70 protein-coding genes, 1 tRNA gene and 1 pseudogene are annotated in these 85,702 nt (G+C 73.0%); 45 read left to right on the top strand and 27 right to left on the bottom strand.

Going from position 1 to position 85,702, the window contains the following annotated elements; genetic code table 11:
* Window positions 1-84: 84 nt before the first annotated feature.
* From AR3_RS08185 to AR3_RS08150, 8 genes are all read right to left on the bottom strand, one after another.
* Window positions 85-645 (bottom strand): copper chaperone PCu(A)C, encoded by a 561-nt coding sequence (locus AR3_RS08185; RefSeq protein ID WP_227023004.1) that lies wholly within the window; start codon window positions 643-645, stop codon window positions 85-87.
* A gap of 177 nt (window positions 646-822) precedes the next feature.
* A complete protein-coding gene (locus AR3_RS08180; protein WP_067910907.1) occupies window positions 823-1,392 on the bottom strand; it encodes a hypothetical protein in 570 nt (189 codons plus the stop codon).
* A gap of 124 nt (window positions 1,393-1,516) precedes the next feature.
* The gene (locus AR3_RS08175; RefSeq protein ID WP_067910904.1) at window positions 1,517-2,686 is read right to left on the bottom strand and encodes an acyl-CoA dehydrogenase family protein; all 1,170 of its coding nucleotides are present in this window, start codon (window positions 2,684-2,686) and stop codon (window positions 1,517-1,519) included.
* 46 nt (window positions 2,687-2,732) lie between these two features.
* Window positions 2,733-3,065 carry a hypothetical protein gene (locus tag AR3_RS08170; RefSeq protein WP_067910902.1) on the bottom strand — a complete coding sequence of 111 codons (333 nt, stop codon included), beginning with the start codon at window positions 3,063-3,065 and terminating at the stop codon, window positions 2,733-2,735.
* 117 nt (window positions 3,066-3,182) lie between these two features.
* Window positions 3,183-3,653, bottom strand: a complete 471-nt coding sequence (locus tag AR3_RS08165; protein ID WP_067910899.1) for a hypothetical protein — start codon at window positions 3,651-3,653, stop codon at window positions 3,183-3,185.
* A gap of 99 nt (window positions 3,654-3,752) precedes the next feature.
* Window positions 3,753-4,817: a hypothetical protein gene (locus AR3_RS08160; RefSeq protein WP_227023003.1), complete on the bottom strand. Its 1,065-nt coding sequence runs from the start codon at window positions 4,815-4,817 to the stop codon at window positions 3,753-3,755.
* A gap of 276 nt (window positions 4,818-5,093) precedes the next feature.
* Complete coding sequence (locus AR3_RS08155; protein WP_067910897.1) at window positions 5,094-6,902, bottom strand: ABC transporter ATP-binding protein; 1,809 nt, start codon at window positions 6,900-6,902, stop codon at window positions 5,094-5,096.
* A complete protein-coding gene (locus AR3_RS08150; protein WP_067910944.1) occupies window positions 6,899-8,758 on the bottom strand; it encodes an ABC transporter ATP-binding protein in 1,860 nt (619 codons plus the stop codon). The genes AR3_RS08155 and AR3_RS08150 overlap by 4 nt, the downstream gene beginning before the upstream one ends.
* A gap of 174 nt (window positions 8,759-8,932) precedes the next feature.
* Between AR3_RS08150 and AR3_RS30360 the strand changes: the two genes are divergently transcribed.
* The 21 genes from AR3_RS30360 to AR3_RS08045 all read left to right on the top strand — a co-directional run bounded on the left by AR3_RS30360 (window position 8,933) and on the right by AR3_RS08045 (window position 31,459).
* Window positions 8,933-9,292 (top strand): hypothetical protein, encoded by a 360-nt coding sequence (locus AR3_RS30360; RefSeq protein WP_146150192.1) that lies wholly within the window; start codon window positions 8,933-8,935, stop codon window positions 9,290-9,292.
* A 244-nt stretch (window positions 9,293-9,536) separates the two neighbouring features.
* On the top strand, window positions 9,537-9,746 hold the full coding sequence (locus tag AR3_RS08145; RefSeq protein WP_067910892.1) for a cold-shock protein: 210 nt from the start codon (window positions 9,537-9,539) through the stop codon (window positions 9,744-9,746).
* Between the two features lie 187 nt (window positions 9,747-9,933).
* Window positions 9,934-10,317, top strand: a complete 384-nt coding sequence (gene hisI / locus AR3_RS08140) for a phosphoribosyl-AMP cyclohydrolase (protein WP_067910941.1) — start codon at window positions 9,934-9,936, stop codon at window positions 10,315-10,317.
* Complete coding sequence (locus tag AR3_RS08135) at window positions 10,314-10,997, top strand: Trp biosynthesis-associated membrane protein (protein WP_083951086.1); 684 nt, start codon at window positions 10,314-10,316, stop codon at window positions 10,995-10,997. The genes hisI and AR3_RS08135 overlap by 4 nt, the downstream gene beginning before the upstream one ends.
* Window positions 10,994-11,668: a response regulator transcription factor gene (locus AR3_RS08130; protein ID WP_067910889.1), complete on the top strand. Its 675-nt coding sequence runs from the start codon at window positions 10,994-10,996 to the stop codon at window positions 11,666-11,668. The genes AR3_RS08135 and AR3_RS08130 overlap by 4 nt, the downstream gene beginning before the upstream one ends.
* 20 nt (window positions 11,669-11,688) lie before the next feature.
* A complete protein-coding gene (locus AR3_RS08125) occupies window positions 11,689-12,162 on the top strand; it encodes a DUF2752 domain-containing protein (protein WP_083951084.1) in 474 nt (157 codons plus the stop codon).
* 262 nt (window positions 12,163-12,424) lie between these two features.
* Complete coding sequence (gene trpC, locus AR3_RS08120) at window positions 12,425-13,231, top strand: indole-3-glycerol phosphate synthase TrpC (RefSeq protein WP_067910886.1); 807 nt, start codon at window positions 12,425-12,427, stop codon at window positions 13,229-13,231.
* Window positions 13,232-13,383: 152 nt separating this feature from the next.
* On the top strand, window positions 13,384-14,619 hold the full coding sequence (gene trpB / locus AR3_RS08115) for a tryptophan synthase subunit beta (RefSeq protein ID WP_067910882.1): 1,236 nt from the start codon (window positions 13,384-13,386) through the stop codon (window positions 14,617-14,619).
* On the top strand, window positions 14,616-15,428 hold the full coding sequence (gene trpA / locus AR3_RS08110; protein ID WP_067910879.1) for a tryptophan synthase subunit alpha: 813 nt from the start codon (window positions 14,616-14,618) through the stop codon (window positions 15,426-15,428). Before trpB ends, trpA begins: the two co-directional genes overlap by 4 nt.
* 162 nt (window positions 15,429-15,590) lie before the next feature.
* The gene (locus AR3_RS08105) at window positions 15,591-16,082 is read left to right on the top strand and encodes a vitamin K epoxide reductase family protein (RefSeq protein ID WP_067910873.1); all 492 of its coding nucleotides are present in this window, start codon (window positions 15,591-15,593) and stop codon (window positions 16,080-16,082) included.
* 60 nt (window positions 16,083-16,142) lie between these two features.
* Window positions 16,143-16,919: a DsbA family protein gene (locus AR3_RS08100; RefSeq protein ID WP_067910871.1), complete on the top strand. Its 777-nt coding sequence runs from the start codon at window positions 16,143-16,145 to the stop codon at window positions 16,917-16,919.
* Window positions 16,920-17,082: 163 nt separating this feature from the next.
* Window positions 17,083-17,817, top strand: a complete 735-nt coding sequence (locus AR3_RS08095) for a DsbA family protein (protein ID WP_067910868.1) — start codon at window positions 17,083-17,085, stop codon at window positions 17,815-17,817.
* A gap of 113 nt (window positions 17,818-17,930) precedes the next feature.
* On the top strand, window positions 17,931-19,502 hold the full coding sequence (lgt, locus tag AR3_RS29395) for a prolipoprotein diacylglyceryl transferase (RefSeq protein ID WP_083951082.1): 1,572 nt from the start codon (window positions 17,931-17,933) through the stop codon (window positions 19,500-19,502).
* A 31-nt stretch (window positions 19,503-19,533) separates the two neighbouring features.
* Window positions 19,534-20,238: a VIT1/CCC1 transporter family protein gene (locus AR3_RS08085; RefSeq protein WP_067910865.1), complete on the top strand. Its 705-nt coding sequence runs from the start codon at window positions 19,534-19,536 to the stop codon at window positions 20,236-20,238.
* Between the two features lie 76 nt (window positions 20,239-20,314).
* The gene (locus AR3_RS08080; protein ID WP_067910862.1) at window positions 20,315-21,139 is read left to right on the top strand and encodes a hypothetical protein; all 825 of its coding nucleotides are present in this window, start codon (window positions 20,315-20,317) and stop codon (window positions 21,137-21,139) included.
* Between the two features lie 70 nt (window positions 21,140-21,209).
* A complete protein-coding gene (locus tag AR3_RS08070; protein ID WP_146150191.1) occupies window positions 21,210-23,159 on the top strand; it encodes a hypothetical protein in 1,950 nt (649 codons plus the stop codon).
* Between the two features lie 468 nt (window positions 23,160-23,627).
* Entirely contained in the window at window positions 23,628-28,178 is a 4,551-nt protein-coding gene (gene gltB, locus AR3_RS08065; RefSeq protein WP_067910852.1) for a glutamate synthase large subunit, read from the top strand.
* 19 nt (window positions 28,179-28,197) lie between these two features.
* Window positions 28,198-29,661: a glutamate synthase subunit beta gene (locus AR3_RS08060; protein ID WP_067910848.1), complete on the top strand. Its 1,464-nt coding sequence runs from the start codon at window positions 28,198-28,200 to the stop codon at window positions 29,659-29,661.
* An 89-nt stretch (window positions 29,662-29,750) separates the two neighbouring features.
* Window positions 29,751-30,320 carry a GNAT family N-acetyltransferase gene (locus AR3_RS08055; RefSeq protein WP_067910844.1) on the top strand — a complete coding sequence of 190 codons (570 nt, stop codon included), beginning with the start codon at window positions 29,751-29,753 and terminating at the stop codon, window positions 30,318-30,320.
* A 169-nt stretch (window positions 30,321-30,489) separates the two neighbouring features.
* Window positions 30,490-30,786, top strand: a complete 297-nt coding sequence (locus AR3_RS08050; protein ID WP_067910841.1) for a GYD domain-containing protein — start codon at window positions 30,490-30,492, stop codon at window positions 30,784-30,786.
* 433 nt (window positions 30,787-31,219) lie between these two features.
* A complete protein-coding gene (locus AR3_RS08045; RefSeq protein WP_067910838.1) occupies window positions 31,220-31,459 on the top strand; it encodes a hypothetical protein in 240 nt (79 codons plus the stop codon).
* Window positions 31,460-31,863: 404 nt separating this feature from the next.
* On the opposite strand, the gene AR3_RS08040 is transcribed toward AR3_RS08045, so the two are convergent.
* Window positions 31,864-32,307, bottom strand: coding sequence for a protein-tyrosine phosphatase family protein (locus tag AR3_RS08040; protein ID WP_067910935.1), 444 nt, complete (start codon window positions 32,305-32,307; stop codon window positions 31,864-31,866).
* 412 nt (window positions 32,308-32,719) lie between these two features.
* On the opposite strand from AR3_RS08040, the gene AR3_RS08035 reads away from it, so the two are divergent.
* The 3 genes from AR3_RS08035 to AR3_RS08025 all read left to right on the top strand — a co-directional run bounded on the left by AR3_RS08035 (window position 32,720) and on the right by AR3_RS08025 (window position 35,711).
* Window positions 32,720-34,630: a PhoX family protein gene (locus AR3_RS08035; protein ID WP_067910835.1), complete on the top strand. Its 1,911-nt coding sequence runs from the start codon at window positions 32,720-32,722 to the stop codon at window positions 34,628-34,630.
* Between the two features lie 44 nt (window positions 34,631-34,674).
* Window positions 34,675-35,139 carry a helix-turn-helix transcriptional regulator gene (locus AR3_RS08030; protein ID WP_067910832.1) on the top strand — a complete coding sequence of 155 codons (465 nt, stop codon included), beginning with the start codon at window positions 34,675-34,677 and terminating at the stop codon, window positions 35,137-35,139.
* A gap of 107 nt (window positions 35,140-35,246) precedes the next feature.
* Window positions 35,247-35,711, top strand: coding sequence for a VOC family protein (locus AR3_RS08025; RefSeq protein ID WP_067910828.1), 465 nt, complete (start codon window positions 35,247-35,249; stop codon window positions 35,709-35,711).
* 299 nt (window positions 35,712-36,010) lie between these two features.
* Here the strand turns inward: AR3_RS08025 and AR3_RS08020 are convergent, their stop codons facing one another.
* Window positions 36,011-37,453 carry a pyridoxal phosphate-dependent decarboxylase family protein gene (locus AR3_RS08020; RefSeq protein ID WP_067910826.1) on the bottom strand — a complete coding sequence of 481 codons (1,443 nt, stop codon included), beginning with the start codon at window positions 37,451-37,453 and terminating at the stop codon, window positions 36,011-36,013.
* Window positions 37,454-37,522: 69 nt separating this feature from the next.
* On the bottom strand, window positions 37,523-38,236 hold the full coding sequence (locus tag AR3_RS08015; protein ID WP_067910823.1) for a helix-turn-helix domain-containing protein: 714 nt from the start codon (window positions 38,234-38,236) through the stop codon (window positions 37,523-37,525).
* A 76-nt stretch (window positions 38,237-38,312) separates the two neighbouring features.
* Here AR3_RS08015 and AR3_RS08010 point away from each other — a divergent pair, with 76 nt between their 5' ends.
* The 3 genes from AR3_RS08010 to AR3_RS08000 all read left to right on the top strand — a co-directional run bounded on the left by AR3_RS08010 (window position 38,313) and on the right by AR3_RS08000 (window position 42,051).
* Window positions 38,313-38,867 carry a type 1 glutamine amidotransferase domain-containing protein gene (locus AR3_RS08010; RefSeq protein WP_067910820.1) on the top strand — a complete coding sequence of 185 codons (555 nt, stop codon included), beginning with the start codon at window positions 38,313-38,315 and terminating at the stop codon, window positions 38,865-38,867.
* A gap of 202 nt (window positions 38,868-39,069) precedes the next feature.
* Window positions 39,070-40,506 carry a pyruvate kinase gene (gene pyk, locus AR3_RS08005; RefSeq protein ID WP_067910933.1) on the top strand — a complete coding sequence of 479 codons (1,437 nt, stop codon included), beginning with the start codon at window positions 39,070-39,072 and terminating at the stop codon, window positions 40,504-40,506.
* A 153-nt stretch (window positions 40,507-40,659) separates the two neighbouring features.
* Window positions 40,660-42,051: an alanine/glycine:cation symporter family protein gene (locus tag AR3_RS08000; RefSeq protein WP_067910817.1), complete on the top strand. Its 1,392-nt coding sequence runs from the start codon at window positions 40,660-40,662 to the stop codon at window positions 42,049-42,051.
* A 22-nt stretch (window positions 42,052-42,073) separates the two neighbouring features.
* On the opposite strand, the gene AR3_RS07995 is transcribed toward AR3_RS08000, so the two are convergent.
* Window positions 42,074-42,313 (bottom strand): hypothetical protein, encoded by a 240-nt coding sequence (locus AR3_RS07995; protein WP_067910813.1) that lies wholly within the window; start codon window positions 42,311-42,313, stop codon window positions 42,074-42,076.
* A gap of 464 nt (window positions 42,314-42,777) precedes the next feature.
* Window positions 42,778-42,851 (bottom strand) — tRNA-Leu (locus AR3_RS07990).
* Window positions 42,852-42,973: 122 nt separating this feature from the next.
* Between AR3_RS07990 and AR3_RS07985 the strand changes: the two are divergent.
* From AR3_RS07985 to AR3_RS07960, 6 genes and pseudogenes are all read left to right on the top strand, one after another.
* A pseudogene (locus AR3_RS07985) lies at window positions 42,974-43,528 on the top strand (ANTAR domain-containing response regulator); the annotation flags it as partial.
* Window positions 43,529-43,975: 447 nt separating this feature from the next.
* The gene (locus AR3_RS07980) at window positions 43,976-45,157 is read left to right on the top strand and encodes a branched-chain amino acid ABC transporter substrate-binding protein (protein WP_245637865.1); all 1,182 of its coding nucleotides are present in this window, start codon (window positions 43,976-43,978) and stop codon (window positions 45,155-45,157) included.
* A gap of 117 nt (window positions 45,158-45,274) precedes the next feature.
* On the top strand, window positions 45,275-46,240 hold the full coding sequence (locus AR3_RS07975; RefSeq protein ID WP_067910810.1) for a branched-chain amino acid ABC transporter permease: 966 nt from the start codon (window positions 45,275-45,277) through the stop codon (window positions 46,238-46,240).
* Window positions 46,237-47,409 carry an ABC transporter permease subunit gene (locus AR3_RS07970; RefSeq protein ID WP_067910807.1) on the top strand — a complete coding sequence of 391 codons (1,173 nt, stop codon included), beginning with the start codon at window positions 46,237-46,239 and terminating at the stop codon, window positions 47,407-47,409. The genes AR3_RS07975 and AR3_RS07970 overlap by 4 nt, the downstream gene beginning before the upstream one ends.
* Window positions 47,410-47,474: 65 nt before the next feature.
* Window positions 47,475-48,215, top strand: a complete 741-nt coding sequence (locus tag AR3_RS07965; protein ID WP_067910927.1) for an ABC transporter ATP-binding protein — start codon at window positions 47,475-47,477, stop codon at window positions 48,213-48,215.
* Window positions 48,205-48,993 (top strand): ABC transporter ATP-binding protein, encoded by a 789-nt coding sequence (locus tag AR3_RS07960; RefSeq protein WP_083951080.1) that lies wholly within the window; start codon window positions 48,205-48,207, stop codon window positions 48,991-48,993. Before AR3_RS07965 ends, AR3_RS07960 begins: the two co-directional genes overlap by 11 nt.
* A gap of 446 nt (window positions 48,994-49,439) precedes the next feature.
* On the opposite strand, the gene AR3_RS07955 is transcribed toward AR3_RS07960, so the two are convergent.
* Complete coding sequence (locus AR3_RS07955) at window positions 49,440-49,997, bottom strand: DUF4352 domain-containing protein (RefSeq protein ID WP_067910804.1); 558 nt, start codon at window positions 49,995-49,997, stop codon at window positions 49,440-49,442.
* A gap of 267 nt (window positions 49,998-50,264) precedes the next feature.
* Window positions 50,265-50,723: a PaaI family thioesterase gene (locus AR3_RS07950; RefSeq protein WP_067910801.1), complete on the bottom strand. Its 459-nt coding sequence runs from the start codon at window positions 50,721-50,723 to the stop codon at window positions 50,265-50,267.
* A gap of 44 nt (window positions 50,724-50,767) precedes the next feature.
* Here AR3_RS07950 and polA point away from each other — a divergent pair, with 44 nt between their 5' ends.
* The 6 genes from polA to coaE all read left to right on the top strand — a co-directional run bounded on the left by polA (window position 50,768) and on the right by coaE (window position 61,757).
* Window positions 50,768-53,467: a DNA polymerase I gene (polA, locus tag AR3_RS07945; protein WP_067910798.1), complete on the top strand. Its 2,700-nt coding sequence runs from the start codon at window positions 50,768-50,770 to the stop codon at window positions 53,465-53,467.
* A gap of 1,040 nt (window positions 53,468-54,507) precedes the next feature.
* Window positions 54,508-55,626 (top strand): polysaccharide deacetylase family protein, encoded by a 1,119-nt coding sequence (locus AR3_RS07940; RefSeq protein WP_067910795.1) that lies wholly within the window; start codon window positions 54,508-54,510, stop codon window positions 55,624-55,626.
* A 245-nt stretch (window positions 55,627-55,871) separates the two neighbouring features.
* Entirely contained in the window at window positions 55,872-57,338 is a 1,467-nt protein-coding gene (gene rpsA, locus AR3_RS07935) for a 30S ribosomal protein S1 (protein ID WP_067910792.1), read from the top strand.
* A gap of 1,274 nt (window positions 57,339-58,612) precedes the next feature.
* Entirely contained in the window at window positions 58,613-60,568 is a 1,956-nt protein-coding gene (locus AR3_RS07930) for an endonuclease/exonuclease/phosphatase family protein (RefSeq protein WP_067910788.1), read from the top strand.
* A gap of 37 nt (window positions 60,569-60,605) precedes the next feature.
* Window positions 60,606-61,100 carry a GNAT family N-acetyltransferase gene (locus AR3_RS07925; RefSeq protein WP_067910785.1) on the top strand — a complete coding sequence of 165 codons (495 nt, stop codon included), beginning with the start codon at window positions 60,606-60,608 and terminating at the stop codon, window positions 61,098-61,100.
* A gap of 45 nt (window positions 61,101-61,145) precedes the next feature.
* Window positions 61,146-61,757, top strand: coding sequence for a dephospho-CoA kinase (coaE, locus tag AR3_RS07920; RefSeq protein WP_067910924.1), 612 nt, complete (start codon window positions 61,146-61,148; stop codon window positions 61,755-61,757).
* Between the two features lie 64 nt (window positions 61,758-61,821).
* On the opposite strand, the gene AR3_RS07915 is transcribed toward coaE, so the two are convergent.
* On the bottom strand, window positions 61,822-67,647 hold the full coding sequence (locus tag AR3_RS07915; protein WP_067910782.1) for a WD40 domain-containing protein: 5,826 nt from the start codon (window positions 67,645-67,647) through the stop codon (window positions 61,822-61,824).
* A 131-nt stretch (window positions 67,648-67,778) separates the two neighbouring features.
* On the opposite strand from AR3_RS07915, the gene AR3_RS07910 reads away from it, so the two are divergent.
* The gene (locus AR3_RS07910; RefSeq protein ID WP_227023002.1) at window positions 67,779-69,002 is read left to right on the top strand and encodes an ArsB/NhaD family transporter; all 1,224 of its coding nucleotides are present in this window, start codon (window positions 67,779-67,781) and stop codon (window positions 69,000-69,002) included.
* A gap of 26 nt (window positions 69,003-69,028) precedes the next feature.
* On the opposite strand, the gene AR3_RS07905 is transcribed toward AR3_RS07910, so the two are convergent.
* From AR3_RS07905 to AR3_RS07895, 3 genes are read right to left on the bottom strand one after another with little or no spacing between them, the layout of a single operon-like run.
* Entirely contained in the window at window positions 69,029-69,898 is an 870-nt protein-coding gene (locus AR3_RS07905; protein ID WP_067910775.1) for an inositol monophosphatase family protein, read from the bottom strand.
* Window positions 69,899-69,929: 31 nt separating this feature from the next.
* Window positions 69,930-70,757: a hypothetical protein gene (locus tag AR3_RS07900; RefSeq protein WP_174545432.1), complete on the bottom strand. Its 828-nt coding sequence runs from the start codon at window positions 70,755-70,757 to the stop codon at window positions 69,930-69,932.
* 6 nt (window positions 70,758-70,763) lie between these two features.
* Window positions 70,764-71,771 (bottom strand): hypothetical protein, encoded by a 1,008-nt coding sequence (locus tag AR3_RS07895; RefSeq protein WP_067910771.1) that lies wholly within the window; start codon window positions 71,769-71,771, stop codon window positions 70,764-70,766.
* 269 nt (window positions 71,772-72,040) lie between these two features.
* Between AR3_RS07895 and AR3_RS07890 the strand changes: the two genes are divergently transcribed.
* Together AR3_RS07890 and uvrB are read left to right on the top strand one after the other, a co-directional pair.
* A complete protein-coding gene (locus tag AR3_RS07890; protein ID WP_083951076.1) occupies window positions 72,041-73,240 on the top strand; it encodes a sensor histidine kinase in 1,200 nt (399 codons plus the stop codon).
* Window positions 73,241-73,342: 102 nt separating this feature from the next.
* Entirely contained in the window at window positions 73,343-75,460 is a 2,118-nt protein-coding gene (gene uvrB, locus AR3_RS07885; RefSeq protein ID WP_067910768.1) for an excinuclease ABC subunit UvrB, read from the top strand.
* 572 nt (window positions 75,461-76,032) lie between these two features.
* Here uvrB and AR3_RS07880 read toward each other — a convergent pair.
* Complete coding sequence (locus AR3_RS07880) at window positions 76,033-76,800, bottom strand: MBL fold metallo-hydrolase (protein WP_227023001.1); 768 nt, start codon at window positions 76,798-76,800, stop codon at window positions 76,033-76,035.
* Window positions 76,801-76,871: 71 nt separating this feature from the next.
* On the opposite strand from AR3_RS07880, the gene AR3_RS07875 reads away from it, so the two are divergent.
* The 3 genes from AR3_RS07875 (at window position 76,872) to AR3_RS07865 (ending at window position 79,575) form a co-directional block, all read left to right on the top strand.
* A complete protein-coding gene (locus tag AR3_RS07875; RefSeq protein ID WP_067910763.1) occupies window positions 76,872-77,834 on the top strand; it encodes a GlxA family transcriptional regulator in 963 nt (320 codons plus the stop codon).
* A 150-nt stretch (window positions 77,835-77,984) separates the two neighbouring features.
* The gene (locus tag AR3_RS07870) at window positions 77,985-78,488 is read left to right on the top strand and encodes a GNAT family N-acetyltransferase (RefSeq protein ID WP_067910919.1); all 504 of its coding nucleotides are present in this window, start codon (window positions 77,985-77,987) and stop codon (window positions 78,486-78,488) included.
* Window positions 78,489-78,516: 28 nt separating this feature from the next.
* A complete protein-coding gene (locus AR3_RS07865) occupies window positions 78,517-79,575 on the top strand; it encodes an SGNH/GDSL hydrolase family protein (protein ID WP_067910760.1) in 1,059 nt (352 codons plus the stop codon).
* A gap of 17 nt (window positions 79,576-79,592) precedes the next feature.
* On the opposite strand, the gene AR3_RS07860 is transcribed toward AR3_RS07865, so the two are convergent.
* The 7 genes from AR3_RS07860 to ehuB form a co-directional block, all read right to left on the bottom strand.
* Window positions 79,593-80,726 carry an NAD(P)H-dependent flavin oxidoreductase gene (locus tag AR3_RS07860; protein WP_067910758.1) on the bottom strand — a complete coding sequence of 378 codons (1,134 nt, stop codon included), beginning with the start codon at window positions 80,724-80,726 and terminating at the stop codon, window positions 79,593-79,595.
* Between the two features lie 58 nt (window positions 80,727-80,784).
* The gene (locus AR3_RS07855) at window positions 80,785-81,183 is read right to left on the bottom strand and encodes a Zn-ribbon domain-containing OB-fold protein (RefSeq protein WP_067910755.1); all 399 of its coding nucleotides are present in this window, start codon (window positions 81,181-81,183) and stop codon (window positions 80,785-80,787) included.
* 2 nt (window positions 81,184-81,185) lie between these two features.
* Window positions 81,186-82,361, bottom strand: coding sequence for a thiolase family protein (locus AR3_RS07850; protein ID WP_227023000.1), 1,176 nt, complete (start codon window positions 82,359-82,361; stop codon window positions 81,186-81,188).
* An 81-nt stretch (window positions 82,362-82,442) separates the two neighbouring features.
* Window positions 82,443-83,315: an ectoine/hydroxyectoine ABC transporter ATP-binding protein EhuA gene (gene ehuA / locus AR3_RS07845; protein WP_083951074.1), complete on the bottom strand. Its 873-nt coding sequence runs from the start codon at window positions 83,313-83,315 to the stop codon at window positions 82,443-82,445.
* Complete coding sequence (gene ehuD, locus AR3_RS07840; protein WP_067910753.1) at window positions 83,302-83,955, bottom strand: ectoine/hydroxyectoine ABC transporter permease subunit EhuD; 654 nt, start codon at window positions 83,953-83,955, stop codon at window positions 83,302-83,304. Before ehuD ends, ehuA begins: the two co-directional genes overlap by 14 nt.
* Entirely contained in the window at window positions 83,955-84,671 is a 717-nt protein-coding gene (gene ehuC / locus AR3_RS07835) for an ectoine/hydroxyectoine ABC transporter permease subunit EhuC (RefSeq protein WP_067910750.1), read from the bottom strand. Before ehuC ends, ehuD begins: the two co-directional genes overlap by 1 nt.
* 6 nt (window positions 84,672-84,677) lie before the next feature.
* On the bottom strand, window positions 84,678-85,574 hold the full coding sequence (gene ehuB / locus AR3_RS07830) for an ectoine/hydroxyectoine ABC transporter substrate-binding protein EhuB (RefSeq protein ID WP_067910747.1): 897 nt from the start codon (window positions 85,572-85,574) through the stop codon (window positions 84,678-84,680).
* Window positions 85,575-85,702: the final 128 nt, after the last annotated feature.

Below are 85,702 nucleotides of genomic sequence, written 5' to 3'. Positions count from 1 at the left end.
GGTCGGCGCGGCAGGCCGCGGCGGCGGCCACCGCGGCCGCCGCCCCGCCGACGAACAGGGCCCGCCGGGTGGGGTTGCGGTCCATCAGCGGCCCGCCCCCGGCTCGTAGTTCTCGTTGGCGCCCTGGAAGGACTTGCCCAGGGCGGTGAACTCGACCGTGCCGCCGCCCGCGAGGCGGAGGGTGAAGGCGACCTGATCGCCGGGCCTGATCGGCTCGGCGAGGTCCATGAGCATGATGTGGAACCCGCCGGGCCTGAGCTCCAGCCGTCCCTTGGCGGGGACGGTGAAGCCGCCCTCGACCGGCCGCATCGTCATCTCGCCGCCGGACCCGGCGACCTCGTGCAGTTCCACCTTCGGCGAGGCGGGGGTGGAGGCCGAGGTGATCGTGACGGCGGCGCCGGTGTGGTTGACCAGGGTGCCGAACGCGGCGGTCATGCCCTCGTCGGCGGCCTTCACCCAGGCGTCGTGGACCGTCAGGGCGGCGGCCGGGGCGGACGACGCGGCGGCGCCGGACGACGCGGCGGGACTGGTCGGCGCGTCAGGCGCGGACTCGGCGCCGCCGCAGCCGGTGAGCGCGAGGCAGGCCGCGGTCAGGGACGCGACCGTGCTCGGAAGACGGAAGTCGTGCATGCGAAAGCCGTGCATGAAGGGGTCCTTCTGGTTCTGGACGCGCGCCGGCGTCGCCGGTCCCGCGCCCGGGCGCGCCCCGGGACGCGGCCGGTCCGGGGCCGGTCGCGATGGTCAGGGAGAGGGCGTCCCGCCGATGCGGTCGGCGGGACGGCTCGGACGCCCCGCGGCGCGGGGCGCGGCGTGGGGGGCGGCTCAGCGCCCCGGGACGGGCGCGGGCGGCCCTCGCAGAACCAGAACGTGACGGAGCGGCGCGATGCGCGGCGGGGCCGAGGACTGGGTGCGCGGCACGGCGGCGCGGGGCGCCTGCGGCGCGGGCGCGCTGAACGTCAGCCACAGCGGCCTCAGCAGGACGGACGCCGCCAGCCGGGCCAACCGCCAGGCGGCGCGCTCGCCCCGTCGCAGCCACCAGGCCGACGCGCCCGCGGCGAGCAGGTGCGCGACCGTCATCGCGGTGCCGCCGTGGCCGGCGGCGGACACCGGGTGAGCGGAGCAGTGGTGATGGTGGTAGTGAAGCTCCCCGGTGCTGAACAACGCGTGCAGGACGAACTGCCCGCCGAGCAGTCCGCCGAGGATCGTCGGCAGGGATCGCTCGTGCCCGGCCAGCGGCAGCGCCACGGCCCACACGCCGAAGAACCCCCACAGCAGCGCGTCCGGGGACATCGGCTCGCCGGAGGCGGTCCGGTGCCCCAGCGCGGTGAGGCACACGCAGACGACCGCGAAGATCGCGGATCGCGCGGTGCGGGAGGGGGGCGAGGCGATCATGGCGGTTCTATCGTGCCAAGGCGCCTGCGCGGGGGCGGTCCGGGGGGTATGCGTCGCCGGGCGCGGCCCGGCGGGTCCGCCGCGCCCCCGGCGTCGAAGGCGCGGCGGGGCGGGACGGCCCGCGTCAGGTCGCGTCCTGCAGGGCCGCCGTCCGGGCCAGGTGGCGGCCGATCACCATGCGCTGGATCTGGTTGGTGCCCTCGAAGATCTGCATGACCTTCGCCTCGCGCATGTACCGCTCGACCGGGAAGTCGCGGGTGTAGCCGTAGCCGCCGAGCACCTGCACCGCGTCGGTGGTCACCCGCATCGCCGTGTCCGTCGCCACCAGCTTGGCGATCGACGCCTGGCGGGAGAACGGCAGGCCGCGGTCGCGGCGGCGGGCGGCCTCCAGGTACGTGGCCCGGGCCGACTCCACCGCGGCCGCCATGTCGGCCAGCATGAACGCCAGGCCCTGGTTGGCGATGATGGGGCGGCCGAACTGCTCGCGCCGGGCCGCGTACGAGACCGCGTGGTCGAGGGCGCCCTGGGCCAGGCCGACCGCGCAGGCGGCGATGCCGAGGCGGCCGGAGTCCAGCGCCGACAGCGCGATCGGGAAGCCCTGGCCCTCCTCGCCGATCCGCCACTGGGCCGCCACCCGCGCGTCGTCGAAGTGCAGCTGCGCGGTGGTGGAGCCGGTCAGGCCCATCTTGCGTTCGGGCGGCCCGAACGTCAGCCCCGGCATCCGGCCCTCCACCAGGAAGCAGCTGATGCCGCGGGTGCCCTCGTCGGAGGTGCGGGCGAACAGCGTGTAGAAGTCGGCCTCGCCGCCGTGGGTGATCCAGGTCTTGGTGCCGGTGACGCGGTAGGCCGTGCCGTCCTCCTCGAGCACGGCCCGGGTGCTCAGCGCCCCCGCGTCCGAGCCGGCGTGCGCCTCCGACAGCGCGTACCCTCCCAGCAGCTCGCCGCCGAGCAGCTCCGGCAGCCGCTTGCGCTGCTCGTCGGTGCCGTACACGGCCAGCGGGTAGCACGCCAGCGTGTGCACGCTGACGCCCACCGCCACCGACGCCCACACCGCGGCGATCTCCTCCAGCACCTGGAGGTAGACCTCGTAAGGCTGTCCTCCGCCGCCGTGCTCCTCGGGGTAGGGCAGGCCCAGCAGGCCGGACCTGCCGAGCAGGCGGAAGATCTCTCGGGGGAACTCCCCGGCCTCCTCGGCCGGGGCGGCGCGCGGGGCGAGCTCCTTTTGGGCGATCTCGCGGGTCAGCGCGAAAAGGTCGTCCGCCTCCGGGGTGGGAGGCATGCGTTCTGCGGGCATGCCCCCATCTTGGCGGATGCGCGGAGCGGGTCGCGCTCCAGGGGCGTCACCCGTTGTTGCTGATCTTGACGACCACGGTGTCCTTGGTGATCGACTGGACGGAGACGTCGAACCCTTCGGCCTGCTCGGCCTCGCCCCTGGGCACGGTGATCTGCTGACCGGCCACCTTGAGCGTGACGGTGTCGTCCTGCACGCTCACCAGTTCGGCCTTGACGCCCAGGATCGACGCGCTCGCGTCGACGCCGCGGTTGAAGGTGATGGTGCAGGAGTTCACGGTGCACTCGGTCGTGGCGCCCTCGCTGCTGCACGCAGTGACGCCGGCGACGGGCAGCAGCGCGAACGGCAGTACGGTCAGTGCTCGCCGAACAGAGGGGAACATGTGCGTGAGTCTAGATGGCGGACCCCCGCCCTCCCCTCCTTCCGCGGAGTGAACCAGCGGCGGCCGAAAGTAGTACGGGGCGGCGATGTCCTCCGTCGTCCCGCCGCCCCGGGCGCATCAGCCGCCCTGGTGGTTCGTCCCGCCGCCCTGGTGGCCGCCGCCTCCGCCCCCGCCGTGGTGGGCGCCGTACTCGATCTGCCCGCCGAGCTCCTCCTGGAGCGACTTCAGCGTCTGCTCGGTGCTGACGATGACCCACCGCGGCCCCACCAGGTAGGTGCCGCCCCAAGGCTTGGCCTCCTCCAACCACGCATGCTGCCCCTGGTCGGTGGTGAAGCTCACCACCGTGAAGCGGCCCTTGTCCGTCTGGCAGGAGCCCTGCGACAGGTCCGCGACCTTGCGGAGGCTGCTCAGCTTGCAGCCGGTCTGCTGGGCGAGCTGCTCGGCGGTGGCGGGCTGGGCCTGCTTGCCGCCGCTCCCTCCCGCCTCGGCCGAGCCTCCCGAGCAGCCGGCCGCCAGCGGCAGCAGGGCCGCGGCGGCACCGCACAGCAGGGCGGCCTTCAAGGGCGAACGGTGGTCATCGGAGCGCATGGCTCGTCCTCCCCGGGAAGAGTTGAGCGATTCGCCCACACATACGGGCGGACACTTCCGCGGGGTTCATCCGCGGAGGGGGAGGGAGCGGGAAGCAGGTCAGGCCATGAGACGCCCTGCGGCGGCGGCGCGCACGGCGGGCTCCTCGGCGGCGTCGTGGTGAAGGCGTTGCAGGCGTATGCGGGTCTCGCGGGTGAGGGGGACGGTCTCGGCGGCGATCTGGCGCACGCCCTCCTCGCAGTCCCACAGGCCCTCGACGGTGTAGGACTCGGCGGTGTGCGGCGCGGTGCGGGTCAAGGCGGTCAGAATGCGGGGACGTAGGAACGCATAAGTCGATTCGGTCCAAGCGGTCTTCAACAGCGGCACGGCCTCGCCTGCGCGCAGCCTGCCCAAGCCTTCGATGGGGCCGGCCGCGTCGCCCCAGTCGCACCGTTCCACGGCGTCCTGAAGCTCGTTCATCAGCAACGGGATGTCCTGGCGGGTGCCGTGGCGGGCCAGGATGGCGAGGGCCAAGTCCTGGCAACCGCCGCGTGACGCGGCCCACGCCCTCGCCCGCGGCACCGCCTCGGGGCCGTACTCGCGCAGCGCCCGGCACACCGCTCCGCCCCATCGGCTCGGCCGCTGCGGCAGCAGCTCTTCGGCGAGGTCGAGCAGCGCCGGGGCCCGCCTGCGGCCGAGCTCGAAGATGGCCGCCACGGCTCCGTCGTCGCGCCGCCGAGCGGCCTCGAGGAGCTCGGCCTCGGTCCGTTCGGCCCGGGCGGCGCCGAGCCCGGAGCGGCGCGCCCGGCCGGTCTCGCGGCGCCGGGCCAGGGCGTCGGCGATCCGCGGCTGCCGCGCCGCCCAGCTCTCGATCACGGGATTGTGCGGGCCCGCGACCAGGGCGTCCAACGCGGACTCGTTGCACCGCGCCGCCACCAGCTCGTCCAGACCGTGCGTCAGGGTCGGATCGGCCAAGCCCACGAGCGTGTCGACGGCGTCGAACCAATGGGTGCCCTCTTCGGCGTACCGGTACAGCGCCGACGCGGCCTCCCTGCGGCTCAGCCGCACCAGGTCCGCGAGCACCTCGAGGGCGAGCTGCACCCGCCGTCCGTCGCCGTCGGACTGGTCGGACGAGTCGAAAAGGTGTTCGGCCACCGGCCCGACAGGCAGCTCCAAGTCGACCATCAGGCGCGCGTAATAAAGGCCGCGTGTCTCGGCGCGGGGATCCCAGCGTGGGTCGCGGCGTATGCAGTCATAAACGAACTCGCTCGCACCAGGTTTATCGGCCGCGCGACGCGCGGCCCGTCCCAGGCCACGCTGCAGCTGTCCGTGCAGCGTGCCCGCCGATTCCAACACGACCTCGTTGCTCACCCCAGCAGAATGCGCACCCGACCACAAAACCGGCAAGTGCTTTACCCGGTGATCCGCAGGCCGCCGCGAGGCCGGGCGGCGGCCCGGCGGCTAGATGCGGCGCTGGGCGATCCAGGACGCGTACAGGTCGGCGTAGACGCCCGGGACCGCGACCAGCTCGGCGTGCGGGCCGCGCTGGACGATGCGCCCCTTGTCGAACACCAGCACCTCGTCCGCGGCCTCCGCCGTGGACAGCCGGTGCGCGATGGAGACGGCCGTGCGGCCCCGCGTCACCCCGTCGAGCGCGCGCTGGATGCGCACCTCGGTGGCCGGGTCGACCGCGGACGTGGCCTCGTCCAGCACCAGCAGGTCGGGGTCGGCGATGTAGGCGCGGGCCAGGGCCACCAGCTGCCGTTCGCCCGCCGACAGGGACTCGCCGCGCTGCCCCACGGGCGTGTCCAGGCCGCGCGGCAGGCCCTCCACCCAGTCGGCCAGGCCCAGTTCCGTCAGCGCCAGGAGCACCTCCTCGTCGGTGGCGTCCGGCCGCCCGTAGCGGATGTTGTCGCCGAGCGTGGCGTCGAACAGGAACCCGTCCTGCGGCACCATGACGATGCGCTCGCGCAGCGAGGAGAAGCGCACCTGCTGCAAGGGCACGCCGTCCACCAGCACACGTCCGGAGGTCGGATCCATCAGCCGGGTCAGCAGCTTGGCGAACGTGGTCTTGCCCGAGCCCGTCTCGCCGACCACCGCGACCCGGCTTCGGGGGGCGATCTCCACGTTGACGTCGCGCAGGACGAGCGGACCCGTCGCGCCCGACCCGTCCGAGCCGTCGACGGGGTAGGCGAACGCGACGTTCTCGAACCGCACCTCGATGGGCCCGCGGGGTAGGGTCCGCCCCTTCTCGCCGGGGTCGGCCACGTCCGGCGCGGTGTCCAGGACGCCCAGCACCCGCCGCCATCCGGCGATCGCGTTCTGCGCCTCGTTGAGCACCTCGGTGGCGGTCTGCATGGGGCTGACGAACAGCGTCACCAGGAACAGGAACGCCACCAGCTCGCCGGCGGTCAGGTCGCCGGCCACGCCCAGCAGCGTCCCCGCCACGACGACCCCGGCGGTCGCCACCGCCGCCACCAGCTCGCTGGACGGGAACGTCAGCGCCACCAGGCCCTGCGCCCGCGTCTGGGCCCGCCGGTGCTCCTCGACGGCCGCGTCCACCCGGCGGGCGGTGCGCTCCTCGGCCGCGTAGGCGCGGATCACCGACGCGCCCACCACCGACTCGCTCACCGCGGCCAGCAGGTCGCCCATGCGCTCGCGGACGCGCGTGTAGGCGGCCGACAGCAGCCGCTGGAAGCGGCGCAGCGCGAACGCCAGCGGCAGGAAGGTCGCCCACACCAGCAGCGCCAGCGGCCAGGAGTAGACCGCCATCAGGACGCTGGCCACCAGCAGCTGCCCGGTCGACATGATGATCAGCAGTCCGCCCCACTGCATGAACTGGCTGATCTGGTCCACGTCGCCGGTCACCCGCGACACCAGGGCGCCGCGCCGCTCGGAGCTCTGCGTGAGCACCGACAGGTCGTGCACGTGCCGGAACGCCTTGGTCCGCAGCGTGGCCAGGCCGGACTCGGTGGTCTTGTAGAGCCGCACGTTCACCGCGTACGCGCTCAGCGCCGTCACCGCCACCGCCGCCGCGCACGCCAGCACGGCCGTGCGGATGAACCCGATGTCGGGGCCGCCGGGCCCGCCCAGCCCCTTGTCGATCGTCTGCTGCACCGCGATCGGCACGACCACCCGGCCGGCCGTGGCCACCAGCGCCAGCAGCAGCGTCCCGGCCAGTCCGGCGCGGAACTCGGGGCTGAGCCGCAGGCCGCGGCGCAGCGTGGTCAGCGCGCTCTCGGCGGAGGCGGCCTCGTTCAACGTGGTCACGCCACCGCCTCCTCGCTGTCGGCCTCCGCGGTCCCGGTCCGGTCGTCGTCCGCCCGCCCGCTCATCAGCCGCTGCTCGGCCTCGGCGCGCTCGTAGGCGGTGACGAGGTTGCGGTAGCCCTCACAGCGCTCCAGCAGCTCGGCGTGGGCGCCGCGGTCGGCCACGCGGCCGTGCTCGATGTAGACGACCTCGTCGGCCAGCGCGATCGTGGCCTTGCGGTAGGCGACCACCACCACGGTCACGCCGCCCCCGCCGGCCGACTGCGCGTCCCGCAGCGCGCTCAGGATCCGGGCCTCCACCTGGGGGTCGACGCTGGACGTCGCGTCGTCCAGCACCAGCAGCCGGGGGCGGCGCACCACCGCGCGCGCCAGCGCCAGCCGTTGCCGCTGGCCGCCCGACAGGGTCGCCCCGCGCTCCCCGATGCGGGTGTCGAGACCGTCCGGGAGCGCCGCCACGAAGCCGTCGGCCTGGGCGAGGCGCAGGGCCTCCCACACCCGCTCGTCCGGGATGTCCAGCCCCAGGGTGATGTTGCCGCGCACGGTGTCGTCGAACAGGAACGTCTGCTGCGGCACGAGGGCCGCGGTCTCGGCCACGCCGCCGCGTCTCAGGTCGCGCGCGTCCACCCCGTCCAGCAGCACCGACCCGTCGGCCGGGTCGACCAGCCGCACGAGCAGGGACGTCAGGGTCGACTTGCCCGAACCGGTGGGGCCGACCACGGCGATCGTGCGGCCGGGGGCGACGGAGAACGACACGTCGCGCAGTACGTCCGCCGACGCCTCCCCCTCGGCGGTCTCGTAGGCGAAGCGGACGTCGCGCACCTCCAGCGCCGCCGCCTTGCCCTCGTCCAGGGAACGGTCGCCGTAGGGGAGGGAGCCGGTGGCGTCCAGAACCCCGCGGACCCGTTTCCAGCCGACGACGCTGCGCGGCACCTCCGCCAGCACCCAGCCCAGGGCGCGGATCGGCCAGGCCAGGAGCGTGAACAGATACGCCACGTGCACCAGGTCGCCCTCGGTCATGGCCCCGGCTTCCAGGCGGATGGAGCCCACCAGCAGCACCGCCAGCACGCCCAGATTGGGCAGCGCCTCCAGCACGGGGTCGAACAGGCCCCGGATGCGGCCGACCGCCACGTTGGCGTCGCGCAGCGCCCGCGCGCGCTCGGCGAACCGCTCGGTCTCGTCCTGCTCGCGCCCCAGCGTCTTGACGACCAGGCCGCCCTCGAAGCTCTCGTGCGCCACCTCGCTGACCTCGGCGCGCAGCTGCTGGGCCCGGGTGGCGACGGGGGACAGCCGCCTCTGGTAGAGGACGTTCAGCAGCGCCACGGCCGGAAAGACCAGGAAGCCCACGATCGCCACGACCACGTCGGTGATCAGGATCGACCCCGCGGCGATCACCAGCATGAGCACCACGCCGACCGCCATCGGCAGCGGCGCGATCGGCGCCCACACCGCCTCCACGTCCGCGTTGGCGTTCGACAGCAGCTGCCCCGTGGGGTGGCGGTGGTGCCAGGCCAGGGGCAGCCGCAGGTACTGCCGGGTGACCGCCCGCCGGTACCGGGCCTGCATGCGGTACTGCATGAGCCCGGCGTAGAACCGGCGCCCGGCCACGCCGAGCGCCTTGAGCAGCGCGACGGCGAGGATCGCCGTCGCCGCCCCGGCCAGCGCGCCCGCCGTGGTGTCGCCGGAGCGGAACGCCGGGAGCACGACGTCCTCGGTCGCCCAGCCGAGCACCTGCGCGGTGCCGACGGTCATCGCCGCGTACAGCCCGCTGGCCAGCACGGCGACGGTGAACACCCGCGGTTCGGCCTTGACCGCGACCCACAGCACCCCGATCCCCTCGCGCAGGACGCCGGGGTCGATGCGGGGGGTCGGGGGACGCTCCCCGTCCCGGCGGCGGCTGGTCCGGGGGTGCCGGGACCGTCCCCCATGACGGTGCCCGGCGGGTGTCGACCCTGATGGCACGGCAACTCCTCACAGACGGCGGGGCCCGCACGCCCCGTGTGGGAGGATCACCGGGACTCGCGGGCTCGCACAATGCCTACCATCCGGACTGAGCGCTTATTCCCGGCTTACCCGGACGTCCCGTCGGCGCCCGGCGACCGCACCCGCTCCGGCGGGCCGCTCCGCCGCGGCGCCCGCGTCGCGCCGTCGCCGTCGGCGCGGTCCTGGTTTTCCCCTCATGCGCGCCGATCGTCGACGAAGCCGATCGTCGTCGACGAAATCGTCAACGCGAAGATGTTCTTTGTTCAAAATCACGTGATTCGTCCGCGTGAAATCACCGCGCGGCACCGCCTGACCTGGCCGGTCCGCGACGCGCGCGGCGGTTCGCCCCGCGCGGCGACGGCGCCCGACGAGGGCGGCGGAGGCGCAGCATGCGGCGTGTCGGGCCTATAACGCGCCGCTTTCGGCCACGGAAGAAACCGGAGGGACAAGCTCCTGGGGTTTACGCGGATCGGATGATACGGTGGACCCGTCGGTTGCAGTCGAAGTTCACGATCGTTTGTAAGAACGCCCGCGGACTGATGGCAGCGGGCGTTTTGGCTTTTCCGGGACAGTGCCGGGGAGGCGAAGGCGTCCCGCAGCGACCGGCGCGGGGCCCGCGAGGTGTGGGCCCGAGTTTTGCCGCAAGGAGAAAGACATGCCCCAGCAGGGCACCGTGAAGTGGTTCAACGCCGAGAAGGGCTACGGCTTCATCGCCGTGGACGGCGGCGGCGCCGACGTGTTCGTGCACTACACGGCCATCCAGGCGTCCGGCTACCGCAGCCTCGACGAGAACCAGCGCGTCGAGTTCGAGGTGACGCAGGGCCAGCGCGGCCCGCAGGCCGACAACGTCGTCCCCCTCTCGTGATCCCGTAGTCGTACGCATCCCTAGTCGTAATCCCTAGTCGTAATCCCTAGTCGTACCGCCGGGCCCGTGCCCCCACCAGGGGGCGCGGGCCTCGTGGTGTCCGGGGGCCGCCTCGGCGGCGGCCCTCTTGGGAGGCCGCGGCGGTGCCGGTGCCGAGCGCGCGGCGCCACCCGGCAGAATGGAGCACATGTCCGCTCGCCCGTCCAATCTGGACCCCAAGATCGCCGAACGTCTCAAGCGCACGCCCGACGGCCTCGTGCCCGCCATCGCCCAGCAGTACGACACCGGCGAGGTGCTCATGCTCGCCTGGATGGACGACGAGGCGCTGCACCGGACCCTCACCACCGGCCGCGCCACGTACTGGTCGCGCAGCCGCCAGGAGTACTGGGTGAAGGGCGAGAGCTCGGGCCACCAGCAGTGGGTCAAGTCGGTCGCCCTGGACTGCGACGGGGACGCGATCCTGGTGAAGGTCGACCAGGTCGGCGCCGCGTGCCACACCGGGGACCGCACCTGCTGGGACGCCGACGTGCTCGACGCCGTCGTCGGGGAACGGCCGGCCGCGGACTCGTGACCCCCGCCCGAGAACGCGCCCTGGCCGCGCTGCTGTGCGCGGCCGGCGCCGGGCTGACCCTGCTGGCCGCCGGACGCGCCTGGGCGCATGTACGGGCCGCCGGCGCCATCACCCCCTTCACTTTGGAGCTCACCGGGCGCGACCTGGGCGGCGCGGCGGGCGCATTGGGATGGGCCGGGCTGGCGGGCCTGGCGGCCCTGTTCGCCACCCGCGGCAAGGTGCGGACCGGGGTCGGCGTATTGCTGGCCGCGTTCGGCGCCGCGATCGGCTACGCGTCCGTGGCGTCCGTGCGCACCGCGCACGTGCTGGACGCCGCGGCCGACAAGAGCGCCCTGCTGCGGCTCGCCGCGAACCCCTCCGCCGACGTCACCCTCTGGTGGGCCGTGTCCCTGGCCGGCGGCGCGCTGCTGCTGGCCGCGGGGTCGGCGACGATCCTGCGCGGCGCGCGCTGGCCGGGCATGTCGATGCGGTACGAGCGTCCCGCCGCGGCAGCGACCCGCACGCCGCCCGAAACCGACGACCCCTCCAGCCTGTGGAAGTCCCTCGACCGGGGAGAAGACCCCACGGAGCCCGCGCCGGGCGACGTCCCGTCCTCCCGGCAGACCTCCCAGGAGGATTCCCAGGCGGATTCCCAGGAGGATTCCCAGGAGGCCCGGCGCGGCCGTTCGGAGCGGTCGTGAACCGCGGGACGGCCGAGGGCGGCGGGCTCATCCTGGTCGCCGAACACGAGCCCGCCGTGGCGGAACTGGAGCGGCGCTACCTGGCCCGGGAGGGGTACGCCGTCGAGATCGAACCGGACCCGTCGCGCGCCGCCGCCGTCGCGGCGCGCGTCCGCCCGGACGCGGTGGTGCTCGACGTGTCGGACACGCCGCTCCCCGTGGAGCTGTACCGGCGCGTCGCGGAGGCGGCCCGGCCCGCGCCCGTCGTGGCGGTCGCCGGGCAGGTCGACGCGCTCACGCGCGGCGCGCTCGGCGAACACCAGGTGACGCGGCCGTTCGGACCCCGCGTGCTGGTGGGCGCGGTGGCCGAGGCGCTGCGCCACAGCGCCGGCGACCACGCCCAGGGGCCGTTGCGCGCCGGCCAGGTGAGCCTGGACCCGCAGGGCCGCGCCGTGAGCGTGGGGGACCGCCCCGTGGCGCTCACCGTCACCGAGTTCGACCTGCTGGAGTTCCTGATGAGCAACCCCGGCAGGGTCTTCACCCGCGAACAGCTGCTCGACGCCGCCTGGGGGCCGAACGCGGGCGCGGGAAGCCGCACGGTGGACGTGCACATCGCCCAGTTGCGCAGCAAGCTGGGCAAGGACAGCCCGATCCGCACCGTCCGCGGCGTCGGCTACGTCCTGGACCCCTGACCGGCGGAGAGGAGCCCACGGTGGACGACGCGACCGGCGCACCCGCCCACGCCGCGCGGCCCTCTCCGCGCGCGCCCTCCCCGGCGGCGCCCCGCCGCCGCAAGCGCGCGTTGGTCGGCCCCGGCATCGTCCTGGCCGCGGCGGCCGCGGGCACTGTGCTGGTCAGCACGGTCGACCCGAACGAACCCGGCCACTACCCGACCTGCCCGTTCCTGTGGGCGACCGGCCTGTACTGCCCCGGCTGCGGCGGCCTTCGCATGGTGCACTCGCTGACGCACGGCCGCGTGGCGGAGGCGTTCGGGCTCAACCCCATGCTGTTCCTGCTGCTGCCCGTCTTCGGATACCTGTGGGCGCGCTGGGCGGCGTGCGCGGCCACGGGCGTCCCGTTCGCCTCCCGCCTGACACGGCCGCGCGTGATCCACGCCTTCCTCGCGCTGGTCGTCGTGTACTGGATCGTGCGGAACACGGCGTTCGGCGCTGCTTTGGCTCCATAACGCCGGTTTCGGGCGCCCTGAGCCCGGCCCGGGTTCAAGGGCCGCCCACCGCTGAGGCTACGATCGGTGCACGGATCGACCGCAACATAGGGGGCCTTCCCGTGAGCGAGCCCGAGCGCGTCGGCGTGCCGTTCGACGCGCCGTCCGAAGCGGCAGCGCCGCGCCGGCACGGCCGTGCCGGCTGCGCGCGCGCCGTCCCGGGGCCTGCGACCAGGGAAGGCGGCGCCGCGCAGGCGCCGCGGAGGCGAGCGGGGAGCAGGGCGTGAGCGTGCTCGACGAAATTCTCGACGGCGTCCGGGCCGATCTGGCCGAACGGCAGCGCACGGTGTCGCTCGACGACCTGAAGGCCAAGGCCGAGCGGGCCGACCCGCCGCGCGACGCGCTGGCGGCGCTGCGCGCCCCGGGCGTGTCCGTCATCGCCGAGGTCAAGCGCTCCAGCCCGTCCAAGGGCGCGCTGGCGGCGATCGCCGACCCGGCGGCGCTGGCCCGCGACTACGAGGCCGGCGGCGCCAAGGTGATCAGCGTGCTCACCGAGCGGCGCCGCTTCGGCGGCAGCCTGGACGACCTGGCCGCCGTCCGCGCCGACGTCGACGTGGCGGTGCTCCGCAAGGACTTCATCGTCACCTCCTACCAGCTGTGGGAGGCCCGCGCCTACGGCGCCGACCTTGCCCTGCTGATCGTGGCGGCGCTCGAGCAGGACGCCCTGGTGTCGCTGGTCGAGCGGGCCGAGTCGATCGGCCTGACCCCGCTGGTCGAGGTGCACACCGAGGAGGAGCTGGCCCGCGCGCTGGACGCGGGCGCCAAGGTCATCGGGGTCAACGCGCGCGACCTGAAGACCCTCAAAGTGGACCGCAGCGTGTTCGCCCGGCTGGCGCCGCTGATCCCCAAGGACGTCGTCAAGGTCGCCGAGTCGGGGGTGCGCGGCCCGCACGACCTGCTGGCCTACGCCTCGGCGGGCGCCGACGCCGTGCTGGTGGGGGAGAGCCTGGTGATGCGCCGCGACCCGCGCGGCGCCGTCGCCGACCTGGTCGCCGCCGGGGCGCACCCGGCCCTGCGGCAGAGCGGCTGACCCCGTTCGCGATAGGCTGGCGTCCATGCGGAGAGCGCCGTCCCCGGGCCGGGGCCCGATCGCAGGCCCCGTCGCGACCTTGCGCGAACGATGGCGTGCTCGTCCGACGACCCGGCAGCCAGGATGAGCCCTTCTCCCACGACAGGATTCCCATGACCACCGACACCGGTTCCCGCGGTGCCGTCGTGCCCGACGCCACCGGCCACTTCGGCGTGTTCGGGGGGCGCTTCGCCCCCGAGGCCCTCATGGCCGCCCTCGACGAGCTGACCCGCGAATTCGAGGCCGCCAAGAACGACCCCGAGTTCACCGGCGAGCTCGACCGGCTCCTGGCCGAATACGCCGGACGGCCGAGCCTGCTGACCGAGGCGCGCCGGTTCGCCGAGCACGCCGGCGGCGCCCGCGTCCTGCTCAAGCGCGAGGACCTCAACCACACGGGGTCCCACAAGATCAACAACGTGCTGGGGCAGGCGCTGCTGACCCGCCGCATGGGCAAGCGCCGCGTCATCGCCGAGACCGGCGCCGGGCAGCACGGCGTGGCCACCGCCACCGCCGCCGCCCTGCTCGGCCTCGAGTGCACCGTCTACATGGGCGAGGTCGACACCGAGCGGCAGGCCCTCAACGTCGCGCGGATGCGGATGCTGGGCGCCGAGGTGATCCCCGTCCGCACCGGCAGCCGCACCCTCAAGGACGCCTGCAACGAGGCGTTCCGCGACTGGGTCGCCTCCGTCGACCACACCCACTACTGCATCGGCTCGGTCATGGGCCCGCACCCGTTCCCGATGATGGTGCGCGACTTCCAGCGCGTCATCGGCGTCGAGGCGCGCGCGCAGTGCCTGGAGACGACCGGGCGGCTGCCGGACGCCGTCGTGGCCTGCGTCGGCGGCGGCTCCAACGCCATCGGCGCCTTCCACGCCTTCATCCCCGACGCGTCGGTGCGGCTGTACGGGTTCGAGGCGGGCGGCGAGGGCGTGGCCACCGGCCGGCACGCCGCCACCCTGGTCGGCGGGTCGCTCGGCGTCATCCACGGCATGCGGACCTACCTGCTGCAGGACGACGAGGGCCAGACCCTGGAGACCCACTCGATCTCCGCCGGGCTCGACTACCCCGGCGTCGGCCCCGAGCACGCCTGGCTGCGCGACACCGGACGCGCCGAGTACCGGGCGATCAGCGACGCCGAGGCCATGGAGGCCTTCGCGCTGCTGTGCCGCACCGAGGGGATCATCCCCGCCATCGAGTCCGCGCACGCCCTGGCCGGGGCCCTGCAGGTCGGCAGGGAGCTCGGCCCGGACGCCACGATCGTCGTCTGCCTGTCCGGCCGCGGCGACAAGGACATGCACACCGCCGCCCAGTTCTTCGGGCTGATGCCGGGGGAGGAGAAGCGCCGGTGACCGTGCAGACCGCCTTCGACAAGGCCAGGGCCGAGGGCCGCGCCGCGCTCGTCGGCTACCTGCCCGCAGGGTTCCCCAGCGTCGACGGCGCCGTCGCCGCCGCCACCGCGATGGTCGAGGCGGGCTGCGACGTCATCGAGGTGGGCCTGCCCTACACCGACCCCTTGATGGACGGTCCCACCATCCAGGACGCCGTGCACCGGGCGCTGGTCGGCGGCGCCCGCGTCGCCGACGTGTTCCGCACCGTGGAGGCCGTCGCCGCCACCGGCGCCGCCACCCTGGTGATGACGTACTGGAACCCGGTCGACCGCTACGGGCCCGACGCCTTCGCCCGCGACCTGAAGTCCGCGGGCGGCACCGGCCTGATCACCCCCGACCTCACCCCCGAGGAGGCCGGCCCGTGGCTGGAGGCGTCCGACGCCCACGGCCTGGACCGGGTCTTCCTCGTCGCGCTCAGCTCCACCGACGAGCGCCTCGACAAGATCACCCGGGTGTGCCGGGGCTTCGTGTACGCCGCGTCGCTCATGGGCGTCACCGGCGCCCGCGCCGCCGTGGACACCGGCGCCCCGCGCCTGGTGGAGCGCACCCGCGCCGTCCTCGACCGGCAGGGCTCGACGCTGCCGGTCGGGCTCGGCCTGGGGGTGAGCAACGGCGCCCAGGCCGCCGAGGTCGCCGGGTTCGCCGACGGCGTCATCGTGGGCTCGGCGTTCATCCGCCGCCTGCTGGACGCCCCGGACGAACGCGCGGGCGTCGAGGCCGTCCGCGCCCTGGCCGCCGAACTCGCCGAAGGCGTCCGCGGCGGGCGCTGACCCGCGCAGCCGGCCGTGAAAGCGCCGTCGCGGGCGGCCGTTGCGGCGCCGAACGCGCGCGGCGTCCTCTAAGGTGAAGTCGGCTCGCGTCCGGGCGGACACGGAGCCGTCCGCCCGCGGCCCGGCCCGTGGACGACGTCCGGTGGCGGAAGGATCACGATCGTGCAGCAATCCGTCGAGTCGCGGTCCGACGAGACGGCGCCCGTCGCGCCGTGGCGCCCGCCGTGGTTCACGGCCGCCGCGTGGCTGCTCACGCTGGTCGGCCTGGCCATCTCGGCCTATCTGCTGTACTCGCACTACAACGACGACGCGCTGCTGTGCACCACCAGCGGCAAGCTGGACTGCCACGCGGTGACCACCAGCGAGTACTCCGCGCTGCTGGGCGTTCCGCTGCCCTGGCTGGGGCTGGCGTTCTTCGTCGGCTTCGCGGCGCTGATCAGCCCGCCCGCGCTGCGGTCGCCGTGGCCGCCGCTGCGCTGGGGGCGGCTGGCGTCGGTGTGCGTGGGCGTGCTGTTCGTCGTCTACCTGGTGACCGTCGAGCTGGCGATCCTCGGGAAGATCTGCCAGTGGTGCACCGGTGTGCACATCGTCACTATCCTGCTGTTCGCACTTGTCCTGTTCGATGAATTCCGGCGGGCCGGTCATGTCGACTAGGCCCGTCCGCCCGCGCGGCGCCACCGCGCGCCCGCGGTGTCCCCGCCGAGGAGAGAACCGATGAGCAAGGCCGCACGGGAGCGGTCCGCGCGCGAGCGCCTGGCCGAGCAGCGCAAGCGCGAGCAGGCGCGGCAGCGCCAGCGGCGCCTGCTGGCCATCGTGCTGGGCGCGGTGGTCGCGGTGGCGGCGGTCGTGGCGGTGACCGTGGTCGTCCTCGACCAGCGCGGAAAGCGCGACCAGAAGGCCGTCGCCTACACCGGCCCCCAGGCCCCGCTGACCCGCGAGGCCGACGGCTCGATCGTCATGGCCAAGCCGGGCGTGACCAAGCCGGTGCTGGAGATCTTCGAGGACTTCCAGTGCCCGGCCTGCAAGCACTTCGAGGAGACCACCGGCAAGACCGTCAAGCAGCTGGCCGCCGAGGGCAAGGTCAAGGTCGTCTACCGGCCGTTCCACCTGTTCGGCCAGCAGCCCGACCCGATCAAGTCGAACTCGCTGCGGTCGGCCGCGGCGGCGCTGTGCGTCCCGCCCGACAAGTGGCTCTCCTACCACGACGCGCTGTTCAAGTTCCAGCCGGTGGAGGGCAAGAAGGGCTTCGCGCCCGACGACCTGGTCGCCTGGGGCAAGGACGTCGGCGTGACCGACCCGAACTTCGACAAGTGCGTCACCGAGCAGCAGAAGAAGTCGCAGGTCGAGTCGATGACCAAGTACGCGCTGGACGACCGCAAGGTCACCGGCACGCCGACCGTCTTCCTCGACGGCCGCAAGCTGGAGAACGAGATCGCCAGCGGGGACGCCCTCCGGCAGGCGATCGAGGCCGCCGGCGGCTCCGGCCGCTGATCCCGCTCGAGCGTCGCGGCCGAGCGACGCGGTTCGAGTGTCGTAGCCGGCACCGTGGGCCCCTGGACGGGGCTCACGGTGCCGTTCTTTTACCTGTCCTGGAACGTTCTCCCGGTAGCGTCTCTACCGGCGGCACGGGGCGCCGGCATCGATCGGGGGAGCGATGGACAGGGCTGGCCGGGCGGTCGAGGGCCTGCGGCTGCTGCTGGCGGTCGTCGGGGCGGTCGCGGTGATCGCGGCGGCCCTCGCGATCGTCGTGGCGCTGCGCGCCCGCGAACGCGACGGCGGGCCGTCGTCCGGCCCCGGCACCTACCGCGGGCCGCTCGCGCCCGCGTCCCGCGCGCCGGACGGGGCCGTGGTCATGACGCAGCCCGGGGTGCGCCGGCCCGTGCTGGAGATCTTCGAGGACTTCCAGTGCCCGCTGTGCCGGGCGATGGAGCACGCCGTCGGGCCGACGATCAAGATGCTGGCCGCCGAGCGCAAGGTGAAGGTCGTCTACTGGCCGTTCCAGCGGTACCGCGGCGCCGAGGGCGAGCCGATGGCGTCCAACAGCCGCCGCGCCGCCAACGCCGCGCTGTGCGCCCCCGCCGACCGCTGGGCGGCCTACCGCGACCTGCTGTTCGCCCACCAGCCGGAGGAGGGCGTCCCCGGCTTCGCACCCGCCGACCTCGTCGGCTGGGGCCGCGAGGCCGGCATCCGCGGGGCCCGTTTCGCCTCCTGCGTCGAGGACATGCGCGAGGCCGCCCGGCTCGACGCGCTGACCCGGTACGCCGCGCGGACCCGCGGGGTGACCGACGCCCCCGCGGTCTTCCTGGACGGACGCTCCCTGGACGCGCCGGGCCAGCTGCTCGACGCCGGGGCGCTGGAGCGGGCCGTCCTCGCCGCGGGCCGCCGCTGACCGGCCGCGGGCGGGCCGGGGGCGCCGCCCCCGCCGCGGCGAAGGCGCGGCATATCGGGTTACCGACGCTTCATGGGCACCCCGGGACGCCGGAGGCGGTAACGTCAACGGACATGCAGCCGGTGGCCTTCATCCCGAGTCCTTCCCAGGGCGTCTGGCACCTCGGGCCGATCCCGATCCGCGCCTACGCCCTGATGATCATTGCTGGCATCGTCGTCGCGGTCTGGATCGGCGAGCGGCGCTGGAAAGAGCGCCACGGCACGCCCGGCGTCGTGATGGACATCGCCATCTGGGCGGTTCCGTTCGGCCTGGCGGGCGGGCGGCTCTACCACGTGATCACCGATTACCAGCGCTACTTCGGTGCCGGCCGCAACCCGGTGGACGCGCTGAAGATCTGGGAGGGCGGCCTGGGCATCTGGGGCGCCATCGCGCTCGGCGCGGTGGGCGCGGTCATCGGCTGCCGCCGCCGCGGGATCTCGGTGTCGGCGATGGCCGACACGGTCGCGCCCGGCGTCGCGCTCGCCCAGGCGATCGGCCGCTGGGGCAACTACTGGAACCAGGAGCTGTACGGGCGGCCGCTGGACGCGTTCTGGGCCCTGAAGATCGACCAGGGGCACCGTCCGCGCCTGGAGGACGGCAGCCTGGACCCCACGTACGCCGACGTCGCCACCTACCACCCCACCTTCCTGTACGAGTCGCTGTGGTGCGTCGGGGTGGCGGTCTTCGTCGTGTGGGCGCAGAAGCGCTTCAAGCTGAAGTGCGGACGCGTGTTCGCGCTCTACGTCGCCGCCTACACCGTCGGGCGGTTCTGGATCGAGGCGCTGCGCATCGACGACGCCCACCACATCCTCGGCATGCGCCTCAACGACTGGACGGCGCTGCTCGTCTTCCTGGGCGCCGTCGCGTACCTCTACCTGACCCGCAACGCGTCCTGGACCGAGACCGTCACCGTGGGCCTGCCCGACGCCTCCGACCGGGCTCCGGCCGCCGTCGCGGCCGCCCGGTCCGCCGAAACCCCCGCGGGCGCCGCCGCGGCCGAGCCCGCCCCGTCCGCCCCGTCGGGCGCGTCCGCGAGCACGGAGACCGCGGCGCCTCGGAAGGCCGCCGACGGCGTCCAGAACGACGAGACCGCCGAGTCCGCGCCGTCCGAGTCCGCGGCGTCCGAGTCCGGGCCGTCCGAGCCCGCGGCGTCCGGCACGGACGCGGACGGCACGTCGGAGGGGGCGGCGGAGACCGGCGACTCCGAGTCGGACGAGTCCGGTGAGCCGGAGGACTCCGCGACGAGCGCCGCGTCCGCCGACGCCGCCGAGGAACCGGCGCCCGAGCCCGCCGAGACTGGGCCTGCCGAGACTGGGCCTGCCGAAACGGAGCCCGCGGACGCGCGGCCTGCGTCCGAGCAGGACGAGCCGGACGGGCAGGAGCCGGAAGACCAGGAGCCGGAGAAGGGGCAGGCCGAGAAGAGCGAGGCGTCCGACCCCGCTCCCGAGCCCGGCGACGGCGACCCTGCCCATGGCGCCGATGAGACCTCCGAGGAGAATGATTCCGCGGCCGACGCCGCCCCCTCCGCCGACGCCGCCCCCTCCGACACGGACGGGACGGACGAGCCCGACCGGGCGGACGAGGCCGAGAAGGGCGACGACGCGGAGGAGCGGAGCACGGCCGAGGCCGTCAAAGACGCGCAGTAGAGACGCGCAGTAGAACCGGTGAGGAGACCAGGTGCCCGCCGAGATCCACCATCAGCACCGCGACGTCACCGGCGGCTGGCTGCGGCCCGCGGTGTTCGGCGCCATGGACGGCCTGGTCTCCAACTTCGCACTGATCGCCGGAGTGGCGGGCGGCCAGGCCGCGCAGCGGGTCGTGCTGCTGGCAGGCCTGGCCGGCCTGGCCGCGGGCGCGTTCTCCATGGCCGCGGGGGAGTACATCTCGGTGGCCTCGCAGTCGGAGCTGGCCGAGGCGGAGATCGAGGTGGAGCGCCTCGAACTGGAGCGCCACCCGCATGCGGAGCAGGCGGAGCTGGCGGCCCGCTACGTCGAGCGCGGCCTCGACCCCGAGCTGGCCGCGGAGGTCGCGCGCCAGCTGTCGCGCGACCCCGACCGGGCGCTGGAGGTGCACGCCCGCGCCGAGCTCGGGGTGACGCCGGAGGACCTGCCGTCCCCGCTGCTCGCGGCGCTGTCGTCGTTCCTGGCGTTCGCGGCGGGCGCCGTGCTGCCGGTGCTGCCGTACGCGTTCGGCGCGACGAGCCTGTGGCCGGCCGCCGTCGTCGCGGGCGTCGGGCTGTTCGGCGCGGGCGCGCTGGTGACGCGGGTGACGAAGCGCAGCTGGTGGTTCGGCGGGCTGCGCCAGCTCGGGTTCGGCGCGGGCGCGGCGGCGGTCACCTACGGCGTGGGCGCCCTGATCGGAGCGGGCGGCGTCGCACCATGACCGCTCGGTCGACGAACCGGGAGGAACCGCTCGTTTGCCCCCGCGAGGGGCGGTGTTCTCGATAGGCTCGCGAGCTGTGATCGAGGCTCGTGACACAGGTGCGCCGGAGACCGGTCGTCCGGCCGGTGGGCGGGACTTTCGGCCGGAGAACGACGGCAGGACCGGCGGCAGGAGGAAGAAGCGCAGTTCCAAGCTGCTGTTCGGCGGCATCGCCGCGGCGGTGGCCGCCGTCGCGGCGGCGGCCGTGGGCGTGGTGGTGCTGACCGGGGGCGGCGACGAGGACAAGGCCTCCGCCGGCCTGACCAACGGGCCGGGCGTGCTGCCGACCGCCTACACCCCGCAGATGGCCGACCGGCAGATGGCCCGCATCGCGCAGCGCTCGGCCGACCAGCGGCCGATGACGCAGGGCGAGGTGTTCCCGAACGACGCCAAGACGGTCACCTACCAGAACTACTCGTTCACCCTGGTCGGGGCCCAGCTGTCGAACGACTGCAAGTCGGTCACCTGGGGCCGGCGGCTGCACGAGGACCTGACCAAGGCGGGCTGCTCGCAGATCGCCCGCGGCTCCTACGTCAGCCAGGACCGCAAGTACGTCGGCCAGTTCGCCGCCATCAACCTGGCCGACCAGGAGGGCGCCGACCAGATCGTGCGGGTGATGGACCCGGCCACCAACGCCGGGTTCGTGCTGCCGCTCATGGCGCCGGGCGCGCCGAAGTTCGGCGGCGGCTTCAGCGCCGCCTACGCCCAGGCGTACGGGCACTACACGATCGTCACCTGGGTGCAGCGGGCGGGCGGCGCCCGGCCCGCCTCGCTCAACGAGATGATCGACATCAGCCTGGCCATCGAGAAGCCCGCCGACTTCGTGTGGGGCCGCCTGCCCGACGAGGGGAACGGGCGTTGACGCGGCGCGGGACGGCGGTTCGGCGCGGAACGGTCCCGCGACCGGCGCGCGAACGTTAGTCTGCGCCCTCGTGGACCGCCAAGAACCCGGCCGCGTCCCGGGGCCCCGACGGCCCGGCGCGGCTCCCCGCTCAGGTTCCCGCCCGCTGCGTTCCGGCGAGGGGCGCCCCGGCCCGCGCGACCGCCGGCCCGCTCCGGGGCAGCGGGCGCCGCGCGACGACCGGCAGGCGCCGCGCGCCGAGCGCCCGGGCCGCCCGGACGACCGCCAGCCCGGGTGGGGCGAGCACCGTCCCCGCGGACCCCGGCAGCCGCAGCCCCCGGCCCGTGAGGCGCCGCCGCGCCGCCCGGCGACCGGAGGCGACCGGCGCCCCCGGCGGCAGGTCCCGGCCGAGCCGCCGCCTGAGCAGACCCCGCGGACGCCGTTCGGGTTCGGGCGGCGTCCCCGCGGCCAGAAGCCCGCGCCGGGGGACCGCCCCGGACTCGGCCGCAAGCCCGCGGCCGACGGCCGCGACCGCCGTCCCGCCGACGGCTCCCGTCAGCCCGCTCCGGGCAAACGGCCGCCCAGGCCCGCCCCCCGGCCGCGCGACGTCGCGGCGGGCCGGCGCGACGCCCGCCCGCTGCCGGGCCGCGATCAGCGCCCGCACGTCGGCACGGGTCGGCCGTCCGCTCCGGGCCGAGGTGTGCGGCCGGGACGCCCGCACGACGGACGGGACGTCCAGGAGACCGGGCCCGGCGGCCCGCCGCCCCAGAACCGCGAGCGCCGCCGCTGGGGCAGGAAGCGCCGGACGCCCGACCCGCAGAGCGCCGCGCGGCCGCCCTACGACGAGCCGTACGGCGAGCCTTCCGCCGAATGGCAGCACCACGCAGGCGGCCGGCCGGACACCGGCGCCTACGCGGAGCACGCCGCGTGGGGAGGCTCTCCGTGGGACGCGCAGGACGTCCCGGACGCGGGCGAATGGCAGGGCCACGGCGCGGAAGTCCCAGGGCATCCCGCCGAGTGGCACGCCCCGGGCGAGGACTGGCATGGCGACGACCTGCGGATCGCCGAGGGAGACGCCGGTCCGTCCCAGGAGTGGCAGGAAGGGGCCGACGGCGAGGAACGGCAGAGCCCCGAACCCGGCGGATCCGGTCGCAAACGGCCGTGGGGGAAGAAGCGGAAGCGCGCCGGGCGCGAAGAGTCGCCGGCGGACCGGCCGGGCGGCGGACGCCCGCCGCAGCGTCCCGCCGGGAAGGGCCGCGGACCGTCCAAGAAGCCGGCGCAGCAGCGCGGCGGGGGGCTGGGGGCGCTGCCGCCGCGGGTGTTCTACGCGACCGCGGGCGCCTTGGCCGTGGTCTTCCTGGTGGGGGCGCTGGCGGTGCTGGCCCTCGGCGGCGGTGACGACGGCGCGGCCGGACGGCGGTCCCCGCAGAGCATGGGGCGCAGCCCGGCCGCCAGCGGCCCGGCGCCGGCCTCGTACTCCAGCTCGCCGTCGAGCGCGGTGTACCAGGGGATCGCGCAGCGGTCCGCCGACCGGGCCCCGCTGACCGAGGCGGAGGCGTTCCCCGCGTCGGCGAACACGATCACCGTCGAGGACGCGGGACTGCGGCTGAAGCTGAAGGCCAAGAGCCTGGACGCCGACTGCGTGGCCGCCGTGTGGGGCACGGGGATGGGCGAGCAGCTGCGCGAGCACGGCTGCACCCAGACCGCCCGCACGCTGTACGCCGACGGCGACGGCCGGTACGCGCTGTCGGTCACGGTGTTCAACCTCGCCTCGGCGTCGGACGCCGACCGGTTCGTCGACGAGATCGGCCGCGCCCGCGGCGGCGGGTTCGTGCTCCCGCTGCCCGCCGAGGCGCCGCTCGACCGGTTCGGCCAGGGCTTCGGCATGGCGCGGGGACTCGCGATGGGGCACTACGCGGTCGTGGCGTGGGCCCAGCGCCTGGACGGCAAGGGCGACGGGACGGACGAGACGCTGCTGTCCCTCCTGATCGAGGGCGGCAAGGCCCCGGGCCCGCTCGGCCGCGCGGCCCGCGCCTCCTGACCCGGTCCGGGCCCCGCGGCCCCGCATTCCCGCACGGATCGCCCGGCGTCAGAACCTCGACCGGCCCGCCGCGCCCCCGCCCGGACCGCGATCTGACCGCCGTCGGCCTGTCCGCCGTCTCCGTCTCGCACAGGCGGCGAAGTGACGGCCGACACACCGGCTGCGCCCATGGTTCGACGCCGCACCGGCGGGGAATGCTGCGGATTGCCGTGGTGTTGCGGAATTGACCACCCGATCACCCGGACGCGGTGACGTCCGCCACCGCATTGCCGGTGATTTACGGTGGCGGCACGCCGCTATCCTTGGTGAACCGCTCGGCGCCCGCATGCGAACACAGCGAAGTTTCGCGATCAGGGCGTGTCGGGGATGATCCCGACAGTGATGTAATGTCATCTCACCGCAGCAGGGCCAACGTCGTCCCGAGCCTGCACTGACCCCAGCAGTGACACGACGACGACGGGAGGGTAGATGGCCGCTGCGCTCACACCGCGTGCACCTCGGAACCAGGGGCTGTACGACCGGGCCTACGAGCACGACGCCTGCGGCGTCGGCATGGTGGCCGACCTGCACGGTCGCAAGAGCCATGACATCATCCGCAAGGCCCTGACCGTCCTGAAGAACCTGGACCACCGCGGAGCCGTGGGCGCTGAACCCGACGACGGCGACGGCGTCGGCATCCTCACCCAGATCCCGGACGCGTTCTTCCGCGAGGTCTGCGACTTCGCGCTGCCCGAGCCCGGCGCGTACGCGGCGGGCATCGCGTTCCTGCCCACCGACGCCGAGGAGCGGGCCGCGGCCGTCGCGCACATCGAGACGCTGTGCGCGGAGGAGGGGCTGGCCGTCCTCGGCTGGCGCGAGCTGCCGCACGACCCCGAGTTCGCCGGACCCGCGGCGCGCCGCGCCATGCCGCACTTCTCCCAGCTCTTCGTGGCCGCCGCCGAGGACGGCGAGCACGCCGGCAAGACCGGAATCGAGCTGGACCGCGTGGTGTTCTGCATGCGCGAACGGGCCGAGCAGGACGTCCGGGTGTACTTCCCGAGCCTGTCGGCGCGGACGATCGTCTACAAGGGGATGCTCACCACCCCGCAGCTGGAGCCGTTCTTCCCCGACCTGTCCGACCGCCGCTTCGCTACCGCCATCGCGCTGGTGCACTCGCGGTTCTCCACCAACACCTTCCCGGCCTGGGAGCTGGCCCACCCGTACCGGTTCATCGCGCACAACGGCGAGATCAACACCGTCAAGGGCAACCGGAACTGGATGCGGGCCCGCGAGGCGCTGCTGAAGTCCGACCTGATCCCCGGGGACCTGTCCCGCGTCCACCCGGTGATCGACATCGAGGCCAGCGACACCGCCTCGTTCGACGAGTGCCTGGAGCTGCTGCACCTGGGCGGCCGGTCGCTGCCGCACGCGGTGCTGATGATGATCCCGGAGGCGTGGGAGAACCACACCGGGATGGACCCCGACCGCCGCGCGTTCTACGAGTTCCACTCCACGCTGATGGAGGCGTGGGACGGCCCGGCCAGCGTGTCGTTCACCGACGGCACGATCGCCGGCGCGGTGCTGGACCGCAACGGCCTGCGCCCCGGCCGCTACTGGGTCACCGACGACGGCCTGGTGGTGCTGGCCAGCGAGGCGGGCGTGCTGGACATCCCGCCGGAGAAGGTCGTCCGCAAGGGACGCCTGCAGCCCGGCCGGATCTTCCTCATCGACACCGAGGCCGGGCGGATCATCGAGGACGACGAGGTCAAGGCCGAGCTCGCCGCCCAGCACCCCTACGCGCAGTGGCTGCGCGAGGGCCTGGTGCGGTTCGAGGAGCTGCCCGAGCGCGAGCGGGACGTCCCCGTCCACGAGCCGCTGATCAAGCGGCAGCAGACGTTCGGCTACACCCTCGAAGAGCAGCGGGTGATCCTCGCCCCGATGGCGCGCACCGGCGCCGAGCCGGTCGGCTCCATGGGCACCGACACGCCGCTGGCGGTGCTCTCGCGGCGGCCGCGCCTGCTGTTCGACTACTTCAAGCAGCTGTTCGCGCAGGTCACCAACCCTCCGCTGGACGCGATCCGCGAGGAGCTGGTGACGTCCCTGCAGTCCACGCTCGGCCCCGAGGGCAACCTGCTGGAGCCCGGCCCGGACTCGTGCCGCCGGCTCGTGCTGCCCACCCCCATCCTGGACAACGGCGAGCTCGCCAAGATCATCCACATCAACGACGAGGGCGAGCTGCCGCACCTGCAGGCCCGCGTCGTGCACGGCCTGTACGACGTCGCCGGCGGCGGCGAGGCCCTGCAGGACCGCCTGGAGGAGATCTGCGCCGAGGTGTCGCGCGCGATCGCCGACGGCGCCCGCATCATCGTGCTGTCGGACCGCGGCGCCGACCGGACCCGCGCGCCGATCCCGTCGCTGCTGCTCACCGGCGCCGTGCACCACCACCTGATCCGGGAGAAGTCCCGCACCCGCGTCGGCCTGGTGGTGGAGACCGCCGAGGCCCGCGAATGCCACCACATGGCGCTGCTCATCGGGTACGGCGCGTCCGCGGTCAACCCCTACCTGGCCATCGAGACCGTCGAGGAGCTGGTCCGCGCCGGCGACATCGCGCTGGACCGGGACACCGCCGTGCGCAACCTGATCAAGGCGTACGGCAAGGGCATCTTGAAGATCATGTCGAAGATGGGCGTGTCCACGGTCGCGTCCTACACCGGCGCGCAGATCTTCGAGGCGATCGGCCTGGGCGCCGAGGTGATCGACAAGTGCTTCACCGGCACCACCTCCCGCCTCGGCGGCGTCGGCTTCGACGTGCTGGCCCGCGAGGTCGCCGAGCGGCACCGCCGCGCCTACCCGCCGCGCGGCGTCGAGCCCCCGCACCGCACCCTGGAGGTCGGCGGCGAGTACCAGTGGCGCCGCGAGGGCGAGGAGCACCTGTTCGACCCCGAGACGGTGTTCAAGCTCCAGCACGCCACCCGCACCCGCCGCTACGAGATCTTCAAGGAGTACACCTCCAAGGTCGACGCCCAGGCCGAGCGGCTGATGACGCTGCGCGGGCTGTTCCGGCTGCGCGAGGGCGTCCGGCCGCCGGTGCCGATCGAGGAGGTCGAGCCGGTCAGCGAGATCGTCAAGCGGTTCTCCACCGGCGCGATGTCCTACGGGTCCATCTCCGCCGAGGCGCACGAGACCCTGGCCATCGCCATGAACCGGCTGGGCGGCAAGTCCAACACCGGCGAGGGCGGCGAGGACCCCGAGCGCTACGTCCCCGACCCCAACGGCGACCTGCGGCGCAGCGCCATCAAGCAGGTGGCGTCCGGCCGGTTCGGCGTGACGTCGGAGTACCTCGTCAACGCCGACGACCTGCAGATCAAGATGGCGCAGGGCGCCAAGCCCGGCGAGGGCGGCCAGCTGCCCGGCCACAAGGTCTACCCGTGGATCGCCAAGACCCGGCACTCCACCCCGGGCGTGGGGCTGATCTCGCCGCCGCCGCACCACGACATCTACTCGATCGAGGACCTGGCGCAGCTCATCCACGACCTGAAGAACGCCAACCCGGCCGCCCGCGTGCACGTCAAGCTGGTCGCCGAGGTCGGCGTCGGCACGGTCGCGGCCGGGGTGTCCAAGGCGCACGCCGACGTGGTGCTCATCTCCGGGCACGACGGCGGCACCGGCGCGTCCCCGCTGACCTCCATCAAGCACGCGGGCGCGCCGTGGGAGCTCGGCCTGGCCGAGACGCAGCAGACGCTGCTGCTCAACGGGCTGCGCGACCGCATCGTCGTGCAGACCGACGGGCAGATGAAGACCGGCCGCGACGTGATCATCGCGGCGCTGCTGGGCGCCGAGGAGTACGGCTTCGCCACCGCGCCGCTGGTGGTGTCCGGCTGCGTGATGATGCGCGTGTGCCACCTGGACACCTGCCCGGTCGGCGTGGCCACCCAGAACCCCGAGCTGCGCAAGCGGTTCACCGGCAGGCCGGAGTTCGTGGTCAACTTCTTCGAGTTCATCGCCGAGGAGGTCCGCGAGTACCTCGCCCGCCTGGGCTTCCGCTCCCTGGACGAGGCGATCGGGCACGTCGAGCTGCTCGACACCACCCGCGCCGTCGACCACTGGAAGGCGTCGGGCCTGGACCTGTCGCCGATCCTGCACAAGCCGGACCTGCCCGAGGGCACCGCGCTGCGGCAGGTCGCCAAGCAGGACCACGGCCTGGAGAAGGCCCTCGACAACACGCTGATCCAGCTCGCCGAGGGCGCCGTCAAGCACGGCCGCCCGGTGCGCCTGGAGATGCCGATCCGCAATGTCAACCGCACCGTCGGCACCATGCTCGGTCACGAGGTGACACGGGCGCGCGGTGGCGACGGCCTGCCCGATGACACCATCGACATCACCTTCACCGGTTCCGCCGGGCAGTCGTTCGGCGCCTTCATCCCCCGCGGCATCACGCTGCGACTGATCGGCGACGCCAACGACTACGTCGGCAAGGGCCTGTCGGGCGGACGCATCACCCTGCGGCCGCACCCGGACGCGCCGTTCGCCGCCGAAGAGCAGATCATCGCGGGCAACGTCCTGCTGTACGGCGCGACGTCCGGCGAGCTGTTCGCCCGCGGCGTCGTCGGCGAGCGGTTCTGCGTCCGCAACTCCGGCGCCACCGCCGTGGTGGAGGGCGTCGGCGACCACGCCCTGGAGTACATGACCGGCGGCCGCGCCGTCATCCTCGGCCGCACCGGGCGCAACCTGGCGGCCGGCATGTCCGGCGGCATCGGCTACGTCCTGGACCTCGACCCGAGCCTGGTCAACCTCGAGATGGTGGACCTGGAACCGCTCACCGGCGAGGACGCCGAGTTCGTCCGCTCGCTGGTGGAGCGGCATCTGGCCGAGACCGGTTCCACGGTGGCCGAGAAGCTGCTGGCCGACTGGGAGGGCTCCGCCGCCCGGTTCACCAAGATCATGCCGCGGGACTACCGGCGCGTCCTGGAGGCCATGGCCAGGGCCCGCGCCGAGGGACGCGACGTCGACGAGGCCGTCATGGCCGCCGCCCGGAGCTGAGGAAGGGGGTTCCACTCACATGGCAGACCCGAAGGGTTTCCTGACCGTCCAGCGGGAGCTCCCGAAGCGCCGCCCGGTCGACGTCCGCATCAAGAGCTGGCGCGAGGTCTACGAGGACTTCGGCCGCGACCGCCTGGAGAAGCAGGCCAGCCGCTGCATGGACTGCGGCATCCCGTTCTGCCACCAGGGCTGCCCGCTCGGCAACCTCATCCCCGAGTGGAACGACCTGGTGTACCGCAAGGACTGGCGGGACGCCGTCGAGCGGCTGCACGCCACGAACAACTTCCCCGAGTTCACCGGACGGCTGTGCCCGGCGCCCTGCGAGAGCGCCTGCGTGCTGGGCATCTCCCAGGAACCGGTCACCATCAAGCGCGTCGAGGTCGAGATCATCGACCGGGCGTGGGCCGAGGGCTGGGTGCGGCCGCTGCCGCCGCCGGTGAAGACGGGCAAGAAGGTCGCGATCGTCGGGTCGGGCCCGGCGGGCCTGGCCGCGGCCCAGCAGCTCACCCGCGCCGGGCACGACGTGTGCGTGTACGAGCGCGCGGACCGCATCGGCGGGCTGCTGCGCTACGGCATCCCCGAGTTCAAGATGGAGAAGCGGCACCTGGACCGGCGCATCGCCCAGATGCGCGCCGAGGGCACCGAATTCAGGACCTCGGTCAACGTGGGCGTCGACATCACCGCCGACGAGCTGCGCGCCCAGTACGACGCGGTGCTGCTGGCGGGCGGCGCCACCGTCTGGCGCGACCTGCCCGTGCCCGGCCGCGAACTCAAGGGCATCCACCAGGCCATGGAGTACCTGCCGCTGGCCAACAGGGTGCAGGAGGGCGACATGGAGGAGCCGCCCATCAGCGCCAAGGGCAAGCACGTCGTCGTCATCGGCGGCGGCGACACCGGCGCCGACTGCATCGGCACGGCGATCCGCCAGGGCGCCGAGTCGATCACCCAGCTGGAGATCATGCCGAGGCCGCCCGCCACGCGGCCCGAGCACCAGCCGTGGCCGACGTACCCGATGCTGTTCAAGATGGAGAGCGCGCACGAGGAGCTGGCCGACCTGGGCGGCGACCGGCTGTACGCCATCTCCACCCAGGAGTTCCTCGGCGACGAGGACGGCAACGTCCGCGCCCTGCGCGTGGTCGACGTGGAAGGCCCGCAGACCGGCTTCAAGCCGATCCCCGGCACCGAGCGGGAGATCCCCGCCGAGCTGGTCACCCTGGCCATGGGCTTCCTCGGCCCGCAGCGCGAGGGGCTGCTGGAGCAGCTCGGCGTCGAGCTCGACCAGCGCGGCAACGTCGCCCGCGACGCCGACTACGCCACCTCCGTGCCGGGCGTGTTCGTCGCCGGCGACATGGGCCGCGGCCAGTCCCTCATCGTCTGGGCGATCGCCGAGGGCCGGTCCGCCGCGCACGGGGTGGACAAGTACCTGTCCGGCGACACGACCCTCCCGAAGCCGATCCCGCCGACGGCGCGCCCGATCGCCTGACGGTTCCCGTACCATCGGCGAGGAAGCTCGTCGAGGCCGGCCCCGGTCGCCGGGGCCGGCCTCTTCCATGCCGCGAAGGGGGGAACCGGATGCCGAGCCGCCGGATCGAGGTCACCACCTGGTACCTGGAGCAGTGCGACCCCGGCGACCTGCGTCCCGCCCGTCCGACCTCCGCCGACATCGTCCGCGCCGAGGTCGTCCTCCCCGAACTGAGCCGCTTCCTCTACACCGCCGTCGGCGGCGACTGGTACTGGGTCGACCGCCTCCCCTGGACGTACGAGCAGTGGCGCAACTGGCTGGAACGCCCCGGCGTCGAGACCTGGATCGCCTACGTCCACGGCGCCCCCGCCGGCTTCGCCGAACTCGACCCCCAGCCCGAGGGGCAGGTCGAGATCGCCTGCTTCGGCCTTCTCCGCCCCTTCCACGGCCGGGGCATCGGCGGCCACCTGCTGTCCGTCGCCGCCGCCCGCGCCTGGGACCTGGCCGACCGCTGGCCCGACCGCAAACCCACCACCCGGGTCTGGCTCCACACCTGCTCGTTGGACGGTCCCGCGGCCCTGTCCAACTACCAGTCCCGCGGCTTCCGCCTGTACGACACCAAGATCACCAGCAAGGCGGTGGACCACCGGCCTCCCGGCCCCTGGCCCGGCGCCCGCTGACGCGACGAGCCGGCCCCGCCCGCACGGCGCCGCGACGCCCGTCGCGACCGCGCCGCTGAGGTGCGGTCCCGTCTGGGGAAATGTCATGACTCCCGGCGGGGCCTCCCTTGGTCGGCCGCGGGTATCAGTGCAGATCTGAACCGTCGCCGACCTCGGGAGGTGAGACGAGGTGCCGACCTACGTCGCGCTGTTCAACTGGACGGATCAGGGGGTTCGCGCCTGCGCGGACACCGTCGCACGGGCCGAGAACTTCGCCGCCATGGTGGAAGACGTGGGGGCGAAGCTCGTGAACCTGTACTGGACCGTCGGCGAGTACGACCTGGTAGGGATCATCGAGGCCCCCGATGACGAGACCGTCTCGGCGGCCCTGCTGCGGAACTGCGCGGCGGGCAACGTCCGCACCACGACCCTGCGGGCGTTCACCCGAGACGAGACGGCCCGGATCATCGCGAAGGCGACGGGCTGACCCGCCCGACCCCAAAGATCACGGAGGCGGTACGGCGCCGTGCGGCGATCGGTGCTCGCACTTGTCGTCGGCGTCGTGCTGTGGAGCCGTTCAGCGCCGTACGCGGAGCCTCAACGGCGAGCGCAGGTCGCCTGCAGATCACCCCGTACGCACGCCATCGACACGGCGGCGCAGATCGTGGAACGCTTCATCAACCGGCTCAAGCAAGGCGTGGCATCGCCGCCCGCTCCTGCGAGGGCGTCCGCTACTACCAGGCCGTCCTCACCTCGGCCGCCCTGATCATGTGCCGCACCGCGGCCCGGGCGGCGCGGCGCAGCCACGACGGAGCACCCTCGCATGCGCCGTGGCGAACAGCTGCTCGCAGGACCTCGCTCACTGATCGTCCAAGGTTGATGACGTAGTGTGGTGTGTCGGGCGCGCGAGGAGGGCCGTCATGCTGACCAGGATGGTGCTCGGGTTCATCAAGGGCCTCATGGCCGTCGTCACGATGTCGATGCCCGCGGCCGTTCCCGCCATCGCGATCGCCGCGACCGCGGGGGGCGTGGCCGCTGTGACGGCGGGATGCGCTTCCAGTGACGACGGGAATGACCGTGACGACGATGGCGGCGACCGAGACAACGACCGCGACAACGACCGCGACAACGACCGCGACAACGACGGAGACAACGACTGACGGGCGAGGGAGCTCCCCGATCATCAAGAGCGGCATGCGGCGGTGAGCCGACCGTCCAGCGGTCAACGGGGCCAGGCTCGGCTGCCCCTGCGGCATCCGGTTCGGCGGGGGCCACGATGCCGCCGCGATGAGGAGGGAACCTGCGCGTCATTGGTGAGCACGTCGCAGCGGGCACCGACTGTCGGGGGGCCGGTAGGCGGGCTCCTGAGCCAGGCGCTGGATCATGCACCGGGCGGGCAGAGCTTCATCAGGAAGCTCGCCATTGTCGGCACCTCAAATCCGAGCCGCGCCTGACACCCGGTCACTTCCGCGGCGTGCGGAACGGGTTCTATCGACGGACCAGGATGCGGCCGCCCCTGGCGTCCGTCTTTGTCGGGACTGGAGCGCTCCTGCTGCAGGAATGTTCAGCCGTGGTGGAAGCGATGGATCCAGCGGCGCTGCCACGGGGTTTCGACGGCGCGGGGGTGGTGGTTCTCACGCGCCCAGGCGACGGCGTCGGATGGGGAGAGGCCGGACAGGACGGCGAGGCAGGCGATGACCGTGCCGGTGCGGCCGACGCCGCCGCCGCAGGCGACCTCCACGGCTTCGCCCGCGTGTGCTCGTTCGTGCAGTCCGCGGATCTGGCGGACGGCGTCGTCCGAGTCGCGGGGGAGGAGGAAGTCGGGCCAGTCGATCCAATGGGACGGCCAGGTCAGCTGGTCCTCGTGGCGGCGGCGCAGCCGACGTGAGCCCAGGTAGAGACCGAAGTCGGGGGTCGGGCCGTCCGGGAGGGGGCGGCGCAGGCCGCGGCCTCGGATCCACGCGCCGTCGGGGAGCCGGATGGCGCCGTGCAGTCGCGGGGCGTTCATCGGACGTCGCTCCAGGCGCCGCCGTGCGGAACGGTCGGGGACGCTGAAGTGGTCGCCGCGCAGGGCGGACAAGCGTCTTGTGCAAGGTTCACGCCGGCGAAATTACTCGATTGCGGGGCGGGTACGACGAGTTGGTGCCGTTTGTTCGCTGCATCTGAAAAACAGCCATCCGCCACCGGCTCTCATTGTCCGTGTCGGCGCATCGGCGGTGACATGGGCGGCAGGGACACATGGGCGGGGGAGGGCGGCAGCGCCGCCGCCGCGATCTCGCTCGGGCCATGCGGCGTGACGTGCGGTCGGTAAGGAGCTGTTCACCTCGTGGCCGCCGGAGCGTTCTTGCGGCGCTCTAGCTTCCCAGTGGCGTTTCTCCGGGAACGCGTGAAGGGCAACGCTGAGACGATGAGGTGCATGAATGACCGTCGACCCTGACGACGTCAGTTCCAACCCGTCCTCCAACGCGACGTTCGGGGAGGTCGTCCAGGCGCGCATGTCGCGCAGGTCGGCGATCCGCGGCGGGACGCTGCTGGCCGCGGCCGGTTTCCTCGGCGCGGGAGCCGGCACCGGGCCCGCGGAGGCCGCGGTGAGCGCCGCCACGGCGACCCGCGGTCGCGGCAAGCGCGGGCTGCTGGGATTCAAGGCCGTCCCGACCGGTACGGCCGACAAGGTCGTCGTCCCCGAGGGCTACACGGCCGACGTGTTGATCCCGTGGGGCACGCCGCTGCACTCGCGCGGCCCCCGGTGGAAGAAGGACGCGTCCAACACCGCGGCCGAGCAGGCGCAGCAGATCGGCATGAACCACGACGGCATGCAGTTCTTCCCGCTGCGCGGGGGACACGAGGGTCTGCTGGTGCTCAACCACGAGTACGTGGACCAGGCGCTGCTGTTCCCCGACGGCGACGACGTGATGACCAAGGAGAAGGTCGACAAGGCCCTGGCCGCCCACGGCGTCAGCATCGTCAAGATCTCCTGGGTGAAGGGCCGCTGGCAGAAGGCCGACTCCCGCTACGACCGCAGGATCACCGGGGCGACCCCCGTGACGTTCTCCGGGCCGGTGCACGCCGCCCACCCGGCGCTGCGGGCCAAGAACAGGCCCATGGGCACGCTCAACAACTGCTCCAGCGGCGCCACCCCCTGGGGCACCTACCTGGCTTGCGAGGAGAACTGGAACAAGTACTTCGGCACCACCGACACCTCATGGAAGCCGTCCCCCGAACTCGCCCGCTACGGGGTGAGCGCCGAGGGCGGCGACTACAAGTGGCACACCGCCGACCCGCGGTTCGACGTCGCCGTCAACCCCAACGAGACCAACCGGTTCGGCTGGGTCGTCGAGATCGACCCGTTCAACCCCCGGTCCACGCCTGTCAAGCGCACCGCGCTGGGGCGCATCAAGCACGAGAGCGCCACCGTCACCGAGTCGCATGGCCGTGTCGTCGTCTACACCGGTGACGACCAGGACGGCGAGTACGTCTACAAGTTCGTCGGCAGCGCCCCCTGGCGGCTGCTGCGCGCGCTCGGCAGGAGCCCTCTGGACCACGGCACGCTGTACGTGGCGAAGTTCAACGACGACGGTTCGGGCACGTGGCTGCCGCTGAAGCACGGCACCGGCCCCTTGACCAAGGCCAACGGCTGGAAGGACCAGGCGGACGTGCTGCTGCGCACCCGCCAGGCCGCTGACGCCGTCGGCGCCACCAAGCTGGACCGGCCCGAGTGGGTGGCCGTGCACCCCGGCACCAAGGACGTCTACCTGACCTTGACCAACGGCTCCGGGTGGGACGACAAGGCCAACCCCCGCAAGCCCAACCCGTACGGGCACATCATCCGGTGGCGGGAGCGGGGCGGCGACAACACCGCCACCTCCTTCCGATGGGACATCTTCCTGCTGGCAGGGGACCCCGCGTACGACTCGAAGACGACGCTGGCGCCCGAGGACGTGTTCGGCTCCCCCGACGGCCTGGGCTTCGATCCCGACGGCCGCCTCTGGATCCAGACCGACGTGTCCAACTCGTCGCTGAACCTGGCGTCCAAGGGCTACGACCGCATCGGCAACAACCAGATGCTCGCCGCGGACCCGCGCACGGGCGAGGTGCGCCGGTTCCTCGTCGGCCCCCGCGGCTGCGAGATCACCGGGTTCGCCATGACGCCCGACGGACGCACGCTGTTCGCCAACGTCCAGCACCCGGGGGAGGCGACCACCGCCTGGGGCGTCCCGACCCCGGACGACCCCCGCGCGGTCAGCAACTGGCCCGACTTCGACCCCGAGGGCCGTCCCCGCTCGGCCACCCTGGTCATCCGCAAGAAGGACGGCGGCGTCATCGGCGCCTGACGCCGGGCGGGCCGTTCGTCGTAGGCGTTGCCTAGCATCGACGCATGGGCAAGGCAGCGGTGAACGGCCCGCGCCACCTGGACACCGGGACGCTGCGCAGGCTCCGGCTGGCCAAGGACGCCATGGACCGGGACTGGGCGGAGCCCCTGGACGTGGCGGCCGTCGCCGCGCGGGCCGGCTACTCCCGCTACCACTTCGTCCGGCTGTTCCGGGAGGCCTACGGGGAGACCCCCGGCCAGTACCTCAGCCGCAGACGCATCGAACGCGCCCAGGATCTGCTGCGTTCGGCCAACATGACCGTCACCGAGATCTGCATGCTCGTCGGGTTCACCAGCCTCGGCACGTTCTGCACCCGCTTCAAGCAGCAGACCGGCATGACCCCCACCGAGTTCCGCGCCCGCGAGCGCCGCACCGACCTCCCGCCGATCCCGGCGTGCTTCGTCCTGTACTGGGCCGGCGGATTCCGCACCCCTGACCAGGGCCGGGGCCCCCTCCCCGGTGATCACTGAGGCCGTCTCCCAACGCCGCAATTTTCGAGAAGGCGCCGGTCACCGGGGGCGCCTAGCGTGGCATCCGCGATCGCGACGCACAACGCACACGCGAAGGAGCCATACACATGATCACCGGACTGGGCATCGCCACCGTCTGGGTGCTGGACCAGGACGAGGCCAAGAAGTTCTTCACCGAGAAGCTCGGCCTGGAGCTGCGCTACGACATGTCGTTCGGTCAGGGCGGCATGCGCTGGGTCACCGTCAGCGCCAAGGACCAGCCCGACCTGCAGCTCACCCTCATGGTCCCCGGCCCGCCCTCGATGGACCCCGAGTCGGCCGAGCAGGTCAAGTCCCTGGTCGCCAAGGGCATCCTGGGCGCCGGCGCGTTCACCACGGACGACTGCCAGAAGACCTACGAGGAGCTCTCCGCGCGGGGCGTGGAGTTCATCCAGAAGCCCGAGAAGCGCCCCTACGGCATCGAGGCGCTCTTCCGCGACAACTCCGGCAACTGGTTCAGCCTCACCCAGCCCACCGGGGAATTCGACCACAGCGTCGACTGGGAGCCCTGCGGCCGGGACGAACAGCAGTGACCGCGAAGGTCGCGATGACGGTGGCCCCGTACAGCACGTGAGGGTCTCCGGGGTCGGTGTGGACTGCGACCACCGCACCGACCCCAGGAGGACCTCATGCCCACCGCGACGCGGCGCTCACGGAGACCCCGGCAGGCTCCCCGCCATATCCGGTGTGGAGACCTATGGCCTAGATCAATGGCTGGGCGCGTCGGCCCGCCGCCGACGGCCCGCACGGACCGTCGGCGGCGACGTGCGCATCTGCGGACGCGGGCCGCAGCACGGCGTTCCGACGGCCCGAGGCGGCCGCCCGCGGGCGCTCAGGAGGACGGCGGCGCCAGCCGCGCGCCCAGCTCGCGGACGACGTCCACCAGCAGCTCGGCGTCGCCCTTGGTGGTGCGCCAGTTGACCAGGGCGGGACGGAAGACGGTCATGCCCCGGTAGGACGACGTCCCCGCGTACACCCGGCCATCGGCCAGCAGCGCCTCGCCCAGACGGGCGTTCAGCTCGTTCAGCCGGTCCTCCGGCACCCCCGGAGGCCGGTACCGGAAGCACACCACGCAGAGCTGCACCGGAGCCATCAGCTCCAGGTCGGGTGCGCTGTCGACGAGCTTGCCGAGGTGCGCCGCCACGTCCAGATGCCGTTCCACCATGGCCCGGTATCCGTCCCGCCCGTAGGCGCGCAACGTCGCCCAGATCGGCAGTGCACGCGCGCGCCGTGACGACTCCGGGCCCAGGGTGTTGTAGTCGATCCGCTCCTCGTCGGCCGGGGCGGATTCCAGGTACGCGGCGCCCCACGCCCCGAACGCCTGCCTCAGGCGCCCCCGGTCACGCACGAACGAGAAACCGGTGTCGTACGGCACGTTCAGCCACTTGTGCCCGTCGGCCGTCACCGAGTCCGCGCGTTCCACGCCCCGCGCCAGGTGCGCCGTCCGCGGCGACAACGCCGCGAACATCCCGAACGCGCCGTCGACGTGAAGCCACGCCCCATGCCGCTCGGCCAGGTCGGCCAACGCCTCGATGGGATCGGAGTCGCCCGTGTTGACCTCCCCGAGGTTCGCCACGATCACCGCGCGGCCCTCGACCGCCGCCAACGCCTCGTCCATCGCCGCCAGGTCGACCCGCCCCGCGTCGTCGCGCGCGAACACCCGCAGGGTGTCGCGTCCGCATCCGAGGATCTGCAGGGCCTTGCGGGTGCTGGCGTGAACCAGCCCGCTGCTGAACACCGGCATGGGCGGCAGCCCCGCCAGGCCGTGCGCGGACACGTCCACCCCGTGCCGCTCCGCCCACCACGACCGCGCCGCCGCCAACCCCGTCACGTGCGCGAGCGTCGCGCTGGGCGTCAGCACGCCTCCGAAGGACGCGGGCAGCCCGAACAGGTCCTTCAGCCACTCCAGAACGGTCGTCTCGAGCCGCGAGGCCAGCGGCGAGGCCAGCCACAGCCCGGCCACCTGGTCCAGCAGCGAGGTCGCCCAGTCCCCGGCCATGGCCGCGGGCGTCGCGCCGCCCACCACGAAATGGAAGAACCGCGGCCCCGACGAATGCGTGGCCGCCTGCGTGCCGACCCGCAGCAGCCTCTCCACCGCGGCCCGCGCGCCCTCGCCCCGCTCCGGCAGCGGCCCCTCCAGCTCGCCGATCAAGGCGTCGGCGCCGCCGTCGTGCACCGGCCTCGACGAGAGGCTCTCCAAATACGGGCCGGCCGCATCGGTCACCATCCGCAGCACCGGAAACGCCCGGTCGCGTTCGTCGAACGGATCAGTCATGCGGACAGTGAACCAGCGCCGTCTCCCCGCATGGAACGGGACAAGCCCCCGCAGTCCGTCGCGAATCAGCTACAGCAGCGCTCGGATCGGCACTCCCGCCAGGTCGCGGACGTCGTGCGCGAGATGAGCCTGATCGGCGTATCCGGCGGCGCATGCCGCCTCGGCCAGCGGCACGCCCGCCCGGGCTTCGCGCAGAGCACGCTGGAAACGCAGCACCCGCTGCAACGTCTTGGGTCCGTACCCGAACGCCGCCACCGCCCGGCGGCGCAGCTGGCGTTCCCCCAACCCCAGCATGTCGGCCATGTCCCGCACCGGCACGCCCCGTGCCGCCGCCCGCACCACGACCGGCGCGATCGGGTCGGGCGGCCCGGCCGCCGCGGCGCGCTCCAGGACGGCGCCGACCAACACTGCGTGCGGCGAGGACGCGGCGGCCACCGCCTCGCCGAGTCGGTCCGCGTCCGCGCCCCACAGCTCCCGCAGGGGCGGCCGCGCGTCCCGGACCGCGTCGGCGGGCACCCCCAGCGCGGGCGGTGCCGCCCCCGGGCCGAACCGGACCCCGACCAGGCGTTCGCCCGGCAGGATCTCGGCCAGGTCCGGGCGGGTGTCGGGGCCCGCCACGGTGATCCGCGCGTCCCGGCTCCACCAGATCACGTCGACGCAGCCGTCCGGCACCACCCGCTGCACATACGGCCCCCCGGCGTCGGGCGCCGCCCCGTGCGACCACAGGCACACCAGACCCGACCCGGGCGGGGCCGGGCCCTCGCGATAGCGCGCGGCGCCCATGACATCCCTGCATACCATCCCCGCGGGCGGGCAGAGGGACCGGTGGCCGACCCGAAGCGAGAAGGAGGTCGCCGTCATGGCCACCGATCTGCAGGGCAGGACCATCGCCTTCCTCGTCGCGCCGGAAGGCGTCGAGCAGGCCGAGCTCACCGAGCCGTGGACGGCCGTCGAGCAGGCGGGCGGCGAACCGCGCCTGGTGTCCACCCGGGCGGGCCGCGTCCAGGCCTTCCACCACCTCGACAAGGCCGACACCTTCGAGGTCGACGCCACCGTCGACACCGTCGACCCCGCCGCGTTCCACGGGCTGGTGCTGCCCGGCGGCGTCGCCAACCCCGACTTCCTGCGAATGCAGCCGAAGGCGGTCGCCTTCGTCCGCGCCTTCTTCGACGCGGGCAGGCCGGTCGCCGCCATCTGCCACGCGCCGTGGACGCTCATCGAGGCCGACGCCGTCCGCGGCCGCACCCTCACCTCCTGGCCGAGTCTGCGCACCGACCTGCGCAACGCCGGGGCCGCCTGGGTGGACGAGGAAGTGCAGATCTGCCGGGACGGCCCGAACACGCTGGTCACCAGCCGCAAGCCCGACGACCTCAAGGCCTTCTGCCAAGCCGCCGTCGACGCCTTCCGCTCCTGACTCTCCGAGGGGTTCCAGAAGGGGCTCCGGCAGCAGACCCGGCCGACGCCCGCGGGCGGGCCGCACAGCGGCGCGGGAGACGGTCTCGGACACGCCGAGGAGCCTATGGTCTAGACCTTGCCCTAGACCAATCGATGAATCTGCGACGACCGTATCCTGCATGAATATCCGTACCGGCAGGTAACTAAGTAGCGTTGTGCACGTGACCCGTCGAGCGAAAATCGTCAGTACCATCGGTCCGGCCTGCTCCAGCGCGGAGCAGATCCGCGGCCTCGTGGAAGCCGGCATCGACGTCGCCCGCCTCAACATGAGCCACGGCGAGCACGCCCTCCACGAGCAGGTCTTCCACCGCGTCCGCGCCGCCGCCGAGGCCACCGGCCGCGGCGTCGGCGTCCTCGCCGACCTGCAGGGCCCCAAGATCCGCATCGGACGCTTCCCCGACGGCCCGGTGCGCCTGACACTGGGGGACGAGTTCACCATCACCACCGAGGACGTCCCCGGGAACCGCCAGCAGGTGTCCACCACGTACAAGGGCCTGCCCGGCGACGTCGCGCCCGGCGACACCATCCTCGTCGACGACGGCCGCGTGTCCCTGCGCGTCATCGAGGTGGACGGCCCCCGGGTGCGCACCACCGTCACCGTCGGCGGCATGGTCTCCGACAACAAGGGCCTCAACCTGCCCGGCGTCCCCGTCAGCGTCCCCGCCCTCACCGAGAAGGACGAGGCGGACCTGCGCTGGGCGCTGCGCCTCGGCGTCGACATGGTCGCCCTGTCCTTCGTGCGCACCCCCGAGGACGCCACCGCCTGCTACAAGATCATGGACGAGGAGGGCGTCCGCGTCCCCCTCATCGCCAAGATCGAAAAGCCGCAGGCGGTGGAACGCCTCCCCGAGATCGTCGCCGCCTTCGACGGCGTCATGGTCGCCCGCGGCGACCTCGGCGTGGAGCTGCCCCTCGAGCAGGTCCCGATCGTCCAGAAGCGCGCCATCGAGCTGTGCCGCGAGAAGGCCCGCCCCGTGATCGTGGCCACCCAGATGCTGGACTCGATGATCTCCTCGCCGCGGCCCACCCGCGCCGAGACCTCCGACGTCGCCAACGCCGTCTTCGAGGGCGCGGACGCCGTCATGCTGTCCGGCGAGACCAGCGTCGGCCAGTACCCGATCGAGGCGGTCCAGACCATGAGCCGCATCGTCGAGACCGCCGAGAAGGCGTCGCTGCAGGCCACCCACACCCTCACCCGCATCCCCGAGACCGTCGGCGGCGCCATCGCCCGCGCCGCGGCCGAGGTCGGCGCGATCGTCGGCGCCGAGGCCCTGGTCGCCTTCACCATGTCCGGCGAGACCGCCCGCCGCCTGTCGCGCTACCGGTCGCCCATCCCGCTGCTGGCGTTCACCTCCGTGCCCGCCACCCGCGGCCGCCTGGCCCACGTCTGGGGCGTCGAGACGTTCATCGTCCCCCACGTCGACCACACCGACGAGATGTTCCGCCAGGTCGAGCAGGCCCTGCTGGAGCTCGGACGCTGCCAGAAGGGCGACCGCGTCGTCGTGGTGGCCGGTTCGCCCCCCGGCACCCCCGGCTCCACCAACGTCCTGCGCGTCCTGCGCATCGGCGACGCCATCGCCGGCGCCATGCGCGATTGACCAGGCCATCGGCGGGGCCGACAGCAGCTAACAACCGCTGAACAGGCGACGATCAGGTCGGTAACGTCCGGCTCTCGCCTCTTCACAGCGGGGGCGTCGACCCCCTACGGTCCAGGAAATCTTTCTCCAAACCTTCGTTCCCCCGGTGGTGCGATGAAGACCATTGAAGATTTCCTGTCCGACGCCAGCGACTTCGTCTGGGGTCCCTGGCTGCTCATCCCGCTGCTGTTGGCGACGGGCGTCTACCTGACCGCCGTCCTGCGCGGCGTGCAGGTCCGCCGGTTCCGGCTGGCGTTCTGGCTCGCGTTCGTCAAGCGCTCCGACGAGGGCGCCGACGGCGACATCTCCCACTACCAGGCCCTGGCGACCGCCCTCGCCGCCACCGTCGGCGTCGGCAACATCGTCGGTGTCGCCACGGCCGTCTCCCTCGGCGGCCCCGGTGCGGTGTTCTGGATGTGGTGCACCGGCATGGTCGGCATGGCCACCAAGTACTCCGAGGCGTTCCTGGGCGTGCGCTTCCGCCGCACCGACGCCGCCGGGGAGCAGAGCGGCGGCCCCATGCACTACCTGCGCCGGGGCATCAAGGGCCCGCTCGGGGTGTTCCTCGGCGGCTTCTTCGCCATCGCCGGCGCCTTCGCCGCGTTCGGCATCGGCAACATGACGCAGGCCAACGCCGTCGCGTCCAACGTCGAGCAGGAGTGGGGGCTGCCGACCTGGGCCACCGGTGTGATCATCACCGCGCTCACCGCCGCCGTGATCCTCGGCGGCATCAAGAGCATCGGCCGCTTCACCAGCGCCTTCGTCCCCGTGATGATCGTCCTGTACGTGACCGGCGGCCTGCTGGTGCTGCTGTTCAACGCCGCGGACGTGCCCGCCGCCTTCGGCACCATCATCGGCGACGCCTTCACCGGCACCGAGGCCGTCGGCGGCGGCTTCGCCGGGGCCGTCGTCGCCGAGGCCGTGCGCTGGGGCGTCGCCCGCGGCATCTTCTCCAACGAGTCCGGCCTCGGCACCGGCGGCATCGCGGCCGCCGCCGCCAAGACCACCCACCCCGTCCGGCAGGCCCTGGTGTCGATGACCCAGACCTTCATCGACACCCTGATCGTGGTCAGCATCACCGGCCTGTGCATCGTGGTCACCGGCGTCTGGAAGGGCAACCCCGACGGCGCGGCGTCCTTCACCGCCTCCGCCTTCGACGAGGGCCTGCCCGGCTCGTGGGGCAGCGCCATCGTCACGATCAGCCTGATCTTCTTCGCGTTCTCCACGCTGCTCGGCTGGTCGTACTACGGCGAGCGCTGCATGGAGTACCTGTTCGGCCGCGCGGTCGTGCTGCCCTACCGGATCGTCTTCGTCGTGGTGTCCTTCATCGGCGCCACCACGACCCTCAACGTCGTCTGGCTGTTCTCCGACGTCATGAACGGCCTGATGGCGCTGCCGAACCTGATCGGACTGCTGATCCTGTCGCCGCTGGTGTGGCGCGAGACCCGCGACTACTTCCAGCGCGGACCGCAGGACGAGGTCCCGGTGAAGACCGCCACCGACTGACCGGCCCTCACCGTCCGCGTCCTCAAGCGCCGCGGCCCGTCCCTTCCCGGCGGACGGGCCGCGGCGTCACCCTCTGATGGCCGCGGCCCCAGGTGGGGCGGGCCGGCCGCGGGCCGATCTCGACGGCGGGAGTGAAGCGGGCACGGAAGTCGGCCGTCCACAGGCCGGTGAAGCCGAGGAACGCGCCGGTGGCGGTGTGCTCGATCGCGCACAGGCCGAAGCAGTGCGGGGACGACGGACGGCCTCCTGGCGGGGACTGCACGGCGTCCTGAGGCCGCCTCTCCAGGTGGCCGCGGCATGCTGCTGGGGACGGCACGGGCCGGGAACAGGACGCCTGTCGAGAGCCGGTCGCCGAGAGGCCGTCGTGGGGCCGACAGAGGGCCCGTCGCCTGTGTCTTGCGGGGGTCCTGCCGGGGGCCGAGCAATGGGCGCCACGGCCCGGCTACGGCGGCGCACGGCCTGGCCCAGCGGTGGCCGGATTTGGGCGGTGCCGCGCTCACCCGGGCCTGCGTCGAGCAGGACTCGGCCGGGCAGTTCGACGGCGAGGTCCGCTACTCGCGGACAGCCGCGAGCTCACGGTGGTGGGCCGAAGCGCGCCCAGGACCGAGCCCGCCTGAGGGCGCGCGGCGTCCGAGGGAAAGGCTTCGGCGAAGAGGAGAGTGGCGCCGCGTCCGCGGCCGCGGCGGAGGGGCCGTCGGCACGCGGACGGGGCGGGGCGTCGAGCGGTGCCCCGAGTGGGATTCGAACCCACACTTGACGGTGTTTGAGACCGCTCTCTCTGCCAGTTGGAGTATCGGGGCGGGTATCCGAACGAATCGGACACACAGGGCTGGGCAGCCCGGCCGTCTCGGCCGACCTGCCGCAGACCAGGGTAGCGGGTCCCGGTAGTCTCGTGCGCGTGACGCAGAGCGCTCGGCGAGTTGTGATCGCAGAAGACGAGGCCCTGATCCGCCTCGACCTCAAGGAGATGCTCCAGGAGGACGGGTACGAGGTGGTCGGCGAGGCCGGGGACGGGGAGGCCGCCGTCCGGCTGGCCACCGAACTGCGGCCGGACCTGGTCATCCTCGACGTCAAGATGCCCGTGCTGGACGGCATCTCGGCGGCCGAGCGGATCTCCGCGGAGCGGATCGCGCCGGTGGTGATCCTCACCGCGTTCTCGCAGCGCGAACTGGTGCAGCGGGCCACCGAGGCCGGCGCCATGGCGTACCTGGTCAAGCCGTTCACCAAGACCGACCTGGCGCCGGCGATCGAGATGGCGGTGAGCCGGTACACCGAGCTGCGGGCGCTGGAGGCCGAGGTCGCCGGGCTGCAGGAGCGGCTGGAGACCCGGAAGATCGTCGACCGCGCCAAGGGGCTGCTGCAGGCCGCCCACGGGTGGACCGAGCCCGAGGCGTTCCGGTGGATCCAGAAGACCTCGATGGACCGCAGGCTGACCATGCGGGCGGTGGCCGAGGCCGTGCTGGCCGGGGCCGCCGGGGGGACGCCCGCCAAGCCCGCGGCGGGCGAGGGCGGCGCCAAGCCCGGTCCGGGCGGCGGCGCCCGGCCCGGCGGCGGTCCCGCCGCGAAGCCCCAAGGCCGCGCCGACGGGGCCGGGCCGCGTCCCAAGCCGGGCCCCGGCGCCGCCGGTCAGCAGTAGACGGCGCCGGCCGCGAGCGGCGAACCCGGCCCCCCAGGGAACCGGACGACTTCCGTCGGTCCGGCGGACGTGACTCAGCGTGATGATCCCTGGTGGCGGCCGGGTTTTGTTGGCCACGGAGCGGTAACGACTGAGTAACCCTTCTGCCCGAGGGTGCTGATCTGCGCAGGCCGGTCGGTGTACGACATACCTGGCCCCCGAGTGACCGATTTCTCCCCCTCGACGTCGGTGCCGGGGAGTGATTTTCGTACCCGATCCCTTCCGGATCCGGATGGAAAGGTTGGCACCTTGCGGCGCAACATGATGAGGGTCACCGGCGCGGTGGCGATGAGCGCGGTGCTGGCGCTTGGCGCCGTCGCCTGCGGCGGCGATGACGGCGGCAGCGGCGGTGGCGACGGCAACAGCGTCACCATCGGGTTCATGGGGGACCTCACCGGTGAGAACTCCGGCCTGGTGATCCCGCCCAAGCAGGGCGCGCAACTGGCGATCGAGCAGTACAACGCCAAGAACCCGAAGGTCAAGATCAATTTTAAGACCTACGACAGCCAGGGCAAGCCGGAGCAGGCCACCACCCTGGTGCAGGGCGCGATCAAGAACGACAAGATCGTCGCGCTGATCGGCCCGGCGTTCTCGGGCGAGTCGCAGAGCACCGGCCCGATCCTGGAAGAGGCCAAGGTGCCGAGCGTGTCGCCGTCGGCGACGAACATCACGCTGGCCCAGAAGGGCTGGAAGTACTGGCACCGCGTGGTGGCCGACGACTCGGTCCAGGCCGAGGGCGCCGCCCAGTTCATCGTCGACGGCGCCAAGGCCAAGAAGGTCTTCACCGTCCACGACAACCAGGACTACGGCAAGGGCCTGGCCGACGCCATCGCCAAGGCCGTGCAGGCCAAGGGCGCGCAGACCCAGACCGACGCGGTGGACGACAAGGCCACCGACTACTCGTCCACGGTCAACAAGATCAACCAGTTCGCGCCGGACGTCGTGTACTACGGCGGCTACTACTCGGTGGCCGGGCGGCTGTTCAAGCAGCTGCGCGAGTCCGGGTACAAGGGCAAGCTGATGTCCGGCGACGGTTCGGTCGCCACCGGCCTGATCGACGGCGCGGGCGAGCAGAACGCCCAGGGCGTGCTGCTGTCGTGCGGGTGCATCATCGACCCGACGGGCAAGAGCAGCCAGACCGCGGCGCAGTTCGCCACCGCCTACAAGCAGCGCTTCGGCACGGACGTGGCCATCTACTCCGCGGAGGGCTACGACGCCGCCACCGCGCTGATCAAGGCGGTCGAGGCGGGCAACACCGAGCCGGAGAAGATCAACGAGTTCCTGAAGACCGTCAGCTTCGACGGCGCGGGCAAGAAGATCCAGTTCGCCGAGAACGGGTCGCTGGCGACCAAGGACATCTTCATCTACGAGGTGAAGGACCGCACGATCCCGCTGCTGGGCAACAGCGCGGAGGCCAAGCCGAGCAGCTGAGGCGCATGACGCCCGGCTTCGGCCGAAGCCCTTCGCGGCACTCGTGAGGGCGAACTGTCGGCGTGGGGGCGGGAGCGCCACGAGCGCTCCCGCTCCTTTCCACAAAGGCTTCTCAAGGTGTTGGAAGACTTCATCTCACAGTTCTGGCCGTCCACCATCGACGGCCTGGCGTTGGGCGCGATCTATGCGCTCGTCGCCCTCGGATACACGATGGTCTACGGCGTGCTGCGGCTGATCAACTTCGCGCACGCGGAGATCTTCATGGTCGGCTCCTTCGCCGCCCTGGGCACCGTGCAGGTGCTCGGCGTGTCGAACGTGGGCGGCCTGGCGCTGATCGGCGTGGTGGCGCTCATGGCCGTGGTGGCCGGGGCGGTGGCCAGCGGCGGCGCGATGCTGCTGGAGCTGGTCGCCTACCGGCCGCTGCGCAAGAAGGGGGCGTCCCGGCTGGCGGCGCTGATCTCGGCGATCGGCGCGTCGATCTTCCTCCAGCAGCTGTTCGCGACGATCGTCATCCCGTGGGTGTTCGGCACGTCCAAGGAAGGCGGGCGGCTGCCGCTCGACGAGCACTTCGTCTCGCGCACCAACGTGATCGACGTGGGACCGGTCCAGGTCAGCAACGACAAGCTGATCATCTTCATCGGCGCGATCCTCATGATGATCGCGCTGGACCAGTTCGTGAACCGCACCCGGCTGGGCCGGGGCATCCGCTCGACGGCGCAGGACCCGGAGACCGCCGTGCTGATGGGCGTCAACATCGACCGGGTCGTGTCGGCGACGTTCGCGGTCGGCGGCGCGATGGCGGGCGTGGCGGCGGCCCTGTACTTCCTCCGGTTCGAGCAGGCCTGGTACTTCATGGGCTTCCTGCTGGGCATCAAGGCGTTCACGGCCGCGGTGCTGGGCGGCATCGGCAACATCCGCGGCGCCCTGGTCGGCGGCTTCGCGCTCGGGCTCTTCGAGATGTACGGCTCGAGCCTGTTCGGTTCCCAGTGGCGGGACGTCGTGGCGTTCTCGGTGCTGATCCTGGTCCTCATGTTCCGTCCCACCGGCATTCTCGGTGAGTCTCTTCAGCAGGCGCGCGCATGAACCTGACAAAGAACCTCAAGGGAAACGGCGGGTCGCGGGCCGGCAGGCTCTCGCTGGACCCGGTGCGTGACTGGTGGGCCACCGCGCCCGGGACGGTGCGCTGGGCGGTGTACCTCGCGCTGATCGTCGGCGCGCTGCTGCTGCCGAGCGAGGCGGTCGGCTCCTTCATGGCGCCGAGCGGCAGCGACTGGGCCACCATGCTGAGCGACCAGATCGGCATCTACGTGCTGCTGGCGCTGGGGCTGAACGTGGTGGTCGGCATGGCCGGCCTGCTCGACCTGGGATACGTGGCGTTCTACGCCGTGGGCGGGTACACGATCGGCATCTTCGCCACCAAGTACGGGTGGAACTTCTGGGAGACGCTGCTCCTGGCGATCGGGCTGGCGGCGCTGTCCGGCGTGCTCCTCGGCGCGCCGACGCTGCGGCTGCGCGGCGACTACCTGGCGATCGTGACGCTCGGCTTCGGTGAGATCATCAAGAAGACCGCGTCCAACAGCGACTACGTGAACGGCCCCCGGGGCATCCAGGGCATCCCGCACCCGCCGTCGCTGTCGGAGTTCGAGATCCTCGGGGTGCAGCCGCTCAAGTACGGGCTGCTCGACTCGCGGCCGTACTACTACCTGCTGGTGTTCTTCATCGTGCTGACGATCATCTTCGTCAAGCGGATGGAGAACAGCCGGGTGGGCCGGGCGTGGTCGGCGATCCGGGAGGACGAGGACGCCGCGGAGCTGATGGGCGTGCCGACCTTCCGGTTCAAGCTGGCCGCGTTCGCGATCGGCGCGGCGATCGGCGGCAGCGGCGGCGTGGTGTTCGCGGCCAAGCAGACGTCGATCAACCCGGAGAACTTCGTGTTCCTGGTGTCGGCGCTGATCCTCGCGGCGGTGGTGCTCGGCGGTTCCGGCAACATCCCGGGCGTGATCCTCGGGGCGTTCATGCTGGCGTGGCTGCCCGAGCGGTTCCGCGAGCTGCAGGACTACCGGATGCTGCTGTTCGGCGCGGCGCTGGTGGCCATGATGGTGTTCCGTCCCGAAGGCCTGTGGCCGTCGCGCCGCCGCAAGGCGGAGCTGGAGGAGGGCACCGGCGGAATGGGCACCATGGGCGCCGAGGTCGCCGGTCCGGTCACCGCGGGCGCGGGCGTCGCGGGCGAGGCCGCGGAGGTGAAGAAGTGAGCGGTGCTGTGCAGAACGCCGCGGCGGGGAACGGCACGCCGGTCCTGGAGCTGCAGGACGTGACGATGCGCTTCGGCGGCGTCGTGGCGCTCAACAAGGTGCGGCTGCGGATCGACGAGGGGCAGATCTTCGCCCTGATCGGTCCGAACGGCGCCGGCAAGACCACGGTGTTCAACGTCACGACCGGGGTGTACCGGCCGACCGAGGGGCACGTGGTCTTCAGGGGCAAGCGCATCGACGGCAAGAAGCGCTTCGTCGTCACCAAGCTGGGTGTGGCGCGGACGTTCCAGAACGTGCGGCTGTTCCACAACATGACGTCGCTGGAGAACGTCATGGTGGGGGCGGACGCGCACCACCGCACCGGGTTCGTGGGCGCGGGCCTGGGGCTGCCGTGGCACCGCCGCGAGGAGCGCGAGGGCCGCGAGAAGGCGCGGGAGCTGCTGGAGTTCGTCGGCATCCCGCACCGCGCCTCGGAGGCGGCCAAGAACCTGCCGTACGGCGACCAGCGGCGGCTGGAGATCGCGCGGGCGCTGGCCACCGACCCCAAGCTGCTGCTGCTGGACGAGCCGGCCGCGGGCATGAACCCGGCGGAGAAGATCGAGCTGCAGGAGCTGATCCGCAAGATCCGCGACTCGGGCCGGACGGTGCTGCTGATCGAGCACGACATGTCCCTCGTGATGGGGATCAGCGACCGGATCGCGGTGCTGGACTTCGGCCAGAAGATCGCCGAGGGCCTGCCCGCGGAGGTGCAGAACGACCCGCGGGTCATCGAGGCGTACCTGGGAGCCGCTGCCGATGCTTCTTGAGATTTCCGACATCCACGTCCACTACGGCAAGATCGCCGCGCTCAAGGGCGTGTCGGCGGAGGTGGAGCAGGGCGAGATCGTCACGCTGATCGGCGCCAACGGCGCCGGCAAGACGACGACGCTGAAGACGATCTCCGGGCTGCGGCCGCTGTCGTCCGGCCGGATCGTGTTCGACGGGCAGGACATCAGCCGGATGCCGGGGCACAAGCGGGTGCTGGCGGGCATCGGGCAGTCCCCGGAGGGGCGGGGCATCTTCCCCGGCATGACGGTGGAGGAGAACCTGCTCATGGGCGCGTACGCCCGCAAGGGGGACGTGTCCAAGGAGCTCAACGAGGTCTACGAGCTGTTCCCGCGCCTGGCCGAGCGCAAGAGCCAGGCGGGCGGCACCATGTCCGGCGGCGAGCAGCAGATGCTGGCGATCGGCCGGGCGATGATGGCCAAGCCGAAGGTGCTGCTGCTCGACGAGCCGTCGATGGGGCTGGCGCCGAAGCTGGTGCAGCAGATCTTCGAGATCATCCTGGAGATCAACCGGCGGGGCTGCACGGTGCTGCTGGTGGAGCAGAACGCGCAGCAGGCGCTGCAGATCGCGCACCGCGCGTACGTGCTGGAGACGGGGCGGGTGGTCAAGTCCGCCCCGGCGCGGGACCTGCTGGACGACCCCGAGGTCCGGGCCGCCTACCTGGGCGGCGACCTGGGCGAGGCCGCCTCGCAGAGCGACGCGGCGGACGACGCCCCGGCCGCGGACGACGCCGAAACCGGAGACGTCCGCAAGGGCTGATCCGTTCCGCCGCCCGTCGCGTTCCGGGGCCTTCCCGGGACGCGGCGGGCGGCGTTCGTTTGAGGGGCGGCCACCCGCGTGCGGCCGCCGGCGGCGAGGCCTTCGGCCGCCCGCGGAGAGGGCGGCGGACCTGACGGGCGCGGGGTGGACGGCCCGTTGGACGGGCGACACGGCGGGCGACACGGCGGGCGACACGGCGGGCGACACGGTCGAGCCGACCGGTGACGGCGACCCCACGACGGCCTGCGCGCGTCGGCGGCCGCCGCTTGGAGCACCGAACACCCTGTGAGCCCTGAAGCCGTCGTCGACGCTCTCAAGCACCTCCTCAAGCACCTCGGCTCTGACCGACCGAAGGAGTCGCCCTGGACGCCCCGGCTGCTGCGGCCGTTCGGCGGCCTCCAGGTGGCGGCGTCGGCGCTCCGGCTCGCCGCCGTCTTCGCCGACCGTCAGGGCAGAGGGATGTCGGCGGGCGGCGGGTCGGACACGGCGCCGACCGGCGGCGAGCCGACGATGCGCAGGCCGGTGACCCGGGCCTGTCCGGGCACGTCGTACCAGAGGTCGAGCTCGACCCGCACGCCCGCGCCGATCGGCAGCCGTTCCGGCTGCCGTTTCACCATGATCGCGTTGACGTCGGGGGAGTGGGCGCGCCCGTCGGCGGTGACCAGCAGCTGCCGCCAGGTGTCGAAGATCTGGATGTCGCGGCCGCGGTTCTCGGCGAGGATCCGCACCCGCACGTACCGGCCCTTGGGCGTCATCGAGGCGTGGGTGCCGAGGATCTCGCGGATGCCGTCGCGGAAGCCGAGGGCGGTGACCTCCAGGTCGGCGCTGCGGGCCCTCCTGCCGTGCAACGGCGACTCGCCCTCGCGGACGGGACGGGGCGGAAGATCGTACGTTGTGGCGGCCGCGCGGTCGGGACGGGGGCCGTCCGAACAGCCCGTCGCGCCTCCGAGGGCGAGCGCGGCGCACAGCGCTGCCGCGACCTGAGCGGCGGCATGGGGACGCATGCGCCGACCGTAGGGCCTCACGGGAGGTTTGAGAACGGGCCGGGGCGTTTCGCGACCGAACCGCGATCAGCGCGCCCGACGGCCGATGCCGCCCGGGGCGGACACGGACAAGGCCCGAGATCACCTTTGGGGCCGTACGAGCCTTCCCCGGACACGTACGTTGTCTACTCAGTGATCTCGGGCCGTTCTGACCAACGCTACCGATCAGACGCCTTCATGCGCAAAGGAACCGCCGTACCGGAAGGAACCCGTTTCGCGGCGTCCGTTTCACCGGGTCGGGGACGACGGCGCGACGGCGTCGCCCCCGGCGGGCGGCCGGTCGCGGAGCATGCAGGTCAGGCGGGCGGTGCAGATCCGCCGCCCCTCGTCGTCGGTGATCACGATGTCGTAGGTGGCCAGGCTGCGCCCCGCGTGCAGCTTGGTGGCCACACCGGTGACGTACCCGTCGGTGGCCGACCGGTGGTGGGTGGCGTTGATCTCGATGCCGACCGCGACGCGGTCGGGTCCGGCGTGCAGCGCGGCGCCCGTCGAGCCGAGCGACTCGGCCAGCACGCACGAGGCGCCGCCGTGCAGCAGCCCGTACGGCTGGGTGTTGCCCTTGACCGGCATGCGGCCCACCACCCGGTCGGGCGAGGCCTCGAGGATCTCCACGCCCATCGCCTTCGGCAGGTGACCCTGGGCCGCGCCGTTGAGCAGTTCGACGAGCTCCCGCTGGTCGTCCGTCATCAAGCCTCCCTCAAACCGTCGTAGGCGCAGACTAGAGTCACACTGTGGCGACCCAAGCATCGACCCCTGACAAGCAGCACGACCGGCTCCTTCTGCTCGACGGCCACTCGCTGGCCTACCGGGCGTTCTTCGCCCTGCCGGTGGAGAACTTCAGCACCACCGACGGGCAGCCGACCAACGCGGTGTACGGCTTCACCTCGATGCTGATCAACGTGCTGCGCGACGAGCAGCCCACGCACATCGCGGTGTGCTTCGACCGGTCCGAGCCCACGTTCCGGCACGAGCAGTACGTCGAGTACAAGGCGGGCCGGCAGAAGGCGCCCGACGAGTTCCGCAGCCAGGTCAGCCTGATCTTCGAGGTGCTGGACGCGCTGCGCATCCCGCGGCTGTCGGCGGCCGGGTACGAGGCCGACGACATCATCGCCACGCTGGCCGTGCGGGCCGCCGCCGCCGGGATGGAGACGCTGGTGGTGACCGGCGACCGGGACGCCTTCCAACTCGTCAACGATCACGTCACGGTCCTGTACCCGGTGCGCGGGGTGTCCGAGCTGACCCGCATGGACCCGGCCGCCGTGGAGAAGCGCTACGGCGTCCCGCCCGAGCGGTACCGCGAGCTGGCCGCGCTGGTGGGGGAGAGCAGCGACAACCTGCCGGGCGTGCCCGGCGTCGGCCCCAAGACCGCCGCCAAGTGGCTCACCAAGTACGGCGACCTGGAGAACCTCGTCGCCCACGTCGACGAGATCAAGGGCAAGGCGGGCGACAACCTGCGCGAGCACCTGGGCCAGGTCCTGCGCAACCACCAGATCAACAAGCTGGACTGCGAGGTCGAGCTGGAGCTGACCCCGCCGCAGCTGACCATGGGCCGCTGGGACCGCGAGGAGATCCACACGCTGTTCGACGCGCTGCAGTTCCGGGTGCTGCGCGAGCGGCTGTACGCGACGCTGGCGCCCGGGCAGCCCGAGGCCGACGAGGGCTTCGAGGTGGAGCTCGTCGACCTGGAGCCCGGCGCTCTGGGGGCGTGGCTGGCCGAGCACGCCTCCGGCGCCGACCGCACCGGCGTGGCCGTGTCGGGCCGGTGGGGCCGCGGCACCGGGGACATCACCGCGCTGGCCCTGGCGTCCCCGAAGGGCCCGGCGGTGCACCTGGACCCGGCCGAGCTGATCGAGGACGACGAGCGCGCGCTGGCCGCCTGGCTGGCCGACCCCTCCCGGCCCAAGGCGATCCACGACGCCAAGGGCCCGATGCTGGCGCTGGCCGCCCGCGGCATGACGCTGGACGGCGTCACCAGCGACACCGCCCTGGCCGCCTACCTGGCCCTCCCCGGGCAGCGCACCTTCGACCTGGCCGACCTGGTGCTGCGCTACCTGCACCGGGAGCTGCGCGACGAGGCCGACGACTCCGGGCAGCTGACCCTGGACGGCTCCGGCGAGGCCGAGGCCGCCCGCGAGCTGGCCGTGCGGGCCCGCGCCGTCGCCGAGCTGGCCGACGCCCTGGACCGCGACCTGGAGCGCCGCGGCGCCACGCGGCTGCTGCACGAGGTGGAGCTGCCCCTGGTCCGCGTCCTGGCCGACATGGAGCGCGCGGGCATCGCCGTGGACACCGGGCACCTGGCGGCGCTGTCGTCCTCGCTGGGCGGCCAGGTCAAGGACGTCGAGCAGCTGGCGCACGCGGCCGTCGGGCACGAGTTCAACCTGGGCTCGCCCAAGCAGGTGCAGCAGGTGCTGTTCGACGAGCTGAAGCTGCCCAAGACCAAGCGCACCAAGACCGGCTACACCACCGACTCCGAGGCGCTGACGAACCTGCTGGCCAAGGAGGGGCACCCCGTCCTGGAGCACATCCTGCGCTGGCGGGAGGCGGCCAAGCTCAAGAGCATCGTCGACTCGCTGATCCCGATGGTCGACGACGCCGGGCGCATCCACACCACGTTCAACCAGATGATCGCCGCGACCGGGCGGCTGTCGTCCACGGACCCGAACCTGCAGAACATCCCGATCCGCACCGCCGAGGGCCGGCAGATCCGCGAGGCGTTCGTCGTCGGCGAGGGCTACGAGTGCCTGCTGACGGCCGACTACAGCCAGATCGAGCTGCGGATCATGGCGCACCTGTCGGAGGACGAGGCGCTGCTGGAGGCGTTCCGGCAGCGCGCCGACTTCCACACCATCACCGCCTCCCGCGTCTTCGGCCTGCCGCCCGAGGAGATCGACTCGGAGCTGCGCGCCCGGATCAAGGCGATGAACTACGGCCTGGCCTACGGGCTGTCGGCGTACGGGCTGTCGCAGCAGCTGCGCATCTCCGCCGACGAGGCCCGCGAGCTGATGGAGGAGTACTTCCAGCAGTTCGGCGGCGTCCGCGACTACCTGCAGGAGGTGGTGGCCCGCGCCCGCCGCGACGGCTACACCGAGACCATCCTCGGCCGCCGCCGCTACCTGCCGGACCTGACCTCCGACAACCGGCAGCGCCGCGAGATGGCCGAGCGCATGGCGCTCAACGCGCCGATCCAGGGCTCGGCCGCCGACATCATCAAGGTCGCCAGCCTCAACGTCGACCGGGCGCTGCGCGAGCAGGGCATGCGCTCGCGCATGCTCCTGCAGGTCCACGACGAACTGGTCTTCGAGGTCGCCCCGGGCGAGCTCGACCGGCTCAAGGACCTCATCCGCGAGCAGATGGTCGGCGCCTACGACCTGCGCGCCCCCCTGGAGGTCTCCATAGGCGTCGGGCGCACCTGGCAGGACGCGGCCCACTGACCCGTCCCGGTGCGGCCCCTGCGGCTCACCGCGGCGCCGTGGTTCCAGACCGCGCGGAACGGCGGGACGGCGGTGAGGATCTGGGCGACGGCTTCGGTGGGGTCGACGCCGTCGGCGAGGACGCCGAAGGTGAGGACGATGCGTGGTCTGGCCGTTGCGGCCGCCTGGCCGTCTGTCGGTGATTTCGCCGTGCCTGGGGCAGTGGGCGGCCGCCGAGCGTGCGCCTGCGCCGCGCAGATGGTGCGCGAGGCGTCGACTGCGCTGCACGCGCCTGGGCGTCCGTTCGAGCCGCAGGCGCTGACGGGCGGCACCTGGGAGGCGCGGAGTCGGCGCAGTGTGAAGTGGGCGAAGTCGGGTGATTCGGCAGCGGTCGTGCGGGTGCGTCGCCGGTCTGGTTCGACCGCCTGTCCGACCGGTGCCCGCTCGCGCCGCTCCGCCGCCCGGCGGAGACGTCGGCGCACCGGCAGACCGGCGTGCCCTGTGGTTCGCGCCGGCCGTCGGCAGGCGCCTCTTTCGAAGACCTTGCGCAGGTCGGGGAAGCGGTACCGGCCGGGTTCGCGGATGGTCGTCTGCTGCCGCACCCGCGACGGGAGGCCTGTCGGGTTGGCGGACCGCTGCGCGCACCCGCGCTACCGCTGTCGGCCAGTGACCTCCGGCTCTGTGTCGGCCGTGCCGAGGCGGCCGATGATGTCGGCGATCTTGCGGGTGCCCGTGTGAGGTGCGCCACAGGCGTCGGCGACCTTGACTTCTGATCGTGTTCGCGCGCTGTGGTGGCCCCGGGGGCGGGGAGGCGAGGCGACACGCGGGTCCAGGAAGAGTGATCTCCCTTCGATCGGTCACTTTTTGCGCTTCGATGGGCACTCTCGGTGGTCATTGCGGGTCAGGGGGGTATGCGGGAAGGCGCGTACATCTCAGCAGGGGCGGGCCGCCGGAGCGGGCGTCGGCGATCCCGGAATGTCGGGTAGGCGTGGCTCTGTCCGTCGCACACCGGGGCGCCGTACGCTTTCCCTGGCCGCGTTCCGTGGGCCGTTGGAGGGGTCGTGCCGCTTCTTCACAAGATCGCCGGTGTGGTCATCGTCTGTGCCGTGATCCTGGGGCTCGTCCTCCCGCGGGAAGAGCGCGGGGACGCGCCCGAACGTGCGGCGGCGCGGGCCGGCGCGCAGTCCGAGCCCCGGGGCGAGTCCGGCGGGCGGAAGGCGGCGGACCCGGCGCGGCGGCAGGAGCGGCCGTCCGCGCCGCCCTCGCCGACGACGACGGTGATCGCTCAGGCGCGTCCCGAGGCGGCGCGGGTCCGGGCCAACGAGCTCGGCCAGATCCCGGTGCTCATGTATCACCGGATCGTAAAAAAGCCGGAAATGTCTCTTGACCGGTCCGTCCAGGAGTTCCGGGACGAGATGGAGCGGCTGGCCAGAACCGGCTATACGCCGATCACGGCCGGCGAGTTCGCCGCCGGGTGGATCAACGTCCCCGCGGGGCGGTACCCGGTCGTGCTGACCTTCGACGACAGCACGCCCGGGCACTTCGCGCTGGACGCCGGCGGCAACCCGGCGCCCGACACCGCCGTGGCGATCCTGATGGAGACGGCGCGCCGCCACCCCGGGTTCCGGCCCACGGCGACGTTCTACCTGAACAAGGAGCTGTTCCAGATGGGCGACCGCGCCGCGGAGGGGCTGAAGTGGCTCGTGCGGCACGGGTTCGAGCTGGGCAACCACACTCTGTCGCACAAGAACCTCGCGGAGTTGTCGCAGTCCGCCGTCCAGAAGGAGATCGGCGAGATCGAGAGCCAGATCACGTCGCTGGCGGGGATCCACACCACGACGCTGGCCTACCCGTTCGGGGTCGAGCCGAAGAAGCCCGCCTGGGCGCACGCCAAGGACGGCTCCTACCAGTTCAAAGGCGTCTTCCTGGCCGGGTGGCGGCCCTCGGCCTCCCCGTTCAGCAAGGACTTCGACTGGCGGCGCATCCCCCGGGTGAGGTCCGAGGGCAAGATCGCCGAGGACGACTGCAAGCGGTACTGCTCCACCGCCTGGCTCGATTGGTTGGACAAAAACCCCGGGGAACGGTACATCTCTGATGGGGATCCGAACACCGTATCGTTCCCCAGGGCCGCGGAACGGAAGCTCGCCGACCGGTTCCGAGCCTACGCCCGTGCCTACTGAGCGCAGGACCGGGGCTCACCCCGCGATTGACCGCGCGCTGTGCGTCCCATATCCTGATCGCTGCGCTGTGGGCCTGCGCGTGTCTCGGACGGAGCAGGCTCGCGCTCGGTCAGGTCGTCGACATCGGTTCGGTAACACTGACGCGGCACGAGCCGCGTCCCTTCCGGTCCTCGGCAGGGCGGAAATGGGCCCGCCGCGCATCCGTCAGACAACTACGCATGTCCGTATCCGGAGCCAGCCGACACATGACGAGTAGCACCGAGGCGACCTCGACCACTCCGCAGGTAGCGGTCAACGACATCGGGTCCGAGGATGCCTTCCTCGCCGCGATCGACGAGACGATCAAGTACTTCAACGACGGCGACATTGTGGAGGGAACGGTCGTCAAGGTCGATCGTGACGAGGTCCTCCTCGACATCGGCTACAAGACCGAGGGCGTCATCCCCTCACGAGAGCTGTCCATCAAGCACGACGTCGACCCCAACGAGGTCGTCGCCGTGGGCGACCACGTCGAAGCCCTCGTCCTCCAGAAGGAGGACAAGGAGGGCCGCCTGATCCTGTCCAAGAAGCGCGCCCAGTACGAGCGCGCCTGGGGCACGATCGAAAAGATCAAGGACGAGGACGGTATCGTCACCGGTACCGTCATCGAGGTCGTCAAGGGCGGTCTCATCCTCGACATCGGCCTGCGCGGCTTCCTGCCCGCCTCGCTGGTGGAGATGCGCCGGGTGCGTGACCTGCAGCCCTATGTCGGCCGCGAGCTCGAAGCCAAGATCATCGAGCTGGACAAGAACCGCAACAACGTGGTCCTGTCCCGCCGGGCTTGGCTGGAGCAGACCCAGAGCGAGGTTCGCCAGACCTTCCTCAACACCCTGCAGAAGGGCCAGGTCCGCAAGGGCGTGGTCTCCTCCATCGTCAACTTCGGCGCGTTCGTCGACCTGGGCGGCGTGGACGGCCTGGTGCACGTCTCCGAGCTGTCCTGGAAGCACATCGACCACCCGTCGGAGGTCGTCGAGGTCGGCCAGGAGGTCACCGTCGAGGTCCTCGACGTCGACATGGAGCGCGAGCGGGTGTCGCTGTCGCTCAAGGCGACCCAGGAGGACCCCTGGCAGCAGTTCGCCCGCACCCACCAGATCGGCCAGGTCGTGCCGGGCCGCGTCACCAAGCTGGTGCCGTTCGGCGCGTTCGTCCGGGTCGAGGAGGGCATCGAGGGCCTGGTGCACATCTCCGAGCTGGCCGAGCGCCACGTGGAGATCCCCGAGCAGGTGGTCCAGGTCGGCGACGAGATCTTCGTGAAGATCATCGACATCGACCTCGACCGGCGCCGCATCAGCCTGTCCCTCAAGCAGGCCAACGAGGGCGCCGTGGGGTTCGACGAGGAGGACTTCGACCCCACGCTCTACGGCATGCCCGCCGAGTACGACGAGCACGGCAACTACAAGTACCCCGAGGGCTTCGACCCGGAGACCGGGGAGTGGCTGCCGGGCTACGAGGAGCAGCGGGAGACCTGGGAGCGCCAGTACGCCGAGGCGCGCGCCCGCTTCGAGGCGCACCGCCGCCAGATCGAGGAGGCCCGCCGGGCCGAGGCGGAGGCCGAGGGCGGTTCCCTCGGCGACGCCTCCTACTCCGGCGGTGACAACGACTCCGGCGGCGCCCTGGCCACCGACGAGGCCCTCGCCGCCCTGCGGGAGAAGCTCTCCGGCGGCGGTCAGTAACCGCGGGAACGTCCGGCCGTCCCGGGCCGCGCGTCACGCCGCGCGCACCTGGGCGGCGGCCTGCCCGTGGGGCGGTTCCCAGGGCCCTGAGCCCTGGGAACCGCCCCACCGGTCGGCCAAGGCTGCTCTCGCGCCCGCATGCGCCGCAGCGGATGTGGTTGCCTAGGACGGACCTCCGGACGCTCAGGAAGGCCGTCAGGACCGTTCAGGGCCCATCTGCCCACCGCTGAATCCGTGAGGGCGGCCCCCCGAGACGCCGCCGGGCCTGGTGGTCGCCTTCCTGCGTCTTCAGCGCCGTCTCACCGCAGGCTCGCCTCGTCCGCGCTCCATGGGCGGTCGAGCAGTCCGTCGACCTCCGTCGGCGTCTCGTGTGCCCTCAGACGGCTTGTGAGGGCGGGTGGAGCCCGTTTTTCGCGTGATGCGCGTCTTCGCCTTGTCGTGGCGTGCGTTCCGAGGCAGCCCCATCGGCTTCCTGACGCGGCAGCCGAGGACGTCCGCCGTCCGGACGTGACCGCAGTAGGCGAAGGGACCTGGACGCGCGCCGCCGCTTGCGGCGTCCGCCGGTCGCGTGCGGCCCGCCCGGCCTGCGTGGCGCGACTCGACGCGGCGGTGCCTTGCCGGCGGCGCCCTGACGGCTTGCCGTGCCGGACAGGGCTGTTCGACGCGCACGACGCCGCCACCCCATCCACACCGCCGACGGGGGGCGCGGTTTCCAGCAGGATGCGCGTGCCCGGGGCGACGCGGTCGGGTGAGACGTGGTGGAGGCGCTGCACCCCACCCCCGCGGTGTTGCGACGCGCCCACTGCCATGTGGCCCGGTCACGGTGGCGTGAGCGCTGCAGTGCGGGGTCGGTGGGGGCGAGGAAGTCGGAGACGATGACGCGCAGGCCGCGGTGGGTCTGGGGTCGCTTCTGCGGGCATGACCGTTGCCGGAAGACGGTGTTCCGGAAGAGGCGCCCTCGTGAATCCCGGGGCTGACCCCGCAGTACGCGATGTTCGCTCAGGCCTGCCTGCGCGGACGTTCCGTGCCTCGCGGCGGGGCGCGCTGAGGGCTGGTGCCCGTTTCCCTCAGGGGACGGGATGACACGGCACAGCCGCATAACATGATCGTTATGCCGCGCCGTCGGCGCGGGCGGCGTCGTCAATTTTGCGGCGTCGTGGCGGTGGGCGGCGTCCGAGGGGTCATAGGATCTCGGCCGGAACCCTCCGGGCCCTTCGACGGCCCGACCGCTCGTCCCGCCCGTTCATGCTCGTCCCCGGGGAGCACACGTTCAATTGGCCAGCACAGAGGTAGGCACCCGGACCGGCGGCCCCGCGCAGGCCGGTCCTCCGATCGTCCCGCAAGGGCCGGCGCGGCTGGCGCTGATCGCCGTCACCGTCGCCGTGCTCGCGCAGACCCTGCGCTTCTCGCTGCCGCAGTTCGACCACTTCGCCCACTCGGTGGGCCCCGCTGCGGCCGCCGTCGTCCTGCTGGCGGTGTTCCTGGCCGGGTTCGCCGGCCCGCTGGTGCGCCGGGCCGCCGGGCCGCGCGGCCTGCTGCTCGTCGGCGTCGGCGGGCTGCTGGCGGTGCGGCTGGTCGCCGAGGCGATCCAGCCGCAGGTCTGGCTGGCGCTCGGCGGGACCGCGATCGGCATGGTCGCGGTGGCCGCGCTGTACGAGGGCGCGCGCGGCCTGTCCGGCGTGGGCTTCGCCACCGCCGCCGTCGCGGGGCTGTCGGCCGACACCGCGGTGCGCATGGCGTTCGGCACCTGGGACCCGGTGTGGCGGCCGGGGGTGTGGCCGTGGCTGCCGTGCCTGGCGTTCGTGGGGCTCGGCGCGTACGCGCTGTACCGGGAGCTGTCCTCCGGGCCGGTGGAGGCGCCGGGGATCTCCTGGCGGGACGCCCTGGGCGCCTCGGCGATCGGCCCCTTCGTCGCGCTGCAGACCCTGGTGCTGTCGAGCCCGGCGTTCGTGGCGTCCTCGGGGTGGCGGTCGCTGACCGTCGCGCACGTCGTGGTCGTCGCCGGGCAGGGCCTGGCGCTGGCGTTCCTGGCGTCGGGCCTGGCGGTCCGGGCGGTGCCCGGCGGCGTGTGCGTGCTGGGCGGCACCGTCCTCGGCGTCGCCGTGGGCGCGGTCGCCGGCACGTACGCGGTCAGCGGCATCGAGGTGGTGCCGGTGGTGATCGTCGGGCAGGTGCTGGCGGCGTGGCTGCTGGCGGTGGCGTGCCGGGCGCCGCTGCGCCGCGCCGGGGCGGGCGGCCCGGTGTGGCGGGTCGACGCGGGCGCCGCGCTGGGCGGCCTGCTGATCGCCGTGATCCTCATCCCGTACCTGGTCAGCGCGATCGAGCCGCTGCCGCTGCCGAACAACGTGCTGCCCGGCCTGGCCGGCATCCTGCTCGGCGCGCTGGCGGCGATCGCGGCGGCGCGGGGCGGCCCGCTGCCGGCGCGGGCGCCGGTGCGGGCGCTGACCGCCGGGGCCTGCGCGCTGGTGCTGCTGCTCGGCACGCTGATCTTCACGTTCACCACGCCGAACCGCAAGGCCGCCGCCGCGGCGCGCCCGGCGGGGCAGGTGCGGGTGCTCACCTACAACATCCACCACGCCATCGACCAGGACGGCCGCCTCGACCCCGAGGGCCTCGCCCAGGTGATCGAGCGGCAGCGCGTGGACGTGGTGCTGCTGCAGGAGGCCGGACGCGGATCGCTGCAGTCGGGCACGACCGACGTGGCCGTCTGGCTGGCCCGCCGCCTCGGCATGTCGCTGGTGTGGGGCCCGGCCGCCGACGGGCAGTTCGGCAACGCGATCCTCACGTCGCTGCCGGTGCGCAGCTCGGGCACCGGCCGGATGGCCAAGGGCGACTGGTCGCAGATCCGCGGGTACGTGTGGGCGCGCCTGGGCGTGGGCGACACGACGCTCGACGTGTGGTCCACGCACCTCGAGGGCGGCGCCGACGAGGAGACCGAGCGCGTCCGGGAGGCGGCCACGCTGCTGCGGGCGTGGGGCGGCGCGCCCCGCACGATCATCGGCGGGGACTTCAACGCCGGCCCCGGCAGCGCGGCGGTCCGGCGCATGCTGGAGGGCACCGAGCTGCGCAGCGCCGCGTTCGGCGACGACCCCTCGCCGACCACGGCGGGCGGCGAGCGGTTCGACTGGATCTTCGGCACCGACGATCTGACGTTCGCCGACTACAAGGTGATCCGGTCGCGGGCGTCGGACCACTATCCCGTCACGGTGACCGTCCGGATCGGACGGTGAGCCGGGCCCGCGTCCCGCGCCCCGCTAGGGTCGGTTCATGGACGAGCCGCAGGTCGTGATCGAACGGGCCGGGCCCGCCGACGCCGGGGAGATCCTCACCGTGCAGCGCGCCGCCTACCTGGCCGAGGCGCAGCTGTACGGCGACCCGTTCATCCCCCCGCTGGTGGAGTCGCTGGAGCAGGTGCGCGCGGTGCTCGACGGCGACGCCGCGGTGCTCAAGGCCGTCGCCGGGCACCGGCTGGTCGGGGCGGTGCGGGCCCAGTTCAGCGGCCGCACCTGCCTCATCGGCCGGCTGGTGGTCGCGCCGGACGTGCAGCGGCGCGGCATCGGCGCCCGCCTGCTGGCCGCGTTGGAGGAGAACGTCGCGGACCGCGCCGACGCCTGCGTCCTGTTCACCGGCCATCTCAGCGAGGGCGGCCTGCGGCTGTGCCGGCGGCTCGGCTACCACGAGACCCACCGCGAACGCGTCGCGGCCCATCTGACGCTGGTGCACATGCGCAAGGACCTCGTCCCCGCCGCGGCCGCCGGCTGACCCGCGCGCTCGGCCGCCGACCGGGCGGTCGTTAGGGTGGGGGCCGTGCTGAAGGTGGGACTGACCGGCGGAATCGGATCGGGCAAGAGCGAGGTGTCGGCGCGGCTCCGCGCCCACGGCGCGATGATCATCGACGCGGACCGGATCGCCCGGGAGGTGGTCGAGCCCGGCACCCCCGGGCTGGCGGCGGTGGCGGCCGAGTTCGGCGAGGAGATCCTGCGGCCGGACGGGTCGCTCGACCGCGAGAAGCTCGCCTCGATCGTGTTCTCCGACGCCGACCGGCGCGCCGCGCTGAACGCGATCGTCCACCCCTTGGTGGGGGAGCGGGTGGCGGAGCTGATGGAGGCCGCCCCCGAGGACGCCGTGGTGGTGTACGACGTGCCGCTGCTGGTGGAGAACGACCTCGCCGGCATGTACGACGTGGTGGTGGTCGTGGACGCCCCCGTGGAGACGCAGATCCGGCGGCTGGTGGAGCGGCGCGGGATGACCGAGGAGGAGGCGCGCGCCCGGATCGCCGCGCAGGCCACCCGGGAGCAGCGGCGTGCGCTCGCCCACCACGTCATCGACAACTCCGGAAGCCTGGACGAGCTGCACGCCCAGGTCGACGCGCTGTGGGACGAGCTGGTCCGCCGCGCCCACACCGCCCCGGCGGGGTGAGACCGGTACGGGGTCCGTGGCCTTCTGCGGCGCCGCGGCCGTCCCGCGGCGCCGCAGAAGGCCGTCAGAACTCCGCGTCCAGGGGGATCTGGTGCACCTCGGGGAGGTACGCGTCGAGTTCCCCCGGCTCGAAGCGGCACATGCCGATGGCGTACCAGAACGCCGACGCGACCTCGCCCTCCCACTTGTAGCGGCCGGACGGCGACAGCGCGGCCCATCCGTCGGGCAGCCCGAGCAGGGTGGCGCGGCGGAACGGCGCGGCGGGGTCCGACACGTCCCACAGGATGATGGCGCCGTCGTCGCCCGCGCTGGCCAGCAGAGCGCCGTCCGGTGAGAACGCCACCGACCAGACGCGTCGGGTGTGGCCGGACAGGACGTGCAGGACGCGCCCCTCATGGGGGTCCCACAACCGCACCACCAGGTCGTCCCCGGCCGTGGCCAGGATGTCGCCCCCGGGGTGGAAGGCGGCGGTCCACAGCCGTCCGGTGTGGCCGGTGAGGACGCGGCGCGCCTGGCCCGCGCGCGGGTCCCACAGCCAGGCGGTGCCGTCGTTGCTCGCGCTGACGAGCGTGTCCCCCGTGGCGTCGAACTGCACCCGGTAGACGCGGTCGGTGTGCCCGCGCAGCGTGAAGAGGCATTCGCCGGTGCGGGGGTCCCAGAGGCGGACCAGGTTGTCGTCGCAGCCGGTGGCGACCATGCTCCCGTCGGGGGAGAAGTCGATGGAGCGCACCCGGCCGCGGTGGTCGGCCAGGTTGACGGTCTGCCGGCCCGTGGTCCAGTACCACAGGCGGACGGTGTCGTCGTCGTTGGCGGTGGCCAGGCGCGTCCCGTCGGGGCTGAACGACTGCGCCCACACGTGGTCGGTCTCGACGTTGAGTTCGCGTTCGAACGTGCCCGTGCCCGCCTGCCACAGGTGGACGCCGCCGTCGTTGGTGGCGGTGGCCAGCTGCCCGCCCTCGGGGTTGAAGGCGACGGACGTGAGGTTGTCGGCGACGCCGTGCAGCTCCCGCACCAGGCGTCCGGTGCGCGGCTCCCACAGCCGCACCAGGCCGTCGTTGCCGCTCGACGCCAGCAGGCCGCCGTCGGGGGAGAAGCACACGCCGGTGACGCGGCGGCCGTGGCCGCGCAGCACGACCCGGCACTGGCCCGTCTCGGCGTCCCACAGGCGGGCGGTGCCGTCGTTGCTGCTGGTGGCGAGCTCGGCGCCATCGGGGCGGAACGCGAACGGCCACACCGCCCCCCGGTGCCCGGCGAGCTCCACGCGCAGCCGCCCCGTGTCGGGGTCCCAGAGGCGGACGGCGCCGGCGCTGTCGGCGGTGGCCAGGCGCCGCCCGTCGGGGCTGAACGTGGCCTGGTAGATGGCGCCGTCGTGCCCGGTGAGGGTGCGATGGTGGCGCCCGTCCCGCCACAGCCGTACGGACTTGTCCGTGGAGCCGGTCACCATCAGGTCGCCGTCAGGGTGGAACGCGATGGCGTACACGCGGCCCGTGTGGCCCAGCAGCTCCTGTTTGATCTCCCCGGTGCGGATGTCCCAGAGGCGCACCACGCCGGCTTCGTCCCCCGCCGCGAGGAGGGAGCCGTCGGGGTGGAACACGGCCCGGTAGACGGAGCCGCGGTGGCCGGTGAGCTCGCGCTGCAGTTCGCCCGTCTTCAAATCCCAGACGCGCAGGACGCCCGCGTAGTCGCCCGTCACCATCAGCGTGCCGTTCGGGTCGAACACCGCCGTGTAGATGGGGGCGGTGTGCCCCGGCAGTTCGTGACGTCGTTCGCCGGTGGCGCAGTCCCACAGGCGGATGGTCCCATCGGCCGCCCCCGCCGCGAGGAGCGCGCCCTGGTAGGGGTCCTCGGCGTCGGGGCGGGGCGGGCCGACGACGACGGGCCACACCCCTTCGGGATGCACGGTGAACGTGTGCGCGCAGTGCCCCGTGGCCAGGTCCCACAGCCGCACGGTGCCGTCGGCCGATCCGGTGGCCAGCAAGTTGCCGGTGCTGTCGAACAGGACCGCGTACGTGCGGTCGCGGTGGCCCAGGAGCATGCGCAGAGGCTTCCCCGTGAGCGCATCGCACACCAGGACGCCTCCGTCCTCGCCTCCCACCGCGAGGATCGACCCGCCGGGGCTGTAGGCGAGGGGCTGAGGAAGCCGGCTGGTGGCGAAGTGGAATCCGTACGGCACCCCGATCCCGGCGGGGGCGACCTGCAGGTCCACCGGGCGGCCCGGGGCGATGGCGGCCTCGCGCAGCTCGGGCGCGGACGCGATGCGGTCCGGCAGGGTCGCGTCGATGAGGGCGGCGCGCGTCCAGCGGCTGCCGTCGACCGTCGCGTCCCGCAGGTCGGCGCGGGCCAGCCGCGCCCGGGACAGGTCGGCGCCGCGCAGGTCCGCGCCGGTCAGCCGGGCCTCGTCGAGCCGGGCCCCGGCCAGCGACGCGTCCCGCAGCACCGCGCGCGACAGGTCGGCGCCGACCAGCTGCGCCTCGGTCAGGTCCGCGCCGGTCAGGTCGACGCCCTGGAAGTCGCGGTAGGACAGGTCCTCGCCGGCCAGCCGGGCGCCGCGCAGGTCGGTGCGCGTCGACGTGCGCAGCCGCGTGGTGATCTTGAGGGCGTTGGCGCGCGCCACGTCGTCCGCGTCGGCGTCCGCCAGCACCTGCGCCGCCCACTGCTGGCAGGCGCGCGTGTCGGCCAGGTCGCACAGGAAGTCGACGGTCAGCTGCGACAGCTGGCCGGTGACGAGCACGCGCGGCGCGGCGGTCCTGCCGAACTCCTCCGCGATGTGCTTGGCGACGAGCCACTCCATCACGGAGCTGTGGATGAACCCGAACAGGCCCTCCTCGGTGCGCACCAGGAGGCTGCCCGCCCCCACGGCGTGGGTCATCTGGTCGCGCGACATGCGCCCCTCGGTGAGACCGGTGAGCGTGTCGGCCACGTCGGTGAGCTCGGCCAGCCGCAGGAACGGCTCGTTGCTCTCCCACAGCCGCAGCGCGAGCGTGCCGACCGCCTCCCACATGGCCTCGACGGTCAGCCCGGTCGGACCGCCCGCGTGGCGGACCCGTTCGGCCTCGTACGCCAGCCAGGACGACAGGATCTCCCGGTACAGGTCGGCGGGGCTGACGGTGTGGCGGGCGTGCGCGACCGCCCGCAGCCGCTCCTCGGGCAGGTCGGCGATGAAGCTGAGCATGCGCGGGTTGCTGGTCAGGCCCAGCAGCTCCTCCAGGCCCGCCAGGATGCGCAGCCGCTCGTCCGCGGTGCGCTCGTCGCCGTAGCGGTTGACGAGGTACGCGCGGACCTGCGCGGGCGTGAAGTCCTCCAGGCTCAGCACCCGGCGGTGCGGCAGCACCCCCACCTTCTCGCCCAGCGCGGTGAGCACCTGCGCCTGCGACTTGAAGTGCTGCGTGCGGCTGGCCACCACGATCTTCGCCTTGTCCTGGGCGGCCTGCAGCAGCGTGTCCAGGTGTTCGGCGGCCTGGTCGTAGGTGACGCGGGTGACCAGCTCGTCGAACCCGTCGAACAGCAGCACGATGCGGCCCTGCCGCAGCATGTAGTGGAACGCCTTGAGGTCGATCAGCTCCTCGCCGTGGTTGGCCAGGTGCGCGGCGACCAGGCCGTCCACCGAGTGGGCCTTGTCGAGGGCGCGCAGCTCGATGAGGATCGGGATGACGTGCGGCAGCTCCTCGGGGATGCGGCGGGCCAGCTCGCGCAACGCGAACGTCTTGCCGCGGCCGAAGTCGCCGAGCAGCAGCACGAACCGCCCGTGGTCGGCGGCGAGCAGGCGCAGCATCTCCCCGACGACGTCGTCGCGCACTTCGTCGCCGGCCGTGTCCGAGGGCTGGCGGTCCACCACCCGGTAGCGCTGCGGCACGTACAGGGACGGGGGGTACAGGTCGCCGGACGACAGCCGCGCCGTCTGCCCCGCCACGTACTCGGAGAGGTCCAGCAACCCCTGGAACTCGGTGAAGCTGCGCACCCTGATGCCGCGGCGCAACGCGTCCTCGCGCAGTGACCGCGGCGGGGGCGGGCCCACGTAGACCAGTTCCGAGCCGTGGTCGGAGCCGTCGGCGTGCACGTGGCGGGCGAACGCGTCCACGTCCGCCTCCGTCACCTGTCCCACGTGGGCGCCGATGCGGTACTGGCGGACGAAGCCGTCCTCCATGTGGGTGAGCAGCAGATGCGGCGCGTCTGTGCCGCCCCCGGGGCGCGGCGCGGGCACCACGCGGCGTATGTTGGCGCGTTCGAACCGCGTCTCGCAGGCCTCGGCGATGCGGTCCAGCAGGCGCGCCGTCGGGTCGGGGGCGGCCTCCGCGCGTTCGTCGCCGTGGGAGCGTTCGATCTGCGGGGTGGGGGCGGGCGGCTCGGACTGCTCGCGCGGCGGGGAGAAGGTCGCGCCGACGAAGGTCCAGGAGCGTTCCAGCCGTTCGGGGGAGCGTCGTTCCGCGTGCTCGGGGATCCAGCGTTCCAATCCGTCGCGCCGTATGACGACGGTCTGGTGGCGGCCGGGACCGAGCGCGGGCACGACGGGCGTCTCGGACGGCATCAGCGGCATCGTGCCCAGTTCCGACGGCGTCCCCTGGAAGAACAGGTTGACGTGCGTTCCCAGCAGGGAGTCGACGACGTCGGGGTCGCGCATCGCGTCCTTCTGCCCGGCGACCGGGCTGTGCGCGACGGCGCCCAGGCGCAGCCAGCCCTCGTCTTCGAAATGCCGCAGCCGCTCGGTGAACCACGCGGCCTGCGCGCGGCCCACCTCCCCGTAGCGGTCCTCCGGACGGTGCGTGATCGGCAGCGTGGAGTTGAGGCCGGCGACGACCACCTTGAGGTCCGGCATGGGGAACAGCGTCCAGGGCTGGGCGCTGTCGAAGATGAGGCTGTCGAGGCCCTGGTAGAACTCCTTGAACAGCCCCGCGAAATGCCGCCATTTGGGCCAGTACGGCGGCTGCGGCTCGATGTCGTCGGCCTCGCAGCTGGAGAAGTACGCCTGGCACGCCGCGCGGGTCACGTCGTGCGGGCCCGGCACGACCACCACGCGCTGCGCCTCCAGGCCCAGCAGCGCCCGCAGGCTCGTCAGGAACGACAGCGCCTCGGCGAACTCCTTGCGGCTGCCCGAGTGGGTCAGATTCCCGGTCACCACCAGCAGGTCGGGGCGCGGCACGCCCGCGTCCGTCAGCCGCGTGACGTCGCTCCAGATGCGATCCTGCAGCTCCGTGGCCGTGGTCGGCTCGTCCGGTTCGGCCAGGGTGCGTCCGAACCGGGGGCCCGACACGTGCAGCACGCTCAGGTGCTCCCGCGGCCGGATGTCGTCACCCGCCGCGCCCGGGAACGCGGGCGGCACCACGGGCGCACGGCGCATCGCGCGCTCTCCCGTGGCCTCGGGCAGCGTCCCGCCGGCGGGTTCCGCCGGGGAAGGCTCCGCGTGCGTCCCGGGCGATCCCGGGAAGGCGGGCCCGGTCAGCGGACGCGCGTGCCCGGTCAGCGCCTCGTTGATGCGGCGCATCAGCAGCGCGCGCGCTTGCGCGGCGTCCTCGACGCCCACCAGGTCCACGTACGTGATGGTCGACAGCAGACCGTCGATCTCGCAGTCCTCGATGCGCACCGTGACGAGCTTGCGCGCGGGGTCGTCGGGGTCGGCGCGCAACGCCGTCATCCACTCCCACCGTCCGTACCGCGACCGCAGGTAGTTGCGCGACAGCACCGCGATGACGACCTTGGCCTCCGACAGGCCGCGGTCCATGAAGTCGATGAAGTTGGTGCCGGGGACGAAGTCCCACGCCTGCATCATCGTCCGGTGCCCCGCCGTCTCGAGCTGCCAGGCGATCCACGCGGCCCAGCGTTCGTCGGCAGGCGAGTAACTGATGAAGAAGTCAGTCGGGCGGTCCTGCCCGTACGGGCCGGAAGGGGGTGTCATGCGGCCAGTATCGCGCGGGCGAACCGGCCCGTGCATCGCCGCAACGCCCGCGCCGCGGGGGATGCGCGGCCATCCGCCCCCATCCGTCCGGGAGAGGAGGGCGGCGCGGACAGTGTGGGATCATGACGGCCGTGGCCCCACCCAGCCAGACCATCAGGCGCGCGCTGAGCGCTCTCGGCGTGCTCGACTGGATCCGCATCGGGCTCCTGCTGCTGGGCCTGGTCTTCGTGGCCACGGGTCTGCTGCCCAGCGCCGACGCGCGCGCCAGCCTCGAACGCATCGCCCCCCTGCTGCTGTTCCTGTTCAGCGTCATCGTCCTGGCGGAGCTGACCAAGGAGGCGGGGGTCTTCGACGCCATCGCCCAGGGCATGGCGCGGCTCGGACGCGGCGCGTACCCCGTGCTGTTCGTGCTGTGCGTGGCGTTCGCCGCGACCACCACCGTGTTCCTCAACCTGGACACCACCGCGGTGCTGCTAACACCGGTCATGCTGGCGTTGGCGGCGCGGGCGCGCATCGCGGCGCTGCCGCTGGCGATGACCACGGTGTGGCTGGCCAACACGGCCAGCCTGCTGCTGCCCGTGTCCAACCTGACGAACCTGCTCGCGGCCGACCGCGTCGCCTTGGAGACGCCCGAGTTCGCCGCGCGCATGTGGGCGCCCCAGCTGACCGTCCTCGCGGTGACCATGGCGCTGCTGTGGGTGTTCTTCTGGCGGCGCGGCATGCGCGGCGCGGAACGCTACGAGCCGCCCCCGCCCGTCCCCGTGCGCGACCGGGCGCTGTTCCTGTCGACCGCGGGGGCGTGCGTGCTGTTCATCGGCTCCATCCTCGCGGGCGTCCACACCGGGATCGCCCTGGGCCTGGCCGCCACCGCCGCGGCGGCGGTCGCGGTGGTCGCGTTCGCCGTCCGCGACCGGTCGGCCCTGCGCCCCTCCCTGATCCCCTGGCAGCTGATGGTGTTCGTCACCGGGCTGTTCCTCGTCGAGCCGACGCTCGAGCGGTACGGGCTGGACGAGGCGATGCGCGGGCTCGTCGGCGCCGACGACGGCCTGGGCGGCGCGCTGCGGGCCGCGTTCGCCGGCGGCGGCCTGTCCAACGTCATCAACAACCTGCCCGCCTACGTGGCGGGCGAGTCGGCCGTCCCGGTCGCCAACCACGACCAGCTGCTGGCCCTGCTGATCGGCACCAACGTCGGCCCGGTGATCACACCGTGGGGGTCGCTGGCGACGCTGTTGTGGTTCGAATGGTGCCGCCGCTGGGACGTGCGGGTGCCGATGGTGAAGTTCCTGGCGACCGGCGCGCTCCTGGCGGTCGCGGGATGCGCCGCCGGCGTGGTCGTCCTCCTGCTCACCGGCTGAACCGCCGCCGGCGCCGGGCCCTCGGTTCACACGGGGCGGGCGCCGTTGACGGTCGCGGCGGCGGTCTCCAGAAGGCTGTCCATGAGGTCGGGACGGGCGGCCACGAAGCCGCGGTCGGCCGGGGGCAGGTCGATGTCGAGCTCGTACGGGGACCCGTCCAGGCGGCGCAGCTCCGCCCCCGCCTCGGCGGCCAGCAGCGCGCCGGCGGGCAAGTCGACGATCTCGGGGCGGTAGCCGACGATGCCGTCGATGTCGCCCCGGGCCAGCATCACCCACGCCACCAACGGCGCCCACAACTGCAGCAGCCGTCCGCACCCCGCCTCGAGCGACGTGCGCAGCCGCAACGCCACCGGGTCGCCCCGCCCCACCTCATGGCCCTGCGTCCAGGCCAGGACGGGATGCCTGACGCGCCCCGGCCCGGTCAGCCGCAGCCGCGCGCCGTCCGGTCCCAGCGCTCCCTGGCCGCGCGCAGCCGACCAGGTGCGCGCCGTCACGGGATCGTGCACCACCCCCAGCACCGGAACCGACCCCGCGCACAACGCCAGCCCCACCGCGTACACCGGCATGCCGATCGCGACGTTGTTGGTGCCGTCCAGCGGGTCCACGAGCCAGACCATGTCGCCGTCGCCGCCGTCCGCGGCCTCCAGCACCCCCGACTCCTCGGCGACGACGCGGTGGCCCGGGTAGGCGGCCCGCAGCCTGTCCAGGATCAGCGCCTCGGCGGCGGTGTCCAGCTCCGTGACCACGTCGACGCCGTCGCCTTTCGCCCGCACCCCCAGCGGCTCGCACATGCGCCTGCGCAGCAGCGCCCCCGCCGCCTCGGCCGCGTCGATGGCGACCCTGCGCGCCTGCATGAGATCGACCGGATCGGCCTGGGACGGGGTACGGGCGCTCATCGGGCCTCTCCAATCGGCAGGCGGCAGTACGTCAGGGGCGCCCCGAACGGCGCGGTGTCGGATCGTCGTCGGGACCCCGTCGGGGCGGGGCGGGCTCGGAAGACTGGCGCGCCGCGCCCCCGCCGGCGCCTCCGGAGGGCGCGGGGTCCCCTCCCGAGGGCAGCGTGACGGACGGCGGCTCCAGCGAGTACTCGGCGGCGATGCGGCGCGCCGAGTGGAGGGCGGCGCGGGCGGCCTCGTCCGGGTCGCACGTCATCCGCCGCACCTGGTGGCTGGGGGTGTCGAGCGGCCCCAGGGACAGGTCGCCGCCGCCCGGGGTCTGGCGTCCCAACGCGACCGTCGCGGCGTCCGGCTCGCCCTCGATGAAGGTGCTGTGGAACGCCCCCGCGGGCAGGCTGTAGGTCTCCCCGCTGCGATGCGTGGCGACGTCCCCCGGGGTGTACCGGACGGTGCGGCCGGTGGCGCGCAACTCGTCCACGTCCCCCCGGCTGAGCACTTCGAACACCCGGTGCGTGGCCGGGCCGTCCTCCTCGACGCGCACGCGCATGTTCCGTACGTTCCCATAAAGAACGAAGCTGACCAGGTCCCAGCTGTGGCAGTGCACCAGGGACGTCGTCGACTCCGCCGGGGCCACCTGCGGCGACCAGATGTGCAGGCACACCCCCAGCTCACCGCGCCGCTCCACGGGCACGCACAGGAACCCCAGGGGATGCCGGACGACGGCGGTGGGGGAGCGTCCCGCGGCGACGTCCGCCAGCACGTCGCGCGCCCACGCGGGCAGGGACCCCGTCGCGGTGCCCGCGGCGATCTCGTCGCGGACGGCGCCGTAGACGCTGCCGTGTCGATCCGAGAAGCGCATCGCTGATCACTCGTAGGGATCCTTGGCGCGCAGCGCCTTGCGGATGATCTCGATGACGTCGCGGTCGGTGTAGGAGCCCGGCAGCTCGATCCCGATGACCTCGAACAGCTTGCGCGCCTCCTCGACGGTCGGCTCGTCGTCCAGCGGGGCCAGCCGCGCCTGCTCGACCGGGACCCGGCGCGCCTGGTCCAGGCTGGTCTGCAGCTCGGCGGCGCACCAGGCGTAGTAGAACTTCCCGCTGTCGACCACCAGCGCCTCGCCGCGCGGGTCGTCCCGCGTGACCACCAGGCGGGACGCGGCCAGGTCGTAGCGCAGCGTGGTCATCGTCTGCGACAGGCCGACGTCGATGTCGAGCATGTTGAAGCGCTGCTTGTGCCAGCAGGCCGCCAGGATCGTGGCGTAGGCCTCCTTGCGGGTGCGGTCCGTCGTCCACGGCTCGCCCGTGGCGTCCGGGCGGTCGGACACCGACCGGCGGTGCCGCGCGTAGGCCTCGCACACGGTGACGTTGGTGGGATCGATGATCTCCAGCCGCACCAGCAGGGTGCGGCGCTCGCGGCGGGCCGCGGCCACGCACTCCGGCAGCGTCCGCGCCCGGATGTAGGTGCCGGTGCCGCCCTTGAAGAACCAGCGGTCGGTGTCGCGGCGGGCCTCGGCGAGCTCCTGCGCCACCTGGGTCCCGTCGATGACCCGCACCACCGACGTCTCGTCCAGGGCGCGCCTGGTGTCGGACACGACGCTCTCGAACCGCTCGATGTCCGCCAGCCGCTCGCTCAGCGCGTCCAGCGTCGCCGAGGACGACCGCAGCGTGTCGCGCACCTCGGTCTCCACCGGCTGGCGGCGGGTGCGGTCGCGCAGCACCGAGGTGGCCAGCAGGCCGATCACCGCGAGGATCGCGCTGTCGGTCACTTCGTCCGGCACTTCCACCCCGAGGCCGATCACGGCGACGCCGATGGCCAGCACCAGGGCGATGAGGGCGTCGGCGTTCTTCCCGAACCAGAGCGCGAATCGGGTCATCGCAACAAATTTTCCCGTCCGTCGGCGGCGTCGTCATCGTAACCACAGCGGCAGAGCAGGGCCACCGGCCCGGCACACGCGAATGTGCGCACCGTAACGGCGCGGGCGGGCGTCCGCTCGGGGGCCGATTGCGGACGCCCGAAGATCCTTGTTGCAGATCGTCGGTGAAAGTGGGATGTCAGTGACGAATTCATCGCACTGTCCCCTCTGTGCCGCCGGGGCGTCGTTATCGGAACGGTCCTGATCGAACTGGGCTATAGGCTCGTTCCATGCGACTCCGGCGCTGGTGGGAGGGGTTTCTGGAGTGGTGGTCGGATTTGTGGCCGACCCGCCGATCCCAGGCGCTCGACCTGTCCCTGGCCGTCGGCATCGCCGTCGTCGACGCGGTCTTCCTCTGGTTCACCCCCCAGGACTTCTGGCTTCCCCCCTCCGTCGTGTCGGGGTGCAGCGTGCTGCTGGGGCTCGCCCTGATCGTGCGGCGCCGCCATCCGGTCGCCCTCGCGCTGTTCGCCCTGGTCCTCGGGACGGTCGCGGGCGCGGGCGCGTTCTCCGTGGTGGTGACCTTGTACTCGTTGGGCGCCTACACCGCGTCACGCCGCATCGTGCTGGTCATCGCCGCGGTGTCCTTCGTCTCTTTCCTGGTGCAACCGGGGCCCACCGCGAACAAGGATCCCTTCCTCGCGCAGGTCGCCGGCGGCGTGACGTTCATCTTGTCCCCGGTGCTCCTGGGCCTCTACATGGGCGCCCGCAAGCAGCTGTTCGCGTCTTTGCAGGAACGCGCCGAACGCCTGGAACTGCAACAGCATCTGCTCGCCGAAAGCGCGCGCGCCGAGGAGCGCACCAGGATCGCCCGAGAGATGCACGACGTGGTCGCCAACCGCGTCAGCGTCATGGTGGTGCACGCGGGGGCGCTCAAGGCCATCGCCGCGCGCGACCCCGCGCGGGCGGCCGAGACCGCGGCGGTCATCGGCGAGATGGGCCGGCAGGCGCTGGAGGAGCTGCGCCAGGTCATCGGCGTGCTGCGGCAGGGCGAGGACGTGCTGCCGCAGTCCTCGCCGACCATGGAGGACCTGCGCGCCCTGGTCGACCAGTCCAGCGCCGCGGGCCTGCGCGTGACCCTGCGCGTCCGGGGGGAGCGGGAGCAGGCCATCCCCCCGGCGGTCAGCCGCGCGGTGTACCGGCTCGTCCAAGAGGCCCTCACCAACGTCCACAAGCACGCAGGCGACGCCGACACCAGCATCGACCTGTGCGTGCGGCCGGAGTACGTCGAGGTCGAGGTGACCAACGCGCCGCCGCGCGCGGCGCCCAGCCACGGTCTGCCCAGCGGCGGCAACGGCCTGGTGGGGCTGCGCGAACGGGTCACCGCCCTGGGCGGGGTGTTCTCCGCCGGACACTGCGACGGCGGCGGCTTCCGGGTCCGCGCCCAGCTGCCGCTCCCGGCCTCGTCCCCCGCAGATCAAACCCCGTGACCTGGGAAACTTCCTTCTGTGCGAGATTGTCGGACCCGCTGCATAAAGTGGGGAGCGGCGGATCGCCCCGGTCCGCCGGTGTCCGGTACGGGGGGAGTCGAGATGCGGCCGATCACCGATCTGCAGCGCAAGGTGGCGCCGTTCAAGGTCGTCACGGACATGACGCCGTCCGGAGACCAGCCCCAGGCGATCGACGAGCTGGCCCGGCGGGTGGAACGGGGCGACAAGGACGTCGTGCTGCTGGGCGCCACCGGCACCGGCAAGACCGCCACGATCGCCTGGCTGATCGAGAGGCTGCAGCGGCCCGTCCTGGTCATGCAGCCCAACAAGACGCTGGCCGCGCAGTTCGCCAACGAGCTGCGGGAGATGCTCCCGCACAACGCGGTCGAGTACTTCGTGTCGTACTACGACTACTACCAGCCCGAGGCGTACATCCCGCAGACCGACACCTACATCGAGAAGGACTCCTCGATCAACGACGAGGTGGACCGGCTGCGCCACTCGGCCACCACCTCGCTGCTCACCCGCCGCGACACCGTCGTGGTCGCCTCGGTGTCCTGCATCTACGGCCTGGGCACCCCGCAGGAGTACGTCGACCGGATGGTCACGCTGCGCGTCGGCGACGAGATCGAGCGCGACGAGCTGCTGCGCAGGCTCGTCGCGATGCAGTACACGCGCAACGACCTGTCGTTCACCCGCGGCACGTTCCGGGTCCGCGGCGACACCATCGAGATCATCCCCCAGTACGAGGAGCTCGCCGTCCGGATCGAGATGTTCGGCGACGAGATCGAAAAGCTCGCCACGCTGCACCCGCTGACCGGCGAGGTGCTGTCGGAGGACGAGGAGGTGTACGTCTTCCCCGCCTCCCACTACGTCGCCGGGCCCGAGCGCATGGAGCGCGCGATCCGCGACATCGAGGCCGAGCTGGAGGAGCGCCTGGCCGAACTGGAGCGGCAGGGCAAGATGCTCGAGGCGCAGCGGCTGCGCATGCGCACCACCTACGACATCGAGATGATGCGCCAGGTCGGCACCTGCTCGGGCATCGAGAACTACTCCCGGCACATCGACGGCCGGCCCGCCGGATCGGCGCCCAACACCCTGCTGGACTTCTTCCCCGAGGACTTCCTGCTGGTCATCGACGAGTCCCACCAGACCGTCCCGCAGATCGGCGCCATGTACGAGGGCGACGCGTCCCGCAAGCGGATGCTGGTCGAGCACGGCTTCCGCCTGCCGTCGGCCATGGACAACCGCCCGCTGAAGTGGGAGGAGTTCCTGGAGCGCATCGGCCAGACCGTGTACCTGTCGGCGACGCCCGGCCCCTACGAGATGGAGCGCGTCAAGGGCGACGTCGTCGAGCAGGTCATCCGCCCCACCGGCCTGCTCGACCCGGAGATCGTGGTCAAGCCCACCAAGGGCCAGATCGACGACCTGGTGCACGAGATCCGCGAACGCGCCGCCCGCGACGAGCGGGTCCTGGTCACCACGCTGACCAAGAAGATGGCCGAGGACCTCACCGACTACCTGCTGGAGCTCGGCATCCAGGTGCGGTACCTGCACAGCGAGGTCGACACGCTGCGCCGGATCGAGCTGCTGCGCGAGCTGCGCACCGGCGAGTTCGACGTGCTGGTCGGCATCAACCTGCTGCGCGAGGGCCTGGACCTGCCCGAGGTGTCGCTGGTGGCGATCCTGGACGCCGACAAGGAGGGCTTCCTGCGCTCGGAGACTTCCCTCATCCAGACGATCGGCCGCGCCGCCCGCCACGTCTCCGGCCAGGTGCACATGTACGCCGACACCGTCACCCCGTCCATGCAGCGGGCGATCGACGAGACCAACCGGCGCCGCGCCAAGCAGCAGGCCTACAACGCCGAGCACGGCATCGAGCCCCGCGCGCTGCGCAAGCGCATCGCCGACATCCTCGACTCCCTGGTCCGCGAGGACGCCGACACCCAGACCCTGATCGGCGGCGCGGGCCGCCAGCAGAGCCGCGGCAAGACGCCCGTGCCCGGCCTGGCCTCCCGCACCCGGGAGGCGGGCCGGCACGCCGCCGACCTGGTCGGCGAACGGCCCCGCGAGGAGCTGGAGTCCCTCATCGAGGAGATGACCGCCCAGATGCACCAGGCCGCCGCCGACCTGCAGTTCGAACTCGCCGCCCGCCTCCGCGACGAGATCAAGGAGCTCAAGCGGGAGCTCCGCGAGATGAAGGAGGCCGGCGTCAACTGACCCGCCCCCGCCCGCGCTTTCGCCGTGCGCCCGTGCGTCCCGGCTGCGCCTACCGCGTCGCTCCGGGGATCTCGACGTCTGTACGAGCCCCCGGCCCGTGAGGCGCCGCCGCGCCGCCCGGTGGCCGGAGGCGAGCGGCGGGTCCGGCGGCAGGCCCCGGCCGAGCCGCGGCCTGAGTAGAGCCCGCGGACGCCGTTCGGGTTCGGGCGGCGTTCCCGCGGCCGGCAACCCGCGCCGGGGGACCGCCCCGGATTCGGCCGCAAGCCCGCCGCCGACGGCCGCGACCGCCGTTCCACCGACGGTTCCCGTCAGCCCGTCCCGGGCAAGCGGCCGCCCAAACCCGCCCTCGCCGCGCGACGTCGCAGCGGGCGAGCGCGGAACGGCCGGCCGGCCGCGAGGCGCCCGCGGTGGATCTCGGTGGTCGCGTGGCCGCCGTTCAATCGACGTCCGCCCGCGCTTTCGCCGTGCGCCCCTGTATCCCGACGGTGCCTGCCGGGTCGCTCCGGGGATGTCGACGCCGGTGTGGGACGGCCGGCCGCGAGGCGCCCGCGGCGGATTCCGGTGGCCGCCGTTCAACCGGCGTCGGGCGGCGGCAGGACGATGGGGCGGCCGGGGGTGGGGAGGCGGAGGCGGTCGGCGAAGGCCGCCGCGGCGAAGGCGGTCTCGACGTCGGCGGGGCCCTCGGTGAAGTGGGCCCAGCCCTCGATGTGCAGCGGGACGACGTGCCGGGCGCCGAGGACGCGGGCGGCCTCGGTCATCGCGGCGGCGCCCAGGGTGAGGTCCGCGCCGGGGACCAGGGGAGTGCGGGCCGCGCCGCCGAACAGGACCGCGACGTCGACGCGCGGGAAGCGCGCCGCGATCTCGCGGACGACGTCCAGCGAGGCGTTGTCGCCGCTGACGTACACGGTCGGCAGGCCGGCGCCGGTCAGCACGAAGCCGGTGACCTCGCCGGTGAGGTGCTCGGTGCCGGGCGGGCCGTGCAGGGCCGGCACGGCGGTGATCCGCACGGGGCCGAGGTCGAAGTGCCGCCACGGGGGCAGGGCGGTGACGCCGGGGACGCGGCCCGCCGCGGCGGTCGTGCTCAGCACCAGCGGGACCGTGCCGAGCAGGGCGCGGCCGGCGCGGTCGAGGTTGTCGGGGTGCTGGTCGTGGGAGAGCAGCACGGCGTCGAGCAGCCCGATCCCGGCGGCGTCGACGGCGGGCGCGGTGGTCTTGGTCAGGGCGCGGTCGCCGATCGGGTAGTCGCCGGGCGGGTCGAAGGTGGGGTCGGTGAGCAGCCGCAGACCGCCGATTTCCAGCACGGCGGTGGGGCCGCCGACCGGCAGGATCGTCATGGTCATGGGACGTACTGTGCCGGGCCGCGCGGAGCCGCAGGAGTGGCGTGAACGCCATGGTCCGATAGGATCCGGCCATGCCCCGGAACCCCAGGACGGTCGGCGTGGTGCTCGGCGACGACGCGCCGATGCTGGAGATCGCCGTGCCCGCGCGGGTGTTCGAGCTGGCGGCGCGCGGCGGCCCCGCGTTCGAGGTGGTGGCCGTCCCCGAGCGTCCCGGCCCGTTGACGACCAGCGCGGGCATCCAGGTCAGCGCCCCGCACCCGCTGACGGCGCTGGACCGGGTCGGCATGGTGATCGTCCCCGGCTGGCGGGACCCGGCGCGGGAGCCCGCCGCGCCGCCGGTGCTGGAGGCGCTGCGCGCCGCCCACGCCGACGGGGCGACCGTGGTCGGGCTGTGCCTGGGCGCCTTCGTGCTGGCCGAGGCGGGCCTGCTGGACGGGCGTCGGGCCACCACGCACTGGCGCTACACCGCCGCCCTCGCCGCCGGGTACCCCGGCGTGACGGTGGTCGACGACGCGCTGTACGTGGACGACGGCACGATCGTGACCAGCGCGGGCAGCACCGCCGGCATCGACGCCTGCCTGTACCTGCTGCGGCGCGAGCACGGCGCGGCGGCGGCCAACGCGGTCGCGCGGACGCTGGTGGTGGCGCCGCAGCGGACCGGCGGGCAGGCCCAGTTCATCGAGCGTCCGGTGCCCGAGCCGCCGGTGGGCGACGCGATCGGCGACGCGGTGGCGTACGCGCTGGAGCACCTGGACGATCCGCGCCTGGACGTCGACCGGCTGGCCGCCGCGGCGCACATGAGCCGCCGCACGTTCGACCGGCGGTTCCGCCAGTCCACCGGCGAGTCGCCGCTGCGCTGGCTGCTGACCCAGCGGGTGCTGCGCGCCCAGCACCTGCTGGAGTGCACGGACCTGGACGTCGACGCGGTGGCGCGGCGGTCCGGGTTCTCCGACGGCGTGGCGCTGCGTCCGCACTTCCGCAGGCTCGTGGGCGTGCCCCCGCAGGCGTACCGCAACGCTTTCCGCGCCTCGTGACGCCGGGAGGCTCGCGTGGCGCGCCCCGATCCCGACCGTTTGCGCGGCGGCGCGATCGGGGACGCGCCGGGCGCGCCGACGCGTTCCGCGGAGGCGGGAAAACCGTTTGATCGCCGCGGGGGCGCGGTCCACGATCTGCGGGTGGACGAGATGCCGCGCCCCGCGCAGCCCGCTGATCTGGCGGGCCTGCCGGCGATCGAGCGGTCGGCGGACCGGCTGTTCGCGCCGCTGGGGATCGTGTTCCCGCCGGGGCCCACCGTGATCGAGGAGTTGATCGGGCGGGACGTGCGGGTCCTCGTCGCGGGCACACCGCCGGTGGCGTTCGCGGCGTTCCGGCCGATGGACGGCGCGACGCACCTGGAGCAGATCGCCGTCCGCGCCGACCGCGTCCGCAAGGGCATCGGCACGCGGCTGCTGCGGGCCGTCCTGGAGCGCGCCGGACGACCCGGTGTGACACTCCTCACGTTCCGGGACGTGCCGTGGAACGCGCCGTGGTACGCCCGACACGGCTTCGCCGAGTTGCCGCAGGACCGCTGGGGGCCGGGCCTGCGCGCCCGCTGGGACGCCGAGATCGAGGCGGGGCTGCACGCGCTCGGCCCGCGGACGGCGATGTGGGGATCGGCCGGGAACCGGGAACGCGGCAGGCTCGTCTGATCATGCGGGGACGAGGGAAGGGAGGGCGATGACGGGGCCGGGCACCTGGCCGCGGCGGGTACGGGACCGCCTCGGAGACAGGGGTCTCGCCATCGCCCTCCTGCTGGTCTTCGTCGCGGCGGCGATCACGCCGCTCGTGGCGCTGCCCGCCGTGCGGTGCGAGGTCTTCGGCAAGGGCTGCCCGCGGACGATCCACACGCTGCGCGCCGAACCGGTCACCTCGACCGCCGCCGTCCGGCTCACCCCCGTCGAGGCCGCCACCCAGGGCGCGTACGTGGCGCTCGGCGACTCCTACTCCTCCGGCCTGGGGGCCGAGATCACGGCGGCCGACCGCAACCCGCTGAACCGGTGCCACCGCACGTCCGGCGCCTACTACCACGAGGTGGCCAAGGCGTTCCGGTTCGCGCGCGGCACCGCGTTCTGGGCCTGCGCGGGCGCGACCACCGCCGACGTCCTGCACGGCAAGTCCGGGGAGCCCGCCCAGCTGGGCCGCGTCGACCGGAACACCAGCCTGATCACCCTCAGCATCGGCGGCAACGACGTCGGCTTCTCCCGGGTGCTGGCCGGCTGCGTGGTCAAGCTGCCGTGGAGCCGCAACTGCCAGGATCAGGGCGGCGACATCGCCGCGCGGATGGCGCAGTTGCGCCGCACCCTGCCCGGCCTGCTGGAGAAGATCACCGATCGGGCGCCGCGCGCCCGGGTGATCGTGATGGGCTACCCGCGGCTGTTCTCCGAGGTCGACAACGCCGCCGGCGACAACATCGACGTGGCCGACCAGCGCTGGCTGAACGCGCGGGCCCGCGACCTGAACCAGCTGATCCGGCAGGCCGTGCGGGAGGCCGACGAGCGCCTGGCCGCCACGGGCGCCGCGGGCAGCGTGGAGTTCGTCGACGCCTACAACGCGGTCGCCGGGCACGAGGCGGGCAGCTCCGACCCGTACATGAACGGCCTGTCGCTGAACCTGTCGGCGCTGGCCGCCGAGCCGCGCAGCTTCCACCCCACCGCCAAGGGGCACCGGGCGCTGGCGGCGCTGTTCGTCGAGCAGATCAGGAACGGCCCCGGCCGCCCGCTCAACCAGTTCCGCTGAGGCGGCGCGGCGGCCGGTCAGCCCTCGGTGAGCGCGTTCAGGCGTTCCACCGCGTCGGCGAACTCCTCGATCATGTCGTAGACGACCTGGCGGGCGGGCCGCACCGAGTTCATCAGCCCCACGCACTGGCCGACGAAGTAGCCGGCCAGCTCGCGGGCGCCCGGATTGCCGGCCTCGGCCGCCTTGGTGATCTGCCGCATCGCGCCCTCGGCGAGGACCATCTGCAGCGGCATGCCGAGCGGGCCGGGGCTGTCCGGGCCGTCCCACTCCTCGGTCCACGCCGACCGCAGCTGCCGGGCGGGCTTGCCGGTGCGCGACCGCGAGCGGACGGTGTCGCGGGACGTGGCGGCGAGCAGCTTCCGCTTGACGACCGGGGGCGTCTCGGCCTCCTCGGTGGTCAGCCACACCGAGCCGCACCACACGCCGGACGCGCCCAGCGCCATCGCCGCGGCCATCTGGCGTCCGGTGGCGATGCCGCCCGCGGCGAGCACGGGGACGGGCGCGACGGCGTCCACGACCTCCGGGACGAGCACCATCGTGGAGATCTCCCCGGTGTGCCCGCCCGCCTCGCCGCCCTGCGCGACGATCAGGTCCGCGCCCGCGGCGACCTGGCGGCGGGCGTGCTCGGCGGTGCCGACCAGCGCCGCCACCGGGACGTCCGCGGCCCGGGCCGCCTCCACCAAGTGCGGGGGCGGCGGGCCGAGCGCGCTGGCGATCAGCCGGATCGGGTGGGCGAGGGCGACCTCGACCAGCTCCGCGGCGCCGCGCTCGGTGACGCCGGGGCCGCGCGCGCCGGAGGTCCGGGCCCGGTCGAAGTCCGGCAGCGGCACCCCGTACTTGTCGAACAGCTTCGCCAGGAACGCCCAGTGCTCCTCGGGGACGGCCGCCAGCAGCGCGTCCAGCCCGCCGGCGCCGCCGCGGGCCGCCTCGTCGATGCGGGCGGGCACCAGCACGTCCACGCCGTAGGGGCGGCCGCCGACGTGGTCGTCGATCCAGCGCAGCTCCTCGTCCAGGCGTTCGGGGGTGAAGGCGACGGCGCCGAGCACGCCGAAGCCGCCGGCGTTGGTGACGGCGGCGACCACGTCCCGGCAGTGGCTGAAGGCGAAGAGCGGGAACTCGATGCCGAACCGTTCGCAGACCTCGGTGCGCATGCACCGACGGTAGGTGACCGAACCTCATTCGGTCTAGGGGGCAGCCGAGTGCGGGGCTCTACCGTGGCTCGAACAGCACGTAGGACTCGCCTTCGGGGGGATGCCGGAACACCGCGCGCAGCGGCAGGCCCTCCCGCAGCCGCTCCGGGTCCACGTCGGTGAGCCGCGCGTGCAGCCACGGCCCCTCGGCCAGCTCCACCAGCGCCAGGCGGACCGGCGGCGGCACGGTGCCGTCGTCGGCCGGGCGGCCGTGCAGGACGGTCCAGGTCACCAGGGCGGCCTCGCCGCTCGCCTCGGCCCAGGCGAGGTCGTCCGAGCCGCAGTCGGGGCAGCCGCCGGCGTCCGGCGCCAGCCACCGGTCGCAGGCCGCGCACCGCCGGATCACCAGGCGCCCGCCGGCGGCGCCGTCGAAGAACGGGTCGGTGCGTCCGTCGCGCCGCAGGATGCCGATGTCCACGGTCAGGCTCCCTTCGGGTGCGGGCTGACGATCAGCGTGGAGTGGTGGTCCAGGACGCCGCCGTTGCCGCTCACCAGGATGACGTCGTTGCGGGGAACCTGCCGGTCGCCGCCGTGGCCGCGCGCCTGGATCACCGCCTCCGACAGGGGCGTCATGCCCCACATGTAGTAGCCCGACAGCTGCCCGCCCCCCGTGTTGGTGGGCAGCGCACCGCCGGGGCCGAGCACCCCGGACGCGACGAACGGCCCGCCCTCGCCCTTGGGGCAGAACCCGTAGTCCTCCAGCGACACCAGCACCGTGTAGGTGTAGCAGTCGTAGATCTGGCAGACGTCGATGTCGTCGACGCTCACCCCGGCCATCTTCATCGCGATCGGGCCGGACACGGCCGCGCCGGTGGTCAGGCCGAAGTCGCTGCCGCGCTCCCTGCGGTGCCCGGGGTGCCCCTGGCCCCAGCCCCACAGGTGCACGGGCGGCTGGGCCAGGTCGCGGGCGCGGTCGGCCCCGGTGACGACCACGGCGACGGCGCCGTTGGACACCAGGCAGCAGTCCAGCAGGTGCAGCGGTTCGGCGACCCACCGGGAGTTCTGGTGGTCGGCCAGGGTGATCGGCTCGCGCATCTGCGCGAGCGGGTTGCGCGCGGCCCACTGGCGGGTGCTGACCGCGATCGCGCCGAGCTGCTCGCTGGTGGTGCCGTAGCGGAGCATGTGCCGCCGGGCGGCCAGCGCGTAGAACGCGTTGACGCTGCGGAACCCCAGCGCGGCGGTCATGCCGCCGTACCCGTACCACTCGGCGGCGTCCCGCTGGTAGGCCGAGCCCGCCGACCGCCGCGGCCGCAGCGGCGCGTCGGCGAACACGCACGCGACGGTGGACGCGGCGCCGCTGAGCACCGACATCGCCGCGTACGCCACCATCGCGCCGGCGGTGGCGCCGAACGCGTTCATCTGGGTGAGCAGCCGAAGGTCGCGCAGCCCCAGCGCGGCGGCCAGCTCGACGCCGGGCGAGCCGCTCGTGCCGTGGCTGACCAGCAGGCCGTCCAGGTCGGCCAGGGACAGTCCGGCGTCGGCCACGGCCCGCCGCACGGCGTCGGCCGCCAGCCGGCGCGGGCTGCGCCCGTAGACCTTGCCGAGCTCGGTCATCCCCAGGCCCGCGATCGCGGCGCCCGCCGTGGATCCGGTCACGCCCCCTCCTTCGCCCTGTCCGCCCCCACGTTACCGAATCAGATTCGGCCGCGGGGGCGGGGGACGAGGACGCGGCGCGGGTCAGGACGCGAGGACGGCCTGCAGGAAGTCGCGGGTGCGCTGCTCGGCGGGCTCCTCGAAGATCCGCTCCGGCGGGCCCTCCTCGACGATCTGCCCCTGGTCGAACATCAGCACCCGGTCGGAGATGTCGCGGGCGAACCCCATCTCGTGCGTCACGCACAGCATGGTCAGGTCGCTGCCGCGGGCGATGTCGCGCAGCAGGTCCTGCACGCCGACGACAAGCTCCGGGTCCAGCGCCGAGGTCACCTCGTCCAGCAGCAGCACCTTGGGCTCCATGGCCAGCGCGCGGGCGATCGCCACCCGCTGCTGCTGCCCGCCCGACAGCTGCGACGGATGGGCGTCGATCTTGTCGGCGAGCCCCACCATGTCCAGCAGGCGGCGGGCCCGCTCGACCGCCTCGTCCTTGGACAGCCCCAGCACCCGCATCGGCGCCTCGGTGAGGTTGCGCAGCACGTTCATGTTGGGGAACAGGTTGAACTGCTGGAACACCATGCCGACCTGCTTGCGCATCTCGTGCAGGTGCTTTTCGTTGGCCGGGACGAGCCGGTCGCCGCGCCGCATGTGCGACAGCGGCCGGTCGCCGATCCAGATGACGCCGCCGTCCACCTTCTCCAGCGTCATCAGCAGCCGCAGGATCGTGGTCTTGCCCGAGCCGCTCGGCCCGATCAGCGTGACCCGCTCCCCGGGCGCGACCTCGAAGTCCAGCTCGCGCAGCACCACGTTCCGGCCGAACCGTTTGACGACCTTCTCGAAGCGGATGCCCGGCGCGTCCGTCCGCTGCGGCGGGACGTCGGGCGCGCCCCGCGCCGTCCCCGCGGGGACGTTCTCCGACGACTCCTCGGGCGTGGCGGGTGCGGTGTCAGTGGGTGGCATAGCGCGCCTCCAGGCGACGGACGACGATGGACGACAGCACGCTCACGATCACGAACAGCACGCCGACGACCGTGATCGGCTCCAGGTACCGCAGCGTCTCGGCCCCGGCGTGGTAGGCCGCGCCGAGCAGCTCCACCACGTTGATCGCCAGCAGCATCGGCGAGTCCTTGAACATGGCGATCAGGTAGTTGCCGAGGGCCGGCACCACCTTGCGGACCGCCTGCGGCAGGATCACGTCCTGCCAGGCGCGGCGCCGCGGCAGGTTCAGCGCGGTGCACGCCTCCCACTGGCCGCGCGGCACGTCGGCGATGCCCGCCCGGTAGACCTCGGAGGTGTAGGTGGAGTAGTGCAGCCCCAGGCCGATCACCCCGGCCGTCAGCGCGCCGAGGGTCAGCCCCCAGCCGGGCAGCACGTAGAAGATGAAGAACAGCTGCACGAGCAGCGGGGTGCTGCGGATGAACTCCACCACCCACCGCACCGTCTGGTTGACGATCCTGCTGGGGGTGCGCCGCAGCAGCGTCCACACCAGGCCCAGCACCAGCGCGATCAGGTAGCCGAGCAGGGTGGCGATCACGGTGACGCGCAGCCCGTCGAGCAGGTCGGGCAGGATCTCTCCGGTGTAGTGCCAGTCCCAGGTCATCAGCCCTTCACCGCCCCCGCGCCGGACGCGTCCGCCGTCCGCGGCAGTGCGTCACGCCGGACGGGCCGCCGCCCCAGCATCCGGTCCACGCGCCGCTCGGCGTACCGCACGGCCAGCTGCAGCAGCTGCGCGATCACGAAGTACATCACCAGGATGACCAGGAACGTCGCCGTCGTCTCGCCCGTGGACGCGCGGATCTGCTGGGCGCGGAACGTCAGGTCCCCGATGGTGATCAGGGAGACCAGGGCGGTGCCCTTCATCAACTCGATGATCAGATTCCCGAACGGCGGCAGCATCAGCGCCACCGCCTGCGGCAACGTCACCCGCACCAGCCGCTGCCACGGGCGGAAGTTCAGCGCGATCGCCGCCTCGTACTGCGCCTTCGGCACGGCGTTCAGCGCGCCGCGCACCACCTCGGCGCCGTACGCGCCGACGTTGAGGCCCAGCGACAGCACCGCCGCGGCCATCGGGGTGAAGCGGAACCCCACGAGCGGCAGCGCGTAGAACAGCCAGTACATCAGCACGAGCGTGGCGGTGCCGCGGAAGAACTCCACGTACACCCGGTTCAGCGCGCGGAGCGCGACGTGCCGCGAGGTGCCGGCCAGGCCGAACGCCAACGCGAGCGCCAGCGCCAGCGCCGACCCGTACACCGTCAGCTGGACGGTGATCCACGCGCCCCGCAGCAGTTGCGGGTAGGCCTCCAGGACGTCCGACACGGCCCGTCACCCCTGGCAGAACCTGGCCGCCGTGTCGTCGGGGCCGGGCAGCTCGGCCTCGGTGAACCCGAACGGCTTGAGGATCGGCAGCAGCCGCCCGGTCCGCTTCAGCTCGGCCAGCTTGTCGTTGAACGCCTGGAGCAGGTCGGCGTCGGCCTTGCGGAACGCGAACCCGCCGGCGCCCTTCTGCTCCTTGCCGTCGATGACCGGGGTGAACGGCTCGGTGAGCTCGAACGGGTCGCCCTTGTGCTTGGACAGCAGGTCGGCCAGCGAGATGCGGGTCAGCGCGATGCAGTCGATGCGCCCGGCCTTCAGGCCCTCGTAGGCGCTGGGCTGGTCGGGGAACGTCTTGATGTCGCCCTTGGGCACGCCCAGCTTCTCGGCGTACCCGCCTTCGACGGCCCCGGTCAGCACGCCCACCCGGAGCTTCTTGCGGGCGATGTCCTCGAACTTCGCGATGCCCGCGGGGTTGCCCTTGGGCACCATGAACGCGGTCTTGGCGACGTAGTCGGGGTCGGAGAACGCGACCGCGCCGCAGCGTTCGGGGGTGATGAACATGCCCGCGGCGATCACGTCGAACCGGCGGGCGTTGAGGCCGCCGATCAGCCCGCCGAAGTCGACCTGGACCCCCTCGATGGTGCCGATGCCCAGCTCCTTGAAGATGACGCGGGCCAGCTCGGGCGCCTCCCCGGTGAGCTTGCCGGAGGTGTCGGTGTAGCCGTACGGGGCCTCGTTGGCGAACCCGACCTTGATCTTGCCTTCCCGCCTGGCCCGTTCCAGGGTGCCCCCGCCCCGGCGCTCCTGCTCGGGGTCGGTCCGGGAGCAGCCGGCGGCGGCCAGCGGGACCGCACCGGCCAGGACGGCCGCGGTGCGCAGGAAGTCGCGTCTCGTCGAGGAAGTCATCGTCGAACTCCTGAGGGGTGAGGCCCCGCGGCCGGTGCGCCCGGGACGCTGCCGCGGGGCGGGGATCGATGGGCTGATCGGCGGCGGGACGGGCGGCCTCGCGCCGGGCGGGGGCGCCCGTCCCGCCG

Source organism: Actinomadura rubrobrunea NBRC 15275 (genome assembly GCF_001552235.1).
GTDB classification, from domain to species: Bacteria; Actinomycetota; Actinomycetes; order Streptosporangiales; family Streptosporangiaceae; genus Spirillospora; species Spirillospora viridilutea.
This window is presented reverse-complemented; position numbering and strand designations above follow the sequence as displayed.

What these genes read in the sequence shown, in the direction of transcription:
- AR3_RS07960 (WP_083951080.1), top strand. Translation starts at nt 48,205, where the DNA reads ATGCTTCTTGAGATTTCCGACATCCACGTCCACTACGGCAAGATCGCC.
- AR3_RS30360 (WP_146150192.1), top strand. Translation starts at nt 8,933, where the DNA reads ATGCCTACCATCCGGACTGAGCGCTTATTCCCGGCTTACCCGGACGTC.
- AR3_RS08015 (WP_067910823.1), bottom strand. Translation starts at nt 38,236, where the DNA reads ATGGGCGCCGCGCGCTATCGCGAGGGCCCGGCCCCGCCCGGGTCGGGT.
- AR3_RS07925 (WP_067910785.1), top strand. Translation starts at nt 60,606, where the DNA reads ATGGACGAGCCGCAGGTCGTGATCGAACGGGCCGGGCCCGCCGACGCC.
- AR3_RS07865 (WP_067910760.1), top strand. Translation starts at nt 78,517, where the DNA reads ATGACGGGGCCGGGCACCTGGCCGCGGCGGGTACGGGACCGCCTCGGA.
- AR3_RS08160 (WP_227023003.1), bottom strand. Translation starts at nt 4,817, where the DNA reads ATGGTCGACTTGGAGCTGCCTGTCGGGCCGGTGGCCGAACACCTTTTC.
- AR3_RS08170 (WP_067910902.1), bottom strand. Translation starts at nt 3,065, where the DNA reads ATGTTCCCCTCTGTTCGGCGAGCACTGACCGTACTGCCGTTCGCGCTG.
- AR3_RS08010 (WP_067910820.1), top strand. Translation starts at nt 38,313, where the DNA reads ATGGCCACCGATCTGCAGGGCAGGACCATCGCCTTCCTCGTCGCGCCG.
- AR3_RS07955 (WP_067910804.1), bottom strand. Translation starts at nt 49,997, where the DNA reads ATGCGTCCCCATGCCGCCGCTCAGGTCGCGGCAGCGCTGTGCGCCGCG.
- AR3_RS08100 (WP_067910871.1), top strand. Translation starts at nt 16,143, where the DNA reads ATGAGCAAGGCCGCACGGGAGCGGTCCGCGCGCGAGCGCCTGGCCGAG.
- AR3_RS07905 (WP_067910775.1), bottom strand. Translation starts at nt 69,898, where the DNA reads ATGAGCGCCCGTACCCCGTCCCAGGCCGATCCGGTCGATCTCATGCAG.
- AR3_RS07970 (WP_067910807.1), top strand. Translation starts at nt 46,237, where the DNA reads ATGAACCTGACAAAGAACCTCAAGGGAAACGGCGGGTCGCGGGCCGGC.
- trpB (WP_067910882.1), top strand. Translation starts at nt 13,384, where the DNA reads ATGACCACCGACACCGGTTCCCGCGGTGCCGTCGTGCCCGACGCCACC.
- AR3_RS08030 (WP_067910832.1), top strand. Translation starts at nt 34,675, where the DNA reads ATGGGCAAGGCAGCGGTGAACGGCCCGCGCCACCTGGACACCGGGACG.
- lgt (WP_083951082.1), top strand. Translation starts at nt 17,931, where the DNA reads ATGCAGCCGGTGGCCTTCATCCCGAGTCCTTCCCAGGGCGTCTGGCAC.
- AR3_RS07880 (WP_227023001.1), bottom strand. Translation starts at nt 76,800, where the DNA reads ATGACCATGACGATCCTGCCGGTCGGCGGCCCCACCGCCGTGCTGGAA.
- AR3_RS07870 (WP_067910919.1), top strand. Translation starts at nt 77,985, where the DNA reads ATGCCGCGCCCCGCGCAGCCCGCTGATCTGGCGGGCCTGCCGGCGATC.
- AR3_RS08180 (WP_067910907.1), bottom strand. Translation starts at nt 1,392, where the DNA reads ATGATCGCCTCGCCCCCCTCCCGCACCGCGCGATCCGCGATCTTCGCG.
- AR3_RS08020 (WP_067910826.1), bottom strand. Translation starts at nt 37,453, where the DNA reads ATGACTGATCCGTTCGACGAACGCGACCGGGCGTTTCCGGTGCTGCGG.
- AR3_RS08095 (WP_067910868.1), top strand. Translation starts at nt 17,083, where the DNA reads ATGGACAGGGCTGGCCGGGCGGTCGAGGGCCTGCGGCTGCTGCTGGCG.
- hisI (WP_067910941.1), top strand. Translation starts at nt 9,934, where the DNA reads ATGTCCGCTCGCCCGTCCAATCTGGACCCCAAGATCGCCGAACGTCTC.
- AR3_RS08035 (WP_067910835.1), top strand. Translation starts at nt 32,720, where the DNA reads ATGACCGTCGACCCTGACGACGTCAGTTCCAACCCGTCCTCCAACGCG.
- AR3_RS08060 (WP_067910848.1), top strand. Translation starts at nt 28,198, where the DNA reads ATGGCAGACCCGAAGGGTTTCCTGACCGTCCAGCGGGAGCTCCCGAAG.
- gltB (WP_067910852.1), top strand. Translation starts at nt 23,628, where the DNA reads ATGGCCGCTGCGCTCACACCGCGTGCACCTCGGAACCAGGGGCTGTAC.
- ehuB (WP_067910747.1), bottom strand. Translation starts at nt 85,574, where the DNA reads ATGACTTCCTCGACGAGACGCGACTTCCTGCGCACCGCGGCCGTCCTG.
- ehuD (WP_067910753.1), bottom strand. Translation starts at nt 83,955, where the DNA reads ATGACCTGGGACTGGCACTACACCGGAGAGATCCTGCCCGACCTGCTC.
- AR3_RS07895 (WP_067910771.1), bottom strand. Translation starts at nt 71,771, where the DNA reads ATGACCCGATTCGCGCTCTGGTTCGGGAAGAACGCCGACGCCCTCATC.
- AR3_RS08165 (WP_067910899.1), bottom strand. Translation starts at nt 3,653, where the DNA reads ATGCGCTCCGATGACCACCGTTCGCCCTTGAAGGCCGCCCTGCTGTGC.
- AR3_RS08025 (WP_067910828.1), top strand. Translation starts at nt 35,247, where the DNA reads ATGATCACCGGACTGGGCATCGCCACCGTCTGGGTGCTGGACCAGGAC.
- AR3_RS07875 (WP_067910763.1), top strand. Translation starts at nt 76,872, where the DNA reads ATGCCCCGGAACCCCAGGACGGTCGGCGTGGTGCTCGGCGACGACGCG.
- AR3_RS08045 (WP_067910838.1), top strand. Translation starts at nt 31,220, where the DNA reads ATGCTGACCAGGATGGTGCTCGGGTTCATCAAGGGCCTCATGGCCGTC.
- AR3_RS08040 (WP_067910935.1), bottom strand. Translation starts at nt 32,307, where the DNA reads ATGAACGCCCCGCGACTGCACGGCGCCATCCGGCTCCCCGACGGCGCG.
- AR3_RS08055 (WP_067910844.1), top strand. Translation starts at nt 29,751, where the DNA reads ATGCCGAGCCGCCGGATCGAGGTCACCACCTGGTACCTGGAGCAGTGC.
- AR3_RS07890 (WP_083951076.1), top strand. Translation starts at nt 72,041, where the DNA reads ATGCGACTCCGGCGCTGGTGGGAGGGGTTTCTGGAGTGGTGGTCGGAT.
- AR3_RS07965 (WP_067910927.1), top strand. Translation starts at nt 47,475, where the DNA reads ATGCGCTTCGGCGGCGTCGTGGCGCTCAACAAGGTGCGGCTGCGGATC.
- AR3_RS07950 (WP_067910801.1), bottom strand. Translation starts at nt 50,723, where the DNA reads ATGACGGACGACCAGCGGGAGCTCGTCGAACTGCTCAACGGCGCGGCC.
- AR3_RS07860 (WP_067910758.1), bottom strand. Translation starts at nt 80,726, where the DNA reads ATGCGCACCGAGGTCTGCGAACGGTTCGGCATCGAGTTCCCGCTCTTC.
- AR3_RS07900 (WP_174545432.1), bottom strand. Translation starts at nt 70,757, where the DNA reads ATGCGCTTCTCGGATCGACACGGCAGCGTCTACGGCGCCGTCCGCGAC.
- AR3_RS08185 (WP_227023004.1), bottom strand. Translation starts at nt 645, where the DNA reads ATGCACGGCTTTCGCATGCACGACTTCCGTCTTCCGAGCACGGTCGCG.
- AR3_RS08145 (WP_067910892.1), top strand. Translation starts at nt 9,537, where the DNA reads ATGCCCCAGCAGGGCACCGTGAAGTGGTTCAACGCCGAGAAGGGCTAC.
- ehuA (WP_083951074.1), bottom strand. Translation starts at nt 83,315, where the DNA reads ATGCCACCCACTGACACCGCACCCGCCACGCCCGAGGAGTCGTCGGAG.
- uvrB (WP_067910768.1), top strand. Translation starts at nt 73,343, where the DNA reads ATGCGGCCGATCACCGATCTGCAGCGCAAGGTGGCGCCGTTCAAGGTC.
- rpsA (WP_067910792.1), top strand. Translation starts at nt 55,872, where the DNA reads ATGACGAGTAGCACCGAGGCGACCTCGACCACTCCGCAGGTAGCGGTC.
- AR3_RS08175 (WP_067910904.1), bottom strand. Translation starts at nt 2,686, where the DNA reads ATGCCCGCAGAACGCATGCCTCCCACCCCGGAGGCGGACGACCTTTTC.
- AR3_RS07915 (WP_067910782.1), bottom strand. Translation starts at nt 67,647, where the DNA reads ATGACACCCCCTTCCGGCCCGTACGGGCAGGACCGCCCGACTGACTTC.
- AR3_RS08000 (WP_067910817.1), top strand. Translation starts at nt 40,660, where the DNA reads ATGAAGACCATTGAAGATTTCCTGTCCGACGCCAGCGACTTCGTCTGG.